The following is a 112881-nucleotide window of genomic DNA, read 5'->3' on the forward strand; positions in this document are numbered from 1 at the left end:
CGATGCCTTCTTTCAATGTGACATCAACCATAGAGCACCCGTTACAGCCACCGCCGAATTGCAGGATAGCCAATGCATCTGGTGTGATCTCCATCAATGTTACACGGCCACCATGCCCGGCCAGTTGCGGGTTAATCTGCGATTGCAGAACATATTCAACCCGCTCCATCAATGGTGCAGTATCATCAACTTTACGCATTTTGGCATTAGGCGCTTTCAGGGTAAGTTGAGAGCCTAGTTGGTCAGTGACGAAATCGATTTCAGCGTCGTCCAAATAAGGCTTGCTCATTTCATCAACATAGGCAGATAACTGCTCAAATTTCAGTACAGTATCTGTTGCTTCGACCGCATCCGGTGGGCAGTAAGACACGCCGCATTCAGCGGTGGGTGTTCCGGGGTTGATAACAAATACCCGGATTTGGGTGCCTTCTTCTTGATTTGCCAACAGTTTGGCAAAATGAGATTGTGCTGCGTCTGTTATTGTGATCATGGCATCTGCTCAATAGTTGACTATTCTTGTCGGTTATAATACGCCCATTGCTAGGGTGACTACAAGGTTCGGCAGATACACCACACCTGTAATGAGGCAATCCCCTCGGACCAGAGTAGATCGGCAATCTCATTCAGTGTACTGCCCGTTGTTACGACATCATCCAGCAGAGCAATATGTTGGCCGCGAAGAGACTGTGTACAACGAAATATCCCCCGCATATTTTTACGTCGCGCGGTAGCTTTCAATCGCTGCTGCGGTGGTGTAGCCCGTACTCGCTGTAACGTCATATTACTGTAGTGGCAGCCAAGCCAGTGTGCCAATGGCCGTGCTAACAGGTCTGTTTGGTTATAGCCGCGCCGCCAACAGCGCCTGCGGTGTAAAGGCACACTAATGATTCTTTCTGGCCTGATAACCTTACCCTGACGGTAGGCATCAAGCCAGCGTAACAATAATAAACGGGCCAGTACCGGAGCCAACGGTGTGACGCCGTTAAATTTGAACTTTTTTATCAGCCCGTTCAAGGGCGGAATATAATCACTGACAAAGGTCATACTCGCCCAGCGGGGTGGTGCGTTAAGGCAGCGGCCACAAGGTAATGCCGGGTTAGTGCAGGGCAAGCCGCAGCGAGGGCAACAGGGCGGTAATTTAGGTAAATGCTGGTTGCAATAACAACAAATGCCATGCCTGGGATGATATAACCGCTGCCGGCATAGCCAACACTGGCTGACGATTGTTAGCATGTTTATCTTCCTTGATAAGTGATGTATGACGCGGCTAAGGCAACAGGATATTAACGTATGAAACAACTGTATTGGAACATCTGCGGTGAAGGTGATTGCGATCTTGTGCTGCTGCACGGATGGGGGCTGAACGCCGAAGTCTGGCATTGCATAATTGATAGACTCGCGCCGCATTTTCGTCTGCATTTGGTGGACCTCCCCGGTTATGGGCGCAGCAAAGATTTTGGTACGATGCCACTGTCTGATATGGCGGCAATTGTCTTACAACAAGCACCACCGCGCGCCTTGTGGCTCGGTTGGTCGATGGGCGGGCTGGTGGCCAGTCAGATAGCTTTGACTCAACCAGAGCGCGTGCGTGGGCTGATAACTGTCTCCTCCTCGCCATGTTTTACTGCGCATGATGAATGGCCGGGGATTCGGCCGGAAGTCTTGGCTGGTTTTCAGCAACAGTTAAGTGAGGATTTTCAGCGTACCGTTGAGCGTTTTCTGGCATTGCAAACTTTGGGGACGGAAAGTGCACGACAGGATGCCCGTTTATTGAAAGCGGTGGTGCTACAACACCAGATGCCAGAGGTGGAGGTGTTAATCGGCGGGCTAGACATTCTGCGTACTGCAGATTTACGACCCGCACTGGGCAAATGCACTCTACCTTTGTTGCGCATTTATGGTTATCTGGATGGGCTGGTGCCGCGCAAAGTGGCTTCGTTATTAGATAGTGCCTGGCCGCAGAGTCAATCGGTGGTGATGAAGGGAGCAGCTCATGCCCCTTTTGTTTCTCATCCTGATGATTTTTCAAAATTACTTATAGATTTTTCAGCACATGTTGACGCTAAAATCACACTGGAATAGCTAACTGCCACAGATTTAAGGCCTTAGCACATAGAAATGAATGGAATTTAATGCGTAATTTAATGGCTAAATATTAAATTTACTTAATAATTAAGAAGGTTCAAATTGGCGCATCCCCGCGCACTGGCATGGGGAGAGCCTTTTCTTTAGAGGTGTGGGCGGCCACTGCGCGTGGCGTAACATCAGCCAACTGTCTTGAATTAAATCAATATCATCTTTGTTTTTCTTACTGTTTTTATACGCATTAACCCTTCACTTGTGAGGTATTCGGTATGCATTTATTGAAAAATCTGGCTATTGCTCTGGTTGTGACCGGGGTTTCTTTTGGCGCGATGGCGGCGAAAGAAATTACTAAAGAAGAAGCGAAGAATTACGAGAAGATTGGCACCATCACCACGTCGGGTCAGGCAACATCGCCGATGGATGTGAAAGAAGAGCTGTCGAAAATGGCGGATGAGAAAGGCGGTAAGTATTATGTGATCATCGCCGAGCGTGAAAAGAAGAAATTTGACGCTGATGCTGATGTTTATAAGTAATAAAAAGGCAGAGATGCCCATCGGGCATCTCTTTTTGTAACTTAATGATGATTTTTTATTTTATAAATCACAGTGTTACATTTATTTTTTCCTTCAGGGCAGCTCTTGCAACTGCCCGTCAGGCACCCACTATTATCTTGCTCAATGCGTTCAACCTTGCCCATTGCCGTCAGCCTTTCTAGCATGGCCTCAACCAGGGGTAAAGGTGTTGCCAATTGCTGGCTTAGTTGACTCGCTCCCACACTACCACTGAGCGCGATGGCATCGCGTAATTGGAGTAGGCTCGCCATCATGCCTCCTGTTGTAACAAAAGCGGTTTGTTAATGGCAATCATTGCTTGCACTCTGACAACAGCTCGCAGGTTTACTGTTTTGCAACCTGACAGTTACCCGGCTCCGCGCGCGGCGCAATCCAAACAAGATCAATGCATTAATCACCATAACCACCGCAATAATCATTAGGCTTTGTTGCGGGTGCTGGTGAAACGTGGCGGCTTGGTAGAACAGGGTTGCCAGTGAGTAGGCCACATTTAACCCCCACAATATTGAGAAGGTCATCCAGCCGCGGCTGGTTTCCCGAGCGATAGCCCCCATGACTGAGACGCAGGGCACATAGAGCAACACAAATATCAGGTAGCTATAGGCAGCAATACTGGAACCGAATTTACTGCTCATCATGCCCATCGAACCGGCTGCCATTTCACCATCACCTTTGCTGGCTTCAATGGGATTGGATAACACGCTAAGGCTAAAAGTATCTTTTAAGCCCTGCCAGGTAGTTTTAACCGCCCCGACCAATTCGCCCGGTAAGTTGAAGATCTCGGCATCAAAGGGTTCATTCTTAATCTGCTCTGCGGTATAGAGAGTATTGAGTGTCCCTACCACCACTTCTTTTGCCATGGCGCCGGTCACTAACCCCACGGTTGCCTGCCAGTTATCGCCATGAACACCCATGGGTGCCAGCAGTGGCGTCAGCACTTTACTGACTGAGGCCAGTGCTGAGTCATTGATGCTATCTACCGGTTTGCCACTGAAAGAGAAGCTGTTCAGGCCGCCGATGAAGATACTGGCAATGACAATCACTTTCCCTGCGCGCAGGACAAAACCTTTTAACCGTTGCCAGGTTTGCAATAATAAACTCTTTAGATGGGGCACATGATAAACCGGCAGTTCCATCACAAAGGGTGAGGCTTCGCCACGCATAATGGTGTATTTCAGCACCAGCCCAGTGAGGATGGCGACCGCGATACCCAATAGATAAAGAGAGAAAACGATACTGGCCCCATCCTGACCGAAGAATGCCGCCGCGAAGACGGCAAAAATCGCCAGCCGTGCGCCACAGGACATAAAGGGTGCCATCATGATGGTTATCAGGCGTTCGCGTTGCGCATCCAGTGTTCGTGCACCCATGATCGAGGGCACATTACAGCCGAAACCGACAATCAGTGGTACGAAGGATTTACCCGGTAACCCCAGCGCCTGCATCAGCCGGTCCATAACAAATGCGGCTCGGGCCATATAACCGGAGTCTTCCAAAAAGGAGAGAAACAGGTACATCATGCCAATTTGTGGCACCAACGGCAGCACGGTATTAATCCCGCCCCCCACGCCTTGAGCGAGGAAGATGGTTAACCACTGTGGGAAATGCAGCGTATAACCCACCCATTGCAACCCCTGAATAAAGATAGCCGCAGAGCCGATATCAAATATGGGTTGCAACGCCCCACCGATATTGATGGCTAAGACAAACATTAAATACATGACAAACAGAAAGATCGGGACACCTAACCAGCGATTAAGGATCACTTTATCAAGCGCTTGTGTCAGGCGGTTCGGTTCCGCTTGCTGCGAGTTACCGACCAAATCACAGATGCGGGCAATACTTTGATAGCGGGCATCGGCTATCACCAGCTCGGGATCTTCGTGTTGGCTTGCTCGCAGATTTTCACGCGCTAGCGCCACGATTGAGGGCGCTATGCCTGCACGTGCCAGGCTATAGATATCACCTTCCAATATTTGCAGTGCCAGCCAACGGCGCTGCTGTACCGGCCAGGACTCAGGCATGGCCTGTACCAACTTATCTACTTCACTGAGTAGCACTGGCGGGTAGTTAACCAAAGCCTTAAAGGGAATCGGCTGAAGTTCATCAATACTGCTTTTTAATTCATTGATACCCTGCCCGCGAGTGGAGACCAGCGGAATAACCGGGCAACCTAACTGCTGAGATAATGCCTTGATATCAATATCGATATGTTGGCTTTTGGCAATATCCAACATATTGAGCGCCACAATACAGGGAATACCCAATTCAACCAGTTGCAGTGTCAGGTAGAGATTGCGCTCCAGATTCACCGCATCAATGACATTAATCAGCAGGTCAGCTTCACCACTTAGAATGTAGTGACAAGCAATTTGCTCATCCAGCGAGGTTTGCTCAGAAATGGTGGTCAGGGAGTAGGTTCCCGGCAGGTCAACCAATGTCACTTGATGTTGCGCGGTAGTGAAATGGCCTTCTTTGCGCTCCACCGTAACCCCGGCCCAGTTCCCCACCCGTTGGCGGGCACCGGTTAACTGGTTAAAAAGGGTGGTTTTACCTGCATTGGGATTGCCGATCAGGCCGATTGTGAGTGCTTTCATGATCCAACGTGATATTAGTAAATTAAAATCAGACTACGCAGGGGGGCTTTGACACGCAGCCCGGCAGCCAAAATAGGATGTTGACCCGCAATATTAGGGTTGCAAGTCCAGCGTAAGCAGATCTAAGTCTTTTTTCCGTAGCACCAGACTGACGCGGCGGGTCTCTATCTGAATGGGGTCACCTAATGGCGCGAGGCGGACAACATTAAACGAAGAGCCGGGCAGCATACCCAGTGACAATAATTTCTGCCGGTAAGCCGGGCTGATTTCAGGCGAGAAACCAACAATTTTATAGGAACGCTGCGGGATAAGATGCATAGGTGCCTCTTGTTATTACGTTATTGGCGTACCAAAATTCAGAGTGATACGACTCTAAAAGGTAATAGATAAAATAATAATAGTAAGAATCGTTTTCATATTCAACTAAGGTGAAATACTCAAAGGTAAGTATTCGTTACTATTTCATTTTTATATACCCGTCATACTTCCATCTGCCTGTGTGTTGGCTACGCTCACTAACCCGAATCACTTACTCATGTAAGCTTATCGGGATTATCTCGCTTGCCGCCTTCCTGAAACTCGAATTATTTAGGGTATAATTAATGAGTCTGATTTTTATTTATGCTTGTTTTACCATCAAATTAACATAATCGCAAATGAAAATAATGAGTTAAATCAGTTAACTGAATGTTTCCATTATGCCCTGTTAGGGCAGTTAAATACCGATTGTTAACATAATTAATTCACTCACATTTTAATAAAATAACATTCGGATTTTAATTAACTCACAGAATGTCTTCATAATTATTTATAAATTAGAGTGAATAATTGACGAAATTAACCCTCATGTTAAATAGATTGTTAAATTAACGCCGATTTAATCATGATGTAAACGTCATTTCGCAGCAGAAAAGAATCGCGTGCTAATTAATTTAAAAGATAAATCTTCAGCTTTATAGAAGAAAAGGATATGAGAGGAAATATTAAAGATGTCGCGATAATTTGAAACAAAAACGTAAATGAAAAAAGGGCCACCAACGTGGCCCTGAGTAGAGATATCAGCGTTTTTTAAATGCCGCCGCCAGTGCATCACTCATGGCGCTGTTGCTACCAGAATTACTGTCTGCCCGGCCCTTGGCTGCTGGGCGACTGTTCGCATCATTGCTGTTACGAGGCTGGCTGGCACCACGATTGTCATTACGACCATTGGCGCTGCTATTCGCACTATTAGCGCCATTGTTACCACGACGCGAGCCGCCTTCACCAGGCTGTTCATCAAGGCGCATGGTCAGGGCAATGCGCTTGCGTTGCAAATCCACTTCCATGACTTTCACTTTGACGATATCCCCGGCTTTCACCACCTTATGTGGGTCATCGACAAACTTATCCGCCAGTGATGAAATATGTACCAAACCATCCTGATGAACACCAATATCAACAAAGGCACCAAAGTTGGTCACGTTAGTGACCGAGCCTTCGAGGATCATGCCCGGAGTCAGGTCATTGAGCGTCTCTACACCTTCAGCGAAGGTTGCGGTTTTGAACTCAGGGCGTGGGTCACGGCCTGGCTTTTCTAACTCGCGTAGAATATCGGTGACCGTCGGGACACCAAATTGCTCGGTGGTGAAATCACGCGCATTAAGATTACGCAGCGCGGTAGCATTACCCATTAGGTCCTGCAATGCCTGTTCAGTTGCAGCCAAAATGTGCTCAACAATCGGGTAGGCTTCTGGATGCACGGTTGATGCGTCCAGCGGGTTATTGCCATGATTGATACGCAGGAAGCCGGCACACTGCTCGAAGGCTTTCGGCCCGAGGCGGCTGACTTTGAGCAATTGCTCACGGTTATGGAAGCGGCCATTCTCATCACGCCAGCTAACAATGTTTTGCGCCATCATGCGGGTTAAACCCGCAACCCGGGTCAGTAACGGCACCGACGCGGTGTTTAAATCCACACCCACGGCGTTTACGCAGTCTTCCACTACCGCATCCAGCTTTTTCGCCAGTTGGCTTTGGCTAACATCATGTTGATACTGGCCGACCCCGATAGATTTCGGGTCAATTTTTACCAGTTCAGCCAGTGGATCTTGTAACCGCCGGGCAATAGACACTGCACCACGGATGGAGACATCCAGATCTGGGAACTCCAGCGCCGCCAACTCCGAGGCGGAGTAAACCGAGGCTCCAGCTTCGCTGACAATCACTTTTTGCGCGGTGACTGCCGGATACTGTTGCTGTAGCTCGACAAAGAAACGCTCGGTTTCCCGCGATGCCGTACCATTCCCGATAGCCACCAGTTCAACCTGATGCTTGATGCATAGGGCGGCCACCACGGCGGCGGCTTTAGCAGCCTGCCCGGTATGAGGGTAGATGGTATCAAAGGCAACCAGCTTGCCGGTAGCGTCCACTATCGCCACTTTCACCCCAGTCCGCAGGCCCGGATCAAGGCCCATGGTGGCGCGCATGCCGGCAGGGGCTGCCATCAACAGATCTTGCATGTTACGGGCGAATACGTTGATTGCTTCATCTTCGGCTCGTTCACGCAGGGTACTCATCAGCTCGGTTTCCAGATGCATCAGCACTTTGATACGCCAGGTCCAGTTGACCACCGCTTTGCGCCAACCGTCTGCTGGCGCATTATTCAGCCGCAGGTCGAGATGGTTAATAATTATCTGCTCGCCCTGACTTTCGCGCGGCGGTTCGTCAAACTGCGGATCCGGATTTAGCGCCAGTTGCAGCACACCTTCATTACGTCCACGGAACATTGCCAGTGCGCGGTGAGAAGGGACTTGGGCGATAGGTTCGTGGCTGTCAAAGTAATCGCGGAATTTAGCGCCTTCCTGCTCTTTGCCTTCCACCACTTTTGCTACCAAATGGGCATTTTTCCACAAATACTGGCGCACTTTCGCCAGTAGGGTTGCATCTTCTGCAAAGCGCTCCATCAGGATATAGCGTGCACCATCCAGTGCCGCTTTCGTATCTGCAACACCTTTATCGGCATCAACATAAGCGAGAGCAACCTGTTCTGGCTCTTGCTGTGGGTCATGCCATAAACTGTCCGCCAATGGTTCCAGACCGGCTTCAATCGCAATCTGACCACGGGTGCGGCGCTTCGGTTTATAAGGGAGATATAAATCTTCAAGCTCAGTTTTACTCATGGTGCCATTGATGGCACCGGCCAACTGCTCAGTGAGCTTGCCCCTTTCTTCAATTGATTTAAGAATGGTTTGGCGGCGCTCTTCGAGTTCACGCAGATAGCCCAAACGACTTTCCAACTGGCGCAACTGGGTATCATCCAACCCGCCGGTAACTTCCTTACGATACCGCGAAATAAACGGCACGGTATTACCTTCATCAAGCAGGCGGATAGCAGAGATAACTTGCTCCGGCCGCGCCTGTAGTTCGCTTGCAATAATGCTGCTCAGTTGTTCATTCATAAGTCTGATGTCAAGTCTGATAGTGAGTAGGAAAAATGGCAGAAGATAGTTATACGGATTGCCCGGATAAATTGCCAGTAGAGCGGCAGCAGAGCTTGAGGTAACGTGGACTTATCGGTAAAAAGTTAGGGTATAGTAGAAGCATCAATGCCAAAGGGATAATTATATGGCGAAAAGTAATTACATTACCCGCGAAGGCTGGCAGGCGCTGGATCGTGAATTGCATTATCTGTGGCGGGAAGAGCGCCCGGTGGTAACACAGGCGGTGTCTGAAGCCGCAGCAATGGGTGACCGTTCGGAAAACGCTGAATATATCTATGGTAAGAAGCGGCTACGAGAGATTGATCGCCGGGTACGCTTTTTGACCAAACGCCTTGAGGTGCTGAAAGTTGTCGACCCTGACCCGCGTCAGGAAGGAAAAGTCTTTTTTGGTGCCTGGGTGCGGGTAGAAAATGAATTAGAAGAGCAGCGCATCTTTCGCCTGGTTGGGCCGGATGAGTTTGATCCGGCAAAAAAATGGATTTCTATCGATTCACCGGTTGCCCGTGCCTTAATTGGCAAGCAGGTGGAGGATGAGGTGACGGTTCAGACACCAAATGGTGAAGCAACCTACTGGATATTAGAGATCCGCTACCGCCCATTTGACGAAAGTGTTGATAATTAGGCACAACAATAAGCTTTGTAACAATTTCGACTAGAATGTATACCATAAAAAGCTGTCTGTTATACACGTCATACTTCAAGCTGCATGTGTGTTGGCTTCCTTCGTTCACCCTCGGTCACTGACTCATGTAAGTGACCGAGGGCTCGCTCAGTTGCCGCCTTCCTGCGACTCGAATTATTTAGGGTATAAAGTAAGTTTTTTTAACAATGTACAGGTTCGAGCAATACGGCCTTTGGGAGTAATAAAATGCAAGAGAATCACAAGATTCTGGTCGTTGATGACGATATGCGCCTGCGCGCGCTGTTGGAACGTTACCTAACAGAGCAAGGTTTCCAGGTGCGCAGCGTTGCCAATGCTGAACAGATGGATCGCTTGCTGACCCGTGAGTCTTTCCACCTGATGGTGCTTGATCTGATGTTACCGGGTGAAGATGGTCTATCTATCTGCCGCCGTCTGCGTAGCCAAAGTAACCCGATGCCGATCATTATGGTGACGGCGAAGGGTGAGGAAGTTGACCGTATCGTCGGATTGGAAATTGGTGCTGACGATTATATTCCTAAGCCATTCAACCCCCGAGAATTACTGGCCCGTATTCGTGCGGTGTTACGCCGTCAGGCTAACGAGCTACCGGGTGCACCTTCACAGGAAGAAGCAGTGATTGCGTTTGGTAAGTTCAAACTCAATTTAGGCACGCGCGAGATGTTTCGTGAAGATGAGCCTATGCCACTGACTAGCGGTGAGTTTGCGGTGCTGAAAGCCTTGGTGAGTCATCCACGTGAGCCGTTGTCACGCGATAAGCTGATGAATCTGGCCCGAGGTCGCGAATACAGTGCGATGGAGCGTTCCATCGACGTACAGATTTCACGTCTGCGGCGTATGGTCGAGGAAGATCCGGCGCATCCGCGCTATATCCAAACTGTATGGGGCTTGGGCTACGTATTTGTACCGGACGGCAGTAAAGCATGAGGCGATGGCGCTTTTCTCCACGTAGCTCATTTGCCCGAACCTTATTACTGATTGTGACCTTGCTGTTCGTCAGTCTGGTCACCACGTATTTGGTGGTGCTGAATTTCGCCATTTTGCCCAGTTTGCAGCAGTTTAACAAAGTGTTGGCGTATGAAGTTCGTATGCTGATGACTGACCGGCTGCAATTGGAAGATGGCACGCTACTTGAAGTCCCGCCGGCGTTTCGGCGTGAGATTTACCGTGAATTGGGGATTTCGCTTTATACCAATGCTGCGGCGGAGGAAAGTGGCCTGCGTTGGGCACAGCATTACAAATTTCTCAGTGATCAAATGGCCCAACAATTGGGTGGGCCAACCGATGTTCGGGTCGAAGTTAATAAAAACTCCCCTGTTGTCTGGCTAAAGACGTGGTTATCGCCGGATATTTGGGTACGAGTGCCATTAACTGAGATCCATCAGGGCGATTTCTCGCCACTGTTCCGTTATACCCTGGCAATTATGTTATTGGCTGTAGGGGGAGCCTGGCTGTTTATCCGTATTCAGAATCGGCCATTAGTTGAGCTGGAGCATGCCGCTTTGCAGGTGGGTAAAGGGATTATTCCGCCACCGCTACGGGAGTATGGTGCGTCAGAGGTGCGTTCGGTTACCCGGGCATTTAACCAAATGGCCGCCGGCGTGAAGTTGTTGGCGGATGATCGGACCTTGCTGATGGCTGGGGTTAGCCATGATTTACGCACGCCGTTGACCCGTATTCGTTTGGCGACTGAAATGATGAGTGAAGCCGATGGATACCTTTCTGAGTCAATCAATAAAGATATCGAAGAGTGCAACGCCATTATTGAGCAATTTATCGATTATCTACGTACCGGGCAGGAGATGCCGACAGAGTCGAGTGATTTGAATGCCGTACTCGGTGAAGTGATCGCGGCTGAAAGTGGTTATGAGCGGGTAATCGAGACTGATTTGTGTGCAGGTGAAGTGCTGGTGGATATCCATCCATTATCGATTAAGCGTGCGTTGGCCAATATGGTGGTGAATGCGGCGCGTTACGGTAATGGCTGGATAAAAGTCAGTAGTGGCACTGAGCTACAGCGTGCGTGGTTCCAGGTTGAGGATGACGGCCCTGGTATCAAGCCTGAAGATTTGAAGCATCTGTTCCAGCCTTTTGTGCGTGGCGATAGCGCGCGGAGTACCAGTGGTACTGGACTGGGCTTGTCGATTGTGCAGCGGATTATTGATGCCCACGCCGGTTCGTTGGATATCGGTACCAGTGAGCGAGGCGGTTTACGGATCCGTGCGTATATTCCGTTGCCGTTAGATATGAAGGCGAAGCCACCTGCGGTAGTGTGAGTTTTATTTTGGTTATTTAGTATGGTGATCAGGTTCGGTTATGGTGGGGTCGGATCAGGTTTCGGTTGATATGAGTTTAGTGATCGGGTTCGGTTGTTAAAGCAACGGAGTTGACTTAACCTCCGTAGCCTCAACCGCCAAAGGGTGCGGGCGCGCACCCTTGTGGAATCCCGCGCTTCGCACGTATCGCCTGCCCACTGCGTGGGTTCCCTCACTCATCATTTCGCTGGCGGGACGGCTTTATTCGCATCCCTGCTCATGACGCCTAAATCCGCCGTCCATGGCGGATTTCCCTTGCTCCATTCTTCACTCGGCTGCTCAAATGTGCTTTTAAACTTCAAAACCTAAAACCATGATTTTGATTTTCTCTTTTGACGTTGAGCGCAATCAGGAATATTACCGACCAAGATTGCAGGCCGAATGAGCCGCATGGACGCGGCGAAAGGGGCTGTCGAGCTGGGAGCGAGTCAGCCCTGGTTCGATTAAGCCTGCAAGCTGCCTGAGGGGACTGCGAATAGCAGTAATATTTCGCGCAAGCCGCAGGTGCAGGAGGGCCGGCTTGCCCTCCTGCTCGGTTGAGGTGGCAAAGCCAGCAATGAGAACAAATCGAATATCAACCGAAACCTGACTCGGCGCTTTAACAACCGAACCCGATCACTCATCCACCAAACCTGATCTAATCCATTTTTGATTGGCGAAAAACAAAAGGGACACAAATGTGTCCCTCCCATAATCATTACAAAATCAACGCTAACTTAGAGCTTTGGCCCTGCGCTAACCAATGCAGCACCTGCTGGGGTATCAGTATACTTATCAAAGTTAGTGGTAAAACGCTTCGCCAGATCTTCGGCTTTCTCTTGCCACTGCGCCACATCAGCGTAAGTGTCACGAGGATCGAGGATCTCTGGGTTCACGCCCGGTAATGCCGTTGGCACCGCCAGATCAAAGATTGGCAGAGTGAAGGTTTCTGCTTTATCAATCTCACCGTTCAGAATGGCGTCAATGATGCCACGGGTATCCTTGATGGAAATACGTTTGCCAGTGCCATTCCAGCCAGTATTGACCAGATAGGCTTGTGCGCCCACCGCTTGCATACGTTTAACCAGCACTTCTGCATATTGTGTTGGATGCAGCGACAGGAAAGCTGCACCAAAACAGGCTGAGAAGGTCGGTGTTGGCTCAGTTACACCGCGCTCAGTACCAGCCAGTTTAGCGGTGAAGCCAGACAGGAAGTGATACTGGGTTTGATTTGCTGTCAGGCGTGATACTGGTGGCAATACACCAAAGGCATCAGCAGTCAGGAAGATAACCTTAGTGGCATGACCCGCTTTAGAAACCGGTTTAACGATATTTTCAATGTGATAGATCGGGTAAGAAACACGGGTGTTTTCCGTTTTGGAACCATCATTGAAATCAACGGTACCATCGGCCAGTACTACCACGTTCTCCAGCAAGGCATCACGCTTAATAGCATGATAAATATCCGGTTCTGCCTCTTCAGATAACTTGATGGTTTTGGCGTAGCAGCCACCTTCAAAGTTAAATACGCCGTCATCATCCCAACCATGTTCGTCATCACCAATCAACTTACGTTTCGGATCAGTCGACAGCGTGGTTTTACCGGTACCAGACAGACCGAAGAAGATAGCCACATCGCCTTTCTCGCCGACGTTGGCCGAGCAGTGCATGGAAGCAATGCCTTTCAGTGGCAGCAGGTAGTTCATCATCGAGAACATACCTTTCTTCATTTCGCCGCCATACCATGTGCCGCCAATGAGCTGCATACGTTCTGTCAGGTTAAAGGCAACAAAGTTCTCGGAATTCAGACCTTGCTCTTTCCAGTCTGGGTTGGTGCATTTAGCGCCATTCATGACGATAAAATCAGGCTCGAAATGGGCCAGTTCTTCGTCTGATGGGCGGATAAACATGTTTTTGACAAAATGAGCCTGCCACGCGACTTCAGTGACAAAGCGAACTTGCAGGCGAGTATCGGCGTTAGCACCGCAGAAAGTATCAACAACAAACAGACGCTTACCGGACAGTTGCTCGGTTACCAACCCTTTCAAGTGGCTCCAGGTTTCCTGACTCAGTGGCTTGTTATCATTTTTGCCTTTGCCCTGATCGGCCCACCACACGGTATCTTGAGTGATGGCATCGCGGACAATATATTTATCTTTTGGCGAGCGGCCGGTAAAAATCCCGGTATCTACCGCTATTGCTCCTGTGGTGGTGAGGATTCCGCGCTCGTATCCTTCAAGCGTGGGTTTGGTCTCTTCCTGGAACAGTAAATCATAGCTTGGGTTGTAAACAATCTCGCTGACGTTATGGATGCCATAGGCGGCGAGCTCCTGCGGGGTAATTCCTTTAACACTCATGTCATAACTCCTGGATCGTCAATTTTCTACCAGCGATTGTAAATCCTCATCTCTGATTAACAGCGATAGCTATCAAATATTTCAACATATGACCTATTTTTCGCTAGGTTATGAGAGATAGGACACGGATTGTCGCAAGTATGAAACGCCAGAAGAAATAGCTGGGCACGAGTCAGCACCCAACCAATCATTATGCTTATTAATGAATTTGTTCTGAGGAAGTGCTGTTACCACTCTTTAATGAGGCGATATCAACGGCATCAAACAGGTAGTGATTGCCGCAATACTCACAATGCATATCAATATTGCCATCTTGTTCCAGCATTTCGGTGATGTCATCTTCCGACAGTGTGACTAATGCATCAGCACAACGCTCGCGGGAACAGGTGCAGCAGAAACTGACGTTTTGCGGCTCATATAACGTCACTTCTTCCTGATGATATAAACGATACAGCACTTCATTCGCTGGCAGCGTAAATAGCTCCTCAGCTTTGATGGTAGTGGTAAGCTGTGCCAGGTGATCAAACTCATCTTCATTGCGCTCTTCGGCTGGTAACACTTGCAGCAACATCCCGCCCGCAGCGGCTTTACCTTCCACACTGCCGGTACGAATAAACAGGCGTGTTGGTAATTGTTCCGACTGCATAAAGTAATTTTCCAGACAGGCGGCGATAGTCTCCCCTTCCAGTGCGACCACACCCTGATAGCGCTCGCCCTTTGCCGGGGTGATAGTGATAACCAGATAGCCGTTGCCGACCATCTCTTTCAGTGTGCTTTCATCGCTGATTTCACCTTTAAAGCGGGCGACACCCCGCATCTGCTGCTGGTTATTACCGTTAATCACTGCCAGTGACAATGGGCCATCCCCTCCTTGTAACTGCACGGTAATATCACCATCAAACTTGAGCGTGGCGGTCAGTAAACTGGTTGCGACCAACATCTCACCCAACAGTTTTTGTACCGCTGGTGGGTAATCATGATTGGCTAATACTTGCTGGTAGGTTTCATTGACTGAAACCAGCTCACCGCGCACAGCATGGTTAGCAAACAGATAGCGGTGTAATTGGTCGTGATTAGACATAGTTTTCTCTCTTTCTGGCTGCAAGCAAAGCCGTCATCTTTCAAGTTGCAGGTGTGTGGGCTGCCGTCCTGCATGTTGAAATCTATAGGGTTTACTCAGACTCGCCTTGTTTAAATTTGATCAGGTTGCGACGCTCTTTTTTATCCGGCCGTCGGTCAGGATGTGGCATGGTCAGGGCATTCAGTTTACGCGCCTGTGCCACCTTATCGCGATTGGCAATACTGGCTTCAGTCTCTTCATACAATGCCTGTGCTTCGCTTGCACCACGGCGTTGACCGTGTAATGCCAATACCCGCACCGTGCGTTCATCATTGCCCTGACGCAGGCGGATTTCAGCATTGAGTTCAACCAACTTGCTCGGTTTACCGCGCTGGCCGTTGTAGTGGACTTTACCGCCATCCACCATTTCCCGGGCGATTGCTCTGGTTTTATAAAACCGGGCTGCCCAAAGCCATTTATCCAGCCGAACCGATTCGTCAGAAACTGCTTTATCCTTCATGAATACTCCTGCCTGTTATCTCCGTCATATTTCACGTCGCATGCGTGTTGGTCGCCTTGTTGCAACGCGAATTATTTAGGCTATAGGGCTAAACATCTTTTTAGTCACCACGTAACTGTAGCGCGGGTAATAGCTTACGGTAATCATTGATTGCAGGGTGGCTGTGAAATGCTTTGTCAGCACAACTGGAATCCGGGTTTTCTATACCCAGACAGTAGCGGATACCGAATGTGTGCGCGGCATCCAGAATCGTTTCACTGTCATCGACGAATAAGGTTCTGGCCGGATTCAGCCCGGTATGCTGCGCGACAGCTTGCCACAGTCGTTGATCTTCCTTCGGATAACCAAATGTATGGGTGGAAAGTAATAAATCAAGGTGCTGGTCAAGTGCAGTATGCTCAATTTTGACTGCCAGACTGTGTGGATGGGCGTTGGTGAGCAAAATGGTTTGTAACCCTTGCTGGCGTAAACTGGACAAAAACGGCTCAGTATCCTGGCGCAGACGAACCCGGTTACCCGCAGCCGTGGTCATGGCGTAAATATCTAAGTCCAACCGTTCACTCCAATAATCGAAGCAATACCAGTTTAAGGTATGTTGCACTGCCAAGTATTCATCATGAATAATTTTGTGGGCCTGCTCCAGCGGGATCCCTCGGTGTTGGCTAAGGGTTTCCGGCACCTGCTTTAGCCAGAAATGGCTATCGAACTCCAAATCCAACAGGGTGCCATCCATGTCCAACAGCACGGTATCAATCTCTTGCCAATTAAATTCTGGGGGCATAGCGGCTCCACAATCACATTATTTTTATGCAAACAAATAATACGGGTTACAACGAATACCAGCGCCATCAGGGTGATGTCCCGATAACAGCCACAGATAAAGTTAGCCTAGCATATCAAAGTTACAGAGCCAGCCAGAGATGAATGATATGGCCTGAAAGAAAGCTAACGCAGGAAAGGCGCAGGAGTGAGGGTCTGGTTAAAACAATTATCATAATAGCGTTGAATATTATCCATCCGGTTACGGTTTCGTAGTATCCGTTGAATTAATAAAGTGATATTCACGGCCAGACAGGCAATCAGTATTAGCAGCAATAGGCTGGTACCCAGATAGCGGCCGAGTGTGACGATATCCGGCTCACTGTGTAGCGCGATATGCCGTGTGCCATTGGCATCAATGGTGATATTGGTAATGATGCCTTCTGCCTTAAACTGAGTATTAAGTAGCAGCCCGGAGAGCCGTTGTAATTCCCGCCACTGCTCCAGTGCGCTGTAATCAAACATGGGGACGGCAGGGGCAGGGTGATTAACTAACTGCTTACCTTCATCACTGGTTAGCAAGAAGCCACCCGGCGGCGGGCTATTTAATGCTTCAGTTGCCAAATGCGTTTCACGATAAACAAACGATGAGGTAGCGGTTTTAACCAGACTTTCCAGGGTATCGGCACTGACTGGGCGCAACAGCACATTCATCCCTTTCAATGTGCCAGATTGTGCTCGTTTAACCAGCCCCGGCCAATTCTTGGCATTACCTAAGTTAACCAAGGCATTTTTCAGGCGGACACAGTCGCTATCTCCACCGCATAATGCCTGTGTTTTTAAAACGATATCTGCAAAATCATTCAGTAAAATCATGCCAGATTTTTCAATGGCGGTTGCCAACTGTGGGTTGACGTTGGCACCAGTACCTTGCGGATGCAACTGCTGATTGACTGTTGCCACCAGTGCGGCGGCTTTTTCAATGGTGTCAGATTCAGGTTGTGGCAGTGGTGCTGCGTTATTCCAATAGATCCCAGAACAATCAAACGGCGTAAAAACAAAACTATGCGGATTTTGAGTATTCGGCGGGACATAACACATACCGGTACCCTGAGCTTTCAGCATATCGCCGATGCGCAGAGGCATTTTATCCAGAGCTTCAACACTAGTAACTTGCTGGCTTTGTGCGCCTTGCAACCAGGCAATACTCAATTTCAATGGCAAGCTGAGCGGCACATAGATTAGCAATAACACCATTATTAACAGTGAGCCGGCAATAAGCGTCAGGTTTTTCCCCCAGCGCTGTAACGGGAAATGTTTCATTTCGTCATGCAGGGATAAAAAAGGCCCCTGACGCACGACCTGACGGTTGAGATAGATATCAATGTTGGTTTTCTTGCCCAGGTCATGAGCAAAATAGGGCCCCCAATGGGCCGGATAAATCAGGTCGACAATCCCGAGCGAGATGTTATTCATCTGCCCTTGGTTCGATTCACCAAACAGCCCCCAGCGCTTTGGCGTACCGCTCAAGCAATGGACTTCACGCAAATCTTTTTCAGATAACGGGCGGAACATATTCCAGCATGCCCAACCGGTTAACGTTATCGCCACAATAATCAGCCAGGGCAGTGTAACCGCCGGACCGGTGAGTGCGAAAAACAGTAATAACAATGCCAGACAGATCGCAGCGGCTTCTTTTAAGCCATTAGCACCATGTAAGGCATATTCTTCGGGTGTTTCCTTGCGGATATTCAACAGCTCTATATGTTCGCTGTCCGCTTTGCGGATTGAGGCATTTTGCGCTGGAGAAGGCAAGATAGGCTGGTAGCTATTCTCAGCCTGGTGATTTTTAAGCGTATGCCCATTAAGGGAGATCACCAAAGGAATCGTCTGCGTTTGGATAAGTTCTACGTCATTATCCTGAGCGATATATTGTTCCCACGAAGCCGGTAGGTGAACTTCAATCGAATCAAGGTAATAACGCCATTTATTGGGTTCGTCACTCGCCACGCCGTAGCGGGTGATGGCGCGGGTAACCGAATAAACATTTTCGCTTTGTGGAGTTAGAGTCAGCTTTGCTGGCGCAAGATTGCTGTTCGTCAGTGTGCGGGTGTCAAAAGTTGACTGGGATTTGAATCCGAGCTTCTCTTGCTGACCGAGCAGATAATTCTCAATATTAACCCGTTCTTCCGCGGTGAGTTTACGGTGAATAGGTTTAGCGAACGGCAGTATTGCAGTTACGGGGGCGGGGTGGCGGAATCGGAACCACCATAACAAACCTACCGCGATCAGACTGGTCAACAGTAAGGCCAATATTAAGACTATTGTGCTCATCCCATCCCCATCCGAGCGCCTCTGACTTACGTCAACTCTATGAAAGAATGCATATTATGCGTAAAAACAGTACCAAGGCATATAACAGAGTCATTCAGTGAACTAGCATTTTACACGCTATTATTCATCAAAAAACCTAATGCAAGTGCTCTTAAACTGCACGTAGATTGATAAGGATAGCAAGGCTAAAACAGCGGTAATATCAGCATAATCCTATTTTCAAACACATTTTTTAACGTGTGTTGAGTGAGGGTAGGATGAAATTTAACCGGTTGAATCTTGACTAAACTCGACGTCATGTTAAAAACAGGTAAATTATATCTAACTGAGATTGCGATAAAGGTTCTCACTAACGCACAATGTGATCAAGTTCTAATAAATTCCAGTATAAAGTGTTGGGTTAATCGTTATCGGCAAAAAGTGGCTTACTAAGTAACCATAAAATAGCTCTGGTTATCCTGATGTAAGTCCGATAGGCGGTGAGTATTTAAATTGGGGCTATCATGAAACACCTGCAAAAACCTAAAATTCTTAAAATAGAAACGGTTGCCCACTCCCGCTTGTTTACTGTTGAAGCGGTGGATCTGGAGTTCAGTAATGGCGTACAACGCGTTTATGAACGAATGCGGCCATCAAACCGTGAAGCGGTGATGATAGTGCCGATTATTGGCGATGATCTCCTGCTGATTCGTGAATATGCCGTGGGTATTGAAGAGTATGAGCTGGGCTTCCCCAAAGGGTTGATTGATCCGGGCGAAGGTGTGCTGGAGGCGGCGAATCGTGAACTGATGGAAGAGGTTGGCTTTGGTGCTAAAAGCTTTGATTATCTCAGTAAGCTGACGATGGCTCCGTCCTATTTCTCTAGCAAAATGAATATTGTTATTGCTCATAACCTCTATCCACAAAGTCTGGAGGGTGACGAGCCGGAACCCCTGCCACAAGTCCGCTGGCCGATCGCCAATATGATGGCACTGCTGGATGAGCCTGATTTTCGCGAGGCCCGTAATGTTAGTGCCCTTTTTCTGGCTCAGGCATTTCTTAATAAGTAATGGTCAGAGATAAAAAAGCCGGGACTCTGTTACGAGCTCCCGGCTTTTATATTGGCGCTGCTCCGTCTTGATACTCAGGCAATCAGCGTTTACAGAACAACTCCATCAGAACAACTCGTGAGTCTGCCCGTTATCCATTAGAGTCGTCCCTGCTTCATGTACTGAATACTCGGTGGGTTGTGTCCCCTCGATAAAGTACTCTGAACGACTGCCTGGCCCGCCACTGGATAACTTACCTGTCTGCTTATCAATCACTACGCTGACAATACCCGGCGGTGGAGAAACCGGTTTTTCTGGCAAACCTTCAAGGGCCGCTTTCATAAAGTCATCCCATGCAGGTTGCGCACTCTTCGCCCCACCTTCAGCACCAGAGATCTGATCTGATATGGCCCCTGATGCAGAGCTGCGGCCTAAGTCGCGGCGATGGTCATCGAAGCCAATCCAGACGGAGGTCACGGTATCCGGGCCGTAGCCAGAGAACCAAGCATCTTTTGAGTTGTTAGTGGTACCGGTTTTACCGCCAATATCCTTGCGTTTCAGGTCACGCCCGGCACGCCAGCCGGTACCCATCCAACCCGGTTCCCCGAAGATATTTGAGTTCAACGCATCACGAATCAAAAAGGCCAACGGCGTGCTTATCACATGGGGTGCGTATTGCTGGTCACCGTTGAGCTTGGCCTGTTCGGGCGTCACTTTTTCTAACTCAGGCATTGGCACATTACTGGCGTTATTGTTCTGCGAGGTAGCGACGTTTTCGATGTTATCATCAGACAGAACAACTGAGCGCTGAGTGTCACCGTAAATAACCGGTAAGTTACACTCTTCACAGACAATCTTCGGTTTCTCTTCGAACAGCACATTGCCCACATCATCAGTTATCTTGGTGATGAAATAGGGATCGACCAGATAGCCGCCGTTTGCCAACACGGCATAACCACGGACTAACTGCAATGGCGTAAAGGAGGCGGAACCTAATGCCAGGGATTCTGAGTGCACAATATTTTGTGCTGGGAAACCAAAGCGTTGCAGGTATTCAGCCGCATAATCCACACCCATGGCACGCATTGCCCGCACCATCACCACGTTCTTCGATTGACCTAAACCTTGGCGTAAACGAATTGGGCCGTCGTAAGTCGGTGGTGAGTTTTTTGGCCGCCAATCGGTACCTGCACCAGCATCCCAGCGCGTAATTGGCAGGTCATTGAGGATGGTTGCCAGCGTCAGACCTTTGTCCATTGCCGCGGTATACAGGAAGGGTTTGATATTCGAACCGACCTGGCGTAGTGCCTGTGTCGCACGGTTAAATTTACTTTGGTTAAAGTCAAAACCGCCGACCAGCGCTTTAACCGCACCATTGTTTGGATCGATAGAAACCAAGGCTGAGTTAACGTCCGGCACCTGTGCCAGCCACCAATTATCTTCTACTTTTCTTACCCAAATCTGCTGGCCAGGCTGCACCACATCGGTCACTTGTTTTGGTGTTGGCCCTTGGGCGTTATCCGATTTAAACGGACGTGCCCAACGCATGCCGGACATTGGTAAGGTCACGTTGCTGCCATCTGCCAACAGTGCCGTTGCTTGCGTCGTATTAGCTTCGGTCACCACCGCAGGCAGCAGTGGGCCATAGACCGGCAAGGTTTTCAGTGAATCGATAATCTGCTCGTGGCCCCATGCGCTTTCGCCCACTTTCCACAACACATTGGACGGGCCTCGATAACCATGGCGCATATCATAAGCCAGCACATTGGCACGCAATGAGTCGACCGCCGCCAACTGGAGCTTTCTGGTTATGGTGGTATAGACCTGATAGCCGTCGGTATAGGCATTCTCACCGTAACGCTTAATCATCTCCTGCCGCACCATTTCTGACAGATAAGGCGCTGAGAAGGCGATTTGCGGAGCATGGTAGTTGGCAACCAGATCTTCACTGCGCGCCTGATCGTACTGCGCCTGGGTGATGTACTTTTCATCCAGCATACGCGAGAGCACTACGTTACGGCGTGCCACTGCTCTGTCATGTGAATAGAGCGGGTTGAAGGTGGATGGCGCTTTTGGCAAACCGGCGATCATCGCCATCTGGCTGAGGGTCAACTCATTGACTTCTTTGCCGAAATAGACCTGAGCTGCCGCACCGACACCATAGGCACGGTAGCCGAGATAAATCTTGTTCAGGTACAGCTCAAGGATTTCATCTTTGGTCAGTAATTGTTCGATACGAATGGCCAGAAAGGCTTCCTTGATTTTACGTATCAAAGTCCGTTCCGGGCTTAAGAAGAAGTTGCGAGCCAATTGCTGGGTAATGGTACTTGCCCCTTGTGAGGCACGCCCAGAAACCATAGCAATTGAGGCAGCACGTAGGATCCCAACCGGGTCCACACCGTGATGCTCATAGAATCGGCTATCTTCCGTAGCAATAAATGCATGCACCATTTCTGGTGGAATTTGTTTTAATGTCAACGGGATACGGCGTTTTTCACCGTATTGAGCGATCAATTCGCCTTCGGCGCTATACACCAACATAGGTGTTTGCAGCCGGACATCTTTCAGCGTGGCAACATCGGGTAGCTGTGGCTCAATATATTTGTACAGGCCAAATATCGAGGCTGCTCCCAGTAAAATGCAACACACTGTAAGGATCAAAAAATACTTTACGAACTTCACCTGAGATTTCCCATTCAATGTCAATTGGGCAGTTTATAAACAACCGCGCCGTAGTATAAAGGCAAGCCCGTAACATGGATACGTTCTTTTATTGTCTCTCGACATGGAGGTCGACAAAGATGTACTCACAATATTGGCAGGTTGGGCTAGATATTCAAATAGATGCTATACGCGCTTTGGCTGTTGTCAGACGCCGCTATGGCTGGCAACTGCGCTACTGGTGGCATCAAACCTTACCTTCTGGCGTTTTGCGGGAGGGTATTTTACAACAGCCAGATATGGTTAGCGACAAACTCAAATTATTGCGTAAACAATTACCAAAACATATTTCATTACGTATCGCATTGCCCGCACAGCGCATATTGCAACACACTATTCCGACACCGGACCGGCGTTTACGCGAACCGCAGCGTGATGGTTTTATCAAAGCCGCAGCAAGTAAGGTCTTTCCGCTCGGCAGTCAGGCTTTAGCCCTCGATTATCGTAGTGAAACCACAGCCAGTAGTGAGTTAATCATCACCGCCGCCCGTCAGTCAGAAGTTCAGCAATGGCAGGCGTGCTTGCATCAAGCGGGTTTACCTTCCGATATGATTGATATTACCCCCTGCGCTCTTCGTTATATGGCGATGGCGGCAGGATTATCGGGACCATATTGGTTGGTTCACCGTTTGGAGAGTGAGTGGCTGTGGGTGTCATCGGCTGACATGCCGTTTGACTTTGGTGTGGTAGCAGCCGACTCAGAGGATGTAGCACCAGGCCAGCCGCCTACTACATTCAATCCATTACCGACGTTGCTGAGACAACTTCAGGCGCGTTATCCCGAGCAGAGTGGAATACCGATAACGGTGTATTACAGTAATGTGGTGGATGATGCCCCGGTTGAAAATACCACCGGCTGGTCACCCTTTACGGCTTTTGCCCAGTATCAACCGCCACTGCCGCCATCCCCCGCTGCATTTATTCTGGCCGGAGGGCTGGCATTACGCCCGGCAGACGACTGATGTATCAAGTTAATTTTTCGTTATGGCGTGCAGAACGTCAATCATCCCGTTACCGTTTTTGGCGCAATCTAGGTTTATGCCAATGCCTATTTTTAGCCATCCTACTGGTTGTAATACAACTGCAATCACGGGTAGTAAATTCCAGCCAACAAATCCGTCTGGCAGCGCTATCCCAGCAGCAAATAGCCTTAGGCCAGCACCATCAAGAGGTGCAACAGGCAATGGCACAACTACGGCATCGGGAACAGCGCGCTCAGATTTATCGTCAGGCCCACCAACTTGCCCAGCGATATTCAATATTATTGCAGCAGCTATCGCAGCAAATTCCAGATAGCTGCTGGTTGGTCAGCCTGATACCACAAGGCGATAAGGTGGTTTTTGAGGTAATTAGCCAGAGTTATGCCGCAATTAATCTCTTTGTAGTGCGTTTAGGCCGCTCGCCTCTCTTCACAACAGTGCATTTACAAAAAATTGCTCAGCAGGATGACGGTAATTTTCGCTTTGCGGTTTGGGCCGACTGGCAGGACAGAGATAGTGATGAAAGAGGTAGTGATGAATAAGCGGCTGCAACATTGGATGGATAGGCCGGGTTGGCAAATCTTGATAGGGCAGTGGGTTTTTCTTGGGCTTTTAAGTGTAATGGCTTATGGCATGTTATTACGTCCTGCATGGCAACAGCAGAGGCTCACCGCAGATAAGATTATTCAACATCAGCAACAGGTTGATCATCATCAGGCGGCTTTGGCACCGTTACCCTCACTTTCTCTGGTTCGTCAGCAAATGATGGTATTGAAAGAAAGGGAGGCATCGTGGTTGTCACTTGATAGTTCAATGGCCCATCTGACCGATGAATTGATTGCCCCGTTTGGCGGGCAAGTCATTCGCTGGCAGCGACAATCCGGGCCAGTTGGCGAGGCCGCAGTGGATTCCATAAGGCACCAACAGTGGCACGCTACTCTGCGGGTCAATTTCTATGGATTACTCCATTTATTTCGTCAACTAGCCGAAATCCCCACCCCTGTTCAGACCCAGCTGGTTGAGATTAATAGTGATAATTCCGTACTGTTGGTGAAATTAAGCCTGAAAGAATATCTCGCAGGTGGCGTCAATGAGTAGCGGCAAAGGGAGCACGGTATGGGGCCTCTAAAGATCGTCTCTCTGATAATCGTATCACTGGCACCTGTGGTTTATGCCGACCCCTTATTGACCGCCACAGGGCGTAATCCTTTTCAGGACCTATCAGCACAGCCATGTGATGGTGAGCGGGAGAAACTCACTCATTGGCGATTACAAGGGGTTGTCAGGGGAGGAGATTACTCTTCTGGTTGGATACTGCGGCCAGAGGGCCGCTGGCAGAAGCTAGTGGTCGGCTCACGGCTATTGTCAACTTGGCAAGTTACCCATATTGGCTCACGGCAGGTGAGCCTACAGAATACTGGCTTAGTTGGCTTTTGCTCTGGATTATCGGAGCCAGTGGTGCTGCTGATGCACTAACTAACGGGTTGTTTTAGATAATTATTATCATCACTAAAGAGCTTAGCTGGGCAGCATAAGCACTCTTACCGTTTCAAATATACAGGACATAAAAGGAATTAGTCTGATGAATGTTTCTACTACGAAAACCCGGAGTGGGCTTACCCCAACACTCAGTGCTGGGGTGATGATGCTGCTGCTGGTATTACTCACAAGTCGTGCCTTTAGCGCAAAAAGTGGGCCGCCGGTAACCCTGGAGTTTCAAGATGCGCCGATAGCGGTAGTGTTGCAGGCACTGGCGGATTATCAGCAACTGAATTTAGTCATTGCCGCCGGGGTTGACGGTAATCTCAGCCTGAGATTGGCGGATGTTCCGTGGGAGCAGGCTTTGGCGATTATTTTGCGTATGGGCCGTCTGAAAGTAGAGCGCGAAGGGGCGGTAATGATGGTTTTTACCGAACAGGAGATACAAGAAAGACAGCAACGGGCGGAACAGAAAGATGCATCTGAGTCCCTAAATAATTTCTCACTGGCCTTGCAGTATGCTGATGCTGAACAAGTTGCCGACAGTTTGACTCTTCCTGAAGGTGGGTTGCTATCGCCACTGGGTAGCGTAGTGGTAGATAAACGTACTAATACATTATTAATTCGCGATACTCCCGCCTCTTTAGCACTATTGAAAAGTTGGCTGGCAGAGATGGATTTGCCTTTACAGCAAGTGCAGTTAGCGGCACACATCGTAACTATGAGTCGGGAAAATTTGCATGAACTTGGTGTGCGTTGGGGTATGGACGAAGCAACGCAGCCCCGTGCGCTGAGAGTGAATAATTTTAATGTGAATTTGCCACTCCCCAATAGCGCCCTCAGCGCTGGATTCAATGTTGCCCGTATCGGCGGGCGTCTGCTGGAACTGGAATTGAGCGCGCTGGAGCAAGAAAATCAGGTTGATATTATTGCCAGCCCTCGGCTGGTGACATCCCATCAGCAAACTGCCAGTATCAAGCAAGGTTCTGATATTCCTTATACGGTCTCGCGGGGTAAAAAAGGGGTGCCTACTATTGAGTTTAAAGAGGCAGTATTAGGGATGGAAGTGACACCGAAAATACTGCGTAATGGCAAGATTACTCTAAACTTGAAAATCAGCCAAAATATGCCCGGAATGGCAATTAAACGCGGAGATAGTGAAGCTTTATTAATAGATAAGCAGGAAATAAAAACCCAAATAACCGTAAACGATGGGGAAACTATTGTGCTTGGGGGGATTTTCCAGCAAAAAAATAGTCAGGGAATTAATAAAGTGCCCATCCTGGCCGATATCCCTTGGCTGGGCGCGCTGTTCAAACAAGACACCCAACAACAAAGTCGGCGGGAGTTAGTGATTTTCATCACGCCAAGGCTAATCAGTGCTTGAGCCTTATGGGGGGGTGTTTTATGAAAACAGACCAATCTTGGTGACTTTCTGCAACTTTTTGTGTGATAGGAGGCTTCTAAATTTGACGCTGCCTCCGATTTAGCTTACAAGGGTTACCGAATTGAGCTCCGAGGTTTTAATAACGTTGATACGCCGATAAAAACGTATGGTTTCCCTCCCACGACGTGTACAACGATTTATTCGGTTGCCAAACTACCAGAAGTGCTGAGATAATTTTCCGTCTGATCTCGCACTATCGCTCATGAGGTTTCAGTTTAGGTCCCGCCGCTGATTTGATTGGCGGGGCGGGTTATCATTAACGAATAGTCTTAGTAATACCAAAAACATGGCAGAGAAACGCAATATCTTTCTGGTTGGGCCTATGGGTGCCGGCAAAAGCACTATTGGTCGTCAGTTAGCTCAGCAACTCAATATGGAGTTTTTCGACTCTGATCAAGAAATTGAGCGACGTACCGGAGCTGACGTGGGCTGGGTATTCGACGTGGAAGGCGAAGAAGGTTTCCGCGATCGTGAAGAAAAAGTTATTAATGAACTGACGGAAAAACAAGGCATTGTTCTGGCAACCGGTGGTGGCTCTGTTAAATCCAGAGAAACCCGTAACCGTTTGTCAGCCCGTGGCGTTGTGGTTTATTTAGAAACTACAATCGAGAAGCAGTTGGCCCGTACACAGCGCGACAAAAAACGTCCGTTGTTGCAGGTTGATGCGCCTCCACGTGAAGTGTTAGAAGCACTGGCAAAAGAACGTAATCCGTTGTACGAAGAAATTGCAGATGTCACCATCCGCACTGACGATCAAAGCGCGAAAGTTGTTGCTAACCAGATTATCAACATGCTGGAAAGTAACTGATTTTAGCATTTTACTAATGCCTCCGGGCGTAAGTTAAGAAGGTTACTGAGCGCGACATGGAGAAGATTACTGTCACGTTAGGGGAACGTAGTTACCCCATTACGATTGCTGCCGGATTGTTCAATGATTCGGCCTCTTTTGCGCCACTAAAGGCGGGTGACCAGGTAATGCTGGTAACTAACCAAACGCTGGCTCCACTCTATCTGGATTCGCTCCGGGCAGTGTTGGAACAAAGTGGCATTAAAGTTGATCAGGTGATTTTACCTGACGGTGAGCAGTACAAATCTCTGAGTGTTCTGGAGCAGGTATTTTCTGCCCTTCTGGAAAAACCGCATGGTCGTGATACTACACTTGTTGCCTTAGGTGGCGGTGTAGTAGGCGACCTGACCGGTTTTGCTGCGGCTTGCTATCAGCGCGGCGTTCGCTTTATTCAAGTTCCTACTACCTTACTGTCTCAGGTGGATTCCTCTGTCGGTGGCAAAACCGCAGTAAATCATCCACTGGGCAAGAACATGATTGGTGCGTTCTATCAACCAGCATCGGTAGTGGTTGACCTTAATTGCCTTAACACTCTCCCTTCGCGTGAGCTTGCCTCCGGGCTGGCTGAAGTTATCAAATATGGCATCATTCTTGATGCGGCTTTCTTTGATTGGTTAGAAGATAATATCGATGCATTACTCGCACTGGATATGTCAGCGTTAGCTTACTGCATCCGCCGTTGCTGCGAATTAAAAGCCGATGTTGTTGCTGCCGATGAACGTGAAGAGAGCGGTATGCGCGCATTACTCAATTTGGGCCATACTTATGGTCATGCTATTGAGGCTGAAATGGGCTATGGCGTCTGGTTACACGGCGAAGCCGTTGCTGCGGGAATGATGATGGCAGCACACACCTCCCGTCGATTAGGTCAGTTCTCAGCCAGTGATGTTGAGCGTATCAAACAACTACTGTTACGAGCCGGTCTGCCGGTCTGCGGGCCGCAGGAAATGACACCAGAGTCTTATCTGCCGCATATGATGCGGGATAAAAAAGTGCTGGCAGGCGAGCTTCGTCTGGTACTGCCAACGGCTATCGGTAAGTCAGAAATCCGTAGCGGTATTGCACATGACACGGTGTTGGCATCGATAGCTGATTGCCAGTTATAAAAATGGCATAAGTCCGATATTTATATGTTCGATACCCATAGTTATTGGAGTAGCTTGTAGGCAACAAGGGAAAGGCAAATTGGTTGTAAACCATTTTGAACAACACTTGTGCTGGCCCGCAGGGTAATCCCTGGTGAGGCTCATAATTCTGCTGAGCTGACGCAAGTTAGCGATTTGGAAGAGAGGGTGGCTAGTACCTTTGCGGCTTCAAGTACGAAGGGTATGCGCATAAGTTCTAAGATGTTGTACTATAAGAACATCATATTCCTTTGCTGCGGGCGATTTAGCCTGTTTGCAGTCAGTAAAATCAATCAGCCAGATCGCAGTGATCAATGCGGTGGGCTTTTGCCTCTAGTTGGAGGGTTTAGATGGATGATTTAAAGCCGGAAGACGATCTGAAACCAGATAGCAGTGACCGTCGTCCTACACGTGCCCGTAAGTCCTCGGCCGGACCTAAGCTTGCTGTTTCACGCCAACACATCATGATTGGTATCGGCATTTTAGTGCTTTTGTTGATCATTATCGCCATTGGTTCAGCCCTGAAAGCCCCGACTGAGCATGAAGCATCCCAGCAAAACCCGAATGTTGATGCAGCGAGAAATATTAATCTGTCTGATTCATCTTCACTCACTAGCGGCAATAACACTCAGCCCGGTGTGGCAAACAATGCCAGCGACGGTCATGATGCCAATGGCGTGAAGAACTCGGCTCAGCCACAGGATATTAGTGCTCCGCCAATTTCGCCAACGCCAACTGAAGCTTCAGTGCCGCCTTCGGCGAACAGCCCGACTCAGCGTGTTGAATTGCCAGGCAATATGTCTGATGCACTTTCTCAAACTCAGGGGCAGGTTGATACCTTGTCTCAGAATATGAACGACGGTCAGACATCCACCTTGCCGACGGCACCTGCAACGGTTTCTGGTTCAAAAGGGGCTAAAGCACCGGCACCGGCTACGGGTGAAACCATTACCCACCCGTCGCAGAAACAAGCTACGACAGCAGCTAAGCTGCCAACCAGCAACCATAAAAAACCGACCACCGTGGTTTCTCCAGCGGCATCTGCGGTGACCAAATCAGGTTCCGTTGGCAGCAGTAGTACCTTAAAGAATGCACCAGGTAACCATTTCACGTTACAACTGAGCAGCGCATCACGCTCAGACACATTGAATGCCTATGCTAAACAGCAAAAATTAACTGACTATCATGTCTATGAAACTAAACGTGATGGTAAACCTTGGTATATTTTAGTAAGTGGTAACTACCCCTCTTCTGCTGATGCAAAAAGGGCCATCACGACGCTACCAGCCGATGTTCAGGCGAAAAAACCGTGGGTTAAACCTGTACAACAAGTGCAGCAAGACCTTAAAAAATAAATCATTCTTATTTGTGCGCTGATGTGCTGTTTGAAACAGAGTACAATCTGCGGCTCTGAATTATTAAGTAGCTAACTGACGGCATGAAGAAAAACCGCGCTTTTTTAAAATGGGCTGGTGGGAAATATCCGCTGGTTGATGACATACGACGCCATCTTCCAGCGGGAGACTGCTTGATAGAGCCATTCGTCGGTGCGGGTTCGGTGTTTCTTAACACTGAGTATGAGTCTTACATACTGGCCGATATCAACAGCGATCTTATCAACCTCTACAATATCGTGAAGGAACGCACTGATGATTTTGTGCGTGACGCCCGTGTTTTGTTTACGGGCGACTTCAATAAATCCGAGCAGTTTTACCTACTGCGTCAAGAGTTTAACGCCAGTACTGATGCTTATCGCCGCGCATTATTATTTCTCTATCTGAATCGCCATTGTTATAACGGCCTGTGTCGTTATAATTTGAGCGGTGAATTCAATGTGCCTTTTGGTCGTTATAAAAAACCTTATTTCCCTGAGGTAGAGCTTTATTGGTTTGCTGAAAAATCGCAAAATGCGGTATTCGTTTGTGAGCATTATCAGGAAACTCTCTTAAAAGCAGTGCATGGGGCGGTAGTTTATTGCGATCCTCCGTATGCGCCATTGTCAGCGACGGCGAATTTTACGGCATATCACACCAATAACTTTGGCATTGTGGATCAACAGAATCTGGCTCGTCTGGCTTATCAACTTTCGGCCGAAAGCAAGATTCCAGTTCTGATTTCTAACCACGATACAGAGCTGACGCGCAATTGGTATCATCAGGCGTCACTGCATGTGGTGAAAGCGCGCCGTACTATCAGCCGTAATATTCTTGGTCGTAGTAAAGTGAACGAGCTTTTGGCGCTGTATAGCTGAGCGGGAATGCCGCTCGGTAAAGATTCAAACCCAATGGTTTATGAAATAGAACCCCTGACGTAGATGCACCATCTGTCAGGAAGATGTTTTATAGAACAAAGAGATACGTTTGGAGACGCGGATGAAAAAGTTTTTAATTGCCCCATCTATTCTGTCAGCCGATTTTGCCCGTTTGGGTGAAGATACCGCCAAGGTGCTCGCGGCCGGGGCTGATGTTGTGCATTTTGATGTGATGGACAATCATTACGTTCCTAATCTGACCATCGGGCCGATGGTGTGTCAGGCCCTGCGTGACTATGGTATTACCGCGCCGATTGATGTGCATCTGATGGTAAAACCGGTTGACCGTATCGTCCCGGATTTTGCCAAAGCGGGTGCCACGTATATTTCATTCCATCCCGAAGCCTCTGAACACGTCGACCGTACTTTACAACTGATCAAAGAGAATGGCTGCAAGGCGGGCTTGGTGTTTAACCCCGCTACGCCGCTGAGTTATCTTGATTATGTAATGGATAAGCTGGATGTCATCTTGTTGATGTCAGTTAACCCCGGTTTCGGCGGCCAGTCATTTATTCCTGAAACACTGAATAAGTTACGTCAGGTACGTAAATTGATTGATGCCAGTGGCTATGACATTCGCCTGGAAGTGGATGGCGGGGTGAAAGTCGACAATATTCGCCAGATTGCGGCGGCTGGTGCTGATATGTTTGTAGCGGGTTCAGCTATTTTCAGCCAACCGGATTATGCTGCGGTGATTGATGCTATGCGCAGTGAGCTGGCGATGTCTGCTCATGACTAAATTCGATACTATCCGTGGTGTGGCGTTCGATCTGGACGGTACATTGGTTGATAGCGCACCAGGCCTTGCCAGTGCTATTGATATGGCGTTGCAGCATCAAGGCTTACCGGTTGCCGGTAACGCACTGGTATCCACCTGGATTGGCAATGGTGCTGATATTTTGGTCGAGCGTGCGTTACGCTGGGCAGGTCATGAGCCGGATGCTCAGTCAGTCACACATACCCGTGAGCTGTTTGATCACTATTATGCCAAAACGGTTGAACAGGGGAGCCAGCTATTCCCGCAAGTGAAAGCTACGCTGGCTCAACTGGCAGCCCATGGTTTGCCGATGGGGCTGATTACCAATAAGCCGACGCCGTTTGTTGCTCCTTTGCTGGCATCACTGGGTATCGCAGATTATTTCTCAGTAATTATTGGTGGCGACGATGTGGTAGTGAAAAAACCGCATCCGGCCCCGCTCTATTTACTGTTAGCTAAACTTGGCCTTCGCGCCAGCGAAATGCTGTTTGTCGGCGATTCGCGTAATGACATTATGGCTGCGCAGGCCGCGGGTTGCCCTTGTATTGGGCTGACCTATGGATATAACTACGGCGAAGCTATTGCCACCAGTCACCCCGATTGCGTGCTGGAGCATTTTGCCGATCTGTTGCCCGCCATCGGGCTGTCGTCTTTAAAAGATCAGGATGTATAAAATGAGTAAACCCACTGAATTAACCACTGTATCCAGTAAACCAATCAAGCCTATCGTATTTAGCGGCGCGCAACCGTCCGGCGAATTGACCATTGGCAATTACATGGGTGCGCTGCGTCAGTGGGTACAGATGCAGGATGATTATGAGTGCATTTATTGCATCGTTGATCTGCATGCCATTACTGCCCGTCAAGATCCGGCGCAGTTACGCAAAAGAACCTTAGATACGTTGGCGCTGTATCTGGCTTGCGGTATCGATCCGAAAAAGAGTACGATTTTCGTTCAGTCCCATGTGCCTGAACACTCTCAGCTAAGCTGGGCGCTGAACTGCTATACCTATTTTGGTGAATTGAGCCGAATGACTCAGTTCAAAGATAAGTCAGCCCGCTATGCTGAAAACATTAATGCCGGTTTGTTTGATTATCCTGTATTGATGGCGGCGGATATTTTGCTCTATCAAACTAATCAGGTGCCAGTCGGTGAAGACCAGAAGCAACATCTGGAGCTGAGCCGCGATATCGCTGGTCGATTCAATGCGTTGTATGGTGATATTTTCAAAATCCCTGAGCCGTTTATTCCGAAAGCCGGTGCGCGGGTAATGTCTTTGCTAGACCCGACCAAAAAGATGTCTAAATCTGATGACAATCGCAATAACGTCATTGAACTGCTGGAAGATCCGAAATCGGTGGTTAAAAAGATTAAGCGCGCGGTGACGGACTCAGACGAGCCAGCAGTTATCCGTTATGACGTAGAAAAGAAAGCCGGTGTTTCTAACTTGCTGGATATCTTGTCAGGTGTGACGGGTCAGTCAGTTCCTGAGCTGGAAGCACAGTTTGAAGGCCAGATGTATGGTCATTTGAAAGGTGCCGTGGCGGATGCTGTCTCGGGCATGCTGACAGAGCTACAGGCGCGTTATCACACTTATCGTGAAGACGAAGCTTTCTTGCAGGAAGTGATGCGTGAAGGGGCTGCCAAGGCGCGTGCTCGCGCGCAACAGACATTAGCTAAAGTGTACGACGCTATCGGTTTTGTCGCCCATCCGTAAGACTCAATAATATGAAGGGGGTTTGCCCCCTTCATCAGCAAGGTTTCCTAACCCACCTTTTCTACCTGTTCCGCTGTTTTGCTGTGATCAGTACTGGAGAACCAATTCAGTTTTTCACGTAAACGGACCACGCTACCGACGATGATCAGGCTAGGGCTGTTGACCTGCTGGGACAGTAATCCCAATTGGCTCAGTTCGCCGCTGACTACACGTTGATGCCGCGAGGTGCCATTTTCCACCAATGCCACAGACGTGGTAGCCGGCATCCCATGTTGAATCAGTTGCTGCTGAATTTCTCCCGCCTGGGATAACCCCATATAAAACACCAGCGTTTGTTTCTCTGCCGCCAGATTGGCCCAATCTAATTGAGCGTCTTTTTTGGCATGACCGGTAATCAAACGCACACTTTGCGCATGATCACGGTGAGTCAGGGGTATCCCGCTGTAGGCGGAGCAGCCGGAAGCTGCGGTAATTCCCGGCACTACCGAGAACGGAATCCCCGCTTCTGCCAGTGTTTCCAACTCTTCGCCGCCACGGCCAAAAATAAACGGGTCACCACCTTTCAAGCGTACCACTCGTTTACCCTGCTGTGCCTGTTGCAATAGGAGCTGATTGATACTTTCTTGCGGAACGCAATGGTAGCCGGACTCTTTTCCGACAAAAATCCGCTCGGCATCGCGCCGTACCAGATTCATCACCTCATCAGACACCAACCGGTCATACACCACCACGTCTGCTTGTTGGATCTGCTGTAACCCTTTTAACGTCAGCAAACCGGCATCTCCCGGCCCGGCACCCACCAGAACCACCTCACCGCGATCACTCAGCGGCGCATTGAACAGATGCTCAATATGTTGTTCGATTTGTCGCTGATCGTCGTTAGCCAATGATTGCGCCAGGCGGTCGTGAGTAAGCAGTTTTTCCCAAAAGCGGCGGCGATCGGCCATCGCGGTAAAATGTTGCTTCACCCGCTGGCGCAAATTGCCCGCCAATTGTGCCAATTGGCCCAAATGCTGTGGCAACATTGCCTCGAGTTTTTCGCGCAGCAAGCGCGCCAATACAGGGGCTTTACCGCCGGAAGATATCGCTATCATAATCGGCGAGCGATCAATGATGGACGGCATGATAAAGCTGGTGCGTTTCGGGTCATCCACCACATTGCAGAACACCCGCTGTAGATTGGCGCTCTGATAGACCAAGGCGTTGACTGCCACCTGATCAGTTGCTGCAATCACCAGCCACTTCTCTGCCAACAAATCCGGTACAAATTCGCCGCAGACTAATGTGAGCAGCCCCTGTTCCGCCCAGTGGTGAAACTGTGGCGTAAACTCACAGGCATTGACGGTAATTACCGCACCCGCATCCAGCAGCAAGCGAGCCTTGCGTTCGGCAACTTCACCACCGCCGACCAACAGGCAGGCTTTATGTTGCAGTTGGCAGAAAATCGGGAAGTAGTCCATCGGCAATCCTTCAGTCTAGGGGCGGAAGTGGCTATTGATAAGTTCAGTGATTGAAGGGGCGACCATACCCCGTGGCGCTTCGATGGTTTACACCGAATGGCTCCAACGGCACGTTTCCCCTTAATCAACATTCTCAGTACGTTACTGTTTCACAGCTTGCGGCGCGTTAACTGCCGCAGGTTGCGGGCGGTTTTCCCGTGGTGTGGCATACCAGTAGCCAAGGCCCATAAAGACTGCGCCTGACAAGGTATTACCCAGGGTTACCCACAACAGGTTGTGACCGATGCCACTTAAGGTGTAGGCCTCGCTATGATTACCAAACCAAGACAGGGCAAACAGTGTCATGTTGGCGACAGAGTGCTCGTAGCCTGAGGCAATAAAGGCCAGTAAACACCACCAGATAGCGATAAATTTGGCGGCACCCTCCACACGGATTGCCATCCAGATCGCCAGACAAACCAGCCAGTTACATAATACACCTTTGAAGAATAAGGTCATAGCGGGCGCAGAGGTTTTTGCTAATGCCGCGGTGTGTACCAAGCTGGTATCCACCGACAGCAGGTTACCGCCACCGTAGTAATAGAGCAGAGCCACAAAAACGGAACCCAGTAGATTTCCCAGCCAGGTTTGTGGCAATACTGCCCACATCTGGCTGGATTTGATGGTGCCGGCCTTCACACCGAAAGTCAGGAACATGGTGTGACCGGTGAACAACTCGGAACCCGCAATAATGACCAACGTCAGCGCCAGGCCGAAGGTGGCTCCCATTACCAGTGGGCGGTAAGCAGGATCGATTAGGTTACCCAGTGTGAAAATCAGAATAATGCCAAGGCCGACGTAGGCACCGGCCATTGCTGAGCCAATCCAGAAACCCAACGGGCTTTCTTTTGATAACTTGACGATGCGAGCCGCGTTGGCGGCGCATTTGTTGATCGTATCTGTATACATACTCATACCTGTAATCGAGAGTTATTTTATGGTTATCTGGTACTGACCGGATAACTGTTATTTATCACGCTTTGACTTGCACCATGCCGTCGCGAACTCGCACGTCATAATGGGCAACTGAGCGACTTTCATCTTCCAGACAGAAACCATCATGCAGGCGGAAGTGTTGCTTTTTCAGCGGACTGGCCACCCATAGATCACCTTGATGTTCCGCGATTAATCCGCGTGATAACACACTGGCCTGTGCGAAGGGATCTATATTGCTAATGGCAAAGAGTTGTTCGTCAGCATAAGGGCGGAAAACCGCGACATGCTGCTCACCGATCAAGCCGCATACGCCGCTACCGGGTAAAATATCGTTTAATGGACAAAGTGGAATCCACTGGCTCATACGTTATCCTCCAATTCCAACACCCGGACTGGGATACGCTCATCTGGGCGCGCTGGGCGATGTTGTTCACGTTCAGGTACCACTTGTACATTCGGGTCGCGTAGCGGGCTGTTAATGAAGTGGGCAAAACGAACCTGTGCTGCTGGGTTCTCAACCGTCACTTTCCATTCACAGGTCACTTTGTCGCGTAGGCGGGCAATATCGGCTTCCAACTGGTCGTTAATAGCTAACTTGTCGTCGAGGATCACGGCGCGCAGATAATTAATGCCGCCTTCCAGACTTTCCAGCCAGACGGAGGTGCGTTGCAGCTTATCGGCGGTGCGGATGTAGAACATCATAAAGCGGTCGAGGTAGCGCATCAGGGTCTCTTCATCCAGATCCGCTGCCAGCAGGTCAGCATGACGTGGCTTCATACCGCCGTTACCACAGACATACAGGTTCCAACCATTTTCGGTGGCGATAATTCCGACATCTTTACCCTGAGCTTCCGAACATTCACGGGTACAGCCGGATACGCCAAACTTCATTTTATGCGGTGTGCGAATGCCTTTGTAACGATGCTCCAGCGCCACACCAAAGCCGACGCTGTCGCCGACACCAAAGCGGCACCAGGTACTGCCAACGCAGGTTTTTGCCATACGTAGGGCTTTGGCATAGGCGTGTCCGGTTTCAAAACCGGCTTCAATGAGTTGTGCCCAGATAGCGGGCAGGTCATCTTTTTGCGCGCCAAACATCCCCACCCGCTGAGAGCCGGTCAGTTTGGTATACAAATTATAGTGTTTGGCGATACGGCCAATGGCTAACAGGCCATCCGGTGTGATTTCCCCGCCCGGTGAGCGAGGGATAACCGAATAGGTACCATCTTTCTGAATATTACCGAGGAAGTTGTCATTGGTATCCTGCAACGGCGTGTGTTGCGGCTCTAAGATATACTCATTCCAGCACGATGCCAGCAGTGACCCTACGGTTGGCTTACATACTTCACAACCGTAACCTTTACCGTATTTCTCCAGCAAGGCATCGAAGGACTTAATCCCTTCAACCCGAATCAGGTGATATAACTCTTGGCGCGAATAGGCAAAGTGTTCACACAAATGATGGTTAACTTCAATGCCTTGCTTACTCAGTTCGGCATTCAGTACCTGGGTGACCAGCGGAATGCAACCGCCACAACCGGTACCGGCTTTAGTGGCGGATTTCAGTGCGGCAACGGTGTGGCAACCCTGGCCGATAGCCTGAATGATGTCGCCTTTAGTCACATCAAAACAGGAACAGATTTGCGCGCTGTCCGGTAGCGAGTCCACGCCCATTGCCGGTTTGCTACCCGCATGGGCCGGCAGAATCAGGCTGTCCGGGTTTTCTGGTAATTCGATGTTGTTCAGTGCCAGTTGCAGCAAGTTGCCATAATCGGTGGTATCACCCACCAGCACTGCCCCTAACAGGGTTTTGTTATCTGCGCTAACCACCAGACGTTTATAAATTTCTTTACTTTCATCCAGATAAACGTAGCTACGAGCACCCTCAGTGCGGCCATGAGCATCACCAATCCCACCGACATCCACGCCCAGTAGTTTCAGTTTGGCACTCATGTCGGCACCGTGGAAGGCGTTTTCGCGGCCAAGTAGATGGTCTGCGGTGACCTGCGCCATTTTATAGCCCGGCGCGACTAAGCCAAAGGTGCGCTCTTGCCATGAGGCACATTCGCCAATGGCGTACACATCAGGGTCGGAGGTTTGGCAATAATCATTGATAGCAATACCGCCACGGCGCGCGGTGGCTAAGCCGCATTGGTGTGCCAGTTTGTCTTGTGGGCGGATACCGGTGGAGAAGACGATAAAATCTACTTCTAACTGGCTACCATCGGCAAACAGCATGGTTTTGCGGCTGTTTTGGCCTGAATGAATAATTTCTTGGGTATTTTTACCTGTATGGACTCTGACCCCCATGCGTTCAATCTTCTGGCGTAGTTGGTCACCCCCCATCGGATCAAGCTGTTCGGCCATTAATACCGGTGCAAACTCAATGACATGGGTTTCAACGCCAAGGCTTTTCAGGGCACCAGCGGCTTCCAACCCTAACAGCCCGCCGCCGATAACCGCGCCACGTTTGCTACGGCGAGTACAAGACTCAATCGCATTCAGATCTTCAATGGTGCGATAGACAAAGCAATCTTGCCCTTCACTGCCTTTAATCGGCGGGATCCACGGGTAAGAACCGGTCGCCATAATCAGCTTGTCGTAATACAGCGTACGGCCACTGTTGGAATGGATCACTTTCTCGGTGCGATTAATAGTGATGGCACGTTCGCCAACCAGCACTTTTACACCGTGCTTTTCATAAAAGCCTTCACGAACCAGTGATAACTCTTCCGCAGTGTGGTGGGAGAAGTAAGAAGAAAGATGTACCCGGTCATAAGCGATGCGCGGTTCTTCGCAAAATACGGTTATCTCAAATTGGTCTTTATCTGCTTTATCTAATAAGTCTTCGATAAAGCGGTGGCCGACCATACCGTTGCCGATGATGGCAAGTTTGACTTTGCTCATTTTTGCCTCAATTTTTAATTTTCTACGCTTACAGTAATCCTCCCTACACCGCACTTCTTGATGTAAATCAATTTGCTTTCCATATACCTCTAAGGTGGTAGATGGATGATTTTTAACGATTTTTGATAAGTTGCGGATTTCATTCATCTTTAGCTGAAAGGTTTCAGTTTTAGATTTTAAATGACGGAAAAGAAAATCGGGCAGCATACTGTTGGTCGGGTAAGCTAAAGCAAATAGCTTTTGGTTATGACCAGAATATAAAAGGGATCATGGAGGCATCGATGACAACGCAATCCTTACCAAATCACTTACTCACCACTATCAATAATGTGCGGCTTGCCGGGCAAGCGGGCTTTTGGCAGATAACTATCGCGGAGGGCAAAATCAGTGCTATTAGCCCGCAGCCGGAACAGCAGACGGTTGGCGCCGGGGTGCTGGATGCGCAAGGTGGGTTGGCATTGCCGCCTTTTATTGAGCCACATATCCATCTGGATACCACCCAAACGGCCGGGCAACCGAGCTGGAATCAGTCAGGTACTCTGTTTGAGGGGATTGAGCGCTGGGCAGAGCGCAAAGCCTTGCTCACGCGCGAGGATGTTAAACAGCGGGCATGGCAGACGTTGAAGTGGCAAATCGCCAATGGTATTCAGCATGTCCGTACCCATGTGGATGTTTCCGATCCTAGTCTGACGGCACTCAGTGCGATGTTAGAGGTAAAAGAAGAAGTCAGCCCATGGGTGGATATGCAGATTGTCGCTTTCCCACAAGAGGGGATTCTCTCTTATCCCGACGGTGCCGCGCTGTTGGAAGAGGCGCTGCGACTGGGAGCTGATGTGGTTGGGGCCATCCCACATTTTGAATTCACTCGCGAATATGGTGTTGAATCTCTGCATATCGCCTTCGCCTTAGCACAGAAATATCAGCGGCTGGTAGATGTGCATTGTGATGAAATTGATGATGAGCAGTCACGTTTTGTTGAAACAGTGGCGGCCTTGGCGCACCGGGAAAATATGGGGGCGCGCGTTACCGCCAGCCACACCACAGCAATGCACTCCTATAATGGGGCTTATGCTTCCCGGCTATTTCGTCTGTTGAAAATGTCCGGTATCAACTTTGTCGCCAATCCATTAGTGAATATTCATTTACAAGGGCGCTTTGATACTTATCCGAAACGGCGTGGTATTACGCGGGTTAAAGAGATGTTGGCGGCAGAAATTAATGTCTGCTTCGGCCATGACGATGTATTCGACCCGTGGTACCCGCTAGGCACTGCCAATATGCTGCAAGTCCTGCATATGGGGCTACATATTTGTCAGTTGATGGGGTATAGCCAAATTAACGACGGGCTGAATCTGATAACCACCCACAGCGCCAGGACAATGCATTTATCTGATTATGGCTTGCAGCCAGGTAATAGCGCTAACCTGATTATTCTGCCCGCAGAAAATGGGTTCGATGCCGTGCGGCGACAGGTGCCAGTGCACTATTCCATTCGTCATGGAATGGTGATTGCCAAAACCCAGCCAGCCGAAAGCCGCATATATCTGGGGCAGGAAGAGGTAGTGAATTTTAAATAGGCGCTGCCCTGCAACCGTGATGGCGGCAGGGCAGTAAAACCGATAAATCAGTCAGTCACATGGCCGTGGCTGCGGTGCTTGGTGAAGAAGCCCAGAATCAGACACATCACAAACACTGCCAGGTACAGGCCGTTTGCTGTTGCCAGCGCGGCATGAACACCACTGTTGGCGACAATCGGGCCAGTCACCACGAAGGTCAGCATGGTACCGACAGTACCGCAGGTCAGGATGAAGTTAACCAGTTTTGGCGAAGAGACTTTGGTTTGCAATGAACCCAGAGTAATCAGTGTGGTGTAAATTGCACTGGAAACAAAACCCAACGCCAGAATGTAGTAGCTCAGGTATTGTGGGTTATCGGTGCTGACAAACAGATACATCGCCAGTGTTGCCAGTGCCGCCAGTACAGTTACGATGCGTTGTAGGTCAAAGAAGCGCAGGATAAAGCTGAACACCCACATCCCAATCATATAAGAGATCCAGAAGTTACTGACCAGTTGGCCAGCCTGACTGATATCCATATTGAAAGTTTTGGTGGCGTATTCCGGTACCCACTGGATAAAACCAAGTTGGCCAAGGATATAGCACAATGCGGCAATCGACAGGAACAGCACGCCAACCCCCCATTTCTCTTTCGCGACCGGTTTGCTTTGATCAGCGGCTTTGTGGCCCAGAACTGGGAACTCAGAGCACAGTGTTAGCACAAAAATACCGACATACAGCAGGCCGATACAAGCGTACACCCAGTACCATTCGATATGGCGTGCCAGCAGCATTGCGGCGGCGACAGGGAAAATCATCCCAGCCATACTGAAGAACGAATCGGTAAACAGCAGGCGTGAACCGCGCTGACGGCCCTCGTACATATGGGTTATCAGGAAGGTACCAATCGACATGGTTATCCCGCTGACCACCCCGAGGATGAACATGCTGATTGAGAAGACCATTAGATTATGGCCAACCATCAATCCGGCGATAGCAATCAACATCAGAATAAAGCCAAACACCAACTGGCGTTTTAATGGAATGATTTCCATTAACCAGGCATTGAGGAAGATGGAGATTAAAATACCCGCGTTAAGGAAAGTAAATGTGTTACTCATACTGGCAATAGGCAGATTGAAATACTCTGCGATATTCCCCATCACCATCCCGGTGACAATAACTAACGCACCAGTAAGGGCGTAAGAGAAGTAACTGATCCAAGTGAGCCGAATGCGATTGCTGTTATTCATAAATAGGCCTGTGCGTCAGTATCAAATAAATAAAGAGTTAAAGACAGATAATTGCTAAAAACGGACATAGGGCTAAAAGGAGGTCAAACCGGTTTTCAGCACTAAGGCGGCGGATCCTAGCACAGGCATAGTGAGTTTTTGTGATTTACATTCAACTTTTAATGTAATGACTGAAAAGCAATTGCGAATAATAGTGAACCGTCACAGATTACGATGCGGCCTCAAATGATAAAGATTCTTAATTCTATTAAAGTGTGGGTCGTGTTAAGGTTGCTTCAGGTATGATTTGCCCCGCTTGTAGATCAGTAAAAACTCATATACCGGTCGCCCTTCAAGATACAGGGGTGTTGGCAGCCCTTGCTCACCCCAGTCACTTAGTTATCTAAGCTGCAGGGGATTTGCTCGGTTGCCGTCTACCTGCATCTCAAAGTAACTTGGGTATAAAACTATTAATAAAACAGATAATTAATCCGCCTTACTTTCTTTTTTTCATCGATATAAAGGAATTTATCGTGATGAGAAGCGTGAACACCGATGTAACACCAACGGCGATAGGCTGCCGTTGAGCCAAATTCTTTATCAAAGAAGGCGCTTTTCTGCCTGGTTGGGGATAGCGGCGATCCTGATGTTATTTATCGCTCCGGTGGTTTCAGTTTCACTGGCGCTTTCGTATGAGCAAAAAACCATCTCAACGATGAGTGTGAGTGCTGCTAAGGCCAATTGTGCTATGGATATGGCGCATCACGCTGACCATCAACAGAGCCTGGCAACGGCCCAACATAGCAATACCGCGCAGGCCGGAGGCGGTCATGATGGCATGATGATGGATCATGCAGCTTGTGGTTATTGTGTATTACTGACTCATTTGCCCCTACTGAATACAGCTTTCAAAGCGGATATTCGCTCTGCACTACTGTTAGCCGAGATCCCTCCGCCGTTATTTATCTATTGGTTAATTATTCAAGATACCTATTCAGAGAGCCAACCACGCGCACCACCTGCCTTTTATTCCTGATAATCCGATAAAAAATAAAAACCATTTTTCTGGTGTGGATAAATACTCACCGGAGTAATTTGTATTGCCCAAGGAATAATTATGTCTGGCAAGAGTAAAACCTATAAAAAAACATTATTAGCATGCGCAGTAACCGCTGCTTTTTCGGTATTTGCCTTAAATACCGTTGCCGCTACGCATGATCATCTGATGACTCATGATCCGGTGGCGAATAACACCATCAACGATAGCAGTGATAAAAAACTCAATGATGCTGATGTCATAACTGTTAGCGCGCCTCTTCATTCGCCGCTGGTTATCGTGACCTCGCCTAAAGCGCCGCGCCAACCTGTTCCCGCCAGTGATGGGGCTGACTATCTGAAAACTATCCCCGGTTTCTCGCAAATCCGTAATGGGGGTACCAATGGGGATGTGGTGTTCCGTGGCATGTTTGGTTCACGGATAAAAATTCTGACAGATGGTGGGGAAACACTGGGGGCCTGCCCATCAAGGATGGACGCGCCCACATCCTATATTTCACCAGAGAGTTTTGACCTGCTGACCGTAGTGAAGGGACCACAATCGGTGTTGTGGGGGGCTGGTGCTTCCGCCGGTACTATTTTGTTTGAGCGGCAACCCCCTCACTTTGACCAGGCGGGCATCAAAGGGAATGCCAGTCTATTGGTGGGCTCTAATGGTCGCTGGGATAAAAATCTCGATACCAGTTTAGGTAACGAGCAAGGCTATTTGCGCATGATGGGTAATCAGTCTCAGGCTGGTGATTACAAAGATGGCAATGGGGCGCGGGTGCCCTCGAAATGGGATAAATGGAATGCCGATATCGCCGTGGGCTGGACACCAGACAGTGATACGTTGCTCGAGCTAACGGCGGGTAAAGGTGACGGTGAAGCAAGGTATGCCGGGCGCGGTATGGACGGTTCCCAGTTCTTGCGCGAGAGTCTGGGCGCACGCTTTGAAAAAACAAATATCGGTGACGTGTTGGACAAAATTGAAGCCAAAATCTACTACAACTATGCCAATCATATTATGGATAACAATACATTACGCACGCCACCGATGATGGCGATGTCCAGTAATGTGGACCGGCGCACGGTGGGGGGCCGGGTCATGGGCACTTGGTTGTGGCGGGATCTGAAATTGGAGGCGGGTACTGATTTGCAAACCAATACGCACCGTAAAAATAAACAAGGCCATTGGGATAAAGATGCTCGCTTTACCAGCAACGGCTTGTTTAGCGAACTGACCTGGAGTGCCAGCGATCAGGATAAACTGATTACCGGTGCCCGCATTGACCATCATGAAGTCACCAATTATGCCCGTGCTTTTCAACCGACACGCTCTGCAACGCTCCCCGCCGGTTTCATGCGTTTTGAGCATAATCTGGCTGACTTACCCGTGATGTGGTACGCCGGTTTGGGCCATACGCAGCGTTTTCCTGATTATTGGGAGCTATTTTCGCCGACGTTCGGGCCTGTTGGCTCCAGCAGTGCTTTTGAGGGGGTGAAGAGTGAAAAGACCACTCAACTTGATATTGGCGCGCAATACAATGGTAAGCAGCTCAACAGTTGGGTCTCTGCTTATCTTGGTCGGGTCAATGATTTCATTTTGTTCAAGTATGACCCGAACAATCTGCGCATCAGTCAGGCAGATAATATCAACGCAACTATTATGGGGGGTGAGATGGGGGCCGGCTATGCCTTTAACGACAATTGGAAAGCTGACGCCAGCCTGGCTTATGCCTGGGGGGAAAATACCAGTAATCATCGTCCGTTGCCGCAAATCCCTCCCCTTGAAGCACGGTTAGGATTGACGTTTGAAGCAGGGGATTGGAGCAGCACGGCATTATGGCGGTTAGTCAGCAGCCAGCACCGGGTCGCGATTAACGAAGGGAATGTGGTAGGTAAAGACTTTGCTGATAGTGCGGGCTTCGGTGTGCTGTCTGCCAATGTGGCTTACAAGGTTACAAAACAAGTCAAAGTCAGCACTGGTATCGATAATTTACTGAATAAAGCGTACAGCGAGCACCTCAATCTGGCCGGTAATAGTGGATTTGGGTACTCGGCCAATACGTCGTTGAATGAGCCGGGTCGAACTCTTTGGGCAAAGTTGAATGTGACGTTTTAATAGAGCGACCCTTGGTACGTGAAGCAATAGGGGTGTTAGGCACGCAGTCGCATCACTTATTCATGTGAGTGTGATGCGGGTGATGAGCCTCTGATAAGGTTTATTCTGTGCCAGCAACGCCAATAACATTCGCTATCTTCATGAACGAAAAGAGAGATAAGCAGGAAAGAGCGATAACTTGCCACCGGGGCTGACTAGCGGAGTTGTTTCGGTGGCATAACAGAATCGCGCATAATAATTGTTGGCGGGAAACTGGCACTGGGGAGCTGCGGATTAATCAACAACTGGGTGGCGAATTGCGCCATTCCAACAATCGGGAAATGCAGACTGGTTAATGCCGGACTAACAAAAGGAGCGCGTTCGCCACTGTCATAGCAAATCAATGAAATGTCCTGTGGCACCTGCAAATGGTGTTTATTAATAGCCAACAGCGCGCCGATTGCCATTTCTTCGTTACAGCAATAGATAGCGGTTGGTAGGCGAGGCCGCTTTAAGATCTCGTCCGCGCGTTGATAGCCACTTTCCAGATCGTAAACGCCTTCCACACAGGCGGTAGGTTCTAAACCTGCGAGTTGCATGGCATCCAAAAAACCCTGACGGCGTAACACACTGGAATAGCGCTGAGAAGAGCCACTGATACAGGCAATATGACGGTGGCCTGCATCGATAAGTACCTGAGTCGCCATCTGACTCGCATGCCGGTGATCAAAGGTCACACAGCGGGATTCAAGACCGGGAACCATCCTGTCTAATAACACAAATGACCGGCCTGCCGCTGCAAGTTGTTGCAGTTTCTCGTCACTGAGAAAACGTACATGGAGGATTAAACCATCGCAGCGTAAGTTATACAGGCGCTGAATTGCCTGCCACTCTTTATCAGCATTATCCCGCCCTTGGGTGACCAATAACTGCTTACCCTGTGATTCTGTTTCGGTTTGTACGAAGTCCATCAACGCGCCAAAAAAGCCACCGCGATATGAGGTTGTCACCAACCCCAAGGTATTACTTTGGCTGGAAGCCAGTGCACGTGCGGCAGGGTTTGGGGTGTAACCCAATACCGCGACCGCTTGTTCAACCTTTTCGCGGGTCAGGGTTTTGACATTGGTATCACCGTTGACCACGCGGGAAACCGTAGCGCGGGAAACCCCGGCTAATACCGCGACGTCTTCCAGTGTAACCATTTCATGCTCCTGTTTAGGCTAAAAGTAACCCTTGGCTATTGAGGCCGCAGGGGGTTAGCGGCGTTCGTGACTCACTCCAGACCGCAGCAATCAGCATTCAAATCTGCCGATTGGTCACCCGAATCGCTTGATTGCGCAAGTTCATCGGGATTTGTGCGGGTTATCTGGCTATAACGCCTATAGCGTTGGGTATAAAGTCAGAACCCGCAACAATAGTTAATTTACCATCACAGTTCTGTGAACTGAGGCAAGTAAGGTTTATTTACCTGTAGAACTTCCTCCAATAGTGGCTGAGCAATGCTGGCGTTAGCAATCAGTGGGTTAGTCACTAACGCTAACAAGGCACTACGACGGTCACCGTGAACCGCAGCTTCAATAGTCAGGCGCTCGTAGGCTTTTACTTGCTGGGTCAACCCATGCATAGCAACAGGTAATGGGCCGAAGGTGAGTGGGTGTGCACCTTGTGCATCAACAATACAGTTAGTTTCTACTACTGAGCCGTCAGATAAGCCGCGAATTGCACCCCGGTTTGTTGTATTGACAACAAGTTGCGTACCTAAATTATTATGAATGGCACGAATAAGTTCCAGTGCAACTTCAGAATAAAATGATCCGCCACGGAAGCTGAGTTGCTCTGGTTTACTGTCCAAATGCGGATCAGCGTACAGCTCGAACAGCTCTTTTTCTACCTGCATAACTTGTTCCGCACGGGTGCCACGCTCGGCTGCTGCGGCCATCTCTTCTGCCAACATATCCTGAGTCTGATAGAAATAGCGATGATACGGACAAGGAATCGCCCCCATTGCCCGCAGGAACTCTGGCGGCCATGGTGCTTCCTTAATGTTGTTCATGGTTAGTGAGGCCCCGTCACACAACATGTCCAGTACCTCGGCGGTAACATCTTTGCCACGTTGTAACACCTCATGCACCCACACCATATGATTTAGCCCGGCAAAGCGCAGTTGGATATCTTCATAAGGTGCGTGGAGCAAGTTGGCAATCATATGGTGCATGCTGATTGGGACATTACACAAGCCGATGATTTTCGCTTTGCTATAACGTGTCACTGCTTCAGTAACGATACCGGCTGGATTGGTGAAGTTAATGATCCAGGCATCCGGCGCTAACCGCTCAACTCTGGCGGCAATATCAAGCATCACCGGAATGGTACGCAGAGCTTTGGCAAACCCACCAACCCCGGTAGTTTCCTGCCCAAGCAGGTTATATTTCAGCCCTAAACGTTCATCCGCGGCGCGTGCAGGGAGTTGGCCGACACGGAACTGTGTCAGGACAAAACTGGCTCCGGCAATCGCGTCATCCAGTGAGAAGTGAATGCTGACTTTTACATGCTCTAGCCCATGCCGGTCCAGCATTCTTCGGGTTAATGCAGCAATGATTTCCACTTTTTGACGGCCCAATTCGACATCAGCCAGTGCCAGTTCAGTGACCGGTAACTGGTCAATACGCTGAATCAGCCCATCAACCAACTCCGGGGTATAGCTACTACCGCCACCGATAATGGCAATTTTAAAGGTTTTCATCATTTGGCTTCCATATAGATTAATTAGAAATGAGAGCGCTCTCATTTGAAAGTAGACTAGCGATTAACCAAAAACAAAATGAGATGTTTCTCTCAAAAATGGCAGATAAGATAAAGGAAAATAAACAAGACGTGATCCCTATGGCAGAATTCCACTGTTGCCTGGGAGTGCGGGAATGGTTTAATTTGGCTAATTAATCATCATGGTGCGGTTTAACTGCTGAAGAGGCAGCTTTTCAGCCTAAATGCGCATTCTGTTACGTAAAATTCCGTAAATGGGTGGCATTGCGCGGGTCAGCTCTCTAGAATCAAAGCGCTTTTCCGTTGTTCGCATCCTACAGAAAGGAACCGTTAATGTTTAAACGTACTTTAGTGACCTTCATTGCACTTTGTTCCCTTAGCGCCGTGGCCCCCGCAGCGTTTGCTGCCGGTGAGCCTCATGTGTTGTTAACGACGTCAGTTGGGAATATTGAGTTGGAACTCAATAGCCAGAAGGCCCCGGTTTCAACACAAAACTTCGTTGATTATGTTAACAACGGCTACTACAACAACACTATTTTTCACCGTGTTATCCCTGGTTTTATGGTTCAAGGTGGTGGTTTTACTGCTGACTTCAAACAGAAAACTGCTAAAACACCAATCAAAAATGAAGCGGATAACGGCCTGCGCAACCTGCGTGGCACCATCTCTATGGCCCGTACTGCTGATAAAGACAGTGCTACCAGCCAGTTTTTCCTGAATGTGGCAGACAATGCCTTCCTTGACCACGGCCAACGTGACTTCGGTTATGCGGTGTTCGGTAAAGTGGTTAAAGGGATGGATGTGGTAGAGAAGATCTCCCAGGTTCAGACCGAAAATGTCGGCCCGTATCAGAATGTGCCGGTTAAACCTATCACTATCCTGTCAGCGAAAGTTTTACCTTAATCGCTGGTTACCAGCCTTCACGTTAAACCTCGAAGGCTGGTTTACAACCAAGCTGTCTTTTGCTTGCTGCCCACCTGCAACGCACGTTCTTTGGGTAACAGTCGCATTGCTGTCATAAATTAATCCGTTTGCCCGAATCGGGTGCTTATAATCAATTATCTGTCTCTAACGTAAACGTGATGGAGTGAAGGTTTATGAGTGAAACATTGCTTATCGCGAAGGTGCCGCCGGCACAGGATTTAGTGATTTTATCGGCTCTGGCTAACCGTCATGGCTTGATTACTGGCGCGACCGGCACGGGTAAAACAGTCACCCTGCAAAAAATGGCTGAGCAATTTTCCCGTATTGGTGTGCCGGTATTTCTCGCCGATGTGAAAGGGGATTTATCTGGCATTGGGGCGGAAGGGGTTGATTCGGAAAAACTCCAAACCCGACTGGCAGCGATAGGTGTTACGGATTGGCAGCCACAAGCTTGCCCGATTGTGCCGTGGGATATCTTCGCTGAAAAGGGTCATCCGATCCGTGCCACTATTTCCGATCTTGGCCCGCTGCTGCTAGGGCGTCTGCTTGATCTGAATGACGTGCAAAGTGGTGTGTTGCAACTGGTATTCAAAATTGCCGATGACAACAACCTGCTGCTGCTTGATATGAAAGACTTGCGGGCTATCGTGCAATATGTTGGTGACAACGCGAAACAGTTCCGTACGCAATACGGCAACATCACGCCGGCCTCAATTGGTGCTATCCAGCGTGGTTTACTGGCTTTGGAAGAGCAAGGTGCCAATCAATTCTTTGGCGAGCCGATGCTGGATATTCACGATTTAATGCAAATCGACAGCCATGGGCAGGGAGTTATCAATCTGTTAGCGGCTGATCGGTTAATTAATCAGCCCAAACTGTATGCGATTTTTCTGTTGTGGTTGCTGGCTGAACTTTTCGAGCAACTTCCTGAAGTGGGTGATGTTGATAAACCTAAGCTGGTGTTTTTCTTTGATGAAGCCCATCTGTTGTTCAGTGATGCGCCAACGGCGCTGGTGGATAAAGTTGAACAGGTGGTCCGGCTGATTCGCTCGAAAGGGGTCGGCATCTATTTTGTGACGCAAAATCCATTAGATATTCCCGATAAAATCCTCGGTCAACTGGGCAACCGGGTACAGCATGCTCTGCGTGCCTTTACCCCACGGGATCAAAAAGCAGTTAAAGCTGCAGCTCAGACTATGCGCGCGAATCCGGCATTCAGTGCCGAACAGGTGATTACCGAATTGGGGGTTGGCGAGGCTCTCATCTCTTTCCTTGATGAGAAAGGGCGGCCTAATGTGGTCGAGCGGGGTATGGTTATCGCGCCACAATCAAAAATGGGCGCATTGGATGCGGCAGCGCGTAATCACGCCATCAATCATTCCCCACTATATGGTCGTTATGAAGAGGGGGTGGATCGCGAGTCTGCTTATGAGAAATTATCTGCGGGTGGATTCTCTACCATGGGGGATGCAGCGGCCGGAGGGGGGGCGGCTTCTCAGCCGTCAACCGATCAGCAGGGTAGTGCGGGCGGTGGTTTGATGGATGGGCTGAATGATTTACTGTTTGGTTCTACCGGCCCGCGCGGTGGCAAACGTGATGGTATCGTCCAGACGGCAGCTAAGAGCATGGCGCGGGACTTGGGGCGACAGATTTTGCGTGGTGTCTTGGGGTCAATTACCGGTGGGCGTAAGCGTTAACCTGATTTTTTGGATATGAAATGCTGCTATTGATCGATAATTACGATTCGTTTACTTACAACCTCTACCAGTATTTTTGTGAGTTGGGTGCTGAGGTGGTGGTTAAACGTAATGATGAGGTACAACTTGCTGATATTGAAAAGTTATCACCCTCACATTTGGTGATTTCGCCTGGCCCTTGCACGCCCAATGAGGCCGGAATTTCTTTAGCGGCCATCAACCATTTTGCCGGAAAGTTACCGATACTGGGTGTTTGCTTGGGGCATCAGGCACTAGGGCAGGCTTTTGGCGCACGTGTAGTGCGAGCGCGGCAAGTGATGCACGGTAAAACCACGGCTATTTGCCATAATGGTCAGGGGGGTTTTCGGGGGCTTAACCAACCGCTGACCGTGACCCGTTATCACTCTTTGGTGATTGCGACCGACTCATTGCCAGACTGTTTTGAACTGACCGCCTGGACGGAACATGAGGGAGTGATGGATGAGATTATGGGTATCCGTCATCGCACCTTGTCATTGGAGGGGGTGCAGTTCCATCCTGAGAGTATCCTCAGCGAGCAAGGTCATCAATTATTAGATAATTTCCTTAAAAATTAGCTGGTTGAGTTGTATTTATTATTTAATTGTTTTTTTTGTTTGCCTGATTGTGATTTTTTATGCATATTTTGTGATTATATTTTCATATACCAATAATTGGTAACTCAATGGATTATACCCAAAGTAATTGGAGTTGCAGATAGGCAGCCCGCAAACGAATCCCGCTGAGCTTACACAGTCAAGTGATTCAGGTGACAAATCTGTCGGGAACAGATTTGAACGCTGCTTGCAGCGGCCTCGAAGAGGTGAGGCCCAGGGATGGGCCGAATAATGCGTGCAGCTAACAACCCTGTAGCTTCAAGTGCGAAGGGGATATCAGGGTGGACAGTATAATGGCGGATAAGTTAGCAGTAACTCGCAGTACATTCGATCAGGTTATTTTGCCTGTTTATGCACCAGCACAGTTCATTCCGGTAAAAGGGAAGGGCAGCCGAGTGTGGGATCAACAAGGCAAGGAATATATTGATTTTGCTGGTGGAATTGCGGTTACTGCTCTGGGGCATTGCCACCCGGCGCTGGTAGCGGCATTGCATCAGCAAGGTGAGACGTTATGGCATACCAGTAACGTTTTCACTAATGAGCCTGCACTGCGTTTGGCGCAAAAACTGATTGATGCCACCTTTGCGGATCGCGTGTTTTTTGCCAACTCGGGTGGCGAGGCAAATGAAGCGGCCTTTAAGCTGGCTCGTCATTATGCCATTGAACGTCATAGCCCCTATAAGACTAAAATCATTGCTTTCCATAATGCTTTCCATGGCCGCACCTTATTTACTGTATCGGTGGGTGGTCAGCCCAAGTATTCCGATGGTTTTGGCCCGAAACCTGCCGATATCATCCATGTGCCGTTTAATGATCTGGCTGCGGTGAAAGCCGTTATGGATGACCATACTTGTGCGGTGGTGCTCGAACCCATTCAGGGAGAAGGGGGGATCACCTCTGCGACGCCTGAATTTCTACAAGGGGTGCGGGCTTTATGTGATCAACATGATGCGCTGCTGGTATTTGACGAAGTACAAAGCGGTATGGGGCGTAGCGGCAAGCTGTTTACCTATATGCATTATGGTGTGACGCCAGATATTCTGACCACGGCGAAAGCCTTAGGTGGTGGTTTCCCTATCAGTGCGATGCTAACCACGGAAGAAATTGCGTCGGTAATGGCGGTGGGAACTCACGGCACCACCTGTGGGGGCAATCCTCTGGCCTGTGCCGTCGCTGAGGCTGCTCTGGATGTGATTAATACCCCTGAGGTACTTAATGGTATTGAACAGCGCCACAGCCTGTTTGTGCAGGCGCTGCAAGAGATCAATAACAAGTATCACCTGTTTGACGATATCCGTGGCATGGGGTTATTGATTGGTGCCGAGTTAACGCCGCAATACCATGGCCGTGCGCGCGAGTTGCTGATGGCTGCGGCGGCTAATGGCTTGATGGTCCTCAATGCCGGGCCAAATGTGTTGCGGTTAGCCCCTTCATTAGTGGTGGAGCTGGATGATATCAAACAAGGAATGGCGCGGTTAGAGCAAGCCATCGCCAGTCTGGTCCAGGGTTAACTCAATTATGGAGAGGTATTTTGCCTCTCCATTGCTATACATGCTCCCGTAATCTCTGACTGCGCCAAATACCGTGATGGGGTTGTTGTTGCCAAGCCATGGCAGACACCGTATGCATCACGCTTAAGTGTGACAAAACCCGGCGTAAATTACGTTCCAACTCAGAAATTTGTGTGTCCGGTGTGACATCCGGCATCTGCACGAAATCGTTATTCCCCTCGCTGTTGTCTGACTCCAGCCGTTGCTGGCATTGCTGAATGGCTATCTCACAGAGTTGTAAATAATCTGCCGCCAGTTCGACGCTGAGCTGAATGTGATATTTACCTGGTACTGAACTCCCCAAGGGATAAGCCCGCGTCAGGATAGTCATCTCATTGATATGCCCAACAATCAACTCACTGTGAGTGGCCCATAATCGCATATCTGCCAAATATTTTGAGTTGAACCCCGGCTCTTGCATCGCCTGATTTAAGGAGCTTAACACGGTGTTACTGGCCTTATTTACTTCAATGCGTTTATAGGCCAGTTGGTTGATATCAGGCTCAGGCGTCAGCAGCAAGCGCAAAATCTTCTGATATGCCTCTAGCGCCTGATGGGCATTCTTACGCAGTAAACCGCTCTGCCACTGAGGCCACAGCCATAGGGCGCTGGCAAAGGCCAATGCGCAGCCAATTAAGGTATCTAGCAATCGCGGAACCAAGAAGTCAGCGCCTTCTCCGGTCAATAATTGCAAGATATAGACTGCGGTTATGGTTCTGCCAACAACAGATAGCCCGTAGTTTTTACGTTGAACCAGATAAGCGGCAAGGGTAATGAGCAGCATAATGCCAAGGGTGGCACCCTCTGGCATTGGCAGATGCAATAGACCAGCTGCCAATATCAGCCCAATCAAGGTGCCGAGTGCACGGTGATGGATTCGTACCTTGGTGGCGTTATAACCGTTCTGCGTTACCAGCATCACAGTAAGCAAAATCCAATAAGGTTTGGGTAGATGAATTAAGTTACCGATATAGCTACCTGCTGCCAGTGTTACGCCCAGACGAGCCGCTTCCCGCAGTGCACCTGATTTGAACGACAGATAGCTGATCAACGCCGGCCAGAAAGGTTGTGGTTGTTGGCTGGACATCAGGTCACGGTCATACAGTGGTCGCCGGTCACTCAATAGCTGGGTCACGTGGCTGATATGGTAGTAGTAGAATTGTGCGACCGGGTTGTCTGGGTGTGCCTGTGCGATGCTTGCCAGTTCTGTCAGACCATCATCGGCAGTGAAATGCTCATCAGCATGGTGGTGATAGAGAATGTCGTTGGCGATGCTGCGCATTTGAGCTGAGATTTTCTGGCAATTACGGCGTATCACGCTCTCAATCTGTGTCTGCTCCATTAACTCTTGTGCTTTTTCTGGCTGAATCAGGGCCGCAGTAATGTGCTCTTGCAAATCGAGAGCCATTTGGAACAATCCCAACAACCGTTTTTGTTCTTTCTTCGTGGTGTTATGAATCAGATTAAATTGCTGATAAAGCTGATTAATCTTGTCCATAATCGCCTGTTGTCTGTCCAGCAGCGGCGGTATCGATTTTTCCGGCTCAAGGTGCTGAGCAAACAGGCTGTATTTGGTGTCACAATAATCGGCTAGTAAGCGATAAAGCTGACTCAAAGGTTCGCGAATCGGTTGATCCTTGCAGAGTCGGAACCATAACCCGTTAAACACCCCATACCACAGTGTCCCTACGGCACACAGCAACGGGGCTTGCCAGATCGGAGCGCGGCCCACCATGCTGAGGCTGAAAATAGCAGCAATCAGTGCCGCGGGTAACAAATGGCCATTCAATTGGCTAATCGCCCCACTCACTCCTAGAACTAATGCCAGGCTGAGCATGACAGCAGGCAACGGAATACCCCATAGCAGCAGTTGCTGGGTTAGGAAGCTACTCACAGTAAACAGCGCGCCGCCGACCAGCAGACGCCGGAAAAAATGTTGGTGTGGTGTATCCAGTGAGGCAATGTTGCAACAGGCGGGTATCAGAGAAAACATCAAGCCCAGCCGAAGTTCGCCGAGAGCGAACCCTAATGCTGCAGGCAGGCAGAGCACTAATGTTTGGCGTAGTGCGTAATTAACTTCAGGATGATAAATAAGCCGTTGCCATTTCATAAAGGCCCCAGAAATTTATTGATCACAAAAGATTAAAAAACTGATGCCGACAGTATCGGCACCAGTTTAGGGGGAATTAACGGGTGCCGTAGACGACAATCGTTTTACCGTGTGCGGAGATCAGGTTTTGATCTTCCAGCATTTTTAGTATCCGCCCCACGGTTTCGCGGGAGCAGCCAACTATCTGACCAATTTCCTGGCGGGTAATTTTAATCTGCATCCCATCTGGGTGGGTCATGGCATCAGGTTGTTTTGCCAGATTAAGCAGCGTTTGTGCAATACGCCCAGTCACATCAAGGAAAGCAAGGTTGCCCACTTTCTCAGATGTAATCTGTAAGCGACTCGCCATCTGTGAAGATAGGCGCATTAAAATATCTGGATTGACCTGAATCAGCTGACGGAATTTTTTGTAAGAAATTTCAGCCACTTCACAGGCGGTTTTTGCTCTAACCCAGGCGCTACGTTCTTGGCCTTCTTCAAATAATCCAAGTTCGCCGATGAAATCTCCCTGATTAAGATAGGAGAGAATCATCTCTTTACCTTCCTCATCTTTGATAAGCACCGCAACGGAGCCTTTCACGATGTAGTAAAGCGTTTCGGCCTTTTCACCTTGGTGAATCAGCGTACTCTTCGATGGATATTTGTGGATATGGCAATGAGACAGGAACCATTCGAGAGTCGGGTCTGTTTGTGGCTTGCCGAGAACCATTCGCTGTTATCCTCTGTTGTTATCGCTGCCTAACATAACAGGGCTCAGAGTTCCCTGTACGGCGTGCTTATAAAATACACTTTCTCGTAGCATATTAATTTGCTCAACTGCCGAAAGGTATAGCCAAGATACGTACCGGGTAGAAACCCTCCACTGAGTATTGAGAAGCTACCCTATTTAATTCTAGAAACAACACTTTCGGTTCTGTTTGTAGCACAGGATGAAGCCAGTGTCTTGTGTTGTATCGCTTCAGCATGATGAACATCGGGTTACATTGCCAGTTTGTAAATGAAAGGGTAGTCTGGATCAGAAAATTTAACCGGGAGCAAGAGTTATGCAGGCACGTGTAAAGTGGGTTGAGGGGCTGACATTTTTGGGTGAATCGGCATCAGGTCATCAGGTGTTGATGGACGGTAATGCTGGAGACAAAGCACCGAGTCCGATGGAAATGTTATTAATGTCAGCAGGCGGTTGTAGCGCGATTGATGTGGTCTCTATTTTACAAAAAGGCCGCAATGATGTGCGTGATTGCGAAGTGACATTAACCTCGCAGCGTCGCGAAGAGGCACCGCGTCTATTTACGCAAATCAACCTGCATTTTATTGTCAGCGGCAAAGGTCTGACCGACAAAATTGTGGAACGAGCCGTTGAGCTGTCAGCAGAAAAGTATTGCTCCGTCTCACTGATGTTGGGTAAAGCGGCGACGATTACCCACAGTTTTGAGATCCGTGACATCGCCTAAGCAAACCCTTCGTACTTGAAGCTGCAGGGTTGTTAGCTGCGTTCGCTCACCCGAATCACTTACTTATGTAAGCTCATCGGGATGAGTTCGTTTGCTGCCTACCTGCAGCTCCAATTACTTTGGGTTGGGATAGAGTCAAATTATTTTTTTCTCTCCAGCCATTGCTATACTGCGGCTTCAAGAATGAAGGAGATTAACCGATTTTCTCCCCTTCCAGCAACTGCTGCACTAGCGGCGCCATAATCAGCTCCATTGCCAGCCCCATTTTTCCGCCGGGTACCACCAATGTATTGATATTAGAGATAAATGATCCTTGCAACATCGCCAGTAAGTAAGGGAAATCAATTTGATCCAAACCCCGGAAATGAATAACCACAAAGCTTTCATCCAGTGACGGAATCGCTTTGGCAGCAAACGGATTTGATGTGTCAACGGTTGGCACGCGCTGGAAGTTGATATGAGTGCGTGAGAACTGCGGCGTAATGTAGTTGATATAATCATCCATGGAGCGCACTACGGAATCCATCACCGCTTCACGCGAATGGCCGCGTTCGCCGGTATCGCGTACTAATTTCTGAATCCACTCCAGATTGACGATAGGTACCACGCCCACCAACAGATCGACGTGTTTCGCCACATCATGATGTTCAGTCACCACGCCGCCATGCAGCCCTTCATAAAACAGCACGTCGGTGGGTTGTGGTAATGCTTCCCACGAGGTAAACGTGCCGGGAATTTGGTTGTATGGCACCGCTTCATCATAGGTATGTAAATACTTACGTGAACAGCCAGTGCCGTGTTCACCGTATTCCGACACACTTTGCTCCAACTGGCCAAAGTCATTGGCTTCGGGGCCAAAATAGCTGATATGTCGGCCTTGATCTCGTGCTTTACGGATGGCGGCATCCATCTCAGGGCGGGTATAGCGATGGAAACTGTCACCTTCAATTTGCGCTGCGCGAATATTCAATTGCTGAAAGATCTTACGGAACGCCAGGCTAGTGGTGGTTGTCCCTGCGCCACTTGAGCCGGTAACGGCTATAACCGGATGTTTAGTCGACATATTAGCTGTAACTCCATGGGGGTTAGATCTTCAGTGACTGGGCTGCAATCGCCTGTTTTTTTATCGTTGATGATTATTTTTAGGGCAAAGTGGCGGGCTTGTCACCCTGTTTCAGCCAATGTCTTCGTAACAGCGAGAGGACTATTGCTGCTCTTCTGCTCCGGCGCGAAATGCGCTGCGCGGCATAATATTGATGGTTTCATGTAATTCGGACCACACCAATATGGCTTCACCGCTGATCAACTGGCGGCGCACATCCTCGACTTTTTGCGCTAATGAGCGCTCATGCTCGCCGTAATCGGTACCTTCACGTAACACAAAGGCTTCAAGTAAGTTATCCAGCGTTTCACCGTCAACTTGCTGCCAGGGAACTATCATTGCTGTTGCTCCAGATAAGGGGAAAGCCAGGCCGGAATACGTTGTTCCAGCCACATTTGTGGGTGTTTCAATGAGCCACTGACGAAACCAACGTGACCGCCATGTTCGGTTAACTGATAGTCAATATTGGCCGGTAACTCGCTGAGATCCGGGATAACTTCAGCCGTCATAAACGGATCATCTTTGGCATGAATGATCAGCAGCGGAGTCGTAATCTGCGGCAATAGCGGCAGGGCGCTGCAACGGCGATAATAATCAACGGCATCATTAAAACCATGAATTTTAGCAGTAATGACATCATCAAAATCTCTGATTCGCCGCAACCCTTTCAATTGAGCCAGATCCAAAGGCAGACTTCCGGGGTAATGCAAAAGCTTACGCGTGGCATTTAACTTTAGTTGGCCCAGTAAATAATGCTGATAGACTCGGGAGAAACCTTGCTCCATACGATTAGCACAGGGTTCAAGCATCAGTGGTGCTGACACCACCACTGCGGCCTGCAACAGGCTATCTTGGCCTTGCTCTGCCAAATACATCGCCAGCATATTGCCACCCAAAGAGACCCCGACGGCGGCGGTTGGCACCTGGCCATAGCGCTCTCGAAGCCAGCGGAGAAAGAAGCGAGCATCTTCTGTTTCACCGGAGTGATAAATGCGTGACTTACGATTTGGCTCTCCACTGCATCCACGAAAATGCATCACCACACCGAGCCAGCCTTTGGCTTGCCATGCACTTAATAACCCATGGGCATAAGGGCTGTAAAAATTACCTTCCAAACCGTGGAAGAGTACGACTCTGGGTTTATCTCTCGCCAGCTCGGGATTTTCACTCCAGGCCAGATCGACAAAATCGCCATCAGGCAGTTCCAGCCGTTGCCAGAATGGTTGCAATGTCACATGGCGTCTGACCAGCCGTGGCAGCAGTGTTTGCAGATGTGGATTACTGGCTCCGGCCAGTGGGCGAAATAATTCATGCATATAGTGAATGGAAATCATGTTGTTGCTCTTGTGTGATCAATAACACACTGTTAGCTTCATGGGTATATCGCGCATCATTTTGGGTGAGAGGCACCCGTCTCATGGAACTGAGTTTATTTCTTTCAATGGTAGGCTTTCTTTGGGTTGCAGCTATTACCCCCGGTCCAAACAATATGTTATTGACCTCTGCGGGGGCTAACTTCGGCTTTATGCGTTCTATCTGGCTGATGTTAGGTATTATGTTAGGCATGCAGAGCATGTTGCTGTTGGTGGCTTTTGGTGTCGGCGGCCTGATTCTTATCTACCCCTCCCTCCATCTGGTTCTGAAAATTTTGGGTAGCCTATATCTGCTATGGCTGGCATGGAAAATTGCCACTTCTGCCTATGAGAAATTGGAAACCAATGTCGTACCGCCAAAACCGTTGCGTCTGTATCAAGGCTGGTTATTGCAGTTCCTTAATCCCAAAGCCTGGTTGATGGGACTCGGGTCAGTCGCCAGCTTCAGTATGACCGGGGCCGCCTATAATCATTCTATCGTAATGATAAGCCTTGGTATGTTTATGGTGAACCTGGTGGCCGGTATCATTTGGCTGGGTTTTGGTACTTTGATTGGGCGCTTGTTACGCAGCCGCCGTGCCTGGTTTAGCTTTAATATCTCGATGGGCTTGCTGACGGCAGCTTGTGTGTTATTGATTTGGCATTAATCAGTGGAGCTAATAGATGGCCTATAACTATTTTCATGTTGATGCTTTTGTTGGCGCAGGGTTATCTGGCAACCCGGCAGGGGTGTATCTGCTGAAGAAACCGTTGTCGGCCGCAGAGATGCAAAGTATCGCGGCCGAGATTAATTTACCGGAAACCAGTTTTGTCTGGGATGAAGGGGATAAATCGGCGATCCGCTGGTTTACGCCGGAACGTGAAGTCGACTTATGTGGACACGGCACATTGGCGGCGGCGCATGTGATGTTCAGCATCATTAATCCTGGCTTGCATGATATCTGTTTTCGCAGTGCCAGCGGTGACTTGTACGTCAAGCGCGATGGCGATAACTTCGGCCGACTGTCGCTGGATTTCCCTTCATTACCGCCCGACCAAATTGCTGTCGCGGCAGAGTTGAGTGCATTGCTTGGCAGCAACATTCAGCAGGTATGGCAGGCAAAATCTCTGTTGGTGGTGCTGGAAAACGAGCAGCAGGTACAGCAGTTACAACCCGATATTGTTGCGCTGATTGCCTATACCGGTCGTGGGGTGATTGTGACCGCGCCGGGTGATGAAGTGGATTTTGTTTCGCGTTACTTTACCCTTGGCAGCAATGAAGATCCGGTTACCGGCTCAGCCCATTGTACCTTAATGCCCTATTGGGTCGCGCGACTGGGAAGGTCATCACTGCACGCCCGGCAGATATCAGCACGCGGTGGCGAATTATTCTGCACCTTAGTCGGTGATCGTACTTTAATTGCCGGTGATGCCCGCATTTTTATGAAAGGCCAAATAGATCTTTAAGTTAACTGCATAGACAATTCCTTCAGATTTTTCTTATCACTAAAAGGAATAAAGAATATTCTTTTATTCCTTTTGTCGTATTACTCCTTCGGGTAACACTGTCATCTCAGAGCGCCCGGTGCGCTCAGGGTCGCAGCGATAGCGAATGACACAGTTAACCCAGCGGAGTGAACCATGGCGATAACCTTATCTTCTGCAAGTCTTACCGCCGCAATACGCGGCTTTTTACGGCCAGGTGGTGCACTGTTAGCTCTGTCGCTAGTTGCTGCCAGTGCACATGCTGTCGATGTGACAGTGGCTTATCAAACTTCCGCAGAACCGGCAAAAGTCGCGCAAGCGGATAACAGCTTTGCCAAGTTGTCCGGTGCCAATGTGGATTGGCGCAAGTTTGACAGCGGCTCTAGCGTTGTGCGGGCATTGGCCTCGGGTGATGTGCAAATTGGTAATATCGGCTCCAGCCCATTAGCCGTTGCTGCCAGCCAAAAGGTGCCAATTGAGGTCTTCCTACTGGCGTCACAACTGGGGAGTTCAGAGGCGCTGGTGGTGAAGAAAGACATTAAAACCCCACAAGATTTAATTGGTAAACGTATTGCCGTGCCGTTTATCTCCACGACACATTACAGTCTGCTGGCAGCCCTGAAACATTGGGGAATTAAGCCGGATCAGGTCACAATCCTCAACTTGCAGCCACCTGCTATCGCCGCCGCTTGGCAGCGGGGTGACATTGATGGCGCTTATGTTTGGGCTCCTGCCGTTAACGAATTAGCCAAAACCGGTACCGTCCTGACTGATTCTGCCCAAGTAGGTCAATGGGGCGCGCCAACCCTGGATGTCTGGGTGGTGCGCAAAGACTTCGCCAAAGCCCATCCTGAGGTGGTTACCGCCTTCGCCCGCAGTGCATTGGCCGCCCAAGGTGCTTATCTGGCCCAACCAGAACAATGGCTGAAAAATCAGCAGTATCTGGGGCAGCTTTCGCGCTTAAGTGGTGTCCCTACCGATCAAGTGCCGGAGCTGGTGAAGGGCAATACTTATTTGCCTGTCGCTGAGCAGATAACGCAACTGGGTCAACCAGTGGATCAGGCCATCCGCGATACTGCCGCGTTCCTGAAAGAGCAAGGCAAAATCCCGCAAATTGCCAGTGATTATAGTGATTTCGTCACTGACCGCTTTGTGAAAGCAGTGCAGGCCACACCGCAGTCCTAGGAGTCATCATGCTAAACGTGCGCGGCCTGTGGGCCGAATATCAGGGCAAACCTGCCTTACAGGATGTGTCACTACAAATCGCATCTGGAGAGTTGCTCGTGGTATTGGGGCCATCAGGTTGCGGTAAAACCACGTTATTGAATCTAATTGCCGGATTTATGGAGCCTTCAGCTGGCAGCATCACTCTGGATGATATACCGGTTCACGGCCCGAGTGCCGAACGGGGAGTGGTGTTCCAGCATGAGGGCTTACTGCCGTGGCGGGATGTGGTCAGCAATGTGGAGTTTGGCCTGCAACTGGCAGGATTAAGCAAACAACAGCGGCGCGAAACTGCCCTGAAAATGCTTCATCGGGTAGGGTTAGCTGGTTTTGAACATCACCTTATCTGGCAACTCTCTGGTGGGATGCGCCAACGAGTAGGGATTGCCCGTGCACTGGCGGTTGACCCGCGCTTGTTGCTGTTGGATGAGCCGTTTGGCGCGCTGGATGCTTTTACCCGCGAGCAGATGCAAGAGCTGTTGCTGACTATTTGGCGTGATATCGGTAAACAAATTTTGCTGATCACCCACGATATCGAAGAGGCGGTGTTTCTGGCCAGCGAGCTGTTATTGCTGTCTCCAGGGCCGGGGCAGGTGGTCGAACGACTGTCGCTGAATTTTGGTCGGCGTTATGCCGCTGGTGAGCCATGCCGATCCATTAAGTCTGATCCTGAATTTATCGCCCGCCGCGAATATGTGTTGGGTAAAGTCTTCCAGCAACGGGAGGTATTGATATGAGCCTGCACAGCACGTTACGTAATCAAGCCGTCACGCTGCCGGTTCACCGCCTACCGGCTAACGATGAACCCCCGCTGATTGCCAAGAAAGCGGTTCGCCGTTTACCTGCGGGTAATGGCCTGTGGCTTAGCATCACTACTCTGATTGTGGTGGTCGCGTTGTGGTGGGCGGTGACGGCGTTACAGCTTATCAGCCCACTCTTTTTACCCGCGCCGCAGCAGGTATTACATCAGTTATTGGTGATTGCCAGCCCGCAGGGGTTTATGGATGCCACGCTATGGCAACATCTGGCTGCCAGTTTGGGGCGAATTCTCATCGCATTACTCGCTGCGGTCGCACTTGGTGTTCCAACGGGCATTGCGATGGGGCTAAGCAGCACCGTACGGGGTGTGTTGGACCCACTGATTGAGATTTATCGCCCCGTTCCCCCCTTAGCCTATTTACCCCTTATGGTTATCTGGTTCGGCATTGGTGAAACCTCAAAGATCCTGCTGATTTATCTGGCGATATTTGCGCCGGTGACGTTAGCCGCTGTGGCTGGCGTGCGTAGCGTGGCACAGGTGCGGGTTAGAGCTGCTCGTGCATTGGGGGCCAGTCGCTGGCAGGTTTTATGGTTTGTGGTGCTCCCCAGCGCCTTGCCAGAAATCTTAACCGGTATCCGCATAGGGTTGGGTGTGGGGTGGTCAACGTTGGTGGCTGCGGAGCTTATTGCCGCTACGCGCGGATTGGGGTTTATGGTGCAATCAGCCGGTGAATTTCTCGCAACCGATGTCGTCATCGCCGGCATCAGTGTGATTGCTATTATCGCTTTTGGTATGGAGCTAAGTTTGCGGGCGATCCAACGTCGGCTAACACCTTGGTATGGAGCACAGCAATGAATGAACGCTTGGTAGTCACGCCGTTAGGGCCGCATATTGGTGCTTTGGTTGAGAATATTAATATTGCCCGCCCGTTGGGTGATAGTCAGTTTGAACAGCTTTATCACGCGTTACTCAAACATCAGGTACTGTTTTTCCGCAATCAGCCCATCACGCCATTACAGCAACGTGAACTGGCCGGGCGTTTTGGTGATTTACATATTCATCCGGTTTATCCGCACACCAAAGAGTGTGAGGAGATTATCGTGCTGGATACCCATGATAATAATCCGCCGGACAACGATAACTGGCACACCGACGTGACGTTTATTGCCAATCCGCCATTAGGTGCGATTCTAGCGGCAAAGCAGCTACCGCCAACCGGTGGTGATACCTTGTGGAGCAGTGGGATTGCGGCTTATGACGCACTTTCTGCTCCGTTTAAACAGCTTTTGGCCGGTTTACAGGCCGAGCATGACTTCGCGCACTCCTTCCCCGAGCACAAACATCGTGCGACCCCGGAAGAGCATCAACGATGGCTACTGGCTAAAGAGAATAATCCGCCGATATTGCATCCGGTGGTACGTACCCATCCGGTGAGTGGGCGTCAGGCATTGTTCGTCAATGAAGGATTCACCACCCGAATCGTTGAGTTGAGTGATAAAGAGAGCGATGCTTTACTGCGTTTCCTGTTTGCGCACACCACCAAACCCGAGTTTCAAGTACGCTGGCGCTGGCAGCAGGATGATGTGGCGATGTGGGATAACCGTGTCACCCAGCACTATGCCAATGCCGATTATCTGCCACAGCGGCGGGTGATGCATCGGGCGACTATTCTGGGGGATAGGCCGGTGTACCGGCCTGGTTAACGGGCGGTTTGATTTAGTCTGTGATTAACAATGAGCGGGCCGCTGCGTCAACAGCATCAACGGTGATGTCATCAACCTGTGGCCCGGCATGTAACAACACATGGCGGGTTAACGGGTACCAGCGCCGGTATTTTTCTGGCCGCGACTCAAACAGTGCGACGACCGGGATCTGTAATGCTGAACTGATATGGACCGGTGCGCTATCAGCCGAAATAACTACATCCAATTGACTGGCTGCGGCCACGAACTCATCAACTGACGGTGTGAATAGACTTCGGCCGTGGATGCTCGCCAGTTGCTGTTCACTTGGCGGTGCGATGGGATCATACAAAATCACTATCTCGGCCTGATCACTGAGCTTCAGTGCTAACTGTTGCCACTTTTCCCACGACCAACGCCGTTGCGGTGCTTTATTCGAGACAAACAGCCCGATGCGTGGCTGATTGCGTTCACCTAATTCTGCCTGCCATTTTGCCTGCAATTGTGGGTCAGGATAGAGATGTAACTTGAGCGTATCGATGTCGACCCGCCCCAGTTCGGGTAGCAGTGCAAAACCTGACAGTGCCTCATGGCGTATTGGCCGATTGGTCACATGGTCAGGATTGCGGTCATCAAATTCACTGCCCGGGTTATGCCAGCGGTTATCGACCACGCCAATTCCCAAACGAAATGCAACAAAGTGACCCACCGGTCAGGTACGGATAAAATAGCCGTATTGACCCTGTCGGAGACCCTGTTGCATGAAGGGAAAACATTTGACTCAGCATGAGCGCTTTTACATCGAAAAACGAAAAGCTGAAGGCGTTAATCAGTCCTGCATTGCCAGAGAACTGGATGTCTCTCGCTCTACCCTGAGCCGGGAGCTCAGGCGTAATACGGACCCCGCTTTCAACGGACTTTACTCCTCCAGACGCGCTGATGCCTTAGCCAGACAACGGCGGGGCGCCACCTCGGCACACAATGCCTGTTTCCCTCTGGGCCAGCAGACACAAGACTTTCTCCGGCAGGCGCTGGCTGTACATACCTCCCCTGAGGTTATCTGTGGGAGACTGAAAATCCAGTTTGATATCGCCGTCAGCAAAAATACCCTCTGAAGTGGTCAACAAAAATTGGCCACGGTTTTAGAGCTTTCCCAAAATAATCGCTCTGATTCATTGGGTGTTAATCCACCATTGTATTGGTGGGGTCTGAGTTGGCTGTAATAGCCAATGATGTAATTCGTTATGGCGTTATTTGCTTCGCCAAAATTAGCGTATCCACAGTTGGGTACCCATTCTGATTTAAGACTGCGAAAAAATCGCTCCATTGGACTGTTGTCCCAGCAATTCCCACGTCGACTCATGCTTTGCTTTATCCGATAACGCCACAGTAACCGTCTAAATTCCTTGCTGGTATAGTGACTTCCTTGGTCAGAATGATACATAACGTCAGCCGGTTTCCCCCGGGCTTCCCAGGCCATCGTTAATGCTTTTCCTGTTAGGGCTGAGTCTGGAGAAAACGACATCGCCCAGCCTATTGGCTTGCGGGAAAATAAATCCAGAACAACCGCCAGATAAGCCCAGCGTTTGCCCGTCCAGATATAGGTCACGTCGCCGCACCAGGCCTGATTAGGCTCTGTTACTGCAAACTGGCGATCCAGATGATTAGGGACATCCACATGCTCTTTTGTGGCTTTTTTGTAGCGATGCTCCGGTTGCTGGCAACTGACAATATTAAGCTCTTTCATTATCTTACTGGCTCGCCAGCGACTTAACGGGACACCTTTTGCACTCACCATCTCGGCAATACTTCTTGCTCCCGCTGAGCCATTACTGACACGGTGTACTTCACGAACCAGTCCCTGTAAGACGATGCGTTTTGCATCAGGCAGCCGTGGCCGACTTGACCAGTAGCGATAACTGCTGCGATGGGTCCCGAACACATTGCAAATAAAGGCAACAGGAAAGCGCGTCCTGAGTTTCTCAACTAACGAGAATTGTTCAGGGAGTCTGACATCAAGAGCGCGGTAGCCTTTTTTAGAATATCGTTTTCCATTTCAACACGTTGTAACCTTTTCTTAAGCGCCTGTATTTCGATATGCTCTGGGGTTATGGCGGATGCTTTCGGTGTTTTCCCGTTGGTTTCATCGCGGATCTGATAAATCCATCGCTTCAGCGCAGAGATACTGACATTCATCGCCTTAGCCGCTTCCGGTTGTGTGTAATTATGCAGTAGGACCAGTTGCGCACATTCACGTTTGAATTCAGGACTAAATTTGTTGGTCATTATGCCACCTGTTTGGTTGATGAACTGACAATAGCAGTTCTTTTCAAATGGCCAAATTCAGTATTCCACTTCACTCTACCGCTATATCCGTTCGGACAGACAGGCTGGCGGTAAGCTTTACCTTCAGCTCCCTCACCGGGGTAAACGCTATCGCTATGATACGGGTGAGCCCGGACGCACGCCCATCCCGGACAGGGTTGGCATTGAGCACAGGCCTGCTGAGGCTGAACTCAAACAGGTTCCCGGGCATGTTGAAATCGATACGATTTTTGGCAAAGACCAGAAGTCATTCCTGCTGACGGTCGTGGACAAAGCCACAAAGCAGGTCATTATCCGTAAACTCCCCAATAAGTGCGCTGAGAGCGTCGTGGAAGCGTTCAGGGACATCGTGGCGAATACTTTCTGTGAGTTTAAAACCCTGACGGCAGATAACGGACCCGAGTTTGCGAAACATAAGGACATCACTCAGGTAACGGGCGCAAAGGTTTACTTTGCCCGGCCTTATCATTCCTGGGAGCGGGGGTTGAATGAGCATACCAACGGTCTGATACGGCGGTTTTATCCGAAAGGAACCGATTTTAATGGCGTCAGCGATGAAGATATTGCGAGACTGGAGCACATCCTCAACACTCGGGGGCGCAAATCTCTGGAATACAGCTCACCGAATGAGGTATTTTTAGAGTATCTACTCGCTGCATAACGCATGATGGTTTGTTGCGTTTCGTTCGGGAATGGGGCCCACATTAAGTTGTTTAGCGAACTGGATACTGTTTTTGTTCATGCCACCGTTAGGGATAACCAGTAAATCAAAACGTAAACATCGCAGTCGCCAAATCAGGGCCAGACGATTAAACAGCGCCTTGATCCTGCCCGGTTGTTGGTTTCTTTCACATTGCTTACTGTAAACGTAGGTGTGAACGGTGCTGATATCGGGGTTACGTGCCAGTGCATCTCGATTGTATTTATTTGCCAGCACATGAATTTCGGCTGCTGGCCAGCGCTGCTTTAATGCATGTAATAAAGCAGTGGTACAAACCAGATCGCCAAGGAAATCAATTCGGATAACCAAAATGCGCTGCATCTATACATATTCCCAGAAGTAATTTTATGCCTTATTAAACATGAAAATTTCCTGAGTAATAACAAAAATAAACGTAAATTTGAGATCTATTTTGATAATGAATGCTTCTGCTGCGCATAACGCCATAGAGTGACTGATAAACGTACCGCTCGCCAGAACTCACTGATATTCCCCGCGCCCTGAAACAGCGCTTTGGGTAAGCCTAATGCCTTAAACTCAGCCGCGAGTGCCGAACGTTCTGGTGACGGGGATAATCTCTTACGCATCAACCCAAAAAAATGGCCGCTCTCCTGATTAGCGTGACGTAACAGCGCACGGCATAACGGCGGTTGTTGCGTGGCAGAAAGGTTAATTAGCGCGTTAATAATTCTAAGATAGCTATTGGCGCGAGCCAACAAGGCTTGGGGTGACGGAGAGAGGGTGATGGAGTGTGGGTTGGTGCGATAACCATAAAATGGCGTATCACAGAAACCGACACGTTGTACGGCGAGTGCCAGATGGGTGGTCCACAGAATATCTTCATGTAGCATTCCAGGGATGAATGCAAGTTGATGGGTCGCGACCAATTCGCGCCGAATCAATTGTAGCCATACATAATGTGGCCACTCATTATGTTCAATACTGCGAATAACCCATTGCTGGCCGCTAAGTATCTCGCTCCACGGCTGTTTATATAACAAGGGGCTGCTGGGCGCTAGGTGGGGATCAGTGGTAAAGGTAAAACCATTACCTATCAATAAATCTAATTGCTGCCGATTGGCCTGTTGCAACCAAGTTGATAAAGCATCAGAGGCCAGCCAGTCATCGCCATCAACAAAAGCAATCCAGGGGGCGGTTGCCCGAGCGATTCCGGCATTACGGGCCGCAGAAAGCCCCTGATTGGCCTGATTAACAATGACCAGCCGCGAATCACGGCGCGCGGCGGCTACTAATATCGTCAGGCTGTCATCGGTCGAACCATCATTGACGGCAATGATTTCCAATGACACACCCGACTGCTGGTACAATGAATCCAGTAGTTGTGTGAGGTAAGCGGCGCAATTAAATACCGGAACCACCACACTAATATCCTTATTAGTCATGATCTTATTATCCTTAATACTGGCGTTTTCTGAAAAGCGGGTTATCCCGCTTCAAATATCTTAGTGAGGTTCTCCAACTGCTCCTGAGCATCTAGCCAGTGCATTTCAGTCTCTTCAAGTTTGGTTTTCACTTGCGTCTGCTGCTGTAAACATTGGGTCAAATCAGCCTTACGTGCAATATCGTATAAGGCAGAATCAGCCAATTGTTCTTCGATGACTGCCAGCTCGGTACTGAGCTTATCCATCTGTTTTTCCAGCGTCATAATCTGCTTACGCAATGGCTGAGTCTGGGTTCGGAACTCTGCCTCACGGCGTTTTTGATCTTTACGCTGTTGGGCACTATTACCTGACAACTCTTTTGTCGGATTATCCTGCTGGCTTTGCTGGCGCTGCACATCGACCAAAAATTGCTGATAATCTTCTAAATCGCCGTCGAATTGCTCTACTTTGCCATCATGCACCAGATAGAGGTCATCGGTGGTGGAACGCAGTAAATGGCGGTCATGGGAAACCACCACCAATGCGCCTTCAAAATCAATTAAGGCTTCGGTTAGCGCCTGACGCATATCAAGATCAAGGTGGTTGGTTGGCTCATCGAGTAGCAATAGGTTAGGGCGCTGCCAGATAATCAGTGCCAGTACTAAACGTGCTTTTTCACCGCCGGAGAAGCGGGCCGTTGGGTCAGTAACCTGATCGCCCTGAAAACCGTAGCCACCTAAATAGTCGCGCAGTTGTTGTTCCGACTCTTTGGGTGCCAGGCGGCTCATATGCTGTAGCGGTGATTCATCCGCACGCAAAAACTCCAACTGATGCTGGGCGAAGTAACCCAGTTTAATCCCTTTGGATAAACCAATCTCACCGCTTTGTGGCTCTAAAGTGCCGGCTAGTAACTTAATTAGCGTAGATTTACCCGCACCATTGCGCCCCAACAGACCGATGCGTGAGCCGGGGACCAGATTGAGCTTAATGGACTGCAAAATCGTACGATCACCATAGCCTGCGCTCACTTTCTCCATGCGGAGTAGGGGGTCAGGCAAACTTTCCGGTGTACGGAAGCTGAAGTGGAATGGGTTATCCACATGGGCAGGTGCAATCAGTTCCATCCGCTCAAGCATCTTGATGCGGCTCTGAGCTTGTTTGGCTTTAGTCGCCTGTGCACGGAAACGGTCGATATAGCTTTGTAAATGCGCCACTTTTTCTTGCTGATGCTGATACATCGACTGCTGCTGCGAGAGCTTGGTCGCTCGCTGGCGTTCGAAAGATGAATAGTTACCGGTATATTCATTCAGCGTCTGCTGTTCAATATGCAGAATCTTATCAATAATAGGATCAAGGAAATCGCGGTCATGAGAAATTAAAACCAGCGTGCCAGAATAGCTTTTCAGCCACTTTTCCAGCCAGATAACCGCATCTAAATCCAAGTGGTTGGTTGGTTCATCCAGTAGCAGCAAATCAGAGCGGCAAACCAGCGCTTGGGTCAGGTTAAGGCGCATGCGCCAGCCGCCGGAAAATGAACGTACCGGTTGCTGTAATTGCTCTTGAGAAAACCCCAGCCCGTGTAGCAAACTGGCGGCACGGGATTGAATTGTCCAGGCATGGATGGCATCAAGTTTGCCGTGCACGGTGGCGATGGCATGACCATCGTTTTTTTCATTAGCGGCCTGAAGTTCGGCCTCCAATTGGCGATATTCGCGATCCCCGTCGATAACATACTCTATCGCCGGAATATCCAGTGCCGGAGTTTCCTGATTAACCCAGGCCAGTGCCCAGTTACTGGGGAAAGTGGCATTGCCCCCATCGGCGCTCAGTTCGCCTTTGAGCAACGCCAGCAGGGTGGATTTACCACAACCGTTTTTGCCGACCAGCCCGACCTTTTGGCCAGGATTAATCGTTGCTGTAGCGTTGTCCAGCAAGACGCGGGTACCACGTCGTATTTGAAGCGAAGAAAAAACAATCATAGAGTGCCGTATGTTTAGAGTTTACCCGTCATACTTCAAGCTGCATGTGTGTTGGCTGCGCTCGCTCACCCGAATCACTTACTCTAGTAAGCTCATCGGGATTCTCTCGCTTGCCGCCTTCCTGCAACTCGAATTATTTTGGGTATATGTTAAATTATTATCCCCGTGGTTCTTGTCGCTACCGACGGGTAACGCCAATGACTTTGGGTATAAATCTTAGTCTTTTTTAGTCTTTGCGAAGTATGGTAACGGAAAAACCGGACCCTGACGACGCTTTGGAGGGGAATGATGTCGCAGCCACCGAAGGTTTTGCTGCTGTATGCCCATCCGGAATCACAAGACTCGGTGGCAAACCGGGTTTTACTGCAACCGGTGCAGCAGTTAGAACATGTTACTGTGCACGATCTCTATGCACATTATCCTGATTTCTTTATTGATATTCACCATGAGCAGCAATTGCTACGTGAGCATCAAGTTATTGTATTTCAACATCCTCTCTATACCTACAGTTGCCCGGCGTTGCTGAAGGAGTGGCTGGACCGGGTATTAGCTCGTGGGTTTGCCAATGGTGTGGGTGGTCATGCTCTGACGGGTAAGTATTGGCGCTCGGTAATTACCACCGGCGAACCGGAAGGGGCCTATCGGGTAGGGGGCTATAACCGCTATCCGATGGAAGATATTCTGCGCCCTTTCGAATTGACAGCGGCTATGTGCCATATGCATTGGATGAACCCGATGATTATATACTGGGCGCGACGTCAGAAACCGGAAGTCTTAGCCAGCCATGCGCAAGCTTATACGCAGTGGTTGCTGTCGCCGTTGCCTGCGGGAGGGCACTGATATATGGAAGGCTCAGCGCTACTTACTGCCATTTTATTATTTTTATTTGCCGCTGTGGTTGCGGTTCCTATTGCTCAACGCCTGGGTATTGGTGCGGTGTTGGGTTATCTGATAGCCGGTATTGCTATTGGTCCATGGGGGTTAGGTTTTATACGTGATGTTGACGAAATACTGCACTTCTCCGAGCTTGGTGTGGTGTTTCTGATGTTTATCATTGGGTTGGAGTTGAATCCAGCCAAGCTATGGCAGTTGCGGCGCTCTATTTTTGGTGTCGGTGCGGGTCAGGTTGTTATTACAGCGGCAGTATTGGGGGCATTACTCTATTTCACTCAGTTCGCCTGGCAGGCGGCGGTTATCGGTGGCATTGGTTTAGCAATGTCCTCGACCGCGATGGCATTGCAGCTAATGCGGGAAAAAGGCATGAACCGCAACGAAGGCGGGCAGCTCGGATTCTCGGTGTTACTGTTCCAGGATATGGCGGTTATACCTGCTTTGGCGTTGATCCCTATTCTGGCGGGGGGCGGTGGTGCTGCCAATGATTGGGTCAAAATTGGTATTAAAGTTGCGGCGTTTGCGGGCATGTTGATTGGTGGTCGCTATCTGCTGCGCCCCTTGTTTCGCTATATTGTCGCCTCTGGTGTGCGGGAGGTTTTTACTGCGGCCGCATTACTGGTGGTATTAGGTTCTGCACTGTTTATGGATGCATTGGGCCTATCGATGGCGTTAGGGACATTTATCGCCGGGATATTACTGGCCGAAAGTGAATTTCAGCACGAACTGGAAATTGCCATCGAACCTTTTAAAGGGTTATTGCTCGGGTTGTTCTTTATTTCGGTTGGGATGGCGCTGAATCTTGGTGTGCTATTCACTCACCTGCTGGATGTGTTGTTAGGTGTGCTGGCGCTGGTATTTATCAAAGGCACCGTATTGTATGGTTTGGCACGTACATTTGGCTTGCGCCGTTCGGTGCGCTTGCAATTTGCCGGAGTGCTCAGTCAGGGCGGTGAATTTGCTTTCGTCTTGTTCTCCGCTGCATTCTCTCAACATGTTCTAAATGCTGAACAACTGGCATTGCTGCTGGTGGTGGTTACGTTGTCGATGATGACGACACCATTATTGATGCAGGCTATCGATCGCATTCTGATCCGCCGTTATAACGCGCAGGAAGAGAGCGATGAGAAGCCGTTCGTGGAAGATAATGATCCGCAGGTGATTATTGTTGGTTTTGGGCGATTTGGTCAGGTGATTGGCCGCCTACTGATGGCGAACAAAATGCGTATTACCGTGTTAGAACGTGATGTCAGTGCGGTGAGTGTGATGCGCAAATACGGTTACAAAGTCTATTACGGCGATGCCACCGAATTGGAACTGTTGCGGGCCGCCGGCGCGGAAAAAGCTAAAGCTATTGTTATCACCTGTAATGAGCCGGAAGATACCATGACATTGGTGCATCTGTGCCAGCAACATTTCCCTGATTTGCACATTCTGGCGCGTGCCAGAGGGCGTGTTGAAGCACATGAACTGTTGCAAAATGGCGTCAAAGACTTCACCCGCGAAACCTTTTCCAGTGCGCTGGAGTTGGGGCGTAAAACGCTATTGGGATTGGGAATGCATCCACATCAAGCTTATCGGGCGCAACAACATTTCCGTCGTCTTGATATGCGGATGCTGCGTGAATTGGTGCCGCAGCATCATGGTGATGTGGCGCAAATCTCCAGAGTTAAAGAGGCCCGCCGTGAACTGGAAGATATTTTCCAGCGAGAAATGCTACATGAAAGTCGGCAGTTAGATGGGTGGGATGAATACGAATAATGTCGGAGAAAACGATGACAAGTGCTCTTAATAAGACAAAAACGCGCAAAAGATTTATCGCTGGAGCGGTTTGTCCAAAATGTAAGGCATTGGATACCTTGGCTTTATGGCGTGAAGATCACGTGGAGGTGGTGGAGTGTGTCAAGTGTGGTCACCATCAACGCCAGACGGATGAACAGGTCAATCAACACGTCCGCCCGCATGAACAAGTGATCGGTATTTTCCATCCCGAGTAGCGTTATCCTTCGCGATTTTTTATGCTGGTGGGTACAGCGGTGCAGATTTCAGCTACAATCTGTGCCAATTTTTGTTCCAAGGGTAGGAGATATCATGAAAGTAGCAAAAGACTTGGTGGTCAGCCTGGCTTACCAGGTACGTACAGAAGACGGTGTTTTAGTTGATGAGTCTCCGGTGAGTGCGCCGTTGGACTACTTGCATGGACACGGTTCCCTGATCGCTGGTTTGGAAAAAGCGCTCGAAGGTCATGAAGCTGGCGACAGCTTTGATGTGCGCGTGAATGCAGACGAAGGCTACGGCAGCTATGATGAAAATCTGGTGCAGCGCGTACCGAAAGACGTCTTTATGGGTGTTGACGAGCTGGAAGTTGGCATGCGTTTCCTGGCTGATACCGATCAAGGTCCAGTACCGGTAGAGATCACTGCTGTTGAAGATGAGCACGTGGTGGTTGATGGTAACCACATGCTGGCGGGTCAGGATCTGAACTTCCACGTTGACGTGGTTGCTATCCGTGAAGCAACAGAAGAAGAGCTGCAACATGGCCACGTACATGGCGAGCATGATCATCATCATGAACACGGTGATGGTTGCTGTGGCGGTCATGGCCATGATGAGAGTGACCACGATCATGAACATGGTAAAGGTGGTTGTGGTAAGGGCGGCTGTGGCTGTCACTAAGATCTGACTCTGTCAGTCAAAAGCCAGCCTTGCGGCTGGCTTTTTGCTATCCGCATTAATAATGCGGAGGCGGTGTCTCTTCTGCTGGCGAGGCCATCATGGAAGACTGAGATTCGCGCAGTTTATCGGTCAACAAGCGCAGATGCTCCCGCAATTTGGTCATTTCCATTTGGTGCTCCGTCACGATCAAATTGAGTTCCTCAATCGTCACTTCCTGAAATGCCAGACGGCTTTCCAGCATTTCCAGCCGTTGTTCAAACAGGGATTGTTCCATATTAATTTCCTCTCATGACTGCAAACCATACCCTCTTATTACTTCCTATTTGATACTCATAGAGAAAAAACAGGGGAGGGGCGATTCTACCTGTAAAACGCCGTGATTGCCTTGCGAGGATCAAGATATCGATAAAACGAAACTTCTTGTAGTAAAAAAAGTCTTAATATCACTTAATAGCATCAGCATAGAGATTGTTTTGTGTTCGCACAGACAGTTATAGTACAAGTTACACTTATAATCGTTGCTTGGGGTAAGTGTCCTTAAGCCAATGGAGAAATGGATGAAATCACTGTTTAAAGTAACGCTACTGGCTACCACCATGGCGCTGACCCTGAATACCTCTGCTACTTTCGCTGCTGAAGCAGCCAAAACCGCAGCCGCGCCAGCAACGACCAATAGCGCATTTAAAAATGATGACCAGCAATCTGCTTATGCATTAGGCGCATCATTAGGGCGTTACATGGATAATTCCCTAAAAGAACAAGAAAAGCTGGGTATTAAACTGGATAAAGACCAGTTGATCGCCGGTGTTCAGGACGCGTTTGCTAACAAAAGCAAACTGACTGATGCAGAAATTGAAAGCACTCTGCAAAGTTTTGAAGCTCGCGTAAAAGCTTCTGCTCAGGCAAAAATGGAGCAGGACGCTAAAGAAAATGCCGATAAGGGCGCTAAGTATCGCGATACTTTCGCTAAAGAAAAAGATGTGAAGAAAACCGCATCTGGCCTGCTGTACAAAGTAGAGAAAGCCGGTACTGGTGAAGCACCAAAAGACAGTGATACCGTGGTTGTTAATTACAAAGGGACACTGACTGATGGCACTGAGTTTGATAACTCCTACAAGCGTGGTGAGCCATTATCCTTCCGCTTGGACGGTGTTATCCCAGGTTGGACTGAAGGCCTGAAGCAAATCAAAAAAGGTGGCAAGATCACCCTGGTTATCCCACCAGAACTGGCTTACGGCAAAACTGGCGTCCCAGGTATCCCAGCTAACTCTACTCTGGTATTCGATGTAGAACTGTTAGATGTGAAAGCGGCACCAAAAGCTGATGCTCCAGAAGAGCAACCAGCAGCAGCTGCAGGCGAAAAAGCGAAGAAGTAATTCAGCTTAGTTCACCGATTCTGCTTATAACCGCTGCGATAATTGTCGTGGCGGTTTTTTTTGCGGCACATCTATCAATTTTCACTTCTGTTCGTTGATAACTTGACGGTTTATGGCTTGTGGGCTTAACGTCAATATCACGCGCAAACGCAAGGATTTTATCTCAGCATATTTGCTAGACTTAAAATCTAAGATATTGAGTTATGAGTCTGCCAACGATATTGAGACAGGCTTTACCTAGAGGATGGTGTCTTCGATGTCTAATTCGCTTCTCAGTAGCGAAACCAGTGAACTGGATTTACTGGATGAACGTCCGTTCAGTCAGACGGACCATGAAATACTAAAATCATACGAAGCTGTCGTTGATGGCTTAGCTATGCTTATTGGCGGCCACTGTGAAATCGTTCTGCACTCACTGGAAGATCTGAAAAGCTCTGCGGTAAGAATTGCGAATGGAGAACACACTGGAAGGCAAATTGGTTCACCGATAACCGACTTGGCTCTACGGATGTTGCACGATATGGCCGGTGCTGATAGCAGTGTTTCAAGAGCTTATTTCACCAGAGCCAAAAGTGGTGTACTGATGAAATCAGTCACTATCGCTATCCGTAACCGTGACCAGCGTGTTATTGGCTTGCTGTGCATCAACATGAATCTGGATGTGCCTTTCTCACAAATCATCCAAACGTTTATGCCGCCGGAAACGCAGGAAGTTGCTTCCTCGGTCAACTTTGCCTCATCTGTTGATGATTTGGTGGCGCAAACACTTGAATTTACCATCGAAGAAGTCAATGCGGACCGTAATGTTTCTAACAATGCGAAGAACCGCCAAGTGGTACTTAATCTTTATGAAAAGGGTATTTTTGATATCAAAGATGCCATCAATCAGGTTGCAGAACGGCTTAATATCTCTAAACACACCGTCTATCTCTACATTCGCCAATTCAAAAGTGGCGACCTTGTAGGGCACGACCGTTAATGTCTGGCGTGAAAAGATATTGTCTTATGGTCACTGGGCCTGCTTATGGTACGCAGCAGGCCAGTAGTGCTTATCAATTTGCACAAGCGCTGATAAATTCAGGTCACAGTTTGGTGAGTGTTTTCTTCTATCGCGAAGGCGTTTTGAACGCTAACCAATTAACTGCCCCTGCCAGTGATGAATTTGACTTGGTAAGGGCGTGGCAACAATTGGCGGCTGAACATGCTGTTATGTTGCATGTGTGTGTGGCGGCGGCATTACGCCGTGGTGTAACCGACCAACAGGAAGCCGAACAACTCAATCTTGCGGCAGCGAATCTGCAACCGGGTTTTACCTTAACCGGCTTGGGTGCGTTAGCCGAAGCCGCATTGACCTGTGATCGCATGGTGCAATTTTAATGGCAATGAAACGTGTCGCTTTTGTTTTCACCCAAGGTCCGCATGGCAATTCGGCAGGGCGGGAAGGGTTGGATGCCTTACTGGCTACATCGGCATTAAGCGAAGATTTAGGTGTATTCTTTCTGTCAGATGGTGTCTTGCAGCTATTACCTCAGCAACAACCGGAAATAATTCTCGCCAGAAACTATATTGCCACTTTCGGTGTCTTACCCCTGTACGATGTTGAGGATTGTTATATCTGCGAAGACTCATTAGAGCAACGCGGGTTGAGTTGTGTGACGAACTGGATCCTTGATGTCGAGGTATTATCTCCGGTAAATTTACGTCGCCAATTGGCAACTTATGATGTTGTGCTGACTTTTTAATGGGATTTGGGTCGCTATAATGCTGTATACCGTCAGTCATTCCCCTTATCGTTGCGATTTATCTGCTTTGCTGAGATTAGTCACATCTGAAGATGAGATTCTCTTTCTACAAGATGGCGTTATGACTGTTTTGAAAAACAGTGAAAGTCTTAAGCTATTGTTAAATAACCCAGCTTCTCTATTTGTGTTAGAAGATGACGTTATTGCACGTGGTTTGTCTGGTCAAATTTCAGACAGCGCTACGCTAATCGGCTATACTCACTTCGTGGATTTGACCCTAAAACATCAGCAACAACTGGCATGGTAATGCAGTCAATGCTGTATATTTCTTGACACCTTAGATAGTCAGCCATAAAATTCTGCGTCCTCGTTCTCTGCCAGTCGTGCAAACGAGGGGGATTTATCACGTGTTTACGAAGCAAAAAACCAGGAGCTTTTTTAATAATGGCAACGATTAACCAGCTGGTTCGCAAGCCACGCAGCATGAAGGTTGCTAAAAGCAACGTTCCTGCGCTGGAAGCATGCCCGCAGAAACGTGGTGTATGTACCCGCGTATATACCACCACCCCGAAAAAACCTAACTCCGCACTGCGTAAAGTTTGCCGTGTGCGTTTAACTAACGGTTTTGAAGTCACCTCCTACATTGGCGGTGAAGGTCATAACCTACAGGAACACTCCGTGATCCTGATCCGTGGCGGTCGTGTAAAAGACTTGCCAGGTGTGCGTTACCACACCGTCCGCGGCGCGCTTGACTGCTCAGGTGTTAAAGACCGTAAGCAATCACGTTCTAAGTACGGCGTGAAGAAGCCAAAGGCTTAATGGTTCTCCGTTAAGTAAGGCCAAACATTTTCACATTAATGTCAAAATAAACTCTTAGAGTTTTGGACAACCCTGAATTAACAACGGAGTATTTCCATGCCACGTCGTCGTGTAATTGGTCAGCGTAAAATTTTGCCAGATCCTAAGTTCGGATCTGAATTGCTGGCTAAATTTGTAAATATCCTGATGGTAGATGGTAAAAAATCTACTGCAGAAGCAATCGTCTATACCGCGCTGGAAACCCTGGCTCAGCGTTCTGGTAAAGATTTTCTGGAAGCTTTCGAAGTAGCTCTGGATAACGTGCGCCCGACTGTCGAAGTTAAGTCTCGCCGCGTTGGTGGTTCTACTTATCAGGTACCAGTTGAAGTTCGTCCGGTTCGTCGTAATGCCTTGGCAATGCGTTGGATCGTTGATGCTGCTCGTAAACGCGGTGATAAATCCATGGCTTTGCGCTTGGCGAATGAACTGTCTGACGCAGCAGAGAACAAAGGTTCTGCTGTTAAGAAACGTGAAGACGTTCACCGTATGGCCGAAGCTAACAAGGCGTTCGCGCACTACCGCTGGTAATTACCACGCAGTAGCTATGCTAACCATGCGGGCGCTTTAATAGTTAACCCGCATGGTTAATCGAATGAACGCCTAAGGCAATAGAGGAATCAAATGGCTCGTAAAACACCCATTGAGCGCTATCGTAATATCGGTATCAGCGCTCACATCGACGCCGGTAAGACAACCACTACCGAACGTATCCTGTTTTACACCGGTGTAAACCATAAGATCGGTGAAGTTCATAACGGCGCAGCCACTATGGACTGGATGGAACAAGAGCAGGAACGTGGTATTACCATTACTTCTGCGGCTACTACCTGCTTCTGGTCTGGTATGGCTAAACAGTATGAACCACATCACATCAATATCATTGACACCCCAGGGCACGTTGACTTCACCATTGAAGTTGAACGTTCTATGCGTGTTCTTGACGGTGCGGTAATGGTTTACTGTGCAGTTGGTGGTGTTCAGCCACAGTCTGAGACCGTATGGCGTCAGGCGAACAAATATAAAGTCCCACGCATTGCGTTCGTTAACAAAATGGACCGCATGGGTGCTAACTTCCTGAAAGTTGTTGGCCAGCTTAAAGCTCGTCTGGGCGCGAATCCAGTTCCATTGCAACTGGCAATCGGCGCGGAAGAGAAATTCACTGGTGTTATCGATCTAGTGAAAATGAAAGCGATCAACTGGAATGAAGCCGATCTGGGTGTGACCTTCGAATACGAAGAGATCCCTGCTGATATGGCTGAGCTGGCTGCTGAATGGCACCAGAATCTGGTTGAATCGGCTGCAGAAGCGTCTGAAGAGTTGATGGACAAGTATTTGGGCGGCGAAGAGCTGACCGAAGAAGAAATCAAGAAAGCTCTGCGTCAACGTGTTCTGCGCAACGAAATTATCTTGGTTACCTGTGGTTCTGCGTTTAAAAACAAAGGCGTACAGGCAATGCTGGATGCAGTTATCGATTATCTGCCAGCGCCAACTGACGTTGAAGCAATCAACGGTATTTTGGACGATGGTAAAGATACTCCGGCTGTTCGTCATTCAGACGACAAAGAGCCGTTCTCTGCATTGGCATTCAAAATTGCTACCGACCCGTTTGTGGGTAACCTGACATTCTTCCGTGTGTACTCTGGCATTGTTAACTCCGGTGACACTGTGCTGAACTCAGTACGTTCGCGTGAAGAGCGTTTGGGTCGTATCGTACAGATGCACGCCAACAAACGTGAAGAGATCAAAGAAGTTCGCGCAGGCGACATCGCAGCAGCGATCGGCCTGAAAGACGTGACGACGGGTGACACCTTATGTGATCCAAAGCATGTGATCATTCTGGAACGTATGGAGTTCCCTGAGCCAGTGATCTCTGTTGCCGTTGAACCAAAAACCAAAGCCGACCAGGAAAAAATGGGTATGGCTCTGGGGCGTCTGGCAAAAGAAGATCCATCATTCCGTGTGTGGACTGACGAAGAATCAGGTCAGACTATCATCGCTGGTATGGGTGAGCTGCACTTGGATATCCTGGTTGACCGTATGCGCCGCGAATTTAGCGTGGAAGCAAACATCGGTAAACCTCAGGTTGCTTACCGTGAAACTATCCGCGATACCGTCAAGGACGTGGAAGGTAAGCACGCTAAGCAGTCAGGCGGTCGTGGTCAGTACGGTCATGTTGTTATCGATATGTCTCCGTTACCACCGGGTGGCGCTGGGTATGAATTCGTCAACGAAATCGTTGGTGGTTCTATTCCTAAAGAGTTCATCCCTGCTGTTGATAAAGGTATCCAGGAACAACTGAAGTCCGGTCCTCTGGCTGGTTATCCGGTTGTGGACGTTAAAGTGCGTCTGCACTACGGTTCTTACCATGATGTTGACTCCTCAGAATTGGCGTTTAAATTAGCCGGTTCTATCGCCTTTAAAGAAGGTTTCAAACGAGCTAAACCAGTTCTGCTTGAGCCAATAATGAAGGTTGAAATCGAAACCCCTGAAGATTATGCGGGTGACGTAATGGGTGACCTGAGTCGTCGTCGTGGCATGATCGAAGGTATGGAAGATACGTTAACTGGTAAGACTATTCGTGCCCAGGTTCCGTTGTCTGAAATGTTCGGTTATGCTACTGACCTGCGCTCTCAGACCCAGGGCCGTGCTTCATACTCTATGGAGTTCCTGAAGTATGCTGAAGCGCCGAGTAACGTCGCTCAAGCCGTTATCGAAGCCCGTGGCAAATAAGCTTTCGGGTTTAAAACAATGATCCAGTGCTCTCTCATAAGTGGTAGAGCACCAGAGTAAGGAATATAGTCGTGTCTAAAGAAAAATTTGAACGTAACAAACCCCATGTAAACGTCGGTACTATCGGCCACGTTGACCATGGTAAAACTACCCTGACTGCAGCAATCACTACCGTACTGGCTAAAACCTACGGCGGTAGCGCTCGTGCTTTCGATCAGATCGATAACGCACCAGAAGAAAAAGCTCGTGGTATCACCATCAACACTTCTCACGTTGAATATGACACCCCGACTCGTCACTATGCGCACGTTGACTGCCCAGGACACGCCGACTACGTTAAAAACATGATCACCGGTGCTGCTCAGATGGACGGCGCGATCTTGGTTGTTGCTGCAACTGACGGTCCTATGCCACAGACTCGTGAACACATCCTGTTGGGTCGCCAGGTTGGCGTTCCATACATGATCGTATTCATGAACAAATGTGACATGGTTGACGATGAAGAGCTGCTGGAACTGGTAGAAATGGAAGTTCGTGAACTTCTTTCTGCTTACGATTTCCCAGGCGACGACATTCCAGTAATCAAGGGCTCAGCTCTGAAAGCACTGGAAGGCGTTCCTGAGTGGGAAGCAAAAATTATCGAACTGGCTGAAGCATTGGATACTTATATTCCACTGCCAGAACGTGCTATCGATAAGCCATTCTTGCTGCCAATCGAAGACGTATTCTCTATCTCAGGCCGTGGTACTGTTGTAACTGGTCGTGTAGAGCGCGGTATCGTTAAAGTTGGTGAAGAAGTAGAGATCGTTGGTATCAAAGATACTGTTAAATCTACTTGTACTGGCGTTGAAATGTTCCGCAAACTGCTGGACGAAGGCCGTGCTGGTGAGAACGTTGGTGTTCTTCTGCGTGGTATCAAACGTGAAGATATCGAACGTGGTCAGGTTCTGGCTAAACCAGGTTCTATCAAACCACACACTACCTTTGATTCAGAAGTTTATATTCTGAGCAAAGACGAAGGCGGCCGTCATACTCCGTTCTTCAAAGGCTACCGTCCTCAGTTCTACTTCCGTACAACTGACGTAACCGGTACCATCGAACTGCCAGAAGGCGTTGAAATGGTAATGCCTGGTGATAACGTGAACATGGTTGTTACCTTGATTCACCCAATCGCAATGGACGACGGTCTGCGTTTCGCAATCCGTGAAGGTGGCCGCACTGTAGGCGCTGGTGTTGTTGCTAAAGTTATCGCTTAATTGCTTTACTGATTAATTATTTTATTGATCAAGTAACCAAGGGTGCTTCGGCACCCTTTTTTATTGATAAAGTGAATAATCTTAATTGAAATAACACGCATTCTTATTTACACTTGAGAGATTGGTTAAGAAGTGAGTCTCTCTATGTATGTTTGTCTGTGTAATGCGGTATCTGACAAAGTTATCCGTAAAGCTGTACGTCAGCACCATCCACATACCATTAAACAACTGCGTCAATTGGTACCCATTGGTACAGACTGCGGTAAGTGCATCCGACAGGCCAGAGAGATACTGATCGAGGAACGCGCGAACATTCCAGAAATGAATGATGTTGCCTAATAGTTAGCAGGGAGAAGTATTCCCCACACTTTGCCATCTGGTACTACACTTTGTGTACTGGAAGCGGAGGGTATAGTTATGAAAGGCGATAAAAAGATAATTGCACATCTCAATACACTACTCGGCAACGAGCTAGTTGCCATCAATCAATATTTTCTCCATGCCCGAATGTTTAAAAACTGGGGGCTGATGCGCCTTAATGATAAGGAGTATCACGAATCTATAGACGAAATGAAGCATGCCGATAAATACATCGAACGTATTTTATTCCTCGAAGGTATTCCTAACTTACAGGACTTGGGTAAGCTGAATATTGGCGAGGATGTTGAGGAAATACTGAAATCAGATTTAGCTCTCGAGCTCGCCGGGGCGAAGGATCTGCGTGAAGGTATTGCTTATGCTGATTCTATCCATGATTATGTTAGTCGCGATTTATTGAAAGAAATTCTTGCTGATGAAGAGGGCCATATTGACTGGCTCGAAACAGAACTGAGTCTGATTGAGCGTTTAGGTATACAAAACTACTCTCAGGCACAGTTGGCGAAAGACTAAACACTTGCAAGATAGCTTGTTTATTAACCATAAGATTACGCAGTCAAAAAGAGTGAGAATCCTTCTTGGACTCACTCTTTTTTTCATTCCTACCGCACAAATTAACCTTATATCCCCTTAATTAAATTATCTGGCAAGTTTTTGCATAGATTTCCAACACTGACTTGCTTCCTGCTGGTATTTACGTATAATGCGCGGGCCTACCTAATCTTGGTTGGTCAGATTGAAACTAATCTGTCAGTCATAGCCTAGTGCTGTTACTGAACAATACTCCCGATATGGGGGTTATATGTTGAACGATTACACTCCCCCATCAATCGAAATGGGTGCGAGGAGTAATCATTTACGTTTATAAATAATTGGAGCTCTGGTCTCATGCAGAACCAAAGAATCCGTATCCGCCTGAAAGCGTTTGATCATCGTTTGATCGATCAATCAACTGCGGAAATCGTCGAGACTGCCAAGCGCACTGGTGCGCAGGTTCGCGGTCCGATCCCGCTGCCAACTCGCAAAGAGCGCTTTACCGTTCTGATCTCTCCGCACGTCAATAAAGATGCGCGCGATCAGTACGAGATTCGCACTCACAAGCGTCTGGTTGACATCGTTGAGCCAACCGAGAAAACCGTTGATGCTCTGATGCGTCTGGATCTGGCTGCTGGTGTAGACGTGCAGATCAGCCTGGGTTAATCAGGTCATTGAGCGATTGAGAGGTTGAAACAATGATTGGTTTAGTCGGTAAGAAAGTGGGTATGACGCGTATCTTCACTGAAGATGGCGTTTCAATCCCAGTAACTGTTATCGAAATTGAAGCGAACCGCGTAACTCAGGTCAAAAGCCTGGAGAACGACGGATACCGTGCTGTGCAAGTAACTACCGGTGCTAAAAAAGCTAACCGCGTTACTAAACCAGAAGCGGGTCATTTCGCTAAAGCTGGCGTAGAAGCTGGCCGTGGTCTGTGGGAATTCCGCCTTCCAGAAGGTCAAGAATTCACTGCTGGCCAAGAAATTAGCGTCGAAATCTTTGCAGACGTTAAGAAAGTCGACGTTACAGGTACGTCTAAAGGTAAAGGTTTTGCCGGTACTGTTAAGCGCTGGAACTTCCGTACCCAAGATGCTACCCATGGTAACTCCTTGTCTCACCGCGTTCCGGGTTCTATCGGTCAGAACCAGACTCCGGGCAAAGTGTTTAAAGGCAAGAAAATGGCAGGCCATATGGGTGATGAACGTGTAACTGTTCAAAGCCTGGATGTAGTACGTGTTGACGCTGAGCGCAACCTACTGCTGGTCAAGGGCGCTGTACCGGGAGCAACCGGTGGCAACCTGATCGTAAAACCGGCTGTCAAGGCGTAACGTCGAGGAGATAGGAATGGAATTGGTAATGAAAGACGCGCAAGGCGCGCTGACTGTTTCCGAAACTACCTTCGGGCGTGATTTCAATGAAGCGCTTGTACATCAGGTTGTTGTTGCTTACGCAGCAGGTGCCCGTCAAGGTACTCGTGCTCAGAAGACCCGTGCTGAAGTAACAGGTTCCGGTAAGAAACCGTGGCGCCAGAAAGGCACCGGCCGTGCGCGTGCAGGTTCTGTAAAGAGCCCAATCTGGCGTTCAGGTGGTGTGACCTTTGCTGCGAAGCCTCAGGATCACAGTCAGAAAGTAAATAAAAAGATGTACCGCGGCGCGCTGAAAAGCATTCTGTCCGAATTGGTACGTCAAGATCGTCTGATCATTGTCGAAAAGTTCTCTGTTGAAGCACCTAAAACTAAGTTGCTGGCGCAGAAACTGAAAGATATGGCTCTGGAAGATGTGCTGATCGTAACGGGTGAACTGGACGAGAACTTGTTCTTGGCAGCTCGCAACCTGTACAAGGTTGACGTTCGCGATGTAGCCGGTATCGACCCAGTTAGCCTGATCGCCTTCGATAAAGTGGTTATGACTGCTGATGCTGTGAAGCAAGTTGAGGAGATGCTGGCATGATTCGTGAAGAACGTCTGCTGAAAGTACTGCGCGCGCCGCATGTATCTGAAAAAGCGTCCGCTGCGATGGAAAAGAATAACACCATCGTTCTCAAAGTTGCCAAAGACGCGACCAAAGCAGAAATTAAAGCTGCAGTGCAGAAACTGTTTGAAGTCGAAGTCGAAGACGTTAACACCTTGCTGGTTAAAGGCAAGAGTAAGCGTCACGGTCAGCGTGTTGGTCGTCGTAGCGACTGGAAAAAAGCTTACGTCACCCTGAAAGAAGGCCAGAATCTGGACTTCATCGGCGGCGCAGAGTAAGTCGGAGGAGTAAAACAATGGCAATTGTTAAATGTAAACCTACATCTCCGGGTCGTCGCCACGTTGTTAAGGTGGTTAACCAGGAGTTGCATAAGGGTAAGCCTTATGCCCCGTTGCTTGAGAAATTAAGCAAAAGCGGTGGCCGTAACAACAATGGCCGTATCACTACCCGTCATATCGGTGGTGGCCACAAGCAACATTATCGTCTGGTTGACTTCAAACGCAACAAAGATGGTATCCCTGCAGTGGTTGAGCGTCTGGAGTACGATCCGAACCGTTCCGCGAATATCGCGCTGGTTCTGTACAAAGACGGCGAACGCCGTTATATCCTGGCGCCAAAAGGCCTGAAAGCTGGTGACCAGATTCAATCTGGCGTTGATGCGGCAATTAAAGCAGGTAACACCCTGCCTATGCGTAACATCCCAGTTGGTTCAACGGTTCATAACGTAGAAATGAAACCAGGTAAAGGCGGCCAATTGGCTCGTTCTGCTGGTGCATACGTTCAGATCGTTGCTCGTGACGGTTCCTACGTTACTCTGCGTCTGCGCTCCGGCGAAATGCGCAAGGTTCAAGCTGATTGCCGCGCCACCTTAGGTGAAGTCGGTAACGCTGAACACATGCTGCGTGTGCTGGGTAAAGCAGGTGCTAGTCGTTGGCGTGGTATTCGTCCTACCGTTCGCGGTACGGCGATGAACCCGGTAGATCACCCACACGGTGGTGGTGAAGGTCGTAACTTTGGTAAGCACCCGGTAACTCCGTGGGGCGTTCAAACCAAAGGTAAGAAGACCCGTAGCAACAAGCGTACTGATAAGTTCATCGTACGTCGCCGTAGTAAAAAATAATTAGAGGATAAGCCATGCCACGTTCTCTCAAGAAAGGTCCCTTCATTGACCTGCACTTGCTGAAGAAGGTAGAGAAAGCGGTGGAAAGCGGAGACAAGAAGCCAATTCGGACTTGGTCCCGTCGTTCAACGGTCTTTCCAAATATGATCGGTTTGACCATCGCTGTCCATAATGGTCGTCAGCACGTTCCCGTTTTTGTAGCCGATGAAATGGTCGGTCACAAACTGGGTGAATTCGCGCCGACCCGTACTTATCGCGGCCATGCGGCCGATAAAAAGGCTAAAAAGCGCTAAGGTAGGAGGAAGAGATGGAAACTATCGCTAAACATCGCCACGCTCGTTCTTCTGCTCAGAAGGTTCGCTTGGTAGCGGACCTGATTCGCGGTAAGAAAGTGTCGCAAGCTCTGGAAACTCTGGCCTATACCAACAAGAAAGCTGCTGGTTTGGTTAAGAAGGTACTAGAGTCTGCCATTGCTAACGCAGAACACAACGATGGCGCTGACATCGATGATCTGAAAGTCACGAAGATCTTCGTAGACGAAGGCCCTAGCATGAAGCGCATTATGCCGCGTGCAAAAGGTCGTGCAGATCGCATCCTGAAGCGCACCAGCCACATTACTGTGGTTGTGTCCGATCGCTGAGACTCTGGAGACTAGCAATGGGTCAGAAAGTACATCCTAATGGTATTCGACTAGGTATTGTCAAAGCTTGGAACTCTACCTGGTACGCAAATACCAAAGAATTCGCTGACAACCTGGACGGCGACTTTAAAGTTCGCCAATTCCTGACTAAGGAATTAGCGAAAGCTTCCGTTTCTCGCATCGTTATCGAGCGTCCAGCGAAGAGCATCCGTGTGACTATTCACACCGCTCGTCCTGGCATCGTTATCGGCAAGAAAGGTGAAGATGTCGAAAAACTGCGTAAGGTCGTAGCGGATATCGCTGGCGTTCCTGCACAGATTAACATCGCCGAAGTCCGTAAACCGGAACTGGACGCAAAATTGGTTGCTGACAGCATCACTTCACAGCTGGAACGTCGTGTTATGTTCCGTCGTGCTATGAAGCGTGCTGTACAGAACGCAATGCGTCTTGGCGCTAAAGGTATCAAAGTTGAAGTAAGCGGCCGCCTTGGCGGTGCTGAAATCGCGCGTACCGAATGGTACCGTGAAGGTCGTGTTCCGTTGCATACACTGCGTGCGGATATCGATTACAACACATCTGAAGCGCACACCACTTATGGTGTAATCGGCGTTAAGGTATGGATCTTCAAAGGTGAGATCTTGGGTGGTATGGCTGCTGTTGAACAACCGGAACCGGCTGCTCAACCTAAAAAGCAGCAGCGTAAAGGCCGCAAGTAAGGAGAATCGCTGATGTTACAACCAAAGCGTACAAAATTCCGTAAGATGCACAAAGGCCGTAACCGTGGCCTTGCGCAAGGTACGGATGTTAGCTTCGGTGAGTTCGGCCTGAAAGCTTGTGGCCGTTGCCGCCTGACGGCTCGTCAAATCGAAGCAGCCCGTCGTGCGATGACACGTGCAATTAAGCGTCAAGGTAAGGTCTGGATCCGTGTATTCCCGGACAAGCCGATCACCGAGAAGCCGCTCGAAGTGCGTATGGGTAAAGGTAAGGGTAACGTAGAGTATTGGGTTGCCCTGATCCAGCCAGGAAAAATGTTGTTTGAAATGGCTGGTGTACCTGAAGAAACTGCTCGCGAAGCATTTAAGCTCGCAGCAGCGAAACTGCCTGTAGGAACCACCTTTGTAACTAAGACGGTGATGTGATGAAAGCACAAGAGCTGCGTGAAAAAAGCGTTGAAGAGCTGAACACTGAGCTGCTCAACCTGCTGCGTGAGCAATTCAATTTGCGCATGCAGGCGGCTAGTGGCCAGCTGCAACAAACTCACCTGTCGAAACAAGTGCGCCGTAATATCGCACGTGTTAAGACTTTACTGACTGAGAAGGCGGGTGCGTAATGACTGAGCAAATCCGTACTCTGCAAGGTCGCGTAGTTAGTGACAAAATGGAGAAATCCATGGTTGTTGCTATCGAACGTGTGGTGAAACACCCTATTTACGGGAAATTCATCCGTCGTACGACGAAATTGCATGTACATGACGAGAACAATGAATGTGGAATCGGTGACGTGGTAGAAATCCGCGAATGCCGTCCACTGTCAAAGACTAAGTCTTGGACGCTTGTTCGCGTTGTAGAGAAAGCGATTCTGTAATAGAGTAGCCAACTCGAACATAATAAACGGCTCAGAAAGTGGGCCGTTTATTTTTTCTACCCATAATTTGGAAGCGGTGTTATAATGCTGCGCCCTCATTAATGGGGCTTTTAAACGACCTATTCTGGGTCCTAAAGTAGTAGTTGACATTAGCGGAGCACTAACATGATCCAAGAACAGACTATGCTGAACGTGGCCGACAACTCCGGTGCACGTCGCGTAATGTGTATCAAGGTTCTAGGTGGCTCGCACCGTCGCTACGCAGGCATCGGCGACATCATCAAGATCACCATCAAGGAAGCAATTCCTCGTGGCAAGGTGAAGAAAGGCGATGTTCTGAAGGCGGTAGTGGTGCGCACCAAGAAGGGTGTACGTCGCCCGGACGGTTCTGTCATTCGCTTCGATGGTAACGCTTGTGTTATTTTAAATAATAACAGCGAGCAGCCAATCGGCACGCGTATTTTTGGGCCGGTAACTCGTGAACTGCGTAATGAGAAGTTCATGAAAATTATCTCTCTGGCACCAGAAGTACTCTAAGGAGCGAACCATGGCAGCGAAAATCCGTCGTGATGACGAAGTTATCGTGCTAACCGGGAAAGACAAAGGTAAGCGCGGTAAAGTAAAGAATGTCCTGTCTGCTGGTAAGGTCATTGTTGAAGGTATCAACCTGGTTAAAAAACATCAGAAGCCGGTTCCGGCCCTGAACCAACCAGGTGGCATTGTTGAAAAAGAAGCTGCAATTCAAGTTTCCAACCTTGCGCTGTTCAACACGACAACCGGTAAGGCTGACCGTGTAGGCTTTAGATTCGAAGACGGCAAAAAAGTCCGTTTCTTTAAATCTAATAGCGAAACTATCAAGTAATTTGGAGTAATACGATGGCGAAACTGCATGATTACTACAAAGACGAGGTGGTCAAACAACTGATGTCTCAGTTTGGCTACAACTCTGTCATGCAAGTCCCTCGGGTCGAGAAGATCACCCTGAACATGGGTGTTGGTGAAGCGATCGCTGACAAGAAACTGCTGGACAATGCAGCAGCTGACTTGGCAGCAATCTCCGGTCAAAAACCGTTTATCACCAAAGCACGCAAATCTGTTGCAGGCTTCAAAATCCGTCAGGGCTATCCGATCGGCTGTAAAGTAACCCTGCGTGGCGAACGCATGTGGGAATTCTTTGAGCGTCTGATTACCATTGCTGTACCTCGTATCCGTGACTTCCGTGGCTTGTCCGCTAAGTCATTCGATGGTCGTGGTAACTACAGCATGGGTGTGCGCGAGCAGATCATCTTCCCGGAAATCGACTACGATAAAGTCGATCGTGTACGTGGTTTGGATATTACCATTACCACTACTGCGAAATCCGATGATGAAGGCCGTGCATTGTTGGCTGCTTTTAAATTCCCATTCCGCAAGTAAGGTAGGGTTACTGATGGCTAAGCAATCAATGAAAGCACGCGAAGTTGTTCGCGTGAAACTAGCTAACAAATACCGCGCTCAACGCGAGGAATTAAAAGCTATTATCTCTGGTGTGAACTCATCCGACGAAGACCGTTGGAATGCTGTTCTGAAGCTGCAGTCTCTGCCGCGTGATTCCAGCCCGTCCCGTCAGCGTAACCGCTGCAACCAAACTGGTCGTCCGCATGGTTTCCTGCGGAAGTTCGGGTTGAGCCGTATTAAAGTCCGTGAAACCGCAATGCGCGGTGAAATCCCGGGCCTTAAGAAGGCTAGCTGGTAATTGTCACCAATTGAATCACGGGAGTAAAGACAGATGAGCATGCAAGATCCGATCGCGGATATGCTGACCCGTATCCGTAACGGTCAATCCGCAAACAAAGTCGCGGTCACCATGCCTTCCTCCAAGCTGAAAGTGGCAATTGCCAACGTTCTGAAGGAAGAAGGTTTTATTGAAGATTTTAAAATCGAAGGCGACACCAAGCCTGTTCTGGAATTAGCTCTTAAGTATTTCCAGGGTAAGGCAGTGGTAGAAAGCATTCAACGTATCAGCCGTCCAGGTCTGCGCATCTATAAGAAAAAAGATGAGCTGCCAAAAGTTATGGCCGGTTTGGGTATCGCTGTTATTTCTACCTCTAAAGGTGTTATGACCGATCGTGCAGCTCGCCAAGCTGGTCTTGGTGGCGAGATTATCTGCTACGTAGCTTAATTCGGGAGGAAAGAATGTCTCGTGTTGCAAAAGCACCCGTCGTCATTCCTGCCGGCGTAGAGGTAAAACTCAACGGTCAGGTTATTTCGATAAAGGGTAAGAACGGCGAGCTGACTCGTACCGTCCATAGCGCTGTTGAAGTTAAGCAAGAAGAAAATACACTGACTTTCGCTCCACGCGAAGGCGCTGTAGACGGTTGGGCCCAAGCGGGTACCACTCGTGCACTGCTTAACGCAATGGTCGTTGGTGTTACCGAAGGCTTCACTAAGAAGCTTCAATTGGTAGGTGTAGGTTACCGTGCCGCAGTTAAAGGCAACGTGGTGAATTTAGCTTTAGGCTTCTCTCATCCAGTTGACCATGAATTGCCGGCTGGCATCACTGCAGAATGCCCGACCCAAACTGAAATCGTGCTGAAAGGCGCTGATAAGCAGGTGATTGGTCAGGTTGCAGCAGATTTACGTGCCTACCGTCGTCCTGAGCCTTATAAAGGCAAGGGTGTCCGTTACGCCGACGAAGTCGTGCGTACCAAAGAGGCTAAGAAGAAGTAAGGTAACACTATGGATAAGAAAGCAGCTCGTATCCGTCGTGCGACCCGCGCACGCCGCAAGCTCAAAGAACTGGGTGCGACTCGCCTGGTGGTACATCGTACCCCACGCCATATTTACGCGCAGGTTATTGCACCAAACGGTTCAGAAATTTTGGTAGCAGCTTCTACTGTAGAAAAAGCTATCAATGAGCAATTGAAGTACGCCGGCAACAAAGATGCCGCCGCAGCTGTAGGTAAAGCTGTTGCAGAGCGCGCATTGGAAAAAGGGATCACGAAAGTATCCTTTGACCGTTCCGGTTTCCAATATCATGGTCGAGTCCAGGCACTGGCAGATGCTGCCCGTGAAGCTGGCCTTCAGTTCTAAGGTAGAGGTGTAAGATGTCACACATCGAAAAACAAGCTGGCGAACTGCAGGAAAAGCTGATCGCGGTAAACCGCGTATCTAAAACCGTAAAAGGTGGCCGTATTTTCAGCTTTACCGCACTGACAGTAGTTGGTGATGGTAACGGTCGCGTTGGTTTTGGCTACGGCAAAGCACGCGAAGTTCCGGCAGCGATCCAGAAAGCGATGGAAAAAGCCCGTCGCGCTATGATTAATGTTGCTTTGGATAACGGTACTCTGCAGCACCCAGTTAAAGGTGCTCACACAGGTTCTCGTGTATTCATGCAACCAGCTTCTGAAGGTACCGGTATCATCGCCGGTGGTGCAATGCGCGCCGTCTTGGAAGTTGCAGGGGTTCATAACGTATTGGCCAAGGCCTATGGTTCTACTAACCCGATCAACGTGGTTCGTGCAACTATTGCAGCTCTGGAAGATATGAAATCCCCAGAAATGGTCGCTGCCAAGCGTGGTAAGTCCGTCGAAGAAATTCTAGGGAAATAACCATGGCAAAGACTATTAAAGTAACTCAAACAAAAAGCAGTATCGGTCGTTTGCCGAAACATAAGGCAACTCTGATCGGTTTAGGTCTGCGTCGTATTGGTCATACTGTAGAGCGTGAGGATACTCCTGCTGTGCGTGGTATGGTCAACTTGGTTTCCTACATGGTTAAAGTTGAGGAGTAACAGATGCGTTTAAATACTCTGTCTCCGGCTGAAGGTGCCAAGCATGCGCCGAAGCGTGTAGGTCGTGGTATCGGTTCTGGCCTGGGTAAAACTGCTGGTCGTGGTCACAAAGGTCAGAACTCACGTTCTGGTGGTGGCGTACGTCGTGGTTTTGAAGGTGGTCAGATGCCTTTATATCGTCGTTTGCCGAAATTCGGCTTCACCTCTCGCAAAGCTATGATCACGGCAGAAGTTCGTCTGTCTGAACTGGCTTTAGTGGAAGGCGACGTAATCGACCTGAACACGTTGAAAGCCGCTAACGTTGTTGGTACCCAGATTGAGTTCGCGAAAGTTATGCTTTCAGGCGAAATCACTCGTGCGGTAACTCTTCGTGGTCTGCGTGTCACCAAAGGCGCTCGTGCTGCTATCGAAGCTGCTGGCGGTAAAATTGAGGAATAAGTAGCAGATGGCTAAGCAACCAGGATTAGATTTTCAAAGTGCTAAAGGCGGATTAGGCGAACTGAAGCGCAGACTTTTGTTTGTTATCGGTGCGCTTATTGTTTTCCGTATCGGCTCTTTTATTCCGATTCCTGGTATCGATGCCACTGTGCTTGCTAAATTGCTCGAGCAGCAGAGAGGGACCATCATTGAAATGTTTAACATGTTCTCTGGTGGTGCTCTCAGTCGTGCTTCTATCTTTGCCTTGGGTATCATGCCGTATATTTCGGCATCGATTATTATCCAACTGTTAACGGTGGTTCATCCAGCGTTAGCAGAGATAAAGAAAGAAGGGGAGGCTGGCCGTCGTAAGATTAGCCAGTACACCCGTTATGGCACGTTGGTATTGGCTATATTCCAATCGATCGGTATTGCTACCGGTCTGCCGAATATGCCTGGGATGCAAGGTCTGGTAATCAATCCAGGCTTTGCTTTCTACTTTACCGCTGTTGTTAGCTTGGTCACCGGGACTATGTTCCTGATGTGGCTGGGCGAACAGATTACTGAGCGTGGTATCGGTAACGGTATTTCAATCATAATCTTTGCTGGTATTGTTGCTGGTCTTCCACCTGCAATAGCCCATACCATCGAGCAAGCTCGGCAAGGCGACCTGCACTTCCTCCTGTTGCTGTTGGTTGCAGTATTAGTGTTTGCAGTAACCTTCTTCGTTGTTTTCATTGAACGTGGTCAGCGTCGTATCGTCGTTAACTATGCTAAACGTCAACAAGGTCGTCGTGTTTATGCAGCACAGAGCACACACTTACCGTTGAAAGTGAATATGGCTGGGGTTATTCCAGCAATCTTCGCTTCCAGCATAATTCTGTTCCCTGCCACGATTGCATCATGGTTTGGGGGCGGGACAGGTTGGAACTGGCTGACGACTATTTCGATGTATTTGCAGCCGGGACAGCCGCTTTATGTGTTACTCTATGCGTCTGCAATCATCTTCTTCTGTTTCTTCTACACGGCGTTAGTGTTTAACCCGCGTGAAACAGCAGATAACCTGAAGAAGTCCGGTGCATTCGTGCCAGGAATTCGTCCGGGAGAGCAAACGGCGAAGTACATCGATAAAGTAATGACGCGTCTAACCTTAATTGGTGCGATGTATATTACTTTCATCTGCCTGATCCCGGAGTTCATGCGTGACGCGATGAAAGTACCATTTTACTTTGGTGGTACCTCCCTACTTATCGTAGTGGTGGTCATCATGGACTTTATGGCTCAAGTGCAAACTCTGATGATGTCTAGTCAATACGAGTCTGCATTGAAGAAAGCAAACCTGAAAGGCTATAACCGCTAATTCAGGGATGTTTGAGAAGTTACGGAGAGTAAAAATGAAAGTTCGTGCTTCCGTCAAGAAATTATGTCGTAACTGCAAAATTGTTAAGCGTAACGGTGTCGTTCGCGTAATCTGCAGTGCCGAACCAAAGCATAAACAGCGTCAAGGCTGATTTATCTTGCATATTTTTCTTGCAAAGTTGGGTTGAGCTGGCTAGATTAGCCAGCCAATCTTTTGTATGTGACTGCAATACTATTTGAGTATCCTGAAAACGGGCTTTTCAGAATGGTATTGCTGTATAAAATAGTAGGAGTGCATAGTGGCCCGTATAGCAGGCATTAACATTCCTGATCAGAAACATACCGTAATCGCGTTAACTGCGATCTACGGCATCGGTAAAACCCGTTCACAGGCTATCTGTGTTGCTGCGGGTATTGCTGAAAATGTTAAGATCAGTGAGCTGTCTGAAGAGCAAATCGAGAAGCTGCGTGACGAAGTTGCCAAGTACGTTGTAGAAGGTGATCTGCGTCGTGAGGTGACCCTGAGCATCAAGCGTCTGATGGACCTTGGGACTTATCGTGGTTTGCGTCATCGTCGTGGTCTACCAGTTCGCGGTCAGCGTACTAAGACCAACGCACGTACCCGTAAGGGTCCGCGTAAACCGATCAAGAAATAATCGGGGTGATTGAATAATGGCAAAGGCACCTATTCGTGCACGCAAGCGTGTAAGAAAGACAGTCTCTGACGGTGTGGCTCATATCCATGCTTCTTTCAACAACACCATCGTTACTATTACAGATCGTCAAGGTAACGCATTGGGTTGGGCAACAGCAGGTGGTTCCGGTTTCCGTGGATCTCGTAAGTCTACTCCGTTTGCAGCGCAAGTTGCAGCAGAGCGCTGCGCTGACGCAGTGAAAGAATACGGTATCAAGAATCTGGAAGTTATGGTTAAAGGACCTGGTCCGGGCCGTGAGTCTACTATCCGTGCGTTAAACGCGGCTGGTTTCCGCATCACTAATATTACTGATGTGACTCCGATCCCTCATAACGGTTGTCGTCCGCCGAAAAAGCGCCGCGTATAACGCTGCTTTTAGGTTTGTTGGAGAGAGAAAATGGCAAGATATTTGGGTCCTAAGCTCAAGCTGAGCCGTCGTGAGGGCACAGACCTGTTCCTTAAGTCTGGCGTTCGCGCGATTGACACCAAGTGTAAGATTGAACAACCACCTGGCCAGCACGGTGCGCGTAAACCGCGTCTGTCTGACTACGGTGTGCAGTTACGTGAGAAACAAAAAGTTCGCCGTATCTATGGTGTTCTAGAACGTCAATTCCGTAACTACTATAAAGAAGCAGCACGTCTGAAAGGCAACACAGGTGCAAACCTGTTGCAACTGCTGGAAGGTCGTCTGGATAACGTAGTTTACCGTATGGGCTTTGGCGCAACTCGTGCTGAATCACGTCAGCTGGTTAGTCATAAAGCTATCATGGTAAATGGTCGCGTTGTTAACATCGCTTCTTATCAGGTATCTCCGAATGACGTAGTCAGCATCCGTGAGAAAGCTAAAAAGCAGTCTCGTGTTAAGGCAGCTTTGGAGCTGGCTGAGCAGCGTGAAAAGCCGACTTGGCTGGAAGTTGATGCTGTCAAGATGGAAGGTGTGTTCAAACGTATTCCTGAACGTACTGATCTGTCTGCGGACATTAACGAACACCTGATCGTCGAGCTTTACTCCAAGTAAAGCTTAGTACCAAAGAGAGGACACAATGCAGGGTTCTGTGACAGAGTTTCTAAAACCGCGCCTGGTAGATATCGAGCAAGTCAGTTCGACGCACGCCAAGGTGACCCTTGAGCCGTTAGAGCGTGGCTTTGGCCATACTCTCGGCAACGCACTGCGCCGTATTCTGCTTTCATCTATGCCGGGTTGCGCGGTGACCGAGGTTGAGATTGATGGTGTACTGCATGAGTACAGCACCAAAGAAGGCGTACAGGAAGATATCCTGGAGATCCTGCTCAACCTGAAAGGGCTGGCGGTGAGAGTTCAGGGTAAAGATGAAGTTATTCTTACCCTGAATAAGTCTGGCATTGGCCCTGTGACTGCAGCCGATATCACCCATGACGGGGATGTCGAAATCGTCAAGCCGCAGCACGTTATCTGCCACCTGACCGATGAGAACGCATCTATTAGTATGCGTATCAAAGTTCAACGTGGTCGTGGTTATGTGCCGGCTTCTGCCCGAATTCATTCGGAAGAAGATGAGCGCCCGATTGGTCGTCTGTTAGTAGACGCATGCTATAGCCCTGTAGAGCGTATTGCCTACAATGTTGAAGCAGCGCGTGTAGAACAGCGTACCGACCTGGACAAGTTGGTTATCGAGATGGAAACCAATGGTACGATCGATCCTGAAGAGGCGATCCGCCGTGCGGCAACTATCTTGGCTGAACAGCTTGAAGCTTTCGTTGATTTACGAGATGTACGTCAGCCGGAAGTTAAAGAAGAGAAGCCAGAGTTCGATCCGATCCTGCTGCGCCCTGTTGACGATCTGGAATTGACTGTCCGCTCTGCTAACTGCCTCAAGGCAGAAGCTATCCACTACATCGGTGATCTGGTACAGCGTACCGAGGTTGAGTTGCTGAAAACGCCGAACCTGGGTAAAAAATCTCTTACTGAGATTAAAGACGTGCTTGCTTCACGTGGTCTTTCTTTAGGCATGCGCCTAGAAAATTGGCCACCAGCTAGCATTGCTGACGAGTAACCGGATCACAGGTTAAGGTTTTACTGAGAAGGATAAGGTCATGCGCCATCGTAAGAGTGGTCGTCAACTGAACCGTAACAGCAGCCATCGCCAGGCTATGTTCCGTAACATGGCCGGCTCTTTGGTTCGTCATGAGATAATCAAGACGACCCTGCCGAAAGCGAAAGAGCTGCGTCGCGTTGTTGAGCCGCTGATTACTCTTGCCAAGACCGACAGCGTAGCTAATCGTCGTCTGGCATTCGCCCGTACTCGTGATAACGAGATCGTGGCAAAACTGTTTAACGAGCTAGGCCCGCGTTTCGCGAGCCGCGCCGGTGGTTACACTCGCATTCTGAAGTGTGGCTTCCGTGCAGGCGACAACGCACCGATGGCTTACATCGAGTTAGTTGATCGTGCTGCATCGCAAGCAGAAGTAGTTGCTGCAGAGTAATCTGTAAACGCGTAAAAAAACCGGGCTTGCCCGGTTTTTTTACGTCTACAATTCAGTGATATGCGTTTATCCTTCCCATATATTGCCAATCCTCTCTTATTATTTTGCTACCGATCCTTTAACCTTAACTATTCTTCGATTTTATAAAGTCTGATCTCTTGGTCGTGATATGGAATTAATTGATGAATGGGCGGAACGACGCATTATTGATGCTCAGCAAAAGGGCGAACTCGATAATCTGTCAGGCAGCGGTAAACCACTACAGCTAGATGATGACTCCCTAGTTCCTCTTGATTTGAGAGCAGGTTACAGATTACTGAGAAATGCAGGGTACCTCCCCGTTGAATTGCAGGATCGTCAAGAAGCGCTTACTGTCGCCGAATTGTTGTCACAGATAGATAAGCAGCACGATAACTACCAGAATTTACATAAGCGCTTGGCATTATTGGAACTGAGATTGAGACAAGCAGGGTTTAGCACTGACTTTCTCCATCAGGAGTACCAACATAAAATGGTCGATAAACTGTCAAAAGAGGAGTAACTAAATGTTAAAAATTGGGCAACTCGCTAAACTGGCTGATGTTACACCAGATACTATTCGCTACTATGAGAAACAAGGAATGATGGATCATGGCAAACGGACAGAAGGTGGTTACCGACTGTATAGTGAACAAGATTTACAGCGTTTACGTTTTATCCGCTATGCGAAGCAGCTCGGGTTTACATTAGAAACTATCGCCGAATTACTGTCGATTCGTGTCGATCCTGAACATCATACCTGTCAGGAATCAAAAGCAATTGTGGATTCTCGATTACATGATGTGGAAAGTAAGATAACTGAGTTTAAAAGAATGCGTGAATCACTAAAACGCCTTAGTAATGCCTGCTGCGGAAGTACTCATGCAACGACTTATTGTTCTATTCTGGAAGCACTGGAACAAGGGGCGACTGAAGAACTCGCTAAAGACTAAATTTTAGGTGGGTAGTTTAAATCAGCTTACATTAGTAGTATTATGCGTAGGATTTTTAATCAATAAATTTATCAGTGAGGTTTTATTATGGCGGTATATCGACATACCAAGGGGAAAATTAAAGATAATGCGCTAGAAGCATTACTCCATGACCCACTTTTCAGGCAACGTATCGAGCAGAACAGTAAAGGAAAAGGAAGTTATCGGCGTAAAGAAAAATACGCAAAAGGTGGTAACTGGGAGGCCAGTGGTAAGCAATCAATAGATTCATTACCACTGGTCTTCTGATTTGAAAGCAGTAAAAAGCCATCGTATGATGGCTTTTACGTTTATCAAAACTGAACTTACTTTGATTGCTGCGCTTTCAGTAAATCACGAATCTCGGCTAACAGCTTTTCTTCTGTTGTTGGTGCTGGCGGTGCTGCAGGCTCTTCCGCTTTTTCACGGCGCATTTTATTCATTAGTTTCACTGCAGAAAATATAGCGAGTGCCACAATAACAAAATCGAAAATGCTCTGAATGAATGTACCGTAGTTCATTACTACAGCAGGTATAGTCCCTTCAGCAGCACGTAATATGAAATGGAATTGCTTGAAGTCGACCCCCCCAAGCAATAAGCCAAGTGGCGGCATGATGATGTCGGCAACAAGTGAAGAAACAATTCTGCCAAATGCGGCACCAATAATTACCCCGACTGCCAAATCGACCACATTGCCACGCATGGCAAATTCACGAAATTCCTTCATAAAACTCATAAATGACACCCCCTTTAAAAATGAATGACTTAATCTTAGCTAAATAAAACTCGGTAGAACCATAATTATAGAAAATTTTCCCACTATCTACGGAAATAGTTTTAATTTATAAATGGGTTCGAACTAGTTAATTATTAATAATTACAGGAAGAATGGGCTTGGTTGGAACAAACGCTCCACATCGGGCACGAATTTCTTGTGAGTAATAAACATCACTACGTGGTCACCCTGTTTAATTATGGAGTTGCTGTTGGCAATGATAACCTCATCCCCACGTACAATTGCCCCAATGGTAGTACCTGGTGGTAACTTTATATCCTCAACCATTCGGCCAACAACTTTTGATGTGGTTTCATCACCGTGGGCAATTGCTTCGATTGCCTCAGCAACACCTCGCCTTAATGAAGAAACACTGACAATATCCGCTTTACGGACATGACCTAAAAGGGCTGAAATAGTGGCCTGCTGCGGTGAGATGACAATATCAATAACGCTTCCTTGAACCAGATCGACATAGGCGCTACGTTGGATTAATACCATTGCCTTTTTTGCGCCCATCCGTTTTGCCAGCATCGCGGACATAATATTGGCTTCATCGTCATTGGTAATGGCAATAAAGACATCGACCTGTTCAATATGCTCTTCTGCCAGCAGTTCCTGGTCTGACGCATCGCCATAAAATACGATAGTATCGTGTAACATCTCGGCTAATTCGGCGGCTCGCTGCGGGTTACGCTCAATTAATTTTACACTGTAATCTTTTTCTAATCGTAGGGCTAAACCGGCTCCGACATTACCACCGCCAACAATCATAATGCGCTTATAGGGTTTTTCAAGACGTTGTAACTCACTCATTACAGCGCGGATATGCTGTGAGGCAGCAACAAAGAAGACTTCATCACCTGCTTCAATGATAGTTGAGCCCTGTGGACGAATTGGTCGGTCTTGACGAAAGATTGCTGCCACTCTGGTATCAATATGAGGCATATGTTCACGCAGAGAGGATAATGCATTCCCCACCAATGGGCCGCCATAATAGGCTTTTACCGCCGCAATACTGACCTTACCTTCAGTAAAATTAACTACCTGTAATGCACCAGGATATTCGATTAGTTTATAGATATTATCGATAACTAGCTGTTCCGGTGATATCAAATGGTCAATGGGTACCGCTTCTGGTAGAAAAAGCTTATCAGCTTCACGAATATATTCAGCCGAACGGATACGTGCGATGCGATTTGGTGTATTAAATAGTGAATACGCAATTTGGCAGGCAACCATATTGGTTTCATCAGAATTGGTCACTGCAACCAACATATCGGCATCTTCAGCCCCCGCTTCCCGCAAGACTCTCGGATGCGATCCATGCCCTTGTACTACACGCAGATCAAATTTATCTTGCAACTGGCGTAGGCGGCCAGAGTCAACATCCACAACGGTGATATCGTTGTTCTCGCCTACCAGATTTTCTGCCAGGGTTCCGCCAACTTGCCCCGCCCCAAGAATAATTATTTTCATAGCGTTCTCTGTTCCACACTGAAATTAGGTTTTGAGGCATAGCCAAAGCCACGATTATCTTTTGATTAACTTCGCATAAAAGAAACCATCGCCATCCTCAGGGTGTGGCAAGTTTTGTTTACCGGGAGTCGCGTTAGTACCAGTTTCAACCAATTCTGCTTCACAATGTCGTTGCAGGAAAGCGGCTATCTGTTGCTGATTCTCTTGCGGCAATATCGAACAAGTAGCATAAACCATTACGCCACCTTTCTTCAGTCTAGGCCAGATAGCTTCAATGATCTCAGATTGTAATTCTGCCAGATCGGCAATATCACTGTCTCGGCGCAACCATTTGATATCAGGGTGGCGACGAATCACACCGGTGGCAGAGCAAGGTGCATCTAGCAGAATACGATCAAATTGCTGATCGTCACACCATGTATCCGGGGTTCGACCATCGCCGACTCGCACCACTGCATGTAATTTCAGACGTTGTAAATTTTCCTTAACCCGGCTGAGCCGTTGTTCATCAATATCCACAGCTAATACATGTGCTTTTGGCGCAGCTTCGAGGATGTGTGTTGTTTTACCGCCCGGAGCGGCACATAAATCAAGGATCTGTTCACCATTTTGCGGATCAAGTAGATCAACACAACCTTGGGCTGAAGCATCTTGCACTGTTACCCAGCCTTGTTCGAAACCAGGCAGATCATTGACGGCGCACGGGGCAATAAGCCGTACTGCGTCGGGATAAAAGGCATGAGGTTCTGCATCTATCTCCGCTTGCTTTAACAGCTCGAGATATTCACCGCGGGTATGATGGAGACGATTTACCCGCAGCCACATTGGTGGCTTTTGGTTATTCGCGTCCACAATCTGCTGCCATTGTTCTGGATAGGCTTGCTTAATACGCGCTAATAACCAGCTAGGATGCAGGTAACGGCTATCACTATTTGCAGCGCGCTCCAGTAATTCCACTTGCTGACGCTGGAATTGACGTAGTACACCGTTGATCAACCCTTTTAGTTGCGGACGTTTCAGCGCAGTGGCACCTTCAACCGTTTCGGCTAAAGCAGCATGTGGCGGAATCCGGGTATAAACCAACTGGTATAGCCCGATCATAATCAGGTAGTGAAAAACACGCTGTTTACCAGTCATTGGGCGCGCCATCAACTGCTGGATACACCACTCTAGCTGTGGTAGAACACGCAAAGTGCCAAAACACAACTCCTGTAGCAATGCGCGATCTTTATCGGAAATATTTTTCTGTAGCCCAGGCAAAACGGTACTGAGCGATTGCCCCTGATCCAATACCTGGCTAATTGCTTTAGCAGCGATGCTGCGGAGATTATATGTGTTTTTCATAACCAAAAAAGCCGACAAACGTCAGCAAATAAAGGGAAAGTGGCCCGATGATGAAGTATCGGGCGATGAAACCTACATCCGTCATCTTTCAAGTTGCAGGGGTGTTGGCTGATCTCGTTACTTGACCATCTCTGGACCGGCCTTCCTGCATCTTGACATCTATTAGGTATATAGCTGTAGCTGCTGAGTTATTATGCTAGTTGACTACCGGGCGCAAACCATTCGCGACGTGAATTTAATAAGTCAGCTGCGGACATGGCTTTCTTGCCGGCTGGTTGCAGTTGCGTGATATTTAAAACGCCATCTGCGGTAGCCACTTGGATCCCATGTTTATCTGCATGAATGATGGTTCCGGGCTTGGTATTATCTACTTTAGGGAGTACCTGTGCCTGCCAGACCTTGATGAGCTGTTCATCAACGACAAAATAGCTAACTGGCCAAGGATTAAAAGCACGAATACAGCGTTCTAACTGAGCCGCAGAAAGTGACCAATCTAATTTGGCCTCCTCTTTACTTAGCTTTTCTGCATAAGTGGCTTGTGCTTCATTTTGTACTTCCGGCTGTGCACTGCCTTGCGCTAATTGCTGCAATGTTATCAATAAGCCCTGAGGGCCTAATTGCGCCAGCTTATCGTACATTGTCGCACTGGTATCATCCGGCTGAATGTCACATTCAATTTTATGCAGCATATCTCCGGTGTCTAGCCCAACATCCATTTGCATGATTGTTACCCCAGTTTTTGCATCACCGGCCCATACTGAACGTTGGATAGGCGCAGCACCACGCCAGCGTGGTAATAGGGAACCATGGACGTTAATACAGCCTAATCGCGGCATTGCCAAAACAGATGCAGGCAAAATCAGACCATAGGCAACTACGACCATAATATCAGCATTCAGATCAGCCACGAGATGTTGGTTCTCCTCGGGTCGTAGCGATTTCGGCTGAAAAACGGGAATACTTTGTTGTTCTGCCAATACCTTCACTGGGCTCGGGGTCAGTTTATTACCTCGGCCAGCGGGACGGTCCGGTTGAGTGAAAACACCAACAATCTGATGTTGGGAAGACAACAGCGCGCCAAGATGGCGCGCTGCAAAATCAGGCGTTCCTGCAAAAATAATCCGCAAAGAGTCAGACACGTTGGTTTCCTGCATTAGATGGGGTTAGTCGGCTCGGGCATTTAACTTGGCCATTTTCTCCAACTTTTGGCGGATACGCTGACGTTTCAGCGGCGATAAATAGTCCACAAACAGTTTGCCAACCAAATGGTCCATTTCGTGCTGAATACAGATTGCTAATAAATCATCCGCTTCCAGTTCGAACGGTTTACCATCACGGTCCAGCGCTCTGATTTTTACTTTTTCAGCGCGAGGGACTAATGCCCGTTGCTCAGGAATTGATAAGCAACCTTCTTCAATGCCGGTTTCACCGCTTTTCTCCAACAGCTCTGGGTTAATCAACACCAGGCGTTGGTCACGATTTTCCGAAACATCAATCACGATAATTTGTTTATGAACATCCACTTGGGTTGCGGCAAGGCCAATGCCTTCCTCTGCGTACATGGTCTCGAACATGTCGTCCACAATACGCTGGATTTCGCCATTGACTTCTTTTACCGGCGCAGCAATTTTGCGCAGCCGCTCATCTGGGTAATGTAATACTTGTAATACTGACATAAATATCTAGATCTGCGTCCGAGTAGTGAATGATATTCAATCTCTATTCTAGACATTTCCGGCTCTGATTGACAGCATCGTCTACCAATTGAACAAATCGGTGTCAGCATAGAAAGCAAGCCAGGGAGGCAATATGTTAGCGGCTGAATTATGGCTCAGGATGAGCAAGGTTAAGAGATTTGGGGTAGTGAAAAGCAGTGCATTGGTCAGACGGTTACTTGTCCGTGGTGATGTCCACCCCGGCAGATTGGCTGCTTACGGATTGGATGCTCAGCAATGCCAGCAGTTTTATCAAGTAGATCCCCGCTATATTGAGGCCAGTTTAACTTGGCTGAGTCAGCCTTCTCACCACTTATTAGCCTACGGTGAGCCAAGCTATCCACCCCGTTTGGCTCATATCTCTGCCGCTCCTCTGGTGCTGTTTGTTTCTGGCGAGCTCGATGTGTTGTATCGCTCTCAGATTGCCATGGTGGGTAGCCGTCATTTCAGCCACTATGGTGAGCAGTGGGGCTGTTACTTTGCTTCAGAACTGGCTCGAACGGGGTTGGTTATCACCAGTGGTCTGGCAATTGGGATTGATGGGATTTGTCATCAAGCGGCTTTGAATGCTAAAGGAAAGACCATCGCGGTATTAGGTAGCGGGTTGGAGAACATATATCCACGTCGACATCGTCATCTGGCCAAAGACATTGAGTGCCAAGGTGGAGCTCTGGTCTCTGAGTTTTTGACAACAGCATTGCCGGTCGCTGCCCATTTCCCCAGAAGGAATCGTATTATCAGTGGGCTAAGTTCTGCTGTATTAGTGGTTGAAGCTACGCTGAAAAGTGGCTCTTTGATTACTGCCCGCTATGCTATAGAGCAAGGGAGAGATGTTTTTGCTTTACCGGGGCCATTAGGGAGTGCAACCAGCGAAGGTGTGCACTGGCTGATTCAACAAGGCGCATATCTGGCGAGGTCAGCACAAGAGATAGCTACACAAGTGGGCGGTTCACTTCAATGGATATCATTGCCCGGGAAAGTAACTATTTCTGCATCAGAGGAGCAAGTTGAATTGCCATTTGCTGATGTGTTGGCTAACGTAGGAGATGAGGTGACACCCGTTGATGTCGTCGCCGAACGTGCCGGCCAACCTGTGCCAGATATCGTCAGCAAATTGCTTGAGCTGGAGTTAGCAGGGTGGATCGCAGCTGTACCCGGCGGCTATGTCCGATTAAGGAGGGCAGGCCATGTTCGACGTTTTAATTTACTTATTTGAAACTTATATGCATAACGAGTCGGAAATGCTTGTTGATCAAGACAAGATTACTGACGATCTTGCTGACGCAGGTTTCTATCGTGAGGATATCAACAACGCCCTGAACTGGTTAGAGGCTCTCGCAGACCTACAAGAAGGGCAGAAAGCACCTTATCTTTATGCTGCGGATCCGCAAGCATTGCGGATTTATACGGCGGAAGAAGCCCAACGTCTGGATACCACTTGTCGCGGCTTCATCCTATTTCTTGAGCAAATTCAGGTGTTACATCTTGATACCCGTGAGATGGTCATCGACCGTATTATGGCGTTGGACTCTAATGAGATTGACTTGGAGGATCTCAAATGGGTTGTGCTGATGGTGCTGTTTAACATTCCGGGTTATGAAAGTGCCTATCAGCAGATGGAAGAGCTACTTTTTGAAGTCAATGAAGGTTATTTGCACTAAGTGGTAGTATCGCTGGCTAATAACCTTATATAGAAGGCGTTATGACGAAAACAGTTATTGCCAAGGATAATGGGTCGTGTCCTGAATGTGGATCGGCTTTAGTCATTCGTAGTGGGGGTCATGGCCCATTCCTTGGTTGTTCACATTATCCCGGCTGCCAGTACATGCGCCCGTTGAAAGCGCAATCTGATGGGCATATCGTGAAAGTTCTTGAAGGACAATATTGCCCTGAATGCGGTTCAGAAATGGTGTTACGGCAAGGGCGTTTTGGTATGTTTATTGGTTGTAGCCAATATCCACAATGTGATCATACTGAAGTTATTGATAAGCCTGATGAAACAGCGATTGATTGCCCACAATGTGGCCAAGGCAAGTTACTACAGCGCAAGTCCCGGTTTGGAAAGATTTTCCACGCCTGCAATCGCTATCCCGATTGCCAGTTTACAATTAATCAGCAACCCATTGCCGGAGAGTGTGCGTATTGCCACTATTCCTTGTTAATGGAAAAGAGAACCGCGCAAGGCGTAAAACGTTTTTGCGCTAGCAAGTTATGTGGGAAGGCAGTGGTAAGTGAGTAATAACAGCGTGAATAAACAAGAAAATAGTGGTGCTCTGTCAGATGTATTGCGGGCTTTGCAACAAGAAGAGGTCATCGCTTATCCAACAGAAGCCGTTTTTGGTTTAGGTTGTGACCCTGATAGTGAAAAAGCAGTAAATGCTTTATTAGCTTTAAAACAGCGGCCATGGCAAAAAGGTTTGATCTTAATCGCCGCTAACTATGAGCAGTTGAAGCCATATATTGATGACTCAATGCTGAATACAGCGCAACAGGAAATGCTCTTCTCCTGTTGGCCTGGGCCGGTAACATGGGTTATTCCAGCGCGCGCTAAGACACCGCGTTGGTTAACAGGCAGTTTTAGCTCATTGGCTGTAAGGGTGAGTGACCACCCACTGGTACAGCAGCTTTGCTCGCAATATGGCAAGCCACTGGTTTCAACCAGTGCCAACTTAAGCGGTCACGAGCCATGCCGTACAGAAACTGAAGTGAGAATGCAATTTGGCCCTTTTCTCCCAGTGCTCTCTGGCGAGGTGGGTGGTCGTTTGAATCCATCTGAAATAAGAGATGCGTTAACCGGTAAGCAATTTCGCCAAGGATAGAAAGTAGCATGGATCAGAATTTCGCAGTGTTTGGTAACCCCATTGGGCACAGTAAGTCGCCAAGGATTCATGCGCTTTTTGCCGAGCAGACAGGTATAGAGCATCAATACGGTATGGTATTGGCCGCTCATGGCGCTTTTGAGGAAACGTTAACGTCGTTTTTTGCAGATGGTGCATTAGGCGCGAACATTACCACGCCGTTTAAAGAGCGCGCTTATGCCAAATGTGATGAACTAACCGATCGTGCGTCACTGGCAGGTGCTGTCAATACTATCAAGCAATTAGAAGACGGGCGCTTGTTAGGTGATAATACGGACGGTATTGGTTTGCTCAGTGATCTTGAGCGCCAGGGTTTGATCCGAGTCTCTGATCGGATCTTATTGGTGGGCGCGGGGGGGGCTGCGCGCGGTGTGATCTTGCCGTTACTCTCTTATGGATGCACTGTGGTCATCACTAACCGGACTTATAGCCGCGCACAGCAGCTTGCCGAAGTCTTTCATCATTTGGGTGATATCGAGGCTGCCGAAATGCAGGCGCTGAGTGGACAGCAGTTTGACTTAATCATAAATGCTACCGCTGCTGGAATTCATGGCGAAGTACCAAACTTATCTAAAGATATTATGAGTCCTGCAACACGTTGCTATGACATGTTTTATCAAGTGGGGGATACACCATTTTTAGCTTGGGCTAAGCAGTTGGGTGTGGCGAGTTACGCTGATGGCTTAGGGATGCTGGTGGGGCAGGCAGCCCATGCTTTCAAACTTTGGCATGGTGTGATGCCACAGATAACACCGGTGCTAAATAAGTTGCGTGATGAACTGAGTCGATAGAAAGATATTCAATAATGCAGGGAAGGTAATGATTTACTCCCTGTATCTTATGTTACTGCTTATTTAGTTTCTGCCAGATAGTCATCTTTCCAGCGTACGTAGTTGCTCGCAGAATAAAGTAGGCCTTCTAATTCTGCCAGCGTTAAAGGGCGAACTTGTCTGGCTGGGCTCCCCATATAGAGGTAACCACTGACTAATCGTTTACCTGGGGAAACCAGACTCCCCGCGCCAATCATCACATCATCTTCGATAACTGCACCATCTAACAAAATAGACCCCATCCCCACCAGTACCCGATTGCCAATAGTACAACCGTGGAGCATCGCTTTATGGCCAACAGTAACGTCTTCACCAATAACTAGGGGGTTCCCTTCAGGATTATGCTCTGAATGATGGGTTACGTGTAACACACTACCATCTTGAATATTTGAACGAGCGCCAATGACGACCTGATTAACATCACCACGAATAGCAACCAACGGCCAGACACTGACATCATCACCCAAAATGACATTACCAATGATCACGCTCGATCCATCGATCATCACGCGTTTACCAAGAGTAGGTGAATAATGAAGATAAGGGCGGATAGGGTCGGACATAGCAATAGCCTCTCAATAAGATCACACTTTACCGGCAATACTAGCCTTTGCTGATGGAATTACAACCAATCGACCGTAGGGATCATAGGGAAAATGCAGCGGATCGACCAAGATCTGCACGTAAGGAGTGAAAAGTATTCAAACAGTAGAAAAAGGCGAAAAAAGAGTTGTGCAAAAAATTCGACTCCCTATAATGCGCATCCATCGAGACGGCACACAACGAATCAAGTAGTTAAGTGACCGGCAAAGAGAACAGAGAAATTCAACGAAATTAGTAGTTGACTCTGAATGAGGAAAGCGTAATATGCGCACCTCGCGTTACCAACCACCGGTTGCTAACGCACTGCTCTTTAACAATTTATCAGACAATCTGTGTGGGCACTCGCAAGACGATATCGAAGCCTGTTTCGGCAGGCAGAAGAAATATCAAAGTCTTGAAGAGTGACCAAAGCAGTACACATTTGAACTTCGGTTCGAATGCATATTTGCAGAAAGTAATCTTTGAGCATCGCTGCTTTTATTAGCAGCAAATCAAACAAATCTTAAATTGAAGAGTTTGATCATGGCTCAGATTGAACGCTGGCGGCAGGCCTAACACATGCAAGTCGAGCGGCAGCGGGAAGTAGTTTACTACTTTGCCGGCGAGCGGCGGACGGGTGAGTAATGTCTGGGAAACTGCCTGATGGAGGGGGATAACTACTGGAAACGGTAGCTAATACCGCATGACCTCGCAAGAGCAAAGTGGGGGACCTTAGGGCCTCACGCCATCGGATGTGCCCAGATGGGATTAGCTAGTAGGTGGGGTAATGGCTCACCTAGGCGACGATCCCTAGCTGGTCTGAGAGGATGACCAGCCACACTGGAACTGAGACACGGTCCAGACTCCTACGGGAGGCAGCAGTGGGGAATATTGCACAATGGGCGCAAGCCTGATGCAGCCATGCCGCGTGTGTGAAGAAGGCCTTCGGGTTGTAAAGCACTTTCAGCGAGGAGGAAGGCAGTCGTGTTAATAGCACGATTGATTGACGTTACTCGCAGAAGAAGCACCGGCTAACTCCGTGCCAGCAGCCGCGGTAATACGGAGGGTGCAAGCGTTAATCGGAATTACTGGGCGTAAAGCGCACGCAGGCGGTTTGTTAAGTCAGATGTGAAATCCCCGCGCTTAACGTGGGAACTGCATTTGAAACTGGCAAGCTAGAGTCTTGTAGAGGGGGGTAGAATTCCAGGTGTAGCGGTGAAATGCGTAGAGATCTGGAGGAATACCGGTGGCGAAGGCGGCCCCCTGGACAAAGACTGACGCTCAGGTGCGAAAGCGTGGGGAGCAAACAGGATTAGATACCCTGGTAGTCCACGCTGTAAACGATGTCGACTTGGAGGTTGTGCCCTTGAGGCGTGGCTTTCGGAGCTAACGCGTTAAGTCGACCGCCTGGGGAGTACGGCCGCAAGGTTAAAACTCAAATGAATTGACGGGGGCCCGCACAAGCGGTGGAGCATGTGGTTTAATTCGATGCAACGCGAAGAACCTTACCTACTCTTGACATCCACAGAACTTAGCAGAGATGCTTCGGTGCCTTCGGGAACTGTGAGACAGGTGCTGCATGGCTGTCGTCAGCTCGTGTTGTGAAATGTTGGGTTAAGTCCCGCAACGAGCGCAACCCTTATCCTTTGTTGCCAGCACGTAATGGTGGGAACTCAAGGGAGACTGCCGGTGATAAACCGGAGGAAGGTGGGGATGACGTCAAGTCATCATGGCCCTTACGAGTAGGGCTACACACGTGCTACAATGGCAGATACAAAGTGAAGCGAACTCGCGAGAGCAAGCGGACCACATAAAGTCTGTCGTAGTCCGGATTGGAGTCTGCAACTCGACTCCATGAAGTCGGAATCGCTAGTAATCGTAGATCAGAATGCTACGGTGAATACGTTCCCGGGCCTTGTACACACCGCCCGTCACACCATGGGAGTGGGTTGCAAAAGAAGTAGGTAGCTTAACCTTCGGGAGGGCGCTTACCACTTTGTGATTCATGACTGGGGTGAAGTCGTAACAAGGTAACCGTAGGGGAACCTGCGGTTGGATCACCTCCTTACCTAACGATACGCATTGCGTAGTGTCCACACAGATTGTCTGATGAATGTAAATGAGCAAGAGCACCTGTTGATGAGGGCGATGATTGTGTAATAAGACCTCGGTATCGAGTTTTTACTGCATCAGTCGTTCGAATGTGTCACCACATTCTCACCTTTACACAAAAATACTGAATCAGTGATTCAGTAGAAATTTTTGTGTCCCCATCGTCTAGAGGCCTAGGACACTGCCCTTTCACGGCTGTAACAGGGGTTCGAATCCCCTTGGGGACGCCACTCCGATAATGTGTGAAAGACATTATCAACTGAATATCTTAAAGATGACTTTAACGAGTCGTGTTTAAGATATTGCTCTTTAACAATCTGGAACAAGCTGAAAATTGAAACAATACAGCTGAAACTTATCTCTCCGTAGAATGACTGAGATAAGGATTAACCTGTATTAGAGTCTCTCAAATAATCGCAATGCCAATGGGTAATCATTGTTGCAGTGTGAGCGAGAAGACACTCAGCAAGGCGTACAGCGCACAGCAACCGGAGTGAACTTAACGTTCATGAGGATTGCGCGCACTGCACAACATAGCAGAGTGTGTTCACAGCCACACCAATAACGAAAAACACCTTTGGGTTGTGAGGTTAAGCGACTAAGCGTACACGGTGGATGCCTAGGCAGTCAGAGGCGATGAAGGGCGTGCTAATCTGCGAAAAGCGTCGGTAAGCTGATATGAAGCGTTACAACCGACGATACCCGAATGGGGAAACCCAGTGCAATTCGTTGCACTATTGCATGGTGAATACATAGCCATGCAAGGCGAACCGGGGGAACTGAAACATCTAAGTACCCCGAGGAAAAGAAATCAACCGAGATTCCCCCAGTAGCGGCGAGCGAACGGGGAAGAGCCCAGAGTCTGAATCAGTTTGTGTGTTAGTGGAAGCGTCTGGAAAGTCGCACGGTACAGGGTGATAGTCCCGTACACCAAAACACACTTGCTGTGAACTCGATGAGTAGGGCGGGACACGTGACATCCTGTCTGAATATGGGGGGACCATCCTCCAAGGCTAAATACTCCTGACTGACCGATAGTGAACCAGTACCGTGAGGGAAAGGCGAAAAGAACCCCGGCGAGGGGAGTGAAATAGAACCTGAAACCGTGTACGTACAAGCAGTGGGAGCCTACTTTGTTGGGTGACTGCGTACCTTTTGTATAATGGGTCAGCGACTTATATTTTGTAGCAAGGTTAACCGAATAGGGGAGCCGTAGGGAAACCGAGTCTTAACTGGGCGTCTAGTTGCAAGGTATAGACCCGAAACCCGGTGATCTAGCCATGGGCAGGTTGAAGGTTGGGTAACACTAACTGGAGGACCGAACCGACTAATGTTGAAAAATTAGCGGATGACTTGTGGCTGGGGGTGAAAGGCCAATCAAACCGGGAGATAGCTGGTTCTCCCCGAAAGCTATTTAGGTAGCGCCTCGTGAACTCATCTTCGGGGGTAGAGCACTGTTTCGGCTAGGGGGTCATCCCGACTTACCAAACCGATGCAAACTCCGAATACCGAAGAATGTTATCACGGGAGACACACGGCGGGTGCTAACGTCCGTCGTGAAGAGGGAAACAACCCAGACCGCCAGCTAAGGTCCCAAAGTCATGGTTAAGTGGGAAACGATGTGGGAAGGCATAGACAGCCAGGATGTTGGCTTAGAAGCAGCCATCATTTAAAGAAAGCGTAATAGCTCACTGGTCGAGTCGGCCTGCGCGGAAGATGTAACGGGGCTAAACCATGCACCGAAGCTGCGGCAGCGACGCTTAGGCGTTGTTGGGTAGGGGAGCGTTCTGTAAGCCGTTGAAGGTGACCTGTGAGGGTTGCTGGAGGTATCAGAAGTGCGAATGCTGACATAAGTAACGATAATGCGGGTGAAAAACCCGCACGCCGGAAGACCAAGGGTTCCTGTCCAACGTTAATCGGGGCAGGGTGAGTCGACCCCTAAGGCGAGGCTGAAAAGCGTAGTCGATGGGAAACAGGTTAATATTCCTGTACTTGGTGTTACTGCGAAGGGGGGACGGAGAAGGCTAGGCTAGCCGGGCGACGGTTGTCCCGGTTTAAGCATGTAGGCGGAGTGACTTGGTAAATCCGGTTGCTTATCAACGCTGAGGTGTGATGACGAGCCACTACGGTGGTGAAGTAGTTGATGCCAAGCTTCCAGGAAAAGCCTCTAAGCATCAGGTAACATTAAATCGTACCCCAAACCGACACAGGTGGTCAGGTAGAGAATACTCAGGCGCTTGAGAGAACTCGGGTGAAGGAACTAGGCAAAATGGTGCCGTAACTTCGGGAGAAGGCACGCTGGCATTAGGTAATGGGACTTGCTCCCGGCGCCGAAGCCAGTCGCAGATACCAGCTGGCTGCAACTGTTTAATAAAAACACAGCACTGTGCAAACACGAAAGTGGACGTATACGGTGTGACGCCTGCCCGGTGCTGGAAGGTTAATTGATGGGGTCAGCCGCAAGGCGAAGCTCTTGATCGAAGCCCCAGTAAACGGCGGCCGTAACTATAACGGTCCTAAGGTAGCGAAATTCCTTGTCGGGTAAGTTCCGACCTGCACGAATGGCGTAATGATGGCCAGGCTGTCTCCACCCGAGACTCAGTGAAATTGAACTCGCTGTGAAGATGCAGTGTACCCGCGGCAAGACGGAAAGACCCCGTGAACCTTTACTATAGCTTGACACTGAACATTGAGCCTTGATGTGTAGGATAGGTGGGAGGCATCGAAGTGTGGACGCCAGTCTGCATGGAGCCAACCTTGAAATACCACCCTTTAATGTTTGATGTTCTAACTCGGCCCCGTGATCCGGGGTGAGGACAGTGTCTGGTGGGTAGTTTGACTGGGGCGGTCTCCTCCCAAAGAGTAACGGAGGAGCACGAAGGTTAGCTAATCACGGTCGGACATCGTGAGGTTAGTGCAAAGGCATAAGCTAGCTTGACTGCGAGAGTGACGGCTCGAGCAGGTACGAAAGTAGGTCTTAGTGATCCGGTGGTTCTGAATGGAAGGGCCATCGCTCAACGGATAAAAGGTACTCCGGGGATAACAGGCTGATACCGCCCAAGAGTTCATATCGACGGCGGTGTTTGGCACCTCGATGTCGGCTCATCACATCCTGGGGCTGAAGTAGGTCCCAAGGGTATGGCTGTTCGCCATTTAAAGTGGTACGCGAGCTGGGTTTAGAACGTCGTGAGACAGTTCGGTCCCTATCTGCCGTGGGCGTTGGAAGATTGAGAGGGGCTGCTCCTAGTACGAGAGGACCGGAGTGGACGAATCACTGGTGTTCGGGTTGTCATGCCAATGGCATTGCCCGGTAGCTAAATTCGGAAGAGATAACCGCTGAAAGCATCTAAGCGGGAAACTTGCCTCGAGATGAGTCTTCCCTGGGGCTTTAAGCCCCCTGAAGGAACGTTAAAGACTATGACGTTGATAGGCTGGGTGTGTAAGTGCGGCGATGCATTGAGCTAACCAGTACTAATGATCCGTGAGGCTTAACCTTACAACACCAAAGGTGTTTTAGATTGAGAGATAGAAATTTTCAGCGAAGTTCCGAGATTGGGCTGGCTGGCTGTGTGTAGGATTACATAGCGGGTTAGTTTAGACAGAATTTGCCTGGCGGCCATAGCGCGGTGGTCCCACCTGATCCCATGCCGAACTCAGAAGTGAAACGTCGTAGCGCCGATGGTAGTGTGGGGTCTCCCCATGCGAGAGTAGGACACTGCCAGGCATCAAATAAGCAAAAGAGGCTACCCTAACGGGTGGCCTTTTTTGTTTGTCTGTTGTGCAGGTTCGATTCGAGCATGATATGCAGTTTGAACATTGAATAACCTTTTCTTTTTGCTTTCTGTCATTTTTATAACCCCCGCCACAGAAAATAACCTTTTTTACCTTAAAATCATTCAATCAAAAATTGAAACGATGTTTTGATTGTGAGGTTTGAATGAATGCCGGTCTATTTGTCTGCTCGCTCGCCCTGTCAGCGATGCTTACTGCCGCAACAGCACAGGCCAGTCCTGTGACGTATCAAAAAGAAGCTATTACTGAAAATAATCTGCCAGTATTTTATCCTCAGCTAAAAAAACAGATGACTTATCAAAGTTCATGGCTGGCAGGGAGATACACTGACTTTGCACAGTGGAAGAGTGACACCAGAAAGATCTTCCGACAAGCATTACTCACCCCTGACTCAACAATTG

General features: G+C 48.9%; 121 protein-coding genes, 1 tRNA gene, 3 rRNA genes and 2 pseudogenes (2 of these 127 cut by a window edge). 91 read left to right on the forward strand and 36 right to left on the reverse strand.

Translation table 11 applies throughout. The annotated features are described in order from the left end of the window. Together nfuA and gntX are read right to left on the reverse strand one after the other, a co-directional pair. Positions 1–490: the 5' portion of a Fe-S biogenesis protein NfuA gene (gene nfuA, locus ACWJJO_RS00895; protein ID WP_083161247.1), read on the reverse strand. Its footprint begins 86 nt before the window's first position; 490 of the gene's 576 nt are visible here — the first part of the coding sequence; its start codon is at positions 488–490; the stop codon falls past the left edge of the window. Positions 491–549: 59 nt separating this feature from the next. After that, positions 550–1233 (reverse strand): DNA utilization protein GntX, encoded by a 684-nt coding sequence (gene gntX / locus ACWJJO_RS00900; protein ID WP_083161245.1) that lies wholly within the window; start codon positions 1231–1233, stop codon positions 550–552. 57 nt (positions 1234–1290) lie between these two features. Between gntX and bioH the strand changes: the two genes are divergently transcribed. Beyond that, positions 1291–2082 (forward strand): pimeloyl-ACP methyl ester esterase BioH, encoded by a 792-nt coding sequence (bioH, locus tag ACWJJO_RS00905; RefSeq protein ID WP_442847463.1) that lies wholly within the window; start codon positions 1291–1293, stop codon positions 2080–2082. A gap of 272 nt (positions 2083–2354) precedes the next feature. Next, positions 2355–2618 (forward strand): YdgH/BhsA/McbA-like domain containing protein, encoded by a 264-nt coding sequence (locus ACWJJO_RS00910; protein WP_372568491.1) that lies wholly within the window; start codon positions 2355–2357, stop codon positions 2616–2618. 41 nt (positions 2619–2659) lie between these two features. Here ACWJJO_RS00910 and ACWJJO_RS00915 read toward each other — a convergent pair whose 3' ends face one another. The 4 genes from ACWJJO_RS00915 to ACWJJO_RS00930 form a co-directional block, all read right to left on the reverse strand. Then, positions 2660–2908, reverse strand: a complete 249-nt coding sequence (locus tag ACWJJO_RS00915) for a FeoC-like transcriptional regulator (protein WP_083161241.1) — start codon at positions 2906–2908, stop codon at positions 2660–2662. Positions 2909–2938: 30 nt separating this feature from the next. Next, positions 2939–5254 (reverse strand): Fe(2+) transporter permease subunit FeoB, encoded by a 2316-nt coding sequence (gene feoB / locus ACWJJO_RS00920; RefSeq protein ID WP_481090533.1) that lies wholly within the window; start codon positions 5252–5254, stop codon positions 2939–2941. A 93-nt stretch (positions 5255–5347) separates the two neighbouring features. Then, the gene (gene feoA, locus ACWJJO_RS00925) at positions 5348–5572 is read right to left on the reverse strand and encodes a ferrous iron transporter A (RefSeq protein WP_005186094.1); all 225 of its coding nucleotides are present in this window, start codon (positions 5570–5572) and stop codon (positions 5348–5350) included. A gap of 740 nt (positions 5573–6312) precedes the next feature. Next, positions 6313–8691: a Tex family protein gene (locus tag ACWJJO_RS00930; protein ID WP_083161239.1), complete on the reverse strand. Its 2379-nt coding sequence runs from the start codon at positions 8689–8691 to the stop codon at positions 6313–6315. A gap of 166 nt (positions 8692–8857) precedes the next feature. Here ACWJJO_RS00930 and greB point away from each other — a divergent pair, with 166 nt between their 5' ends. From greB to envZ, 3 genes are all read left to right on the forward strand, one after another. Beyond that, positions 8858–9355 (forward strand): transcription elongation factor GreB, encoded by a 498-nt coding sequence (gene greB, locus ACWJJO_RS00935; protein WP_005186101.1) that lies wholly within the window; start codon positions 8858–8860, stop codon positions 9353–9355. 246 nt (positions 9356–9601) lie between these two features. Beyond that, positions 9602–10321 carry an osmolarity response regulator transcription factor OmpR gene (gene ompR / locus ACWJJO_RS00940; RefSeq protein WP_004709363.1) on the forward strand — a complete coding sequence of 240 codons (720 nt, stop codon included), beginning with the start codon at positions 9602–9604 and terminating at the stop codon, positions 10319–10321. After that, entirely contained in the window at positions 10318–11670 is a 1353-nt protein-coding gene (envZ, locus tag ACWJJO_RS00945) for a two-component system sensor histidine kinase EnvZ (RefSeq protein WP_481090534.1), read from the forward strand. The genes ompR and envZ overlap by 4 nt, the downstream gene beginning before the upstream one ends. A 755-nt stretch (positions 11671–12425) precedes the next feature. Here envZ and pckA read toward each other — a convergent pair. From pckA to ACWJJO_RS00970, 5 genes are all read right to left on the reverse strand, one after another. Then, positions 12426–14045, reverse strand: coding sequence for a phosphoenolpyruvate carboxykinase (ATP) (gene pckA, locus ACWJJO_RS00950; RefSeq protein WP_083161237.1), 1620 nt, complete (start codon positions 14043–14045; stop codon positions 12426–12428). A gap of 199 nt (positions 14046–14244) precedes the next feature. Continuing rightward, positions 14245–15126: an Hsp33 family molecular chaperone HslO gene (gene hslO, locus ACWJJO_RS00955; RefSeq protein WP_372560316.1), complete on the reverse strand. Its 882-nt coding sequence runs from the start codon at positions 15124–15126 to the stop codon at positions 14245–14247. Positions 15127–15217: 91 nt separating this feature from the next. Beyond that, positions 15218–15625 (reverse strand): ribosome-associated heat shock protein Hsp15, encoded by a 408-nt coding sequence (hslR, locus tag ACWJJO_RS00960; protein ID WP_083161235.1) that lies wholly within the window; start codon positions 15623–15625, stop codon positions 15218–15220. A gap of 100 nt (positions 15626–15725) precedes the next feature. Next, positions 15726–16406 (reverse strand): GMP/IMP nucleotidase, encoded by a 681-nt coding sequence (gene yrfG / locus ACWJJO_RS00965; RefSeq protein WP_481090535.1) that lies wholly within the window; start codon positions 16404–16406, stop codon positions 15726–15728. Positions 16407–16570: 164 nt separating this feature from the next. Beyond that, positions 16571–18718 carry an intracellular growth attenuator family protein gene (locus ACWJJO_RS00970; RefSeq protein WP_083161232.1) on the reverse strand — a complete coding sequence of 716 codons (2148 nt, stop codon included), beginning with the start codon at positions 18716–18718 and terminating at the stop codon, positions 16571–16573. Between the two features lie 503 nt (positions 18719–19221). Between ACWJJO_RS00970 and nudE the strand changes: the two genes are divergently transcribed. Beyond that, entirely contained in the window at positions 19222–19767 is a 546-nt protein-coding gene (gene nudE, locus ACWJJO_RS00975) for an ADP compounds hydrolase NudE (RefSeq protein ID WP_083161230.1), read from the forward strand. A 105-nt stretch (positions 19768–19872) separates the two neighbouring features. Here nudE and mrcA read toward each other — a convergent pair whose 3' ends face one another. Then, positions 19873–22428, reverse strand: coding sequence for a peptidoglycan glycosyltransferase/peptidoglycan DD-transpeptidase MrcA (gene mrcA / locus ACWJJO_RS00980; RefSeq protein WP_481090536.1), 2556 nt, complete (start codon positions 22426–22428; stop codon positions 19873–19875). A 119-nt stretch (positions 22429–22547) separates the two neighbouring features. Here mrcA and pilM point away from each other — a divergent pair, with 119 nt between their 5' ends. From pilM to trpS, 12 genes are all read left to right on the forward strand, one after another. After that, complete coding sequence (pilM, locus tag ACWJJO_RS00985) at positions 22548–23429, forward strand: type IV pilus biogenesis protein PilM (protein ID WP_372568494.1); 882 nt, start codon at positions 22548–22550, stop codon at positions 23427–23429. Beyond that, positions 23429–23989 (forward strand): PilN domain-containing protein, encoded by a 561-nt coding sequence (locus tag ACWJJO_RS00990; protein WP_442847466.1) that lies wholly within the window; start codon positions 23429–23431, stop codon positions 23987–23989. The genes pilM and ACWJJO_RS00990 overlap by 1 nt, the downstream gene beginning before the upstream one ends. Continuing rightward, the gene (locus tag ACWJJO_RS00995; protein WP_193784849.1) at positions 23982–24545 is read left to right on the forward strand and encodes a pilus assembly protein PilO; all 564 of its coding nucleotides are present in this window, start codon (positions 23982–23984) and stop codon (positions 24543–24545) included. Before ACWJJO_RS00990 ends, ACWJJO_RS00995 begins: the two co-directional genes overlap by 8 nt. An 18-nt stretch (positions 24546–24563) precedes the next feature. Continuing rightward, the gene (locus ACWJJO_RS01000) at positions 24564–24923 is read left to right on the forward strand and encodes a pilus assembly protein PilP (RefSeq protein WP_442847467.1); all 360 of its coding nucleotides are present in this window, start codon (positions 24564–24566) and stop codon (positions 24921–24923) included. 169 nt (positions 24924–25092) lie between these two features. Continuing rightward, entirely contained in the window at positions 25093–26313 is a 1221-nt protein-coding gene (gene hofQ, locus ACWJJO_RS01005; RefSeq protein WP_442848312.1) for a DNA uptake porin HofQ, read from the forward strand. A 346-nt stretch (positions 26314–26659) separates the two neighbouring features. Continuing rightward, positions 26660–27181, forward strand: a complete 522-nt coding sequence (aroK, locus tag ACWJJO_RS01010) for a shikimate kinase AroK (RefSeq protein WP_004702222.1) — start codon at positions 26660–26662, stop codon at positions 27179–27181. A 56-nt stretch (positions 27182–27237) separates the two neighbouring features. Then, a complete protein-coding gene (gene aroB, locus ACWJJO_RS01015) occupies positions 27238–28326 on the forward strand; it encodes a 3-dehydroquinate synthase (RefSeq protein WP_083161222.1) in 1089 nt (362 codons plus the stop codon). A 368-nt stretch (positions 28327–28694) separates the two neighbouring features. After that, entirely contained in the window at positions 28695–29699 is a 1005-nt protein-coding gene (locus ACWJJO_RS01020; protein WP_372568498.1) for an SPOR domain-containing protein, read from the forward strand. Between the two features lie 83 nt (positions 29700–29782). Further along, on the forward strand, positions 29783–30595 hold the full coding sequence (dam, locus tag ACWJJO_RS01025; RefSeq protein ID WP_083161216.1) for an adenine-specific DNA-methyltransferase: 813 nt from the start codon (positions 29783–29785) through the stop codon (positions 30593–30595). Positions 30596–30716: 121 nt separating this feature from the next. Beyond that, positions 30717–31394 carry a ribulose-phosphate 3-epimerase gene (gene rpe, locus ACWJJO_RS01030; protein ID WP_042568757.1) on the forward strand — a complete coding sequence of 226 codons (678 nt, stop codon included), beginning with the start codon at positions 30717–30719 and terminating at the stop codon, positions 31392–31394. Beyond that, positions 31387–32085 (forward strand): phosphoglycolate phosphatase, encoded by a 699-nt coding sequence (locus ACWJJO_RS01035; protein WP_083161214.1) that lies wholly within the window; start codon positions 31387–31389, stop codon positions 32083–32085. The genes rpe and ACWJJO_RS01035 overlap by 8 nt, the downstream gene beginning before the upstream one ends. Before the next feature lies 1 nt (position 32086). Beyond that, complete coding sequence (gene trpS, locus ACWJJO_RS01040) at positions 32087–33130, forward strand: tryptophan--tRNA ligase (RefSeq protein WP_083161212.1); 1044 nt, start codon at positions 32087–32089, stop codon at positions 33128–33130. A gap of 47 nt (positions 33131–33177) precedes the next feature. On the opposite strand, the gene cysG is transcribed toward trpS, so the two are convergent. The 4 genes from cysG to nirB form a co-directional block, all read right to left on the reverse strand. Then, a complete protein-coding gene (gene cysG / locus ACWJJO_RS01045; protein WP_083161210.1) occupies positions 33178–34590 on the reverse strand; it encodes a siroheme synthase CysG in 1413 nt (470 codons plus the stop codon). A 141-nt stretch (positions 34591–34731) separates the two neighbouring features. Then, positions 34732–35538, reverse strand: a complete 807-nt coding sequence (gene nirC, locus ACWJJO_RS01050; protein ID WP_083161208.1) for a nitrite transporter NirC — start codon at positions 35536–35538, stop codon at positions 34732–34734. Between the two features lie 64 nt (positions 35539–35602). Then, a complete protein-coding gene (gene nirD / locus ACWJJO_RS01055; RefSeq protein WP_050087415.1) occupies positions 35603–35929 on the reverse strand; it encodes a nitrite reductase small subunit NirD in 327 nt (108 codons plus the stop codon). After that, positions 35926–38472, reverse strand: coding sequence for a nitrite reductase large subunit NirB (gene nirB, locus ACWJJO_RS01060; RefSeq protein ID WP_083161206.1), 2547 nt, complete (start codon positions 38470–38472; stop codon positions 35926–35928). Before nirB ends, nirD begins: the two co-directional genes overlap by 4 nt. Before the next feature lie 281 nt (positions 38473–38753). Here nirB and ACWJJO_RS01065 point away from each other — a divergent pair, with 281 nt between their 5' ends. After that, complete coding sequence (locus ACWJJO_RS01065) at positions 38754–40049, forward strand: cytosine deaminase (protein ID WP_193784747.1); 1296 nt, start codon at positions 38754–38756, stop codon at positions 40047–40049. Positions 40050–40096: 47 nt separating this feature from the next. Here ACWJJO_RS01065 and tsgA read toward each other — a convergent pair whose 3' ends face one another. Further along, entirely contained in the window at positions 40097–41281 is a 1185-nt protein-coding gene (gene tsgA / locus ACWJJO_RS01070) for an MFS transporter TsgA (RefSeq protein WP_050087416.1), read from the reverse strand. Between the two features lie 625 nt (positions 41282–41906). Here tsgA and ACWJJO_RS01075 point away from each other — a divergent pair. Both ACWJJO_RS01075 and ACWJJO_RS01080 read left to right on the forward strand, forming a co-directional pair. Continuing rightward, positions 41907–42296 carry a DUF2946 domain-containing protein gene (locus ACWJJO_RS01075; protein ID WP_481090537.1) on the forward strand — a complete coding sequence of 130 codons (390 nt, stop codon included), beginning with the start codon at positions 41907–41909 and terminating at the stop codon, positions 42294–42296. Between the two features lie 189 nt (positions 42297–42485). Beyond that, on the forward strand, positions 42486–44420 hold the full coding sequence (locus ACWJJO_RS01080; protein WP_481091549.1) for a TonB-dependent copper receptor: 1935 nt from the start codon (positions 42486–42488) through the stop codon (positions 44418–44420). 194 nt (positions 44421–44614) lie between these two features. Here ACWJJO_RS01080 and ACWJJO_RS01085 read toward each other — a convergent pair whose 3' ends face one another. Then, positions 44615–45601, reverse strand: coding sequence for a LacI family DNA-binding transcriptional regulator (locus tag ACWJJO_RS01085; protein WP_083161198.1), 987 nt, complete (start codon positions 45599–45601; stop codon positions 44615–44617). A gap of 227 nt (positions 45602–45828) precedes the next feature. After that, on the reverse strand, positions 45829–47142 hold the full coding sequence (locus tag ACWJJO_RS01090) for a 6-phospho-beta-glucosidase (protein WP_083163947.1): 1314 nt from the start codon (positions 47140–47142) through the stop codon (positions 45829–45831). A gap of 353 nt (positions 47143–47495) precedes the next feature. On the opposite strand from ACWJJO_RS01090, the gene ppiA reads away from it, so the two are divergent. From ppiA to argD, 4 genes are all read left to right on the forward strand, one after another. After that, positions 47496–48065 carry a peptidylprolyl isomerase A gene (gene ppiA, locus ACWJJO_RS01095; protein WP_083161196.1) on the forward strand — a complete coding sequence of 190 codons (570 nt, stop codon included), beginning with the start codon at positions 47496–47498 and terminating at the stop codon, positions 48063–48065. 194 nt (positions 48066–48259) lie between these two features. Beyond that, complete coding sequence (locus ACWJJO_RS01100) at positions 48260–49783, forward strand: helicase HerA-like domain-containing protein (protein WP_420074194.1); 1524 nt, start codon at positions 48260–48262, stop codon at positions 49781–49783. Positions 49784–49803: 20 nt separating this feature from the next. Further along, complete coding sequence (locus tag ACWJJO_RS01105) at positions 49804–50379, forward strand: aminodeoxychorismate synthase component II (RefSeq protein ID WP_481090538.1); 576 nt, start codon at positions 49804–49806, stop codon at positions 50377–50379. 332 nt (positions 50380–50711) lie between these two features. Continuing rightward, entirely contained in the window at positions 50712–51929 is a 1218-nt protein-coding gene (argD, locus tag ACWJJO_RS01110; RefSeq protein WP_481091550.1) for a bifunctional acetylornithine/succinyldiaminopimelate transaminase, read from the forward strand. Between the two features lie 34 nt (positions 51930–51963). On the opposite strand, the gene ACWJJO_RS01115 is transcribed toward argD, so the two are convergent. After that, the gene (locus ACWJJO_RS01115) at positions 51964–54078 is read right to left on the reverse strand and encodes a YccS/YhfK family putative transporter (protein WP_420072811.1); all 2115 of its coding nucleotides are present in this window, start codon (positions 54076–54078) and stop codon (positions 51964–51966) included. A 76-nt stretch (positions 54079–54154) separates the two neighbouring features. Beyond that, positions 54155–54787, reverse strand: a complete 633-nt coding sequence (crp, locus tag ACWJJO_RS01120; protein ID WP_005186183.1) for a cAMP-activated global transcriptional regulator CRP — start codon at positions 54785–54787, stop codon at positions 54155–54157. A gap of 334 nt (positions 54788–55121) precedes the next feature. Here crp and ACWJJO_RS01125 point away from each other — a divergent pair, with 334 nt between their 5' ends. After that, positions 55122–55529, forward strand: coding sequence for an OsmC family protein (locus tag ACWJJO_RS01125; protein ID WP_004391459.1), 408 nt, complete (start codon positions 55122–55124; stop codon positions 55527–55529). 193 nt (positions 55530–55722) lie between these two features. Here the strand turns inward: ACWJJO_RS01125 and ACWJJO_RS01130 are convergent, their stop codons facing one another. The 3 genes from ACWJJO_RS01130 to ACWJJO_RS01140 form a co-directional block, all read right to left on the reverse strand. Beyond that, positions 55723–56592 (reverse strand): phosphoribulokinase, encoded by an 870-nt coding sequence (locus tag ACWJJO_RS01130; RefSeq protein ID WP_481090539.1) that lies wholly within the window; start codon positions 56590–56592, stop codon positions 55723–55725. Positions 56593–56733: 141 nt separating this feature from the next. Then, entirely contained in the window at positions 56734–56970 is a 237-nt protein-coding gene (locus tag ACWJJO_RS01135; protein WP_032906589.1) for a YheU family protein, read from the reverse strand. After that, positions 56967–57947: a hydrolase gene (locus ACWJJO_RS01140; RefSeq protein ID WP_420072814.1), complete on the reverse strand. Its 981-nt coding sequence runs from the start codon at positions 57945–57947 to the stop codon at positions 56967–56969. The genes ACWJJO_RS01135 and ACWJJO_RS01140 overlap by 4 nt, the downstream gene beginning before the upstream one ends. A 101-nt stretch (positions 57948–58048) precedes the next feature. Between ACWJJO_RS01140 and ACWJJO_RS01145 the strand changes: the two genes are divergently transcribed. The 6 genes from ACWJJO_RS01145 (at position 58049) to tauD (ending at position 63155) form a co-directional block, all read left to right on the forward strand. After that, entirely contained in the window at positions 58049–58651 is a 603-nt protein-coding gene (locus ACWJJO_RS01145) for a LysE family translocator (RefSeq protein ID WP_083161184.1), read from the forward strand. Positions 58652–58667: 16 nt separating this feature from the next. Then, the gene (locus ACWJJO_RS01150; protein WP_481090540.1) at positions 58668–59450 is read left to right on the forward strand and encodes a PhzF family phenazine biosynthesis protein; all 783 of its coding nucleotides are present in this window, start codon (positions 58668–58670) and stop codon (positions 59448–59450) included. 174 nt (positions 59451–59624) lie between these two features. Continuing rightward, positions 59625–60653, forward strand: coding sequence for a taurine ABC transporter substrate-binding protein (gene tauA, locus ACWJJO_RS01155; protein ID WP_102970493.1), 1029 nt, complete (start codon positions 59625–59627; stop codon positions 60651–60653). 8 nt (positions 60654–60661) lie between these two features. Beyond that, entirely contained in the window at positions 60662–61429 is a 768-nt protein-coding gene (tauB, locus tag ACWJJO_RS01160) for a taurine ABC transporter ATP-binding subunit (RefSeq protein ID WP_481090541.1), read from the forward strand. Continuing rightward, positions 61426–62307, forward strand: coding sequence for a taurine ABC transporter permease TauC (gene tauC, locus ACWJJO_RS01165; protein ID WP_102970492.1), 882 nt, complete (start codon positions 61426–61428; stop codon positions 62305–62307). Before tauB ends, tauC begins: the two co-directional genes overlap by 4 nt. Next, entirely contained in the window at positions 62304–63155 is an 852-nt protein-coding gene (gene tauD / locus ACWJJO_RS01170) for a taurine dioxygenase (RefSeq protein WP_083161179.1), read from the forward strand. Before tauC ends, tauD begins: the two co-directional genes overlap by 4 nt. Before the next feature lie 13 nt (positions 63156–63168). Here tauD and ACWJJO_RS01175 read toward each other — a convergent pair. Continuing rightward, a pseudogene (locus ACWJJO_RS01175) lies at positions 63169–63807 on the reverse strand (glycosyltransferase family 9 protein); the annotation flags it as partial. A gap of 88 nt (positions 63808–63895) precedes the next feature. Here ACWJJO_RS01175 and ACWJJO_RS01180 point away from each other — a divergent pair. Next, on the forward strand, positions 63896–64249 hold the full coding sequence (locus ACWJJO_RS01180) for a helix-turn-helix domain-containing protein (protein ID WP_481090542.1): 354 nt from the start codon (positions 63896–63898) through the stop codon (positions 64247–64249). Between the two features lie 5 nt (positions 64250–64254). Here the strand turns inward: ACWJJO_RS01180 and ACWJJO_RS01185 are convergent. Further along, positions 64255–65420, reverse strand: a protein-coding gene (locus ACWJJO_RS01185; RefSeq protein ID WP_481090543.1) for an IS3 family transposase whose coding sequence is annotated in 2 segments (ribosomal slippage) — positions 64255–65174 and positions 65174–65420 — 1167 coding nt in all. Because the reading frame shifts where the segments join, the coding sequence is not laid out codon by codon here. A 55-nt stretch (positions 65421–65475) separates the two neighbouring features. Between ACWJJO_RS01185 and ACWJJO_RS01190 the strand changes: the two genes are divergently transcribed. After that, positions 65476–66120 (forward strand): IS30 family transposase, encoded by a 645-nt coding sequence (locus ACWJJO_RS01190; RefSeq protein ID WP_481091551.1) that lies wholly within the window; start codon positions 65476–65478, stop codon positions 66118–66120. 39 nt (positions 66121–66159) lie between these two features. Here ACWJJO_RS01190 and ACWJJO_RS01195 read toward each other — a convergent pair. The 3 genes and pseudogenes from ACWJJO_RS01195 to ACWJJO_RS01205 form a co-directional block, all read right to left on the reverse strand. Further along, positions 66160–66501: pseudogene (locus ACWJJO_RS01195) on the reverse strand (glycosyltransferase family 9 protein); the annotation flags it as partial. Between the two features lie 86 nt (positions 66502–66587). Continuing rightward, a complete protein-coding gene (locus tag ACWJJO_RS01200; protein ID WP_193784746.1) occupies positions 66588–67583 on the reverse strand; it encodes a glycosyltransferase in 996 nt (331 codons plus the stop codon). Between the two features lie 41 nt (positions 67584–67624). Beyond that, positions 67625–69541: an ABC transporter ATP-binding protein gene (locus tag ACWJJO_RS01205; protein ID WP_481090544.1), complete on the reverse strand. Its 1917-nt coding sequence runs from the start codon at positions 69539–69541 to the stop codon at positions 67625–67627. 288 nt (positions 69542–69829) lie between these two features. Between ACWJJO_RS01205 and kefG the strand changes: the two genes are divergently transcribed. The 4 genes from kefG (at position 69830) to slyD (ending at position 73108) form a co-directional block, all read left to right on the forward strand. Then, positions 69830–70381, forward strand: coding sequence for a glutathione-regulated potassium-efflux system ancillary protein KefG (gene kefG / locus ACWJJO_RS01210; protein ID WP_193784847.1), 552 nt, complete (start codon positions 69830–69832; stop codon positions 70379–70381). 3 nt (positions 70382–70384) lie between these two features. Beyond that, the gene (kefB, locus tag ACWJJO_RS01215) at positions 70385–72193 is read left to right on the forward strand and encodes a glutathione-regulated potassium-efflux system protein KefB (RefSeq protein WP_083161175.1); all 1809 of its coding nucleotides are present in this window, start codon (positions 70385–70387) and stop codon (positions 72191–72193) included. Between the two features lie 14 nt (positions 72194–72207). After that, positions 72208–72429 (forward strand): YheV family putative zinc ribbon protein, encoded by a 222-nt coding sequence (locus tag ACWJJO_RS01220; protein WP_032906619.1) that lies wholly within the window; start codon positions 72208–72210, stop codon positions 72427–72429. A 94-nt stretch (positions 72430–72523) separates the two neighbouring features. Beyond that, positions 72524–73108 (forward strand): peptidylprolyl isomerase, encoded by a 585-nt coding sequence (gene slyD / locus ACWJJO_RS01225; protein ID WP_083161174.1) that lies wholly within the window; start codon positions 72524–72526, stop codon positions 73106–73108. 55 nt (positions 73109–73163) lie between these two features. On the opposite strand, the gene ACWJJO_RS01230 is transcribed toward slyD, so the two are convergent. Continuing rightward, positions 73164–73382: a protein SlyX gene (locus ACWJJO_RS01230; protein ID WP_005186209.1), complete on the reverse strand. Its 219-nt coding sequence runs from the start codon at positions 73380–73382 to the stop codon at positions 73164–73166. A gap of 283 nt (positions 73383–73665) precedes the next feature. On the opposite strand from ACWJJO_RS01230, the gene fkpA reads away from it, so the two are divergent. From fkpA to ACWJJO_RS01440, 42 genes are all read left to right on the forward strand, one after another. After that, positions 73666–74484: an FKBP-type peptidyl-prolyl cis-trans isomerase gene (gene fkpA / locus ACWJJO_RS01235; RefSeq protein ID WP_083161173.1), complete on the forward strand. Its 819-nt coding sequence runs from the start codon at positions 73666–73668 to the stop codon at positions 74482–74484. A gap of 256 nt (positions 74485–74740) precedes the next feature. Then, positions 74741–75463 carry a helix-turn-helix transcriptional regulator gene (locus tag ACWJJO_RS01240; RefSeq protein ID WP_032906602.1) on the forward strand — a complete coding sequence of 241 codons (723 nt, stop codon included), beginning with the start codon at positions 74741–74743 and terminating at the stop codon, positions 75461–75463. Further along, a complete protein-coding gene (gene tusD / locus ACWJJO_RS01245; RefSeq protein ID WP_083161172.1) occupies positions 75463–75861 on the forward strand; it encodes a sulfurtransferase complex subunit TusD in 399 nt (132 codons plus the stop codon). Before ACWJJO_RS01240 ends, tusD begins: the two co-directional genes overlap by 1 nt. Next, complete coding sequence (gene tusC, locus ACWJJO_RS01250) at positions 75861–76226, forward strand: sulfurtransferase complex subunit TusC (RefSeq protein ID WP_481090545.1); 366 nt, start codon at positions 75861–75863, stop codon at positions 76224–76226. The genes tusD and tusC overlap by 1 nt, the downstream gene beginning before the upstream one ends. 19 nt (positions 76227–76245) lie before the next feature. After that, complete coding sequence (gene tusB, locus ACWJJO_RS01255) at positions 76246–76533, forward strand: sulfurtransferase complex subunit TusB (RefSeq protein ID WP_049601300.1); 288 nt, start codon at positions 76246–76248, stop codon at positions 76531–76533. A 137-nt stretch (positions 76534–76670) separates the two neighbouring features. Next, positions 76671–77045, forward strand: coding sequence for a 30S ribosomal protein S12 (gene rpsL, locus ACWJJO_RS01260; protein WP_002212323.1), 375 nt, complete (start codon positions 76671–76673; stop codon positions 77043–77045). 96 nt (positions 77046–77141) lie between these two features. Further along, positions 77142–77612: a 30S ribosomal protein S7 gene (gene rpsG, locus ACWJJO_RS01265; protein WP_002212324.1), complete on the forward strand. Its 471-nt coding sequence runs from the start codon at positions 77142–77144 to the stop codon at positions 77610–77612. Positions 77613–77705: 93 nt separating this feature from the next. After that, on the forward strand, positions 77706–79814 hold the full coding sequence (gene fusA, locus ACWJJO_RS01270; protein WP_083161170.1) for an elongation factor G: 2109 nt from the start codon (positions 77706–77708) through the stop codon (positions 79812–79814). Between the two features lie 71 nt (positions 79815–79885). Then, on the forward strand, positions 79886–81070 hold the full coding sequence (tuf, locus tag ACWJJO_RS01275) for an elongation factor Tu (protein WP_005186230.1): 1185 nt from the start codon (positions 79886–79888) through the stop codon (positions 81068–81070). A 144-nt stretch (positions 81071–81214) separates the two neighbouring features. Next, positions 81215–81409: a bacterioferritin-associated ferredoxin gene (gene bfd / locus ACWJJO_RS01280; protein ID WP_005186233.1), complete on the forward strand. Its 195-nt coding sequence runs from the start codon at positions 81215–81217 to the stop codon at positions 81407–81409. Between the two features lie 78 nt (positions 81410–81487). Then, positions 81488–81961 (forward strand): bacterioferritin, encoded by a 474-nt coding sequence (bfr, locus tag ACWJJO_RS01285; protein WP_083161169.1) that lies wholly within the window; start codon positions 81488–81490, stop codon positions 81959–81961. 375 nt (positions 81962–82336) lie between these two features. Further along, positions 82337–82648 (forward strand): 30S ribosomal protein S10, encoded by a 312-nt coding sequence (gene rpsJ / locus ACWJJO_RS01290; protein ID WP_001181005.1) that lies wholly within the window; start codon positions 82337–82339, stop codon positions 82646–82648. A 32-nt stretch (positions 82649–82680) separates the two neighbouring features. Continuing rightward, the gene (gene rplC / locus ACWJJO_RS01295) at positions 82681–83310 is read left to right on the forward strand and encodes a 50S ribosomal protein L3 (RefSeq protein WP_002218932.1); all 630 of its coding nucleotides are present in this window, start codon (positions 82681–82683) and stop codon (positions 83308–83310) included. Positions 83311–83326: 16 nt separating this feature from the next. Continuing rightward, positions 83327–83932 (forward strand): 50S ribosomal protein L4, encoded by a 606-nt coding sequence (gene rplD / locus ACWJJO_RS01300; RefSeq protein ID WP_004702326.1) that lies wholly within the window; start codon positions 83327–83329, stop codon positions 83930–83932. Beyond that, entirely contained in the window at positions 83929–84231 is a 303-nt protein-coding gene (gene rplW / locus ACWJJO_RS01305; protein WP_005159841.1) for a 50S ribosomal protein L23, read from the forward strand. Before rplD ends, rplW begins: the two co-directional genes overlap by 4 nt. Positions 84232–84248: 17 nt before the next feature. Beyond that, the gene (gene rplB / locus ACWJJO_RS01310) at positions 84249–85073 is read left to right on the forward strand and encodes a 50S ribosomal protein L2 (protein ID WP_005186240.1); all 825 of its coding nucleotides are present in this window, start codon (positions 84249–84251) and stop codon (positions 85071–85073) included. Between the two features lie 14 nt (positions 85074–85087). Further along, positions 85088–85366, forward strand: coding sequence for a 30S ribosomal protein S19 (rpsS, locus tag ACWJJO_RS01315; protein WP_032818077.1), 279 nt, complete (start codon positions 85088–85090; stop codon positions 85364–85366). A gap of 14 nt (positions 85367–85380) precedes the next feature. After that, complete coding sequence (gene rplV / locus ACWJJO_RS01320; RefSeq protein WP_004391423.1) at positions 85381–85713, forward strand: 50S ribosomal protein L22; 333 nt, start codon at positions 85381–85383, stop codon at positions 85711–85713. A 17-nt stretch (positions 85714–85730) separates the two neighbouring features. Beyond that, the gene (gene rpsC, locus ACWJJO_RS01325) at positions 85731–86429 is read left to right on the forward strand and encodes a 30S ribosomal protein S3 (protein WP_083161167.1); all 699 of its coding nucleotides are present in this window, start codon (positions 85731–85733) and stop codon (positions 86427–86429) included. A gap of 12 nt (positions 86430–86441) precedes the next feature. After that, positions 86442–86852 (forward strand): 50S ribosomal protein L16, encoded by a 411-nt coding sequence (gene rplP, locus ACWJJO_RS01330; protein ID WP_038242806.1) that lies wholly within the window; start codon positions 86442–86444, stop codon positions 86850–86852. Next, entirely contained in the window at positions 86852–87043 is a 192-nt protein-coding gene (rpmC, locus tag ACWJJO_RS01335; protein ID WP_005159843.1) for a 50S ribosomal protein L29, read from the forward strand. The genes rplP and rpmC overlap by 1 nt, the downstream gene beginning before the upstream one ends. After that, positions 87043–87297, forward strand: coding sequence for a 30S ribosomal protein S17 (rpsQ, locus tag ACWJJO_RS01340; protein ID WP_032820219.1), 255 nt, complete (start codon positions 87043–87045; stop codon positions 87295–87297). The genes rpmC and rpsQ overlap by 1 nt, the downstream gene beginning before the upstream one ends. A gap of 165 nt (positions 87298–87462) precedes the next feature. After that, positions 87463–87834, forward strand: coding sequence for a 50S ribosomal protein L14 (gene rplN, locus ACWJJO_RS01345; RefSeq protein WP_002213325.1), 372 nt, complete (start codon positions 87463–87465; stop codon positions 87832–87834). Between the two features lie 10 nt (positions 87835–87844). Beyond that, positions 87845–88159, forward strand: a complete 315-nt coding sequence (rplX, locus tag ACWJJO_RS01350; RefSeq protein WP_049612315.1) for a 50S ribosomal protein L24 — start codon at positions 87845–87847, stop codon at positions 88157–88159. Positions 88160–88173: 14 nt separating this feature from the next. Further along, the gene (gene rplE / locus ACWJJO_RS01355) at positions 88174–88713 is read left to right on the forward strand and encodes a 50S ribosomal protein L5 (RefSeq protein WP_004391419.1); all 540 of its coding nucleotides are present in this window, start codon (positions 88174–88176) and stop codon (positions 88711–88713) included. A gap of 13 nt (positions 88714–88726) precedes the next feature. Next, the gene (rpsN, locus tag ACWJJO_RS01360) at positions 88727–89032 is read left to right on the forward strand and encodes a 30S ribosomal protein S14 (RefSeq protein WP_004391418.1); all 306 of its coding nucleotides are present in this window, start codon (positions 88727–88729) and stop codon (positions 89030–89032) included. Between the two features lie 33 nt (positions 89033–89065). Next, positions 89066–89458 carry a 30S ribosomal protein S8 gene (rpsH, locus tag ACWJJO_RS01365; RefSeq protein WP_032820216.1) on the forward strand — a complete coding sequence of 131 codons (393 nt, stop codon included), beginning with the start codon at positions 89066–89068 and terminating at the stop codon, positions 89456–89458. Positions 89459–89472: 14 nt separating this feature from the next. Then, entirely contained in the window at positions 89473–90006 is a 534-nt protein-coding gene (gene rplF / locus ACWJJO_RS01370) for a 50S ribosomal protein L6 (RefSeq protein ID WP_004391415.1), read from the forward strand. Between the two features lie 9 nt (positions 90007–90015). Next, positions 90016–90369, forward strand: a complete 354-nt coding sequence (gene rplR, locus ACWJJO_RS01375) for a 50S ribosomal protein L18 (protein WP_004391413.1) — start codon at positions 90016–90018, stop codon at positions 90367–90369. A 14-nt stretch (positions 90370–90383) separates the two neighbouring features. Then, on the forward strand, positions 90384–90887 hold the full coding sequence (gene rpsE / locus ACWJJO_RS01380; protein WP_004391412.1) for a 30S ribosomal protein S5: 504 nt from the start codon (positions 90384–90386) through the stop codon (positions 90885–90887). Positions 90888–90889: 2 nt separating this feature from the next. Next, a complete protein-coding gene (gene rpmD, locus ACWJJO_RS01385; protein ID WP_002213339.1) occupies positions 90890–91069 on the forward strand; it encodes a 50S ribosomal protein L30 in 180 nt (59 codons plus the stop codon). 3 nt (positions 91070–91072) lie between these two features. After that, positions 91073–91507: a 50S ribosomal protein L15 gene (gene rplO / locus ACWJJO_RS01390; RefSeq protein ID WP_004391411.1), complete on the forward strand. Its 435-nt coding sequence runs from the start codon at positions 91073–91075 to the stop codon at positions 91505–91507. Between the two features lie 7 nt (positions 91508–91514). Then, the gene (secY, locus tag ACWJJO_RS01395; RefSeq protein ID WP_002213344.1) at positions 91515–92846 is read left to right on the forward strand and encodes a preprotein translocase subunit SecY; all 1332 of its coding nucleotides are present in this window, start codon (positions 91515–91517) and stop codon (positions 92844–92846) included. 34 nt (positions 92847–92880) lie between these two features. Next, positions 92881–92997, forward strand: a complete 117-nt coding sequence (gene rpmJ, locus ACWJJO_RS01400) for a 50S ribosomal protein L36 (protein ID WP_002227352.1) — start codon at positions 92881–92883, stop codon at positions 92995–92997. Between the two features lie 147 nt (positions 92998–93144). Continuing rightward, positions 93145–93501 carry a 30S ribosomal protein S13 gene (gene rpsM / locus ACWJJO_RS01405; protein WP_004702348.1) on the forward strand — a complete coding sequence of 119 codons (357 nt, stop codon included), beginning with the start codon at positions 93145–93147 and terminating at the stop codon, positions 93499–93501. 16 nt (positions 93502–93517) lie between these two features. Continuing rightward, positions 93518–93907, forward strand: a complete 390-nt coding sequence (gene rpsK, locus ACWJJO_RS01410; protein WP_004709234.1) for a 30S ribosomal protein S11 — start codon at positions 93518–93520, stop codon at positions 93905–93907. A gap of 30 nt (positions 93908–93937) precedes the next feature. Further along, complete coding sequence (gene rpsD, locus ACWJJO_RS01415; protein ID WP_002218949.1) at positions 93938–94558, forward strand: 30S ribosomal protein S4; 621 nt, start codon at positions 93938–93940, stop codon at positions 94556–94558. Between the two features lie 25 nt (positions 94559–94583). Further along, complete coding sequence (locus ACWJJO_RS01420) at positions 94584–95573, forward strand: DNA-directed RNA polymerase subunit alpha (RefSeq protein WP_002438685.1); 990 nt, start codon at positions 94584–94586, stop codon at positions 95571–95573. A gap of 40 nt (positions 95574–95613) precedes the next feature. Further along, complete coding sequence (gene rplQ / locus ACWJJO_RS01425; RefSeq protein ID WP_004391407.1) at positions 95614–96003, forward strand: 50S ribosomal protein L17; 390 nt, start codon at positions 95614–95616, stop codon at positions 96001–96003. Between the two features lie 169 nt (positions 96004–96172). After that, a complete protein-coding gene (locus ACWJJO_RS01430; protein ID WP_083161165.1) occupies positions 96173–96544 on the forward strand; it encodes a DnaJ family domain-containing protein in 372 nt (123 codons plus the stop codon). Between the two features lie 4 nt (positions 96545–96548). Next, positions 96549–96974: a Zn(2+)-responsive transcriptional regulator gene (gene zntR, locus ACWJJO_RS01435; protein ID WP_083161163.1), complete on the forward strand. Its 426-nt coding sequence runs from the start codon at positions 96549–96551 to the stop codon at positions 96972–96974. An 87-nt stretch (positions 96975–97061) separates the two neighbouring features. Continuing rightward, on the forward strand, positions 97062–97262 hold the full coding sequence (locus tag ACWJJO_RS01440) for an alternative ribosome-rescue factor A (protein ID WP_083161161.1): 201 nt from the start codon (positions 97062–97064) through the stop codon (positions 97260–97262). Positions 97263–97318: 56 nt separating this feature from the next. Here ACWJJO_RS01440 and mscL read toward each other — a convergent pair whose 3' ends face one another. The 5 genes from mscL to def form a co-directional block, all read right to left on the reverse strand. After that, positions 97319–97729: a large-conductance mechanosensitive channel protein MscL gene (gene mscL / locus ACWJJO_RS01445; protein WP_032906607.1), complete on the reverse strand. Its 411-nt coding sequence runs from the start codon at positions 97727–97729 to the stop codon at positions 97319–97321. Between the two features lie 141 nt (positions 97730–97870). Continuing rightward, entirely contained in the window at positions 97871–99247 is a 1377-nt protein-coding gene (gene trkA / locus ACWJJO_RS01450) for a Trk system potassium transporter TrkA (RefSeq protein WP_481090546.1), read from the reverse strand. Positions 99248–99301: 54 nt separating this feature from the next. Further along, positions 99302–100591 (reverse strand): 16S rRNA (cytosine(967)-C(5))-methyltransferase RsmB, encoded by a 1290-nt coding sequence (rsmB, locus tag ACWJJO_RS01455; protein WP_083161157.1) that lies wholly within the window; start codon positions 100589–100591, stop codon positions 99302–99304. Between the two features lie 191 nt (positions 100592–100782). Continuing rightward, positions 100783–101730 carry a methionyl-tRNA formyltransferase gene (fmt, locus tag ACWJJO_RS01460; protein ID WP_083161155.1) on the reverse strand — a complete coding sequence of 316 codons (948 nt, stop codon included), beginning with the start codon at positions 101728–101730 and terminating at the stop codon, positions 100783–100785. Between the two features lie 24 nt (positions 101731–101754). Beyond that, positions 101755–102267 carry a peptide deformylase gene (gene def / locus ACWJJO_RS01465; protein ID WP_083161153.1) on the reverse strand — a complete coding sequence of 171 codons (513 nt, stop codon included), beginning with the start codon at positions 102265–102267 and terminating at the stop codon, positions 101755–101757. Between the two features lie 133 nt (positions 102268–102400). Between def and dprA the strand changes: the two genes are divergently transcribed. Genes dprA through aroE form a run of 5 tightly spaced genes read left to right on the forward strand, consistent with a single transcriptional unit; the run spans position 102401 to position 105955 of the window. Further along, positions 102401–103522 carry a DNA-protecting protein DprA gene (gene dprA, locus ACWJJO_RS01470; protein WP_481090547.1) on the forward strand — a complete coding sequence of 374 codons (1122 nt, stop codon included), beginning with the start codon at positions 102401–102403 and terminating at the stop codon, positions 103520–103522. Further along, positions 103494–103967, forward strand: a complete 474-nt coding sequence (locus ACWJJO_RS01475) for a DUF494 family protein (protein ID WP_032906609.1) — start codon at positions 103494–103496, stop codon at positions 103965–103967. The genes dprA and ACWJJO_RS01475 overlap by 29 nt, the downstream gene beginning before the upstream one ends. 41 nt (positions 103968–104008) lie before the next feature. Further along, the gene (locus ACWJJO_RS01480; protein ID WP_083161149.1) at positions 104009–104545 is read left to right on the forward strand and encodes a DNA topoisomerase family protein; all 537 of its coding nucleotides are present in this window, start codon (positions 104009–104011) and stop codon (positions 104543–104545) included. A 7-nt stretch (positions 104546–104552) separates the two neighbouring features. Then, entirely contained in the window at positions 104553–105125 is a 573-nt protein-coding gene (tsaC, locus tag ACWJJO_RS01485) for an L-threonylcarbamoyladenylate synthase type 1 TsaC (protein ID WP_083163935.1), read from the forward strand. Positions 105126–105133: 8 nt separating this feature from the next. Then, the gene (gene aroE / locus ACWJJO_RS01490; RefSeq protein WP_372560356.1) at positions 105134–105955 is read left to right on the forward strand and encodes a shikimate dehydrogenase; all 822 of its coding nucleotides are present in this window, start codon (positions 105134–105136) and stop codon (positions 105953–105955) included. A 59-nt stretch (positions 105956–106014) separates the two neighbouring features. Here the strand turns inward: aroE and ACWJJO_RS01495 are convergent, their stop codons facing one another. Next, a complete protein-coding gene (locus tag ACWJJO_RS01495) occupies positions 106015–106557 on the reverse strand; it encodes a gamma carbonic anhydrase family protein (RefSeq protein WP_481090548.1) in 543 nt (180 codons plus the stop codon). Positions 106558–106861: 304 nt separating this feature from the next. Here ACWJJO_RS01495 and ACWJJO_RS01500 point away from each other — a divergent pair, with 304 nt between their 5' ends. From ACWJJO_RS01500 to ACWJJO_RS01525, 6 genes are all read left to right on the forward strand, one after another. Beyond that, positions 106862–107002: a hypothetical protein gene (locus tag ACWJJO_RS01500; RefSeq protein WP_162484277.1), complete on the forward strand. Its 141-nt coding sequence runs from the start codon at positions 106862–106864 to the stop codon at positions 107000–107002. Between the two features lie 99 nt (positions 107003–107101). Continuing rightward, positions 107102–108644 (forward strand): 16S ribosomal RNA (locus tag ACWJJO_RS01505). A 198-nt stretch (positions 108645–108842) separates the two neighbouring features. Then, positions 108843–108918: transfer RNA gene (locus tag ACWJJO_RS01510), tRNA-Glu, on the forward strand. A 358-nt stretch (positions 108919–109276) separates the two neighbouring features. Further along, positions 109277–112184 (forward strand): 23S ribosomal RNA (locus ACWJJO_RS01515). A gap of 112 nt (positions 112185–112296) precedes the next feature. Beyond that, a 5S ribosomal RNA gene (rrf, locus tag ACWJJO_RS01520) occupies positions 112297–112412 on the forward strand. The 16S, 23S and 5S rRNA genes sit together here with 1 tRNA gene alongside, the layout of an rRNA operon. Before the next feature lie 357 nt (positions 112413–112769). Beyond that, positions 112770–112881: the start of a dienelactone hydrolase family protein gene (locus ACWJJO_RS01525; protein ID WP_481091552.1), read on the forward strand. 905 nt of this gene lie beyond the right edge of the window; 112 of the gene's 1017 nt are visible here — the first part of the coding sequence; it begins with the start codon at positions 112770–112772; the stop codon falls past the right edge of the window.

The organism is Yersinia antarctica (assembly GCF_056636475.1).

Bases quoted from the DNA above. Each gene is read 5' to 3' on its own strand.
- gntX (WP_083161245.1), bottom strand. From the start codon at position 1,233: ATGCTAACAATCGTCAGCCAGTGTTGGCTATGCCGGCAGCGGTTATAT.
- bioH (WP_442847463.1), top strand. From the start codon at position 1,291: ATGAAACAACTGTATTGGAACATCTGCGGTGAAGGTGATTGCGATCTT.
- ACWJJO_RS00910 (WP_372568491.1), top strand. From the start codon at position 2,355: ATGCATTTATTGAAAAATCTGGCTATTGCTCTGGTTGTGACCGGGGTT.
- ACWJJO_RS00915 (WP_083161241.1), bottom strand. From the start codon at position 2,908: ATGGCGAGCCTACTCCAATTACGCGATGCCATCGCGCTCAGTGGTAGT.
- feoB (WP_481090533.1), bottom strand. From the start codon at position 5,254: ATGAAAGCACTCACAATCGGCCTGATCGGCAATCCCAATGCAGGTAAA.
- feoA (WP_005186094.1), bottom strand. From the start codon at position 5,572: ATGCATCTTATCCCGCAGCGTTCCTATAAAATTGTTGGTTTCTCGCCT.
- ACWJJO_RS00930 (WP_083161239.1), bottom strand. From the start codon at position 8,691: ATGAATGAACAACTGAGCAGCATTATTGCAAGCGAACTACAGGCGCGG.
- greB (WP_005186101.1), top strand. From the start codon at position 8,858: ATGGCGAAAAGTAATTACATTACCCGCGAAGGCTGGCAGGCGCTGGAT.
- ompR (WP_004709363.1), top strand. From the start codon at position 9,602: ATGCAAGAGAATCACAAGATTCTGGTCGTTGATGACGATATGCGCCTG.
- envZ (WP_481090534.1), top strand. From the start codon at position 10,318: ATGAGGCGATGGCGCTTTTCTCCACGTAGCTCATTTGCCCGAACCTTA.
- pckA (WP_083161237.1), bottom strand. From the start codon at position 14,045: ATGAGTGTTAAAGGAATTACCCCGCAGGAGCTCGCCGCCTATGGCATC.
- hslO (WP_372560316.1), bottom strand. From the start codon at position 15,126: ATGTCTAATCACGACCAATTACACCGCTATCTGTTTGCTAACCATGCT.
- hslR (WP_083161235.1), bottom strand. From the start codon at position 15,625: ATGAAGGATAAAGCAGTTTCTGACGAATCGGTTCGGCTGGATAAATGG.
- yrfG (WP_481090535.1), bottom strand. From the start codon at position 16,406: ATGCCCCCAGAATTTAATTGGCAAGAGATTGATACCGTGCTGTTGGAC.
- ACWJJO_RS00970 (WP_083161232.1), bottom strand. From the start codon at position 18,718: ATGAGCACAATAGTCTTAATATTGGCCTTACTGTTGACCAGTCTGATC.
- nudE (WP_083161230.1), top strand. From the start codon at position 19,222: ATGAAACACCTGCAAAAACCTAAAATTCTTAAAATAGAAACGGTTGCC.
- pilM (WP_372568494.1), top strand. From the start codon at position 22,548: ATGTACTCACAATATTGGCAGGTTGGGCTAGATATTCAAATAGATGCT.
- ACWJJO_RS00990 (WP_442847466.1), top strand. From the start codon at position 23,429: ATGTATCAAGTTAATTTTTCGTTATGGCGTGCAGAACGTCAATCATCC.
- ACWJJO_RS00995 (WP_193784849.1), top strand. From the start codon at position 23,982: ATGAATAAGCGGCTGCAACATTGGATGGATAGGCCGGGTTGGCAAATC.
- ACWJJO_RS01000 (WP_442847467.1), top strand. From the start codon at position 24,564: ATGGGGCCTCTAAAGATCGTCTCTCTGATAATCGTATCACTGGCACCT.
- hofQ (WP_442848312.1), top strand. From the start codon at position 25,093: ATGCTGCTGCTGGTATTACTCACAAGTCGTGCCTTTAGCGCAAAAAGT.
- aroK (WP_004702222.1), top strand. From the start codon at position 26,660: ATGGCAGAGAAACGCAATATCTTTCTGGTTGGGCCTATGGGTGCCGGC.
- aroB (WP_083161222.1), top strand. From the start codon at position 27,238: ATGGAGAAGATTACTGTCACGTTAGGGGAACGTAGTTACCCCATTACG.
- ACWJJO_RS01020 (WP_372568498.1), top strand. From the start codon at position 28,695: ATGGATGATTTAAAGCCGGAAGACGATCTGAAACCAGATAGCAGTGAC.
- dam (WP_083161216.1), top strand. From the start codon at position 29,783: ATGAAGAAAAACCGCGCTTTTTTAAAATGGGCTGGTGGGAAATATCCG.
- rpe (WP_042568757.1), top strand. From the start codon at position 30,717: ATGAAAAAGTTTTTAATTGCCCCATCTATTCTGTCAGCCGATTTTGCC.
- ACWJJO_RS01035 (WP_083161214.1), top strand. From the start codon at position 31,387: ATGACTAAATTCGATACTATCCGTGGTGTGGCGTTCGATCTGGACGGT.
- trpS (WP_083161212.1), top strand. From the start codon at position 32,087: ATGAGTAAACCCACTGAATTAACCACTGTATCCAGTAAACCAATCAAG.
- cysG (WP_083161210.1), bottom strand. From the start codon at position 34,590: ATGGACTACTTCCCGATTTTCTGCCAACTGCAACATAAAGCCTGCCTG.
- nirC (WP_083161208.1), bottom strand. From the start codon at position 35,538: ATGTATACAGATACGATCAACAAATGCGCCGCCAACGCGGCTCGCATC.
- nirD (WP_050087415.1), bottom strand. From the start codon at position 35,929: ATGAGCCAGTGGATTCCACTTTGTCCATTAAACGATATTTTACCCGGT.
- nirB (WP_083161206.1), bottom strand. From the start codon at position 38,472: ATGAGCAAAGTCAAACTTGCCATCATCGGCAACGGTATGGTCGGCCAC.
- ACWJJO_RS01065 (WP_193784747.1), top strand. From the start codon at position 38,754: ATGACAACGCAATCCTTACCAAATCACTTACTCACCACTATCAATAAT.
- tsgA (WP_050087416.1), bottom strand. From the start codon at position 41,281: ATGAATAACAGCAATCGCATTCGGCTCACTTGGATCAGTTACTTCTCT.
- ACWJJO_RS01075 (WP_481090537.1), top strand. From the start codon at position 41,907: ATGTTATTTATCGCTCCGGTGGTTTCAGTTTCACTGGCGCTTTCGTAT.
- ACWJJO_RS01080 (WP_481091549.1), top strand. From the start codon at position 42,486: ATGACTCATGATCCGGTGGCGAATAACACCATCAACGATAGCAGTGAT.
- ACWJJO_RS01085 (WP_083161198.1), bottom strand. From the start codon at position 45,601: ATGGTTACACTGGAAGACGTCGCGGTATTAGCCGGGGTTTCCCGCGCT.
- ACWJJO_RS01090 (WP_083163947.1), bottom strand. From the start codon at position 47,142: ATGAAAACCTTTAAAATTGCCATTATCGGTGGCGGTAGTAGCTATACC.
- ppiA (WP_083161196.1), top strand. From the start codon at position 47,496: ATGTTTAAACGTACTTTAGTGACCTTCATTGCACTTTGTTCCCTTAGC.
- ACWJJO_RS01100 (WP_420074194.1), top strand. From the start codon at position 48,260: ATGAGTGAAACATTGCTTATCGCGAAGGTGCCGCCGGCACAGGATTTA.
- ACWJJO_RS01105 (WP_481090538.1), top strand. From the start codon at position 49,804: ATGCTGCTATTGATCGATAATTACGATTCGTTTACTTACAACCTCTAC.
- argD (WP_481091550.1), top strand. From the start codon at position 50,712: ATGGCGGATAAGTTAGCAGTAACTCGCAGTACATTCGATCAGGTTATT.
- ACWJJO_RS01115 (WP_420072811.1), bottom strand. From the start codon at position 54,078: ATGAAATGGCAACGGCTTATTTATCATCCTGAAGTTAATTACGCACTA.
- crp (WP_005186183.1), bottom strand. From the start codon at position 54,787: ATGGTTCTCGGCAAGCCACAAACAGACCCGACTCTCGAATGGTTCCTG.
- ACWJJO_RS01125 (WP_004391459.1), top strand. From the start codon at position 55,122: ATGCAGGCACGTGTAAAGTGGGTTGAGGGGCTGACATTTTTGGGTGAA.
- ACWJJO_RS01130 (WP_481090539.1), bottom strand. From the start codon at position 56,592: ATGTCGACTAAACATCCGGTTATAGCCGTTACCGGCTCAAGTGGCGCA.
- ACWJJO_RS01135 (WP_032906589.1), bottom strand. From the start codon at position 56,970: ATGATAGTTCCCTGGCAGCAAGTTGACGGTGAAACGCTGGATAACTTA.
- ACWJJO_RS01140 (WP_420072814.1), bottom strand. From the start codon at position 57,947: ATGCATGAATTATTTCGCCCACTGGCCGGAGCCAGTAATCCACATCTG.
- ACWJJO_RS01145 (WP_083161184.1), top strand. From the start codon at position 58,049: ATGGAACTGAGTTTATTTCTTTCAATGGTAGGCTTTCTTTGGGTTGCA.
- ACWJJO_RS01150 (WP_481090540.1), top strand. From the start codon at position 58,668: ATGGCCTATAACTATTTTCATGTTGATGCTTTTGTTGGCGCAGGGTTA.
- tauA (WP_102970493.1), top strand. From the start codon at position 59,625: ATGGCGATAACCTTATCTTCTGCAAGTCTTACCGCCGCAATACGCGGC.
- tauB (WP_481090541.1), top strand. From the start codon at position 60,662: ATGCTAAACGTGCGCGGCCTGTGGGCCGAATATCAGGGCAAACCTGCC.
- tauC (WP_102970492.1), top strand. From the start codon at position 61,426: ATGAGCCTGCACAGCACGTTACGTAATCAAGCCGTCACGCTGCCGGTT.
- tauD (WP_083161179.1), top strand. From the start codon at position 62,304: ATGAATGAACGCTTGGTAGTCACGCCGTTAGGGCCGCATATTGGTGCT.
- ACWJJO_RS01180 (WP_481090542.1), top strand. From the start codon at position 63,896: ATGAAGGGAAAACATTTGACTCAGCATGAGCGCTTTTACATCGAAAAA.
- ACWJJO_RS01200 (WP_193784746.1), bottom strand. From the start codon at position 67,583: ATGACTAATAAGGATATTAGTGTGGTGGTTCCGGTATTTAATTGCGCC.
- ACWJJO_RS01205 (WP_481090544.1), bottom strand. From the start codon at position 69,541: ATGATTGTTTTTTCTTCGCTTCAAATACGACGTGGTACCCGCGTCTTG.
- kefG (WP_193784847.1), top strand. From the start codon at position 69,830: ATGTCGCAGCCACCGAAGGTTTTGCTGCTGTATGCCCATCCGGAATCA.
- kefB (WP_083161175.1), top strand. From the start codon at position 70,385: ATGGAAGGCTCAGCGCTACTTACTGCCATTTTATTATTTTTATTTGCC.
- ACWJJO_RS01220 (WP_032906619.1), top strand. From the start codon at position 72,208: ATGACAAGTGCTCTTAATAAGACAAAAACGCGCAAAAGATTTATCGCT.
- slyD (WP_083161174.1), top strand. From the start codon at position 72,524: ATGAAAGTAGCAAAAGACTTGGTGGTCAGCCTGGCTTACCAGGTACGT.
- ACWJJO_RS01230 (WP_005186209.1), bottom strand. From the start codon at position 73,382: ATGGAACAATCCCTGTTTGAACAACGGCTGGAAATGCTGGAAAGCCGT.
- fkpA (WP_083161173.1), top strand. From the start codon at position 73,666: ATGAAATCACTGTTTAAAGTAACGCTACTGGCTACCACCATGGCGCTG.
- ACWJJO_RS01240 (WP_032906602.1), top strand. From the start codon at position 74,741: ATGTCTAATTCGCTTCTCAGTAGCGAAACCAGTGAACTGGATTTACTG.
- tusD (WP_083161172.1), top strand. From the start codon at position 75,463: ATGTCTGGCGTGAAAAGATATTGTCTTATGGTCACTGGGCCTGCTTAT.
- tusC (WP_481090545.1), top strand. From the start codon at position 75,861: ATGGCAATGAAACGTGTCGCTTTTGTTTTCACCCAAGGTCCGCATGGC.
- tusB (WP_049601300.1), top strand. From the start codon at position 76,246: ATGCTGTATACCGTCAGTCATTCCCCTTATCGTTGCGATTTATCTGCT.
- rpsL (WP_002212323.1), top strand. From the start codon at position 76,671: ATGGCAACGATTAACCAGCTGGTTCGCAAGCCACGCAGCATGAAGGTT.
- rpsG (WP_002212324.1), top strand. From the start codon at position 77,142: ATGCCACGTCGTCGTGTAATTGGTCAGCGTAAAATTTTGCCAGATCCT.
- fusA (WP_083161170.1), top strand. From the start codon at position 77,706: ATGGCTCGTAAAACACCCATTGAGCGCTATCGTAATATCGGTATCAGC.
- bfd (WP_005186233.1), top strand. From the start codon at position 81,215: ATGTATGTTTGTCTGTGTAATGCGGTATCTGACAAAGTTATCCGTAAA.
- bfr (WP_083161169.1), top strand. From the start codon at position 81,488: ATGAAAGGCGATAAAAAGATAATTGCACATCTCAATACACTACTCGGC.
- rpsJ (WP_001181005.1), top strand. From the start codon at position 82,337: ATGCAGAACCAAAGAATCCGTATCCGCCTGAAAGCGTTTGATCATCGT.
- rplC (WP_002218932.1), top strand. From the start codon at position 82,681: ATGATTGGTTTAGTCGGTAAGAAAGTGGGTATGACGCGTATCTTCACT.
- rplD (WP_004702326.1), top strand. From the start codon at position 83,327: ATGGAATTGGTAATGAAAGACGCGCAAGGCGCGCTGACTGTTTCCGAA.
- rplW (WP_005159841.1), top strand. From the start codon at position 83,929: ATGATTCGTGAAGAACGTCTGCTGAAAGTACTGCGCGCGCCGCATGTA.
- rplB (WP_005186240.1), top strand. From the start codon at position 84,249: ATGGCAATTGTTAAATGTAAACCTACATCTCCGGGTCGTCGCCACGTT.
- rpsS (WP_032818077.1), top strand. From the start codon at position 85,088: ATGCCACGTTCTCTCAAGAAAGGTCCCTTCATTGACCTGCACTTGCTG.
- rplV (WP_004391423.1), top strand. From the start codon at position 85,381: ATGGAAACTATCGCTAAACATCGCCACGCTCGTTCTTCTGCTCAGAAG.
- rpsC (WP_083161167.1), top strand. From the start codon at position 85,731: ATGGGTCAGAAAGTACATCCTAATGGTATTCGACTAGGTATTGTCAAA.
- rplP (WP_038242806.1), top strand. From the start codon at position 86,442: ATGTTACAACCAAAGCGTACAAAATTCCGTAAGATGCACAAAGGCCGT.
- rpmC (WP_005159843.1), top strand. From the start codon at position 86,852: ATGAAAGCACAAGAGCTGCGTGAAAAAAGCGTTGAAGAGCTGAACACT.
- rpsQ (WP_032820219.1), top strand. From the start codon at position 87,043: ATGACTGAGCAAATCCGTACTCTGCAAGGTCGCGTAGTTAGTGACAAA.
- rplN (WP_002213325.1), top strand. From the start codon at position 87,463: ATGATCCAAGAACAGACTATGCTGAACGTGGCCGACAACTCCGGTGCA.
- rplX (WP_049612315.1), top strand. From the start codon at position 87,845: ATGGCAGCGAAAATCCGTCGTGATGACGAAGTTATCGTGCTAACCGGG.
- rplE (WP_004391419.1), top strand. From the start codon at position 88,174: ATGGCGAAACTGCATGATTACTACAAAGACGAGGTGGTCAAACAACTG.
- rpsN (WP_004391418.1), top strand. From the start codon at position 88,727: ATGGCTAAGCAATCAATGAAAGCACGCGAAGTTGTTCGCGTGAAACTA.
- rpsH (WP_032820216.1), top strand. From the start codon at position 89,066: ATGAGCATGCAAGATCCGATCGCGGATATGCTGACCCGTATCCGTAAC.
- rplF (WP_004391415.1), top strand. From the start codon at position 89,473: ATGTCTCGTGTTGCAAAAGCACCCGTCGTCATTCCTGCCGGCGTAGAG.
- rplR (WP_004391413.1), top strand. From the start codon at position 90,016: ATGGATAAGAAAGCAGCTCGTATCCGTCGTGCGACCCGCGCACGCCGC.
- rpsE (WP_004391412.1), top strand. From the start codon at position 90,384: ATGTCACACATCGAAAAACAAGCTGGCGAACTGCAGGAAAAGCTGATC.
- rpmD (WP_002213339.1), top strand. From the start codon at position 90,890: ATGGCAAAGACTATTAAAGTAACTCAAACAAAAAGCAGTATCGGTCGT.
- rplO (WP_004391411.1), top strand. From the start codon at position 91,073: ATGCGTTTAAATACTCTGTCTCCGGCTGAAGGTGCCAAGCATGCGCCG.
- secY (WP_002213344.1), top strand. From the start codon at position 91,515: ATGGCTAAGCAACCAGGATTAGATTTTCAAAGTGCTAAAGGCGGATTA.
- rpmJ (WP_002227352.1), top strand. From the start codon at position 92,881: ATGAAAGTTCGTGCTTCCGTCAAGAAATTATGTCGTAACTGCAAAATT.
- rpsK (WP_004709234.1), top strand. From the start codon at position 93,518: ATGGCAAAGGCACCTATTCGTGCACGCAAGCGTGTAAGAAAGACAGTC.
- rpsD (WP_002218949.1), top strand. From the start codon at position 93,938: ATGGCAAGATATTTGGGTCCTAAGCTCAAGCTGAGCCGTCGTGAGGGC.
- ACWJJO_RS01420 (WP_002438685.1), top strand. From the start codon at position 94,584: ATGCAGGGTTCTGTGACAGAGTTTCTAAAACCGCGCCTGGTAGATATC.
- rplQ (WP_004391407.1), top strand. From the start codon at position 95,614: ATGCGCCATCGTAAGAGTGGTCGTCAACTGAACCGTAACAGCAGCCAT.
- ACWJJO_RS01430 (WP_083161165.1), top strand. From the start codon at position 96,173: ATGGAATTAATTGATGAATGGGCGGAACGACGCATTATTGATGCTCAG.
- zntR (WP_083161163.1), top strand. From the start codon at position 96,549: ATGTTAAAAATTGGGCAACTCGCTAAACTGGCTGATGTTACACCAGAT.
- ACWJJO_RS01440 (WP_083161161.1), top strand. From the start codon at position 97,062: ATGGCGGTATATCGACATACCAAGGGGAAAATTAAAGATAATGCGCTA.
- mscL (WP_032906607.1), bottom strand. From the start codon at position 97,729: ATGAGTTTTATGAAGGAATTTCGTGAATTTGCCATGCGTGGCAATGTG.
- trkA (WP_481090546.1), bottom strand. From the start codon at position 99,247: ATGAAAATAATTATTCTTGGGGCGGGGCAAGTTGGCGGAACCCTGGCA.
- rsmB (WP_083161157.1), bottom strand. From the start codon at position 100,591: ATGAAAAACACATATAATCTCCGCAGCATCGCTGCTAAAGCAATTAGC.
- def (WP_083161153.1), bottom strand. From the start codon at position 102,267: ATGTCAGTATTACAAGTATTACATTACCCAGATGAGCGGCTGCGCAAA.
- dprA (WP_481090547.1), top strand. From the start codon at position 102,401: ATGTTAGCGGCTGAATTATGGCTCAGGATGAGCAAGGTTAAGAGATTT.
- ACWJJO_RS01475 (WP_032906609.1), top strand. From the start codon at position 103,494: ATGTTCGACGTTTTAATTTACTTATTTGAAACTTATATGCATAACGAG.
- ACWJJO_RS01480 (WP_083161149.1), top strand. From the start codon at position 104,009: ATGACGAAAACAGTTATTGCCAAGGATAATGGGTCGTGTCCTGAATGT.
- aroE (WP_372560356.1), top strand. From the start codon at position 105,134: ATGGATCAGAATTTCGCAGTGTTTGGTAACCCCATTGGGCACAGTAAG.
- ACWJJO_RS01495 (WP_481090548.1), bottom strand. From the start codon at position 106,557: ATGTCCGACCCTATCCGCCCTTATCTTCATTATTCACCTACTCTTGGT.
- ACWJJO_RS01500 (WP_162484277.1), top strand. From the start codon at position 106,862: ATGCGCACCTCGCGTTACCAACCACCGGTTGCTAACGCACTGCTCTTT.